This is a genomic window from Pseudomonas sp. J452, from assembly GCF_024666525.1.
Taxonomy (GTDB): Bacteria; Pseudomonadota; Gammaproteobacteria; order Pseudomonadales; family Pseudomonadaceae; genus Aquipseudomonas.
Window position 1 is genome coordinate 115,344 of record NZ_CP088294.1, and the last position, 112,379, is coordinate 227,722.

Here is a 112,379-nt window from a genome sequence, read left to right on the forward strand (position 1 = left end):
CCAAGCCCGCCGAACCGGCCCTGAGCGCCACCCTGCAGCACGAGCAAATCGAGCTCGGCGGCCGGCAGCGCGACTACGCCTTCTATATCCCGGCCAAATTGCCGGCCAATGCGCCGCTGCTGTTCGTCCTGCATGGCTCGCTGCAGACCATCGCCGACATGCGCACCTTCACCGGCTACGAGTTCGAGCGCCTGGCCGACCAGCACGGCTTCATCGTCGTCTATCCGCAGGGCTTCGAGAACAACTGGAACGACTGCCGACGCAGCGCCGACTACCCGGCGCGCACGCAGAACATTGACGACCAGGGCCTGATCGCCGCACTGATCCAGCGCTTCGCCAGCCAGCATGGCGCCGACCCGCAACGTGCCTTCCTCGCCGGTTATTCCAACGGCGGCCATCTGGGCCTGCGCATCGCCCTGGAACAACCACAATTGCTGGCTGGCGTGGCTGCCATCGCCGCCAACCTGCCGACCGACGACAACCTCGACTGCACGCCGTCCGGCCAGGCCGTTCCGGTGCTGTTGATGAATGGCACCCGCGACCCGATCAACCCGTATAACGGCGGCATCGTCACTCTGTTCGGCCTCGGCAACCGGGGTACGGTGCAGTCGGCGCAGGAGTCGGCGCGCTACTTCGCCAAACTGGCCGGCTACCCGCAGGACGCTGTGCGCAGCAGCAGCGCCTGGGCGCACCAGGGCGACCGCGCCCAGCGCGTCACCCTCGACCAGTGGCAAGCCGATGGGCGTGCCGAAGTGGCCCTGTATTCACTGATCGGCGGCGGCCACCTGATTCCCCAGGCCGCCTTCCGCGCCCCACGCCTGCTCGGCCCTACCCTGTCCGGCTTCGACGGCCCGCAGGCGATCTGGGACTTCTTCGCCCGCCAGCGCCCCGCGCCGGCCCAGCCCTGATTCTTCGGAGGTATTGCCATGCAACCTTTCAGTTTTGCCACCACTGCGCAGATCCTCTGTGAATCCGGCTCGGCCGCACGCCTGGCCGAGCTGTGCCGCGAGCGCGGCGCCCAGCGCGTATTGATCGTCACCGATCCCGGCATCACCCGCTTCGGCCTGCTCGACGCGGTGCTGCCCGGCTTCGCCAGCGCCGGCATGACCGTGGAAGTGTTCGACCAGGTGATCGCCGATCCGCCCGAGGCCATCGTGCTCAACGCCGTGGAGCGTGCGCGTAGCCTGGAGGCACAACTGGTGATCGGCTTCGGCGGCGGCAGCTCGATGGACGTGGCCAAGCTGGTCGCCCTGCTCGCCCACCCGAGCTGCGCGCAGACGCTGAAGGACATCTACGGCGTGGGCAATGCCCGTGGCCAGCGCCTGCCGCTGATCCAGGTACCGACCACCGCCGGCACTGGTTCCGAGGTGACCCAGATCGCCATTATCACCACCGGTGAAACCACCAAGATGGGCGTGGTCTCGCCGCTGCTGCTGCCGGACCTGGCCGTGCTCGACGCCGACCTGACCCTCGGCCTGCCGCCAGCGGTGACTGCCGCCACCGGTATCGACGCCATGGTGCATGCCATCGAGGCCTACACCAGCAAGATCAAGAAGAACCCGCTGTCCGACCTGCTGGCCCGCGAGGCCCTGCGCCTGCTCGCCGCCAATCTGCATGAGGCGGTGCATAACGGGCAAAACCGTGAGGCACGCCAGGCCATGCTGCTCGGCGCCCTGTTGGCCGGCCAGGCCTTCGCCAACGCACCGGTGGCAGCGGTACACGCGCTGGCCTATCCACTGGGTGGGCACTTCCATATTCCCCACGGCCTGAGTAATGCCCTGGTGCTGCCGCATGTGCTGCGTTTCAACGCACCGCAGGCCATGGCGCTGTATGCCGAACTGGCCCCGCTGATCCTCGGTGAGCGCTTCAAGGGCGGCAGTGCCGAACAGCGCTGCGCCGAGTTCATCAACGAGCTGGCCGCGCTCAACCAACGCTGCGGCCTGCCCAACCGCCTACGCGATGCCGGCGTGCCACAGGACATGCTGCCACGCATGGCCAGCGACGCCATGCTGCAGCAGCGCCTGCTGGTGAATAACCCGCGCGAAGTCAGCGAAACCGACGCCCTGGCCATCTACCAGGCGGCGTATTGAGCACCCGGACTGGTAGGGTGGATGTCGCTTCATACATCCACCCTACGAATGCCGAGACACCATCGATAGGGGCCAATACAGCCCACGAATCAAACTAGCCCGCGCACCACCCAGGCCTTAGGGTGACACGCAAGCAAGACGAGAACAGCCCATGAGCCAACCCGAACACCTGCGCAGCGACTACGCGCACTTCCAGCCGATCACCACCCGCTGGCACGACAACGACGTCTATGGTCACGTCAACAACGTGGTCTATTACGGCTTCTTCGACAGCGCGGTGAACACCTACCTGATCGAGGTGGGCGGCCTGGATATCCACGACGGCAACGTGGTCGGCTTCGTGGTCAGCTCGTCGTGCGACTACTTCGCCTCCATCGCCTTCCCCGAGCGCATCGAGGTCGGCCTGCGCGTCGGCAAGCTGGGCAACAGCTCGGTGCAGTACGAACTGGCCATCTTCAAGGCTGGCGAAGACGAGGCCTGCGCCGCCGGCCGTTTCGTCCATGTGTTCGTCGACCGGGAGAGCAATCGCCCGGTGCCGATTCCCGACACCCTGCGCGCGGCGCTCGCCCGCCTGCTGCGCGACTGATCAACACAACCCCAAAAGAGGATTCCGCCATGCAAGACGCCGTCATCGTCTCTACCGCCCGCACGCCGATCGCCAAGGCCTTCCGCGGCGCCTTCAACGACCTCAAGTCGCCGAGCATGGCCGCCGTCGCCATCCGCGCCGCGGTCGAGCGCTCCGGCATCGAGCCGGGCGAGATCGAAGACCTGGTGATGGGCACCGCCATGCAGGGCGGCACCGCCTCGACCAACCTCGGCCGCCTGGCGCTGCTGGCCGCCGGCCTGCCGCTGTCGGTCAGCGGGCAGACCATCGACCGCCAGTGCGCGTCGGGCCTGATGGCCATCTCCATCGCTGCCAAGCAGATCATGGTCGACGGCATGGCCGTTACCGTCGGTGCCGGCCAGGAGCAGATCAGCCTGGTGCAGAACACCCACATGAAGTGGACCGCCGCCGACTACGATCCGGCCGTGGTGAAGATGGCCGAAAATGCCTACATGCCGATGCTGCAGACCGCCGAACTGGTGGCCAAGCGCTACGGCATCAGCCGCGAAGCCCAGGACGCCTACTCCCTGCAGTCGCAGCAGCGCACCGCTGCCGCCCAAGCCGCCGGCCTGTTCGCCAACGAGATCGTCCCGGTCAGCGCACGCAAGAAGCTGGTCGACAAGGAAACCGGCGCGGTCACTTTCGAAGACGTCACCCTCAGCATCGACGAAGGCAACCGCCCGCAAACCGTGCTGGGCGACCTGACCAAGCTCAAGCCGGTCATCGAAGGCGGCTGCATCACTGCCGGCAACGCCAGCCAACTGTCCGACGGCGCCAGCGCCAGCGTGCTGATGAGCGGCGCCCTGGCCGCCCAGCGCGGCATCCAGCCGCTGGGCCTGTACCGCGGCATCGCCGTGGCTGGCCTGGCTCCGGAAGAGATGGGTATTGGCCCGGTGTTCGCCGTACCCAAGCTGCTCAAGCAGCACGGCCTGAGCGTCGACGACATCGGCCTGTGGGAGCTCAACGAAGCCTTCGCCTGCCAGGTGCTGTACAGCGCGCAAAAGCTCGGCATCGATCCGGCCAAGCTCAACGTCAACGGCGGTGCCATCTCCATCGGCCACCCGTATGGCATGAGCGGCGCGCGTATGGTCGGCCACGCCCTGCTGGAAGGTAAGCGCCGTGGCGTGAAGTACGTGGTGATCACCATGTGCGTCGGCGGCGGCATGGGTGCAGCAGGACTGTTCGAAGTGCTGTAAGAACCTGTCAGTATCTCTTGATCGTCGGCCATGCTGCGTTGAAATCGGGCTCGGACTGCTCATTTACACCTCGTAAACTCCGCGTCCTCGCCCAATTTCGCCTTGCCTGGCTCTAGCTCAAAAGATCCTGGACAGGTTCTGAATCGCACGGTTGAACAAGCAAAAATGGCGGCCTAGGCCGCCATTTTTCATTCTCTTCTCAGGGCTGCAGCCAGAAGCGGCTGTCCGCCGCCGGCAAGCCGGGTGGCAGGTTGTTCTGCAGGATGATCAGGCGCCGCTGCGACAACTGACTGCGCCGCAGCTGTTCGCCGAAATGGCGCAGGAACAGCTCGCGGAAGCTGCCATCGGCCTGGATCAGCACCAGCCCCTCCTCGAAGCGCTGACGCAGTTCCGGCTCCGCGCGGTTGAAGGCGAAATACACCGGCAATGGATAGACCAGCGCCAGGTCGGGCTCGATCATCAGCTCGGGATGGCGTTCGGGGTGGTCGCCCACTTCCTCCCAGGCCTCGCTCAAGGCACGGTGGTAATAATCAAAGCGCCGCTCGGCGAGCATCGCCAGCAGGTTCTCCGGGTGTGATGAGCCCACCACCGGCAGACGGTTGAGGGCGAACAGCGGGAAGTCGCTCCACTGGCTGCCGAAACCGCCACGCAGGTGACGCAGGTCATCCAGGGTCTGCACCTGGGCGAAGCGCGGCGCATCCTCGCGATGGATCAGCAGCAGGCGGTAACCGAGCATGCCGGCGTGCAGGTCGAAAGGAATCATGCGCAGGTCGCGCAGACGCTCGGCATTGGGCGGCACATAAGCCAGGTCGACCATGCCGGAGCGCAGTTGCGCCAGACAGCGCTCCTGCGGCGGATCTACTCCCTGGGCCGCAGCCACGTGCAGTTCACCGTGAGTCGCGGCCGTGCGATCAAGGATCAGTTGAATCAGTTCGAGGCGATAGGCATAGCGACTGGCATCGTGCTGGCAGACCCGCAGCTCGGCCGCCTGCAGCCCGCTGCAGAGCAGCAGGCCGGTCAGAATCCAGCGGATCAGGGTCATGTCACAGCGCCAACGGCGCCCGCTCGCAGAGCGTCTTCAACGCACTCACCCACTGCGGATGCTCGTTCAGGCACGACACCAGCACCAGCTCCTCGCCACCGGCTGCCTGGAACTGCTCGCGGCCGCGGTCGCCGATCTCTTCCAGGGTTTCGATGCAGTCGGCGACGAAGGCCGGGCACATCACCAGCAACTTCTTCACCCCGGCCTTGCCCAATTCGTCGAGGCGCGTTTCGGTGTAGGGTTCGATCCACTTGGCGCGGCCCAGGCGCGACTGGAACGACACCGACCACTGCCCCGGCTTGAGTCCGGCGCGCTCGGCAAACAGTTCGGCACTGCGCAGGCACTGGGCGCGGTAGCAATTGGCAAGCACTTGCGGCGAAGCCGTCTTGCAGCAGTCGGCACCCTTGAGGCAATGGCCGCTGGGGTCGAGCTTGTGCAGGTGGCGCTCGGGCAGGCCGTGAAAGCTCAGCAGCAGGTGGTCGAAGCCCTGCTCCAGGTGCGGCTGGGCGCTGGCAACCAGGGCATCGAGGTACTCCGGCTGGTCATAGAACGGCGCCAGGGTGGCGAATTGCAGCGCCAGTTTGTGCTCGCGCACCACGCGCTTGGCCTCCTCGATCACCGTGGTCGTGGTGCTGTCGGCGAACTGCGGATACAGCGGCGCCAGGGTCACGCGCTTGACGCCCTGCTCGGCCAGGCGCAGCAGGGCCTTCTCGATCGACAGCGGGCCGTAGCGCATGGCCAGTTCCACCGGTCCCTGCTGCCACAGCGGAGTGATCGCCTGTTGCAGGCGCTGGCTGAGCACCACCAGTGGCGAGCCTTCCGGCCACCAGATCGAGGCATAGGCGTGCGCCGACTGCGCCGGGCGCTTGAGCAGAATCAGCGACACGATCAGGCGGCGCAATGGCCAGGGCAGGTCGATGACATAAGGGTCCATGAGGAACTGGTTGAGGTAGCGCCGCACATCGGCCACCGAAGTGGAGGCCGGCGAACCCAGGTTGACCAACAGCAGGGCATGATCTGTCATGCAGCGTCCTTAAACAGAGCGGCCAGGGCCGAATCGATAGCGGTAAAACGGAACTCATAGCCGGCGGCCAGCGCCCGCTGCGGCAGGGCCTTCTGCCCGCCGAGCAGCAGGCCGGACAGTTCGCCCAGGCCGACTTTCAATAACAACCCCGGCAGCGGCAACAGCGCCGGGCGCTGCAGGGCCCGGCCGAGAGCCTGGGCGAAGGCTTTGTTGCGCACCGGCTGCGGCGCGCAGGCATTATAGGGACCGTGGGCGTCGGGGTGCTGCAAGAGAAAGTCGATCAGGCCGATTTGGTCCTCCAGGTGAATCCACGGCATCCACTGCCGACCATTACCGATCGGCCCGCCCAGGCCCAGTTTGAACGGCAGCAGCAGGCGTTGCAGGAAGCCACCATCGCCCGCCAGCACCAGACCGGTACGCAGCAGTACCACGCGAATACTCAGCTCCTCGGCGCGCAGGGCAGTTTCTTCCCAGGCGCTGCACAACTGCGCGGCGAAATCCTCCACCACCGGCGGGCTGTCCTCGTGCAGTTCGCGCTCGCCGCCATCGCCGTACCAGCCCACGGCGGAGCCAGAAATCAGCACTTTCGGCCGCTGCGTGCGACCTTCCAGCCAGGCCAGCAGTTGCTCGGTCAAGGCCACCCGACTGGCCCACAGCAGCGCCTTGCGCTTGTGCGTCCAGGGTCGATCGGCGATCGGCGCGCCGGCCAGGTTGATCACTGCATCCAGCGGGCCGTCACCGTAGTCCTCGAGGCGGCCGATGGCGCGCACTGGCGCCCCGCACAAGCCGGCCACCCGGTCAGGCGTACGACTCCATACGGTCAGCTGATGACCCTGCTGCAACCACAGGCGACAGAGTGCGCGACCGATCAAACCTGTACCGCCGGTCAGCAAGATGTGCATGGCATCGTCCTCGCATGGCGTTAACCACCAGTCTCACCCTAGTCTGAATTATGACGCTAACGCGTGCCTTGTCCGCCGCGTTGCAACGTCGCAGTTTCAACAGGTCCGCGATTGGAACCGATAAAAGCTGTACAGGCAATTATATTTGTACAGCATTAGTCTAGAGCGTAGCCTGTCACAAAGGACACGAGGTAGACCATGAACGCACCCATCGCCATCATCGGTACCGGCCTGGCGGGACTCTCCGCAGCTCAGGCGCTGCATGCCGCCGGACTGGAAGTCCAGCTGTTCGACAAGAGCCGCGGCAGCGGCGGACGCATGGCCAGCAAGCGCAGCGATGCCGGCTCGCTCGATCTCGGCGCGCAATACTTCACCGCCCGCGACCGCCGCTTCGTCGAAGTGGTACAGCAATGGCAGGCCCGCGGCTGGGTCGCCGAGTGGGACCCCGAGCTGTACCACTACAACGAGAACGGCCTGCTGCCCTCCCCCGACGAACAGGTGCGCTGGGTCGGCACGCCACGCATGAGCGCTATCACCCGCGCCATGCTCGGCGCCCTGCCGGTGCACTTCGCCTGCCGCATCACCGAGGTATTCCACGGCGAACAGTACTGGGAACTGCAGGACACCGACGGCCAGAGCCATGGCCCGTTCAGCAGCGTGATCGTCGCCACCCCGGCGCCGCAGGCCACCGGTTTGCTTAGCGCCGCGCCGAAGCTGGCGAGCGCCGCCGCCAGCGTGATCATGGAGCCGACCTGGGCGGTCGCCCTGGCCTTTGCCACGCCGCTGGAAACCCGCGTCGAAGGCTGCTTCGCCCAGGGCAGCGCGCTCGATTGGGTGGCGCGCAACCGCAGCAAACCCGGCCGCGACGGCCAGCTCGACAGCTGGGTGCTGCACGCCAGCAGCAGCTGGAGCAAGCAGCACCTGGACCTGGACAAGGAAGCGGTGATCGAGCAGTTGCACGGCGCCTTCGCCGAGATGATCGGCTGCCCGCTGCCCGCCCCGAGCTTCAGCCTGGCCCATCGCTGGCTCTACGCACGGCCAGCCAGCGCCCATGAGTGGGGCGCCCTGGCCGATGCCGACCTGGGCCTGTACGCCTGCGGCGACTGGTGCCTGTCCGGGCGGGTTGAGGGTGCCTGGCTGAGCGGCCAGGAGGTCGCCCGGCGCCTGCTGGAACACCGCCAGTGAGCGGCAAGCGGCGCCTCAATCCACGCAAGCTACTGCTGTCGAAATGGACGGCGCGCCAGCCGCAGAACCGCGAGAAGCACTTCCTGGTCAGCGAACTGATCTGCGACAAGGAAGGCACGGTATTGCAGGTCGAGCTGCAGGCCGTGCTCACCCAGCGCAGCGAGCGCCTCGACTGGCAGGCGCTGCAGGATGGCGAGCGCTGGCAGATGGGCTGGAAGTAGCCCCCTGACCCAGGACACGCAGCTTCTTGTAGGAGCCAGCTTGCTGGCGATCCTACCGAACCCTGACCCATTGATCGCCAGCAAGCTGGCTCCTACACAAGCCGGCCAGGCGACGGGGATGGGGCTCCGGCGGCGCGATCTTGTGGGACAATGCCGCTCCAGTTCGCCGAAACGCCCAGCATGCCGCCAATATCCGATATACCCGCCGCCCCCATCTCGCCCAGCAGCCCGGCGCTGCTGCACCCGCGCAACCGTCACCAGGGCCGCTACGACTTCCCCCGGCTGATCGAGGCCAGCCCGGAGCTGGCCGAGTTCGTCATCCTCAACCCCTACGGCAAGCAGAGCATCGACTTCGCCAACCCGGAGGCAGTGCGGGCCTTCAACCGCGCGCTGCTGCGCCAGCTGTACGGCCTGCAGCACTGGGACATTCCGCCGGGCTACCTGTGCCCGCCGATCCCCGGCCGCGCCGACTACGTGCACGGCCTGGCCGACCTGCTGGCCAGCGACAACAGTGGCGAGATTCCGCGCGGCGCGGCAATCCGCGCGCTGGACATCGGCACCGGCGCCAGCTGCATCTACCCACTGCTCGGCCATAGCGACTACGGCTGGCACTTCCTCGGTTCGGACATCGACGACACGGCCCTGGCCTCGGCCCGCGCCATCATTCAGGCCAACGGCCTGGACGGCGCCATTGCCCTGCGCCAGCAACTGCAACGCGGGCAGATCTTCAAGAGCCTGCTGCAGGACGGTGAGCGCTTCGCCCTGACCCTATGCAACCCGCCCTTCCACGCCAACGCCGAGGAAGCCGCCAGCGGCAGCCGGCGCAAGTGGAAGAACCTCGGCAAACTCGACCCCAAGCGCAAGCTGCCGGAACTCAACTTCGGCGGGCAGAGCGCCGAGCTGTGGTGCACCGGCGGCGAGGCCAGCTTCCTCAAGCGCATGATCGCCGAAAGCGCCGCGTTCGCCGGCCAGGTGCTGTGGTTCAGCAGCCTGGTGTCCAAAGCCAGCAACGTGCCTTACGCCGAGAACCTGCTGAAGAAGGCCGGTGCAGTAGAAGTGCGCTGTGTCGACATGGCCCAGGGCAACAAGCAGAGCCGCTTCGTCGCCTGGACCTTCCACAGCCCCGAGCAACGCGCGGCCTGGCTGCGCACGGCGGGCTAAGGCATGCCGTTCAGCCTGCAGGGCGTCTGCGAGTACCGCGAGGAAATCCGCAAGAGCCGCTTCCTCGCCCTGGCCGCGCCAATCGCCAGTACCGATGAGGCCCTGGCCTTTATCCAGCAGCACAGCGACCTCAGTGCCTCGCACAATTGCTGGGCCTTCAAGTGCGGCCAGCAGTACCGTTTCAGCGACGATGGCGAGCCGGGCGGCACGGCGGGCCGACCGATCCTCGCGGCCATCGACCACCAGGATTGCGACCAGGTAGTGGTGCTGGTGATCCGCTGGTACGGCGGCATCCAGCTCGGCACCGGCGGCCTGGCCCGCGCCTATGGCGGCAGCGCGGCGAAGTGCCTGCAGGGTGGCCAGCGCATTGCGCTGATCCAGCGGCTACAGGCACGCTGCCATATCCCCTTTGCCGAGCTGGAACGGGTCAAGGCCCGCCTGGGCCAATGGCAAGCTCGCATCGAACGGGAAAGCTTCGATGCCGAGGGCGCCGATTGCCAACTGAGCCTGCCGGTGGCCAATCTGCAGCAGGTCAGCGAACAACTGATCGAACTGGGCCGCGGGCGCATCCGTCTGGAAATACTTGACCCAGGGCATAGGCCGCGTCGTACATAGAACGCCAACCCTCGCACTGTTGCAGCTATTCTGCACAGGAAGCGCGGCAACCAGCCAGTAAGGGGCACCGATGAACTGCAAGCGACTGTTAGCCGTGCTGGTTCTGCTGTGCAGCCCGCTGACCCAGGCGCAATCCCCAGAGGAACTGCGCATCAGCGTCGGCGACTGGCCGCCCTACCTGTCTGCCGAGCTCAAGCATGGCGGGGTCATCGCCCACCTGATCAGCGACCTGTTCGCCGACGAAGGCTACCGGGTCAATTTCCAGTTCCTGCCCTGGCCCAGGGCCTATGCCGCCGCTGCGGCCGGTCGCTTCGATGCCAGCGCCGTGTGGATGCACAAGAGCGAGCGTGAGGCCGACTTCCTATTCAGCGCCCCGCTGCTCAACGAACAGTTCGTATTCTTCCACCTGAAAAGCCAGCCCTTCGACTGGCACAGTTTCAGCGACCTGGACGGCATGCGCCTCGGCGGCGGCCTGGAGTACAGCTACGGCGAAGCGTTCGACAGCTTCCTGAGCAAGGGCACGGTGAAGATGGAGCGGGTCTCCAGCGACCGGCAGAATTTCGAGAAGCTGCTCAAGGAGCGCGTGTCCCTCTACCCGCAGGAACTCAACGTCGGTTACGCCTCGCTGCGCAAACACTTCAGCGCGGCCGATGCCGCCCGCGTGACCCATCACCCCCAGCCGCTGCTGAACAACCTCAGCTACCTGATGCTGCCCAAGCAACTGGCAGGCAGCCAGGCCCTGCTGGAACGCTTCAACCGCCGCCTGCAGAGCTACCGCGACAGCGGCCGCTACGACAGCTACTTCCGCGACCTGCAGGCGGGCAAGTATGAAATCCCGCAAGCCGCGCCAGACGCCAAGCTGCCGCTGTTCGAATAGTCCGTAGAGTGTCCGACCGGCCGCCCTACATCGCCCACTCCTGCACCACCATGTGCGTTTTCACCCGCTGCATGCCCGGGTAGTTTTCTATCTCGCCGCGTATCTCGGAGAGCCGCGCCATGCTCGCCGCCTCGACCTGCACCAGCATGTCGGTCTCGCCGCTGATGCCGCAGCACTGGCGGATCTCCGGATGGACGCGCATGCGCTCGACGTAGTCCAGGCAACGACCGTTGCTATAGAAGAGTTCGAGGAAGGCCTTCACCGCACCGCCTTCAGGCTCCACCACCCGCGCGTGGTAGCCGCGGATCACCCCGCTCTGTTCCAGCTGGCGAATGCGCTCGCCCACCGCCGAACGCGATAGGTTGACCTCGCGGGCGATCTGGCTAACGGAGGTGCGGGCGTCTTCGCGCAGCAGGGCGAGGATTTGGTGGTCGAACTTGTCCAAGGCGACTCTCAGAAGTTGCTTTCAAATTGGCTGCACTCGGTGATGCAGCGTTAAAAATGGCTTCGGCAAGCCGCTTGCGGCTAACGCGCTTTAGCGCGACCCGAAGGGCGAGTGAAACGAGTCATGCTCATTTACAACTCGTAAACTCCGCTTCCTCAGCCATTTTTGCCTTGCCTGACCTTCGCTCGCCTAATTTGAAATCATCTTCTCAAGCAGGCAGTTTGACGGTGCATTCCGCCACTTTGCCGGTGATCGGCGGCAACCTGCACGGCGCCGTCTGCTTACCATGGCGGGATCGGAAAACAGCCGCGAGCATACAACATGAGTCGCTTGAACAAGGAACTGGGCCTGCTGCAGGGCATCGGGCTGCTCAGCACTTCGCTGCTCGGCACCGGCATCTTCGTGGTGCCGGCGTTGGCTGCCACCGCCGCCGGCCAGGCGTCGCTGTGGGCCTGGCTGATCCTCATCGTCCTGGTGCTGCCGGTGGCCTTCACCTTCGCCCAGCTGGGCAAACGCTTTCCCCATGCCGGCGGTGCGCCGCACCTGATCGGCCGGGCCTTCGGCGCGCGCATGGAGCGGCTGATCTCCTTTCTGTTTCTCGCCGTGCTGCCGGTGGGCCTGCCGGCGGCGCTGAATATCGCCACCGGTTTCTGGCAGGCACTGCTGCCGATCGGCCGCGGTGAAGCGCTGCTGATCCAGCTCGCCACCCTCGGCGCCATGCTCCTGCTCGGCCAGCGTCCGGCCAGGGCCTCCGGCTTTATTCAGGGGCTGATCGCGCTGGCCATCATCGGCACGGTGGCGCTGGTCTGGTGGGTCGGCGAACTGCCGCTGGCCAGCCAGCCGCTGCTGCCGGATATCGACGATTCCTGGCAGCTGATCCCGGCTGCGCTGGGGGTGATGTTCTGGTGCTTCGTCGGCATCGAGGCTTTCACCCACCTGGGCGAGGAGTTCAAGCACCCGCAGCGCGACTTCCCCCTCGCCTTGCTGCTCGGCGTGCTGCTGGCCGGCCTGGTGTATTGGGCGTTCTCGGTGGCGGTGCTGAGCTTCGGCGTGTATGGCGACGTGCACAGCGACGCTGCCTCGCTGCCACGCCTGATGGATCAGCTGCTGGGCGACCAGGCCCGCGTGCTGGTGGCGCTGGTCGGCTACCTGGCCTGCTTCGCTTCGATGAACGTCTATGTGCAGGGCTTCGCCCGGCTGATCTGGAGCCTGGCCGACGAAGGCAAGCTGCCGCAGCCGCTGGCTCGCCTCAACCGCCACGGAGTGCCTGGCCCGGCCTTGCTGCTGGTGGTGCTGATCTGCGCCCTGTGCGCGGCTCTGGCCGGCGTGCTGCAACTGTCGGTGGACGACCTGATCCGCTACGCCAACGGCAACTTCATCCTGGTCTACCTGCTCAGCATGGCCGCCGGCTGGGTGCTGCTGCACGGCGTGTGGCGCTGGCTGGCGGGCTTCAGCAGCCTGCTCTGTGCCCTGGTGCTGCTGGCACTGGGAGTTGAGGCGCTGTACGCACTCGGCCTGCTGGCCGGGCTGGCGCTATTCGGTTACTGGCGCGAAAAGCGCGCAGCCTTGCCGCTGCGCAGTTGAAGATCTGAACAGCGGCCGAGAACCACACGCCAAGGGGTGAGCGCGGCGCGCATCCCGGCTATCCTCAGCCGAGGTAATGACAAGGACAGACCATGCGCCGCATTCTCCGCGACCTGAAAATCATGCTGTTGGCCAACCTGTGGATCGTGCCGGTGCTGGCCGGCCTGGTCGGCGCCTTGTTCTACTTCGTCGCCCCGCCACCGCCCATGCATGCACGGCTGGCCACTGGTGCAGTGGGCGGTGGTTACCACGCCTTCGCCGAGCGCCTGCAGGCCGAGCTGGAGCAGCAGGGCTTCACCCTGGAACTGGTGGAAAGTGCTGGCTCCGAGGACAACCTGACCAAGCTCGGCCAGGGTGAAGTCGAGCTGGCCCTGGTGCAGAGCGGCCAGGAACTGAACCTGCCCGACGAGGCGCGCGGCAAGTTGAGCGGCCTCGGCGTGATGTACCGCGAGCCGCTGTGGCTGTTCACCGGGCGCAAGGTGCAGTTCCAGCGCCTGGCCGATCTGACCAAGCTGCGCCTGGCCATCGGTTCCGCCGACAGCGGCACCCAGGCGGTAACCGCTGCTCTGTTCAAAGCCAATCGCATCGAACCGGCGCAATACCCCAAGCGCTGGCAACAACTGGGCGGCAGCCGCGCCGCCGATGCGCTGATCGAAGGCGAGCTGGACGCCGCCTTCTTCGTCGGCCCGGCGGAGAACCCGCTGATCCAGCGCCTGGCCGCCGAACCCAAACTACGCCTAGTCAGCCTGCGGCGTACCGAGGCCTACCTGGCGCGCCTGCCCTACCTGAGCCAGCTGGAAGTCGGCGAAGGCATGCTCGACATGGCGCAGAACACTCCGGACCGCGACATCGTCACCCTCGGTCCGGTGGCCACCCTGGTGGCCGGCGAGGAGTTCCACCCCTCGCTGACCCCGCTGATTCTCGAAGCGGCCAAGACCGTGCTGAAAAACGGCAGCCTGCTCGACCCGGCCGGCAGCTACCCGGCCAAGCCACCACTGTCGCTGAACACCCTGGCCGAGGCCGATTACTACTACGACAAGGGCCTGCCGATCTTGCAGCGCTACCTGCCGTTCCGCATCGCATCTTTGGCCGACCGCTACATCATCCTCGCCATCCCGTTGCTGGTGCTGCTGTTCCCGCTGTTCAAGGCCATCGGGCCGATCTACCAGTGGCGCATCCGCGCGCGCATCTACCGCTGGTACAAGCACCTGCGCGAGATCGACCAGCTGCTGTACAAGGGCGACCTGCCCAGCGATATCGCCGAGGAAATCGCGCGACTGGAGAAACTGGAAGACGAGCTGGCGCGGGTCGAGGTGCCGCTGTCCTATTCCAGCGAGCTGTACGAGCTGCACATGCACCTGCGCTACATGATTGAGCGCCTGCAGTCCGTGCAGCGCCGCAGTCTCCCCGCCGAATAAAAGCAACCCCCGCCCGGGCGGGGGTTGCTTAAACGGGGCGGATCACTTGATCCAGTGCTTGCCCCAGTGAGTAATGTCATACGCCTGAACGCTACGTTTCAGACCCTGGCCCGCCGCGGCGGCGGCGATCTCGTCGTCGACCACCTTGGTGGAGAGCGCCAGCCAACTGGTGACAAAGGCCATGGCATCGCCATTGACCTCCAGGGCACGCAGGTCGATGTTGTTCGTATCATCGCAGGCGGCGTGGTAGCAAGGGTCCAGGGCGACTCCGGCGGTGCCGCCATAACGCGCGGCCTGCTCCTCGGTCTTCAGCTCCTCGGCACCGGTGAACAGCCCGCCGAAGGCAATGCCATCGGTGAAGAACTGCGCATAGTCGGAACGGAAGGTGATTTCGTCACCCTCGAACGGCAGACCACGCAGCCGGTAGTACTTCTCGAACAGGCGCTCCACTGCTGCCGAGCCGGGCGGGCCTTGCAGGCCGAAGGACGAACCGTCGCCGTCATAGATGAAGTAACCGAAGTTGGGCGAAGCGATCATGTCGAAGTTCAGGTAGGCCTTGATCTTCGTCTTCTGCTCAGCCGGCAACTGCTCGACGTAGTAGGTCGAACCCACCAACCCCGACTCCTCGGCACCCCACCAGGCGAAACGCAGCTTGTTCTGCGGCCGCGCCTTGCGCATCTGCACGGCCAGTTCCAGCAAAGCGGCACTGCCCGAACCGTTGTCGTTGATACCCGCGCCCTCGAACACCGAATCCAGGTGCGCACCGGCCATCACCACGTTGTCCGGATTGCCACGGCGACTTTCGGCGAGCAGGTTGTAGGTCTGGGTGCGCTCGCGTACCACATCGGTGAGCATGTGCACTTGCACGTCAGCGGTCTGCGCCAGGCTCACCCCCAGGTCATAGGTGGCGAACAGCACGGGAATGCCACCGGCATAGGCGTCGCCCAGGGTCGCGTTGATCAGGCCCTTGCGCTCCTCGGTGTCACCCTGATTGAAGATGATCACCCCAGTGGCACCGGCAGCCGCAGCGTTCTCCGCCTTGAGCTGGAAATTGCAGCTACCGCGCTGCAGCAGAGCGATGGCGCCCGCCGGGAAGCCGGCGAAATCCTCGGCCTCGCAGCCGCTGCTGGAGAGATTGCCGGCGCCCAGGGCGATGTCCACCGCCGCCGCTGCCGCCGTCACATCACCGGCATCGGTCTGCGACAGATAGGTGAAGTCCACCTCCCACTCGAACTGCCCCGGCGTAGGCGCTACGGTCTCCAGCAGACCTGGCCCCTGGGGGTAGAACGCGCTGAACGGGAACATCTGTCGAGTGACCGTGTAGCCGGCACTTTCCAGCGTCGACTGGATGTAATCCAGCGAGCGCTGATAGCCCGGCAGCCCAGCCGCGCGATTGCCACCGTTGGCCAGGGCAATATCGTTGAGCATTTGTAGATGGATGCTGGTTCGGTCTGCCTGCATGCAACGAGGCAGCAGCAGCGGCGACGTTTGCAACGCAGCGCCACGGCACTCCTGGGGGCCCATGCGCGTCGGGCTCCATAACTCCTCGAACAACTGCGGGGCCTGTTTGTCTTGAGCGGCAAGGGCAGGCATGGCCAAGGTGGCCAACAGCGAGCCGAACATCAGACGGCGATTCATGATCGTGTTCTGCATGTGTATTTCTCCAATCCATATTTGGAGCTTTATGGGTGCAGCAGTGCTTGTGGCACCGCCACGTAACGTCCCTTTACTGCGTCGTGTGGACGCTACAGACGCTAGACCCTGATCGCCGAGCATGCGCGGCTTGTAGCTGATTTTTTCTTGAAGATTGTGATTAATCACCGAAGATGACTGATAGATGCCAGCAAATAGCCACCATTCAGCAGACCTTATGCACGCGCTTGCGCCACCGAAGATGGAGCAGACGGCGTTGTCAGGTAGACTTTGTCCACCTCGCAGCGCACCCATGCGCTGCACCGCACCACCGCCCCCAGCGAACCACCTGAAGACTGAAGCCATGCCGATCCGCCACTGCATCGTCCACCTGATCGACAAGAAGCCCGATGGCACCCCCGCCGTGCTGCACGCCCGCGACAGCGAGCTGAGCAGCTCGCAGGCCATGGAGAACCTCCTGGCCGATCTCAACGAGAGCTACAACGCCAAGCAGGGCAAGGCCTGGGGCCTGTTCCACGAAGAATCCGGGGCCTACCCGTTCAGCGGCTGGCTGAAGCAGTACCTGGACGGCGAGAAGGACTTCACCGCCTTCAGCCGCCAGGCCGTGGAGCAGCTGCAGAAGCTGATGGAAGAATCCAACCTGGCCACCGGCGGCCATGTGCTGCTGGCCCACTACCAGCAGGGCATGACCGACTACCTGGCCATCGCCCTGCTGCATCACAGCGAAGGCGTGACCGTGACCGAAGCGCTGGACGTGGCCCCGGCCAAGCACCTCGATCTCGGCCAGCTGCATCTGGCGGCGCGCATCAACATCAGCGAGTGGCAGAACAACAAGCAGTCCAAGCAGTACATCTCGTTTATCCGTGGCAAGAACGGCAAGAAGGTCTCGGACTACTTCCGTGACTTCATCGGCTGCCAGGAAGGCGTCGACGCACCGAGCGAAACGCGCACCCTGCTCAAGGCCTTCAGTGACTTCGTCGAGAGTGAGGACCTGCCGGAAGAACAGGCCCGCGCCAAGACCGACACCCTGGTCGACTACGCCAGCAGCCAGGCCAAGATCGGCGAGCCGATGACCCTGGAAGACCTCTCCGGGCTGATCGACGAAGACCGCCCGCGCGCCTTCTACGAGCACATCCGCAACAAGGACTACGGCCTGGCCCCGGAATTTCCGGCGGACAAGCGCACCCTCAACCAGTTCCGCCGCTTCACCGGGCGCGCCGAGGGCCTGTCGATCAGCTTCGAATCGCACCTGCTGGGCTCGGCCATCGAATACGACGAGGCGCGCGACATGCTGATCATCCGCCAGCTGCCGACCCAGCTGAAGGACCAGCTCAAGCGCCGCAAGGACTGAACCCGTCATGCGCCTGGCGGATGCCATCCTCGACGCCTGCCTGTGTGATCCACAGGCACCGCTGGCGCAGGACCCGGCGCGCGACTTCGGCCTGAGCAAAGACGCCGCCCAGCAGGCCATGGCCGACCTCAAGCCCTGGCTCAACGAGCAGCAACGCATGCTCTGGGCCAACCGCCAAGAGGCCCTGCTACTGGTGCTGCAAGGCCCCGACTGCTCGGGCAAGGACGGGGTGATCCGCAAGGTGGTCAGCGCCTTCGACCCGCAGGGCATCAGCCTGAATGGCTTTCACCAGCCGGATGAGCAGGAGCGGCGCCAGCACTTTCTGCAGCGCTACCGTCAACGCCTGCCGCAAGCGGGACTGCTCGGCGTGTTCAACCGCAGCCACTACGAAGCATTGATCTGTGATGCGCTGGATGGCCTGTGTGGCGAAGACGAGTTACCGCAGCGCCTGCAGGAGTTGCTGGCGTTCGAACGCGAATGGCCGGTCCAGCAACTGCACCCACTGAAGTGCTACCTGCAGATATCCCGCGAGGAACAGAAACGTCGCCTGCTCAGCCGCCTGGAGCGCCCGGAGAAGCGCTGGAAGCTGCACGACAGTGATCTGCAGGCCTACCGCGAATACGCCCTGCGCCAGCAGCGCTGGAGTGACCTGCTGGCGGCCAGCCACACGTCGGATGCGCCCTGGTATGTGCTGCCCGCCGACCAGCGCTGGCTGCGCGACTGGCTGGTAGCCAGCCTGCTGGCCCGCGAGCTGGAACGCCTGCAACTGACCTGGCCGGACAACCCGCCGCCGTTCAGCGCCAACGACCTGGACGCCGCCGACTAGGCACGGCGATAAGGCCCCCGCAGGGTGGATGACGCCTTTTCATCCCCCCTGCGCACCAGCTTTTGTAGGAGCCAGCTTGCTGGCGATCAGCGGGACGCTGTCTGCGCATCGCCAGCAAGCTGGCTCCTACAGAATCAGACCGTAGGGCGGGTGAAACCCGCGGGTTCACCCGCCCTACGAACTGGACGCTCCCGAGTAGGCACGCTGATACGGGCCCCGTAGGGTGGATAGCGCTTTTTCATCCCCCCCTTTGCGCACAAGCTTTTGTAGGAGCCAGCTTGCTGGCGATCAGCGGGACGCGATCTGCGCATCGCCAGCAAGCTGGCTCCTACAGAATCTGCGCCCATCAAAGAACGGGGCACATCCGCCCTCGCCCTATCAGACTGCTTCGATACGAAAGCCCAGACGCGGGAAGTGCACATGCACCATGCCGGCACGCTCGTCTTCTCGGCGCAGGATCAGCTCCTCAACACCGGCGAACAGCAACTCGCCCTCGACCGGGTCGACCCCGTAATCGGTGGCTGCGATCTTCACCCGCTGCCCGGCCTGCAGGCCATTGGACTCGATAAAGGGTTCATCCGGCAGAGCTGCCGGTGTCGCCGCACGAGCGATCTCGATGGCTTCCTCGGCGCTCAGCGCACTGGACGCGCCGTGGCCAAAACCCAGCACGCGGCCGAGCCAGGCGCTGACATTCGGGTAGGTGTCGATCAGCGGCGCGGTTACCGGAGTGGCCTTGAGGAACCACAGGCAGTGGGCCAGGGAGAAGTCGGCAATCGACGGCTCGCCGAACAGGAAGTCACCCTCCTCGCGCCCCAGTTGCTGCTCGACGCGGGCCATGATGCCCGGCCAGTTGTGCTTGGCGACTTCGGCCGGCAGACGACTGGCGCTGCCGCCACTGAACAGCCCGGCGCGGTCGGCGAGAAAGGCTTTTACCGCTTCCGGCGGCAACTTGGCGAAGCGCAAGGCCACCGACTCCGGCTGGAACACCAGGCTCACCGCATGCTGAAACACCACCGAATCGACCCACTGGGCAAAGCTGGCGGCGACGAACTCCTGGCCTTCCGGAAATAGCGCCGGGGTGGCCTTCTCGGCTTCCAGGCGACGGGCGATCAGCGCGGTGTCGCAGTAGATGTCAGCGCCGACCTGCAGCACCGGGGTCTTGCGATAACCGCCGGTCAGGGCCAGCAGGTCGGGCTTGGGCATCACTGCGGGAATCATTACCGAGCGCCAGGACAGCTGCTTGAAGCCCAGCAACAGGCGGCTCTTTTCGGCGAATGGCGAGGTCGGATAATGGTGCAGGATCAACTCGTGCATGACGGGCTCCGCGTCGGTGGCAGTGAAGGGCCAGCTTAACCGCGGGACGGCCGGCGGCCTACCCGCTGGGACTGATAGTTAGCTATCAGTTTTTTCCATAGTAGCTGTCAGCACCAAGCGCTCCTTGGCGACCTTGGCCAGGCTCTTGATCGCCCGCTCGCGGCGCAGGGCCGTGCCCTTGTCCGCACAGGCTTCCACATAGACCAGCGCCTGCGCCGGACTGGAATGGAAGAAGCGCGCGCCCTTGCCACTGCAGTGCTGGGTGAAGCGCCGCTGCGGGTCGTCGCTGATGCCGCAGTACAGCGCGCCATTTTCCGCGCGCACCAGATACACCGACCAGGTCTTGCCTGGCTCGGCCGGGATATCACTCATAGCTGCCCTCTCGTTAGCGCGGGCAGCTTACGTCACTTAGAACCTGTTCACGATCTTTTGAACTAGAGCCAGACAAGGCACTACGCCAGTAACAGCCTCCGGCTGGTCAAAACGGCGAGGAACGGACTGGGCCCGCATTCGGGTTTACGAGCTGTAAATGAGCATGACTCGTTGCACTCGCCCTTCGGGTCGCGCTGAAGCGCGTTAGCCGCAAGCGGCTTGCCGAGCCTGTTTTTAACGCGGTATGGCCGAAGGACAGGAGATCGTGAGCAGGTTCTCAGCGGGACGCCTGCCAGGCGCGCAGCCCGGCCATGGCCTGCTTGCGGATCGCGCCCTGCACCAGCGGCGTCCAGCCCAGCAGCAGGCCCTTGGTACCGAGCGCCTGACGGGCCCAGCGCCACAGGTCGAAGTGGTCGCGGTGCTCGACGATCTTGCCGTCTGCGAAGCGGAAGTTGGCCTGGATATGGTTGACCACGGTATTGCCGGTCTTGCTGAACAGGTAGGTCGCCACCCAGCGCGCACTGCCCTGCTGGTCATCGGCCTGCACGCTGTCGAAGGTCAGGGAGAAGTGCTGCGCCCGCGCCGTCAGCATGCGCCACATGTCGCCGGCATCGCGGCCGCGCAGGTCGTTGAATGCCGGGTCGCTGAACTGCACGTCCTCGGCATAGCAGGCGGCCATGGTCTCGGCGTCCAGCTGCTGGAAGGCCTGGTAGAAACGGCTGATCAGTTCGGCGTTGGGGTGGGCCATGGGTGCTGCTCCGTGATGTGGACTGCACAGAGTATTGCCGCTGATCCGCCAAACGGCGATTGGCGACAACGCCAACTTTGTGTCAATAATCGCCATACTCTCCAACTGATACCGATCAATGATCCGCATTGCCTTGTACGTCTGCCCGCAAACAGTGCTGTCCAGCTTGAGCATGGCCGACGACGCCTTTCGCCTGGCCAACCAGCTGGCCGGGGAGCGCCTGTTCGAGGTGAGCCGGCTCAGCGCGGACGGCCTGCCGGTCGAGATCGGCTTCGCCCAACTGCGGGTGGAAGGCGACCTGCGCCTGGCCGACGCTGCCGATCTGCTGCTGATCCCCGCCACCGGCAGCGCCATTGAGCGCACCCTGCAGGGCAACCCCGAGCTGCTCGCCTGGCTGGCCACGCGCCCACATAGCCAGCAGCTGGCCAGCTTGTGCAGCAGCGCCTGCCTGCTGGCTGCAGCCGGAGTGCTCGACGGCCGCCGCGCCACCACCCACTGGTCACTGGCCGGCGGCTTTCGCCAGCGCTTCCCGCGGGTCAACCTGCAGGTCGACGAACTGTTCACCGAGGATGGCAACCGCTTCTGCTCCGGCGGCGCTCAGGCCGGCCTGGACCTGTGCCTGCACCTGATCGCCTGGCATGGCGGCGACTGGCTGGCCGAACGGGTGGCCGGCGCACTGGTGTTCGAACGCGGCCGCGGGCGGCAGTCGCGTTTCGCCCCGCTGCTGCCGGAGCCGCCCCTGGAGGACGGCTTGATCGCCCCGCTGCTACGCTGGCTGCAGCAGCACCATGCGCAGGCCATCGACCTGCAGCGCCTGGCGCAGCAGGCCAACTGCTCAACCCGCACCCTGCTGCGCCGCTTCAAGGCCGCCACCGGGCTGACGCCCAACGACTACCTGCAGCGCCTGCGCATCAGCGCCGCGCAGAGCGCCCTGCGCAAACCGGGACGCTCGCTGGAACAGGTCGCCGCCCAGGTCGGCTATGCCGATCGCGCCACCTTCGCCAAGCTGTTCAAGCAGCTCTGTGGCGAGACGCCTGGCGCCTTTCGCAAGCGCCTGACGCATCGCCCAGCCAGCACGCACTAACCCCTGTAGGAGCCAGCTTGCTGGCGATCAGCCCATCCCCATCAACACCGGGATCGCCAGCAAGCTGGCTCCTACGGCGACGGAAAGCGGCTGTGTTTTAGGCAAAGAAAAGGGAGCCCGCAGGCTCCCTGTTCGTCTTGCCGTGAACCTCAGTGCAGGATCTGGCTGAGGAACAGCTTGGTCCGCTCGTTCTGCGGGTTGGTGAAGAAGCTGTTCGGCTCGCCCTGTTCGACGATCTCGCCCTTGTCCATGAAGATCACCCGGTTCGCCACGGTGCGGGCAAAGCCCATCTCGTGGGTCACGCAGAGCATGGTCATGCCGTCTTCGGCCAGGCTGACCATGGTATCCAGCACTTCCTTGACCATTTCCGGATCGAGGGCCGAGGTCGGCTCGTCGAACAGCATGATCTTCGGCTTCATGCACAGCGCGCGGGCAATCGCCACGCGCTGCTGCTGACCGCCGGAGAGCTGGCCGGGGAACTTATTGGCCTGCTCGGGGATACGCACGCGCTCGAGAAAGTGCATGGCGATTTCCTCGGCCTGACGACGTGGCATCTTGCGCACCCACATCGGCGCCAGGGTGCAGTTCTGCAGCACAGTCAGGTGCGGGAACAGGTTGAAGTGCTGGAACACCATGCCCACTTCACGACGCACCGCCTCGATCTGCTTGAGGTCGTGGGTCAGCTCGGTGCCATCGACCACGATGCGCCCTTGCTGGTGCTCCTCCAGACGGTTGATGCAGCGGATGGTGGTCGACTTGCCGGAACCGGACGGGCCGCAGAGGACGATACGCTCGCCCGGCTGCACGCTGAGGTTGATGTCCTTGAGCACGTGGAACTGGCCGTACCACTTGTTGACACCCTGCAGCAGGATCATCGGCTCGGCGCTGGGCTGTTTGTTGGCTTCACTCATGATTCACTCCTAACGCTTGTGGCCGGTGTCCAGCTTGCGCTCCAGATGCATGGAGTAGCGGGACATGCCGAAACAGAAAATCCAGAACACCAGTGCGGCGAAGACATAGCCTTCGGTGGCCATACCCAGCCAGGCCGGGTCGGTGGTGGCTTGTTTGATGCTGTTGAGCAGGTCGAACAGGCCGATGATGATCACCAGGCTGGTGTCCTTGAACAGCGCAATGAAGGTGTTGACGATGCCGGGGATCACCAGCTTCATGGCTTGCGGCAGGATCACCAGACCCATCATCCGCCAGTAGCCCAGGCCCATGGCCGCCGCTGCTTCGTACTGGCCCTTGGGAATGGCCTGCAGGCCGCCACGCACCACCTCGGCGATATAGGCCGACTGGAACAGGATTACGCCGATCAGCGCGCGCATCAGCTTGTCGAAATGCATGCCTTCGGGGAGGAACAGCGGCAGCATCACCGAGGACATGAACAGCACGGTGATCAACGGCACACCGCGCCAGAACTCGATGAAGGTCACGCAAATCACGCGGATCGCCGGCATGTCCGAACGCCGCCCGAGGGCCAGCAGGATGCCCAGTGGTAGCGCGCCGGTAATGCCGACGGCGGCGATCACCAGGGTCAGCATCAGGCCGCCCCACTGGCTGGTTTCCACTTCGCTGAGGCCGAAGAAGCCGCCGTGCAGCAGCCAGAAGGCCAGCAACGGGTAGACCACCAGGAAGGCCAGTCCATAGACAGCCTTGCGCGGCATCATCGGCACGAACAGCGGCGCCGCGCCGATCACTGCCAGCCACAGGGTCAAGTCAACCCGCCAGCGCAGTTCTTCCGGATAGAAGCCGTACATGAACTGGCTGAAGCGCTCCTTGATGAACACCCAGCAGGCGCCCTCGCTGGTGCAGTCGGTGCGGCTGCTGCCAGTCCAGTCGGCCGCGAAGAACGCCCACTGCAGCAGCGGCGGAACGATCAGCCAGACCAGGTAGATGGCCAGCAGGGTCAGCAGGCTGTTGAACCAGTTGGAGAACAGGTTGCTGCGCAACCAGCCGAGCACGCCCACGCTCATCGGGGGCGGCGGTAGATCAGGTTTGAACGTATGGGTCTGCATGGCTGCTCCTTACCGCTCGACCAGCGCAATGCGCTTGTTGTACCAGTTCATCAGCATGGAAATGCTGATGCTGATGGCCAGATAGACACTCATGGTGATGGCGACCACCTCGATGGCCTGCCCCGTCTGGTTGAGCACCGTACCGGCGAACAGCGAGACCATGTCCGGATAACCGATACCGGCGGCCAGCGAAGAGTTCTTCGCCAGGTTGAGGTACTGGCTGGTCAGCGGCGGAATGATCACCCGCAGCGCCTGGGGAACGATCACCTTGCGCAAGGTCACGGTCGGCTGCAGGCCCAGCGAGCGCGCGGCCTCGGTCTGCCCGTGACTGACCGCCTGAATCCCGGAACGCACGTTCTCGGCGATGAAGGCGGCGGTGTAGATGGTCAGCGCCAGGGTCAGCGCCATCAGCTCGGGAATCACCACCCAGCCACCACGGAAGTTGAAGCCGGTGAGTTGCGGCACCGTCCAGTGGAAGGGGTCACCAAACACCAAAACGCTCAGCCCCGGCACCAGCAGCAGAATGGCCAGTGACACATACACCGTGTGGAACGGCTGGCCGGTGGCCTCGAAGCGCGCACGCGCCCAGCGCGTCAACAGCACCACGGCGACAACCGCCAGCAGCAGGGCGATGACGAACGGCCAGTAGCCTTCCGCCATCGACGGCGACGGCATGTTCAGGCCGCGGTTGCTGAGGAAGAAGGTGTCGCCGATGCTCAGGCTCTGCTTCGGTCCCGGCAGCGGCAGCAGCACGGCGAAGTACCAGAAGAAGATCTGCAGCAGCGGCGGGATGTTGCGGAAGGTCTCGATGTAGATGGTCGCCAGCTTGCTGATCAACCAGTTGGGCGACAGCCGCGCCACGCCGAGGATGAAGCCGAGGATGGTGGCAAAGAAGATGCCGATCACCGAGACCAGCAGGGTGTTGAGCAGACCGATGACGAACACCCGCCCGTAACTGTCGCTCTCGCTGTAGTCGATCAGATGCTGGGAGATGCCGAAACCGGCGCTTTGCTCAAGAAAGCCGAAGCCGGAGATGATTCCGCGCTGGGCCAGGTTGCTCTGGGTGTTGTGAAACAGGTACCAGCCGAGCGCCACGACGGCGATCACGGCAATAATCTGGAAAGCCCAAGCGCGCACCTGGGGATCGGTCCAGACCGAACCGCGCGGGCGCGAATTGTTGGCGATATTTTGCATAACGGCCCTCATTGAAACTCCGCACCCATAGACCGCGGCGCGGAGTTCATGAAATCAGGAACACCATCGCCCCGTAGCGGGGCGATGGCCAAGGGGGTCAGCGCACCGGCGGTGCGTACTGCATGCCACCTTTGTTCCACAGGGCATTGAGACCACGCTCAATCTTCAGCTCGCTGCCGGCACCGACGTTGCGATCGAAGATTTCACCGTAGTTGCCGACCTGCTTGACGATCTGCACGGCCCAGTCCTTCGGCAGTTTCAGATCCTTGCCGAAATCACCCTCGGCACCCAGCAAACGGGCGATGTCGGGGTTCTTGGTGGACTTGGCCATTTCTTCGACGTTGGCCGAAGTCACGCCCAGTTCCTCGGCGTTCAGCTGTGCGTAGAGGCTCCAGCGCACGATGTCGAACCACTCCTCGTCACCCTGACGCACGGATGGGCCGAGCGGCTCCTTGGAGATCACTTCCGGCAGCACCACGTAGTCGTCCGGCGCGGCCAGTTTGATGCGCTGGGCATACAGCTGGGACTGGTCGGAGGTCAGTACGTCGCAACGGCCAGACTCCAGCGACTTGGCGCTTTCGTCGGAGGTGTCGTAAGTGATCGGGGTGTACTTCAGGCCATTGGCGCGGAAGTAGTCGGCGAGGTTCAGCTCGGTGGTGGTACCGGCCTGGATGCACACGGTGGCGCCGTCCAGTTCCTTGGCGCTGGAAACGCCGACCTTCTTGTTCACCAGGAAGCCCTGGCCGTCGTAGTAGGTCACGCCGGTAAAGTTCAGGCCCATGGCCGCATCACGCGAGCTGGTCCAGGTGGTGTTGCGCGACAGCATGTCGACTTCACCGGATTGCAGCGCAGTGAAGCGCTCCTTGGCGGTCAGCGGGCTGAATTTCACTTTGGAGGCATCGCCGAATACAGCAGCCGCTACGGCACGGCAGATGTCCACGTCGATACCCAGGTAGTTACCCTTGGCATCGGCATAGGAGAAACCTGGCAAACCATCGCTGATACCGCATTGCACGAAGCCTTTCTTCTGCACCGCATCCAGGGTGGCACCGGCTTGCGCGAAACCGCTCACGCCAAGTACTGCAGCCGTGGTCAATACCGCCAGGGTGGATTTCACCATCTTCATTCAAACCTCCAAATGTTCTTATTGGATCGGAGTCTCGGTCCTGCCGCCGTACCCTTGTGAGGCACGTTCGATCCCGCCACCATGACAGGATCAACCGGGGTGCGAACCTGGAGTGAGTCTAGATGCCGATAGCGATACCGGCGAATTCCTCACCCAGTGCCGTAGGTAATACGGACTTGAGACACTGCAAATACCCGACTCGACGACAGCCTGCCGTCTTGCCAGATCGTCTACACAGAGCAAGGTGCATACCAACGTGGCAAATGAGACGCGATAAAAACGGGTCAAGAGCAAAACTTTTCTCCGTGCGACATCTTCTTAATTAATCCATCAATACGCGCAAAATCGCCACGCACCACAATGGGGCGATTGCACAGCACTGGAGCCGCCATGAGCGAACCACTGATCCTGGAACCCACACACAAGGCCGACGCGTGCGTCATCTGGTTACACGGCCTGGGCGCCGACCGTTACGACTTCCTGCCGGTGGCCGAGATGCTCCAGCAAAGTTTGCACAGCACGCGCTTCGTCATGCCGCAGGCGCCGACACGCGCGGTAACCATCAATGGCGGTTACCTCATGCCCAGCTGGTACGACATCCTGGCCATGAGCCCGGCCCGCGCAATCAATAAAGAGCAGCTGGAAGCCTCGGCGCAGAGCCTGATCGATCTGATCGAGCAGCAGCGCGACAGCGGCATCGACCCGCAGCGGGTCTTCCTCGCCGGCTTCTCCCAGGGCGGCGCCGTGGTCTTTCACACCGCCTACCTGCGCTGGCAGGGGCCGCTGGGCGGCGTACTGGCGCTCTCCACCTACGCCCCCACCTTTAACGAAGACCTGCAGCTGGCAGATACAAAACTGCAACTGCCGGCGCTGTGTTTGCATGGCAGCGTTGACGACGTGGTGATCCCGTCCATGGGCCGCGCCGCCTTCGAACAGCTGAGTACGCTGGGCGTGCCGGTGGAGTGGAAGGCCTACCCGATGGGTCACGAAGTCATCCATGAGGAAATCCGCGATATCGGCGCCTGGCTGATCGCGCACCTGAACCGCTGAAGAGGCACAACAATGACCGCAGCCCCCATAATCCGCTCGCTGGCCGATATCGAACTGATCGAGCAGACCCCGCTGGCCGCCCGCGACCTGCCGGCCAGCACCTACGAGCTGATCCAGCGCAGCGCTGCGCGCCATCCGCAGGCCCCGGCCCTGAGCTTCATCCTCCAGGGCACGGCGGACGAACAGGCCTACCGGCTGAGCTACAGCGAGCTGCTGGGCAAGATCACCCAGACCGCCAACGCCTTCCACCGCCTCGGTCTGCGTCCGGGCAAGGCGGTGTCGTTCCTGCTGCCCAACCTGCCGCAGACCCACTTCACCATCTGGGGCGGCGAGGCGGCCGGCATCGTCAACGCGATCAACCCGCTGCTCGACGCCGAACATATCGCCGAACTGATCCACGCCTCCGACTCCGAGCTGCTGGTGACCCTGGCGCCCTTCCCCGGCACCGACCTGTGGGCCAAGGTCGAGGCCCTGCGCGGCCAGTTGCCCAACCTCAAGGCGGTGATCTGCGTGGACATGGCCAACCTGCTGCCCGAGCCGCAGCGCAGTGCCGTCAAAGCGCAACGCGGCGACCTACCGCAAGGCGTACTGGACTTCGATGAGCTGATCGCCGCCTGCCCGGCCGACCACCTGGAAAGCGGCCGGCAGCTCCAGGCCGACGACATCGCCAGCTACTTCCATACTGGCGGCACCACCGGCACGCCCAAGCTGGCCCCGCACAGCCACCGCAACGAAGTGGCGATGGCCTGCAGCATGTCCTTCGTCACCCGTTTCGGCCCCGGTGATGTGGCCCTCTGCGGCCTGCCGCTGTTCCACGTCAACGGCGTGATCGTCACCGGCCTGACCGCCTTTTATAGCGGCGCCGAAGTGCTGCTAGCCACCCCGCAGGGTTATCGCAACACGGCACTGATGGCCGATTTCTGGGGCATTATCGAGCGCTACAAGGTCAGTTTCTTCAGCGGCGTGCCGACCATCTATGCCGGCCTACTGCAAGTGCCCAGCGAGGGCCGCGACCTGTCCAGCCTGCGTTATGCACTGTGCGGTGCGGCACCAATGCCGATGGAGCTGATCCGCCAGTTCGAAGCCAAGACCGGCCTGACCCTGCTCGAAGGCTACGGCCTCACCGAAGGCACTTGCGGCAGCTGCGCCAACCCCATCGGCGGCGAGCGCCGGCCTGGCTCCATCGGCCTGCGCATGCCCTACTGTGAGGTGGCAATTAAGGTCCTCGACGAGCAGGGCAACTATCTGCGCGACGCCGCGCAGAACGAGATCGGCAACCTGTGCATCCGCGGCGCCACCGTGTTCAAGGGCTACCTGCAGGCCAGCAAGAATGCCGGCATATGGGTCGACGGCGACTGGTTCAACACCGGCGACCTCGGCCGCCTGGACGCCGACGGCTATGTCTGGCTGACCGGGCGCAGCAAGGACCTGATCATCCGCGGCGGCCACAACATCGACCCGCAGATGATCGAGGAAGCCCTGCACAAGCACCCGGCGGTGGCCCTGGCAGCGGCGGTCGGCAAGCCGGACGAGAAAGCCGGCGAGCTGCCGGTGGTGTATGTGCAGCTCAAGCCCGGGCAGAGCGTCAGCGAAGCGGAGCTGCTCAGCCACGCCGCCGCGCACATCCCGGAACGTGCGGCGGTACCCAAGGACGTGTGGATCATCGAGGCCATCCCGGTCACCCCGGTCGGCAAGACCTTCAAACCGGCCCTGCGCTTCGATGCCATTCGTCGGGTCTATGAGAGCGTACTGGCCGACCTGGGCGGCAACATTCGCGTCGAAGTGCTGAGCGACGACCAGCTCGGCCAGGTCGCCCACATCCATAGCCCGCAGCTCAATGAAGCGTTGCAGCAGACCATTGCAGAGCGATTGGCGGGTTTCGCCGTGCGTCATCGCCTGCACCACGACGCCTGATCCAGACGGCCGCTGCACAAGTGTGGGCGGCCGTTCTATCGTTCATTTCGCCACGCAACCGCTGGTCGCCAATGCTGACCAACGGGATTGTTTCTCGACCGACTCAGTCATAAGGTCGAGGCTGGTGTTCGTGTTAACGATAGGAAGCGTTTGCGATGCCCAGCCGCCTGACAACAGCGTTGGGACACTGACAGCAGGCCATGAAAAACGCCCGCTGGCAGCCCGACCCGCTGCAACTGCAACATGTGCGACTGTTCCAAAATGTCGCCTCTAGCAGCCTCGACCAGCTGCTGAGGGAGTTTCGCGCCTGCGAATTGGAAGCGGGCGAAGTGCTGCTCTCGCCGTTCAATCGCAACCAGTACCTCTATCTGTTGCTCGAAGGCGAACTCAAGGTCTTCCTCGGCTCGCTCGACAATCAACCGGTCAGCACCCTGCAGCCCGGGGAGTGCGCCGGCGAAATCAGCTTCATCGACAACGACCACCCCTCCGCCTATGTCGTCGCCACCACCGCGTCCCTGGTGCTGCGCCTGCATCACGAATCCCTGGTCAACCTGTTCAAGCAGTCGCCGCAACTGATGCAGAACCTGCTGGAACTGCTCTGCGATCGAGTACGCCAGGGCAACCGGATCATTCTCGACAGCGAACAGAACGCCAACCTCGACACCCTCACCGGCTGCTTCAACCGGCGCTGGCTGGAGCATGTGTACACCCGCGAAAGCACCCGTTGCGCCTTCAATAGCCAGGCGCTGTGCATGCTCATGCTGGATGTCGACCACTTCAAGGCCTACAACGACCAGCACGGCCACCTCGCCGGCGATTACGCCCTGTGCCTGGTGGCGCACACCCTGCGCAACCAGCTGCGACCGAAAGACAGCATGGCGCGCTACGGCGGCGAAGAGTTCGTCATCCTGCTGCCGGAAATCGATGTCGAGGAAGCCCGCAGCATCGGCGAGCGCCTGCGCCAGAGCCTTGAGCAGGTTTCCTCGTTCTATTCACCGGTCGGCATCTTGCCGGGCGTTACCGTATCCATCGGCATGGCGCCAATGAAGCCGCAGGACAGCCTGGAGAGCCTGATCGCCCGGGCCGACAGCGCGCTGTATCAGGCCAAGCAGCAAGGCCGCAACTGCCTCTGCGGCTAAAAATGTGCCTATAGCGGCTGCACCGCTGCGATGCTGCGTCACGCGGTGCTCGAAATCCTCATGAACTCCAGTTCATTGCGGTTTCTGCGCTCCGGGCTCCTTGCCTCACAGCGGTTCGCTCGCTATCCATCACATTTTTCTTCGTACTGGTCAGAACAAGCCTTGTAGATACTGTTATTCAGCACAAGCTTTTGTAGGAGCCAGCTTGCTGGCGATCTTGGCAGCGCAAAAGCATCGCCAGCAAGCTGGCTCCTACAAGCTACAGGATCAGGCCGGGGTGGATAACGCTCTGCTTATCCACCAGGACCGCCCCCAAATGATCACAGGCATAGGCTCGAAACCATTCACGCCCGCAATGCGGCAACAGCCCCGACAAGCTCTGTTAGAGTTCGGCGCATAACAATAACGCCCGGATGGCTCTCTACTATGCGCAAGCTCCCCCTCGCCCTACTCGCTGTCGCCGTGATTGGTGCTGGCGTGTTCTTCGGCCTCCCCAGCCTGCTCGACCGCAAGATGAACAGCGTCGCCACACCGGCGCCCTACCCGGCCAGCGAGTCGGCCAACAAACTGCACCAGACCCTGTTCGTCGCCGACCTGCACGATGACGCCCTGCTCTGGCAGCGCGATCTGCTCGAACGCCACACTTATGGTCACTCCGACTTGCCGCGCCTGCTCGAAGGACGTGTTGGCCTGCAGGTGTTCTCCACCGTGACCAAGACCCCGCGCGGCCTCAACTACCAGAGCAACGGTAGCGACAGCGACAACATCACCGTGCTGGCCATGGCCCAGCGCTGGCCGCGGGCGACCTGGAACAGCCTGCTGGAACGGGCGCTGTACCAGGGACAGAAACTGCAACAGGCAGCTACCGACAGTCAGGGGCGCCTGGTATTGATCCGCAGCCGTGGCGATCTGCAGGCCTTCCTCAAGACCTGGCAGCAGGACCCGCAACACCTGGCCGCGATCCTCGCCACCGAGGGTCTGCAGCCCATCGAAGGCAAGCTGGAAAATATCGACCGTCTGTATGACGTCGGCTTTCGCATCGCCGGGCTGACCCACTTCTTCGACAACGAAGTCGGCGGCTCGGCCCACGGCCTGGAGAAAGGCGGCCTGACCCCGCTTGGCCGGCAGGTCATCGCCCGCCTGGAAGAAAAACGCATGCTGGTCGATCTGGCCCACGCGTCCAAGGCACTGATAGACGACGTACTGAAGATCGCCACCCGTCCCGTGCTGGTGTCCCACACCGGCGTTGCCGGCACCTGCCCCGGCCCGCGCAACCTGAGCGACGAACACCTGCAACGCATCGCCGCCACTGGCGGGCTGATAGGTATCGGCTACTGGGATGCCGCTGTCTGTGAAACCTCGGTCGGCGCCATCGTCCGCGCCATCCGCTACAGCGCGGACAAGATCGGCGTCGAGCATGTGGCCCTGGGCTCCGACTTCAACGGCACGGTGCACACGCCGTTCGATACCACCGGCCTGGCGCAGATCACCGAAGGCCTGCAACGCGCCGGTTTCAGCCAGGCCGACATCGCCAAGATCATGGGCGGCAATGTGCAGCGCCTGCTGCTCAGCACGCTGCCGGAATAACCCGGCGCACCAAGCTCCCCGCGGCACTTCGCCACGGGGACTTCTTGCATTACACTGGCGGCCGTTCATTCCTTAACCAATACGAGATGGCCGTGCTCAAAGCACTCAAGAAAATTTTCAGCAAGGGCGAAGCCGAGCAGCCCGTGCGCAGCACCTCTCCCAGCTCATCCGCCCCATCCGTCGCCGCCCCTGGCGAAAGTCGCCAGCAGCAGCCCAAACAACAGGCAGACGCCGGCAGTGAATCTGCAGCCAGCGCACCAGCGCCGAAGAAAACGCGTAACGACAAGCCGCGCCGCGAGCGCCCGGCCAAGCCGGTGGACACCTGGAAGCTGGAAGACTTCGCGGTCGAGCCGCAGGAAGGCAAAACCCGCTTCCACGACTTCCGCCTCGCCCCCGAGCTGATGCACGCGATCCACGACCTCGGTTTCCCCTATTGCACACCGATCCAGGCCCAGGTCCTCGGCCATACCCTCAAGGGTAAAGACGCCATCGGCCGCGCCCAGACCGGTACCGGCAAGACCGCCGCGTTCCTCGTCTCGACCATCACCCAGCTGCTGCAGACGCCACCGCCGAAAGACCGCTACATGGGTGAGCCGCGCGCGCTGATCATTGCGCCGACCCGCGAGCTGGTGGTGCAGATCGCCAAGGACGCCGCCGACCTGACCAAGTACACCGGTCTCAACGTCATGCAGTTCGTTGGTGGCATGGACTTCGACAAGCAGCTCAAGCAGCTGGAATCGCGCTTCTGCGACATCCTCGTGGCCACCCCAGGTCGCCTGCTGGACTTCAACCAGCGCGGCGAAGTGCACCTGGACATGGTCGAGGTAATGGTCCTCGACGAAGCCGACCGCATGCTCGACATGGGCTTCATTCCGCAGGTACGCCAGATCATCCGCCAGACCCCGATGAAGGGCGAACGCCAGACCCTGCTGTTCTCCGCCACCTTCACCGAAGACGTGATGAACCTGGCCCGCCAGTGGACGGTCGACCCGGCCATCGTCGAGATCGAGCCGGAGCAGGTCGCCAGCGACACCGTCGAGCAGCACGTCTACGCGGTGGCCGGCAGCGACAAGTACAAGCTGCTGTACAACCTGATCGCGCAGAACGACTGGACCCGCGTGATGGTCTTCGCCAACCGCAAGGACGAAGTCCGTCGCATCGAGGAAAAACTCACTCGCGACGGCATCAGTGCCGCGCAGATGTCCGGCGACGTGCCGCAGGTCAAGCGGATCAAGGTGCTCGAAGGCTTCCGCGAGGGCAAGATCCGCGTCCTGGTCGCCACCGATGTGGCCGGCCGCGGCATCCACGTCGAAGGCATCAGCCACGTGATCAACTTCACCCTGCCGGAAACCCCCGACGACTACGTGCACCGCATCGGCCGCACGGGCCGCGCCGGCACCAGTGGCAAATCGATCAGCTTCGCCGGCGAGGACGACGCCTACGCCCTGCCGCCGATCGAGGCGCTGATCGGACGCAAGATCAACTGCGAGATGCCGCCGGACGAGCTGCTCAAGCCGGTGCCACGCAAGCACTGATCCTGCAATCACAACAAGGCCGGCTAAATGCCGGCCTTGCTCCATCAGGGCTTGCTGATTTCCTGTAGGAGCCAGCTTGCTGGCGATCGGGCATTCAGCGCTGTCTGGTTGATCGCCAGCAAGCTGGCTCCTACCTATCAGGCCTTGGCTACCAGGCTAAGCACTTCCGCCGAGCGCTGTGGCGCCTGGCTCAAGAACCTCGTGCAGCTGACGCGCAGGAACGAGGCGAAATTGACCACTTCGCCGCGGTAGTCCATGACCTCGTCATACAGCTTGCTGATCAACTGATTGGTGGTCATGCCGTCGACCTCGGCGATCTCGCGCAGGATGTCCCAGAACTGATTCTCCAGACGCAGGGTGGTCACCACCCCGCGAATGCGCAGGGAGCGCGAGCGCGACTCATAAAGGATCGGATCAGCTTTTACATAGAGTTCGCACATCGCGCCTTCCCTCTTATCAGCCAAGAACCTTCAGAAACGCCGCCAACCAGGCCGGATGGGCCGGCCAGGCGGGCGCGGTGACCAGGTTGCCGTCGACATGTACGCCGTCCATCGGCACTTCCACATACTCGCCGCCAGCCAGACGCACTTCCGGTGCGCACGCCGGGTAAGCGCTGCAGCCACGGCCCTTGAGCACACCAGCGGCGGCCAGCAGCTGGGCGCCGTGACAAACGGCGGCAATCGGCTTGTTGGCGGCATTGAAGGCCTGCACCAGGGCGATCACCTGCGGATTCAGGCGCAGGTACTCGGGCGCACGGCCACCGGGAATCACCAGAGCATGGTAAGCCTCGGCACGTACCTGGTCGAAGCTGAAGTTGAGGGCAAAGTTGTGCCCTGGCTTCTCGCTGTAGGTCTGGTCGCCTTCGAAGTCATGGATGGCGGTGCGCACGCTGTCGCCGGCCTGCTTGCCAGGGCACACCGCATGCACGCTATGGCCAACCATCTGCAGGGCCTGGAACGGCACCATGGTTTCGTAGTCTTCGACGTAATCGCCGACCAGCATAAGGATGTTCTTGGCAGTCATGGCAGGGCCTCCGCTCCGGTTGAGTTGACCCTTGCAGTCTGGTCCAGAGCCACCGCTAGCGGGTAACAACGGGCTACTACAGACAGAAAAAACCCCGCACGCGGCGGGGTTCTCTTTGCAGCGCTGACCTTACAGCGGCTTGCCGCGATTGCCGTGAGCAGCAACGAACTGCTGCACGGTCTTCAGGTCGTTGGCCAGCACGGTGCAACGCTCGTCGCGCTGGAACAGGTCAGCCAGATGCGGCGGCAGGGCTGGAGCCTGGCCGACGCCGGCCTTCTCCACCGCTTCCGGGAACTTGACCGGGTGCGCGGTGCCCAGGGTGACCATGGGAATGGCCAGGCTGCGGCGGCATTCGCGCGCGGCACGTACGCCGATGGCGGTGTGCGGGTCGAGCAGCTCGCCACACTCGGCATACACCTGAGCGATGGTCTCGCAGGTCTCTTCGTCATTCACCGCCAGCGAGTCGAACAGCTTGCGCGCTTCGGTCCAGCGGTCTTCTTCGACGCTGAAACCGCCACCCTGTTTGAAGGTATCCATCAGCCCGGCGATAGCCGCGCCGTTGCGACCGTGCAGGTCGAACAGCAGGCGCTCGAAGTTCGACGAAACCATGATGTCCATGGATGGCGACAGGGTCGGGTGCAGGTCGCCCTTCACATACTGATTGCCGCTCATGAAGCGGTGCAGGATGTCGTTGCGGTTGGTCGCGACGATCAGCTGGCTGATCGGCAGGCCCATGTTGCGCGCCAGGTAGCCGGCGAAGATATCGCCGAAGTTGCCGGTCGGCACCGAGAAGGCAATGGAACGCGCCGGGCCGCCGAGCTGCAGGGCCGCGTGGAAGTAGTAGACGATCTGGGCCATGATCCGCGCCCAGTTGATCGAGTTGACCGCGACCAGACGGGTGCCCTTGAGGAAACCCTGGTCGGCGAAGCTGGCCTTGACCATCTCCTGGCAGTCGTCGAAGTTGCCTTCGATGGCGATGTTGTGGATGTTGTCGCCGAAGATGGTGGTCATCTGCCGGCGCTGCACCTCGGACACGCGGTTGTGCGGGTGCATGATGAAGATGTCGACGTTGTCGCAGGCCTTGCAGCCTTCGATGGCCGCCGAGCCGGTGTCACCGGAAGTGGCGCCCATGATCACCACGCGCTCGTTGCGCTTGGCCAGCACGTAGTCGAGCAGACGACCGAGCAACTGCAGGGCGAAGTCCTTGAACGCCAGGGTCGGGCCGTGGAACAGCTCCAGCACCCACTCGTTGCCGTTCAGCTGGCGCAGCGGCGCCACGGCGTTGTGGGCGAACACACCGTAGGTTTCTTCGAGGATCTTCTTGAAGTCGGCATCCGGGATGCTGCCGGTGACGAACGGGCGCATCACGCGGAAGGCCAGCTCGTGGTACGGCAGACCGGCCCAGGAGGCGATTTCTTCCTGGGTGAAGCGCGGCAGGTTTTCCGGGACGTAGAGGCCACCGTCACTGGCCAGGCCAGCCAGCAACACGTCTTCAAAGTTGAGAACCGGGGCCTGGCCGCGGGTACTGATATAACGCATGTTCTTTCCCTCAGCCCAGTTGTTCGACGCGGATACGCACCACGCTGCCGACCACGTCGCTCAGCGCTTCCAGCGCGGCGATGGCGTCGTTGACGCGCGACTCGAGCACCCGGTGGGTGACCAGAATCATCGGTACCAGGCCGTCGTGCTCTTCGGCTTCTTTCTGCATGATCGATTCGATGTTGATGCCACGCTCGGACAGGATGCTCGCCACCTGAGCCAGCACGCCCGGATGATCCTTGGCCTGGATGCGCAGGTAGTAGGCGCTCTCGCACTCCTCGATCGGCAGGATCGGATGGTCGGACAGCGAGTCCGGCTGGAACGCCAGGTGCGGCACACGGTTTTCCGGGTCGGTGGTCAGGGCGCGTACCACGTCGACCAGGTCGGCGACCACGGAAGAGGCGGTCGGCTCCATGCCGGCGCCGGCGCCATAGAACAGGGTCGAACCGGCGGCATCGCCATTGACCATCACCGCGTTCATCACACCGTTGACGTTGGCGATCAGGCGGTCGGCGGGGATCAGCGTGGGGTGCACGCGCAGCTCGAAGCCGGCCTCGGTGCGGCGGGCCACGCCGAGGTGCTTGATGCGGTAGCCGAGGGCTTCGGCGTAGTTCACGTCGGCGCTGGTCAGCTGGCTGATGCCTTCGGTGTAGGCCTTGTCGAACTGCAGCGGGATGCCGAAGGCGATGGAGGCGAGGATGGTCAGCTTGTGCGCGGCGTCGATGCCTTCGACGTCGAAGGTCGGGTCGGCTTCGGCATAGCCGAGGGCCTGGGCTTCCTTCAGTACGTCGGAGAAGGCGCGGCCTTTCTCGCGCATCTCGGTAAGGATGAAGTTGCCGGTGCCGTTGATGATGCCGGCCAGCCAGTTGATGCGGTTGCCGGCCAGGCCCTCGCGGATCGCCTTGATCACCGGGATGCCGCCGGCCACGGCCGCTTCGAAGGCGACAATGACGCCCTTCTCACGGGCCTTGGCGAAGATTTCATTGCCGTGCACGGCGATCAGCGCCTTGTTCGCGGTAACCACATGCTTGCCGTTCTCGATGGCCTTGAGCACCAGCTCATGGGCCAGGGTGTAGCCACCGATCAGCTCGATGACCACGTCGATTTCCGGGTTGTTCGCCACGTCGAAAATATCGGCAGTGATGGGGGTGCTGCCGGTCTCGCATTTCGGGTTGGGGCGACGTGCAGCAATCTGCGCGACTTCGATTCCGCGCCCGGCACGGCGGGCAATCTCCTCGGCGTTGCGTTTAAGCACATTGAAGGTGCCGCCACCGACGGTACCCAGCCCACAGATGCCTACTTTGACCGGTTTCACTCTGATTTCCCCATCTGCACTGCGTAAAACGGCCGGAGCAAGCCCCGGCCGCATAAAAGAGCCGCACATTACGAAGCGGCTCCCTATTAGTCAATCTGCCAGCGACCCCGGATTACTTGGCCTCCAGGGCAATTTTCGCCAGCTGCGGTGCCGGCTGATAGCCCGGGATCAGCTGGCCGTTGGCCAAAACAATGGCCGGCGTGCCATTCACACCGATGGACTGACCCAGCGCGTACTGCTTCATGACCGGATTCTCGCACTTGCCTGGCGGCAACTCCTGGCGGGCCTTGGCCTTGTTCATCGCATCCTGGCGATCCTCGGCGCACCAGACACTGGCCAGGCCGTTGTAGCCATGGGAACCCTCACCCTGGCGCGGGAAGGCGAGATAACGCACCTCGACACCCAGGCGATTCAGCTCCGGCACTTCGCTATGCAGCTTCTGGCAGTAGCCGCAGTCGGTATCGGTAAACACGGTGATATGGGTCTTCGGCTGCTTCGGGGCGAACACCACCATTTCGCTCAACGGCACTTCGTTGATCAGCTTGGCGATGCCTTTGCTTTCTGCTTTCTCGGTCAGGTTGACCGCATTGCCATCCTTGAACTGATAGAGATTGCCCTGCAGGAGGAACTGGCCATCACCACTGGCATACAGCAGGCGACCGCCCTTTAGCTGTACCTGGAACAGGCCGGTCATCGGGCTCTCGGCAATCGCCTCAATCGGCAGATCCGGTTGCAGTTTGCTGAGCGTGGCACGGATGGCCTGATCAGGATCAGCGGCTTGGGCAATGGCAGCAACAAGGCCGAGCGCGGTGCCGGCAATAAGGCGGAAAACGGGCATGGGTTACTCCTGTCAACAGTGCGGCCAGCCTACCACAGAAGCCCTGCAGCGCCGATCACAGACGCTGGGCGGACGCAGCGAGGCGATGAAGAGTCAGCCGCGCGGATGATGCCGCGCGTGCAGCTCCTGCAGCCGCGCCTTGGCGATATGGGTGTAGATCTGCGTGGTCGACAGGTCGCTATGGCCTAGCAGCATCTGCACCACGCGCAGATCGGCACCATGGTTGAGCAGGTGAGTGGCGAAGGCATGGCGCAAGGTATGCGGTGACAGCGACTTGGCGATTCCGGCCACCCGCGCCTGGTGCTTGATCCGGTGCCAGAAAGTCTGCCGGGTCATCTGCTCGCCACGCAGGCTGGGAAACAGCACATCGCTGGGCTTGCCATCCAGCAGAAAGGGCCGCGCCTCGCGCACATAGCGCTCGATCCAGGCGATAGCCTCTTCGCCCATGGGCACCAGACGCTCCTTGCTGCCCTTGCCGAAGACGCGCAGCACACCCTGGCGCAGATTGACCTGTTCCAAGGTCAGCGAGATCAGTTCAGTCACCCGCAGGCCGCAGGCATACAGGACTTCGAGCATGGCGCGATCCCGCAGACCGATCGGATCATCCAGCTCCGGCGCCGCCAGTAGCGCCTCGACATCCGCCTCGGACAACGACTTGGGCAGCGGCCGGCCGAGCTGTGGCAGATCGATCTGCAAGGTCGGGTCCTCGCTGATCAGGCCCTCGCGCAGCAGGTAGCGGTAGAAGCCGCGCACGCCGGAAAGAAAACGCGCAGTGGAGCGAGCCTTGTAGCCCTCGGCCAGGCGCCAGGCCAGATGATCGAGGATGATCTCGCGTCCGGCCCCGGGCAACGCCAGGCCACGCTCCTGCAGCCAGGCATGGAACAGGCCGAGATCACTGCGGTAGGCATCACGGGTATGCACCGACAGGCCTTTCTCCAGCCACAAGGCATCGAGAAAGCGGTCGAGCAGGGGGTGGTCGAGAATCGGCATGGGGTGTTTCGCGGGCGATGGCAGGCTAGTCTTCCACAGCCCGGCATCGAATCACCAGAGACAAGGAGTCGCCATGAGCGAAACGCAGATCCTGCTTGGACTAGGCGGCATAGGTGCCGCAGCCCTGGCCAGTCAATGGCTGGCCTGGCGCCTGCGCTTGCCGGCGATTCTGTTTCTGCTGATCAGCGGCATCCTCGCCGGCCCGATCCTCGGCTGGCTCGCCCCCGAGCAGCTGTTCGGCCCTCTACTGTTCCCACTGGTATCGCTGTCCGTGGCGCTGATTCTGTTCGAAGGCAGCCTGACCCTGCGACTCGACGAGTGGCGGGAGATCGGTGGCGTGGTCAAGCGCCTGGTCACCCTCGGTGCGCTGGCCACCTGGGCGGTGATTGCCATCGCCACCCACTACCTGCTGGATTTTCCCTGGGACCTGGCCATCCTGTTCGGCACCCTGACCCTAGTCACCGGCCCCACCGTGATCATGCCGATGCTACGCGTGGTCAGGCCGCGTGCGTCGGTGGCCAATATCCTGCGCTGGGAAGGCATCGTCATCGACCCGATCGGCGCCCTGCTGGCCGTGGTGGTCTACAGCTTCATCGCCAGCCATAGCGGCGGCGCGCCCTGGAGCGAGAGCCTGGGCACCTTTGCCGTGGTGATCGCCTGCGGCTCACTGTTCGGCGCCGCAGGCGGCTGGCTGTTCGGCCTGGCCCTGCGTCATCACTGGCTGCCGGAGTACCTAGAAAACCTCGGCGCGCTGGCCGCCGTACTGGGCATCTTCATCGCCGCCAACCTGCTGGTGCACGAGTCCGGCCTGCTGGCGGTAACCCTGATGGGCATGTGGCTGGCCAATATGCGCGGCGTGGATGTGCAGCACATCCTGCACTTCAAGGAGAACCTCAGCGTACTGCTGATCTCCGGCCTGTTCATCCTCCTCGCCGCCCGCCTCGACCTGCATGCGCTGCTGGCTCTAGGCCCGGCCACCCTGGCGCTGCTGGCAGTGATCCAGTTCATCGCCCGCCCGCTGAACGTCGCCCTGAGCACCTTCGGCTCCAATCTGGACTGGCGCGAGCGCGCCCTGCTGGCGTGGATAGCCCCGCGCGGCATAGTCGCAGCGGCGGTCTCGGCAATCTTCGCCCAACGCATGCAACAGCATGGCTTCGCCCAGGCGCAACTGCTGGTACCGCTGACTTTCCTGGTAATCATCGGCACCGTGGTTCTGCAGAGCGCCACTGCCAGACCACTGGCACGCCTGCTCAAGGTCGCCGAGCCGGCGGCACGCGGTTTTCTGATCATCGGCGCCAACCCGGTCGCACGCGCCATCGGCAGAGCACTACAGCAACGTGGCAGCCGTATCCTGCTGACCGATTCGAACTGGGAAAACATCAGCGCCGCGCGCATGGACAACCTGCCGAACTACTTCGGTAATCCGGCATCACAGCATGCCGACAGCCACCTCGACCTGATCGGCATCGGCCAGTTGCTGGCGCTCTCGCCATCCAGCGAGCAGAACAACCTGGCCTGCACGCGCTTTCGCCCTGACTTTGGCAAGCACAGCCTGTACAGCCTGCCCAACCCTCGCGAGCAGCGCCTCAGCGAGAAGCACCAGGCCAGCCACGAGCACCGCGGCCAAGCATTCGGCAATCCTGCGCAGAGCTACGGACAGCTGGCAGGCTTGCTGGCACGCGGTGCAGAGGTACGCAGCACGACACTGACGGTTGCTTTTGGCTGGGACGACTACCGGGCACTGCATGGCAATCGCGCCACCCTTCTGCTGGCCTTCGACCCGCGCGGCTGGGTGCATGTCGCCAGCGAGCCACTGGCCTTCATACCCGCAGCCGACTGGACAGTGCTGGCCCTGATCGAACCCCAGGAATGAGCAAGGCGCCCAGCAGGCGCCTCAGCCCAGGGCTGAACGCTCTACTCGACGTGGCCTAGGCGAAACCCGGCAACACCGGGATCGGCTTGTTGCCCTCGCCCACGGCGACAAAGCTGAACACACCACTGACCGCCTTCTCGCGACCATCGTGATACATGCTCTCGACATAGATGTTCACCTCGACCTTGAGGCTGGTAGTGCCGACCTTGATCACCCGGCCGACCAGCTCGACGATGGAGCCGGCCGGTATCGCATGCTTGAAGTCGATGCGATCACTCGACACCGTCACCAGGGGCAGGCGGCAGAAGCGCGTCGCGGCGATGAAGGAGACCTCGTCCATCCAGGCCAGGGCAATACCACCGAACAAGGTGTTGTGGTGGTTGGTGGTCGGCGGAAACACCGCCTTGGTCACGCGGCTTTCCGACAAATCGGTCCGCCGCAGGATCTCTTGCTCTCTCGGGGTCATGCCACTACTGCTCTCTGAAAGATGTGGCTGCCTCTGTGCTGCGCGGTGTTGTACTTCTTGTCACGCTGCCCGCTGGACAGATATCGACGGCAGGCCCCAGAAACGAAAAAAGCAGCCCTAGGGCTGCTTTTTTCCTGCAAGGAAACCGTCCGATCAGGACAGTTTTTCCTTGATGCGTGCTGCCTTGCCGGACAGGTCGCGGAGGTAGTACAGCTTGGCTTTGCGCACGTCACCGCGACGCTTGACGGCCAGGCTGTCGACCAGCGGGCTGTAGGTCTGGAAGGTACGCTCAACGCCTACGCCGTTGGAGATCTTGCGCACAGTGAAAGCACTGTTCAGACCACGGTTGCGCTTGGCGATAACCACGCCTTCGAAAGCCTGCAGACGGGAACGGTCGCCTTCCTTCACTTTTACCTGAACGACAACGGTGTCGCCCGGGGCAAAGGTCGGGATCTCTTTGGTCATCTGCTCAGCTTCGATCTGCTGAATGATTTTGTTGGTCATGCTGTGCTCCTAAGACAAACCACGGTTTGTCATCGATACGTTAACTATCGTTCCGCTGGCGGATGTATTCCTCCAGCAGCTTTTTTCTTCTCCAGAAAGCGAGCGGCTATCCAGAAGATCAGCGCGGCGTTCCCAGGTCCGACCAAGGGACTGCTGTAAACGCCAGCGCCGGATGTGTTCGTGGTTGCCACTAAGCAACACGTCGGGAACACATTTACCCGCATACACCTCCGGGCGGGTGTAGTGCGGACAGTCGAGCAGGCCGTCGCTAAACGAATCCTCCTCAGCCGAATCTGCATGGCCCAATGCACCGGGCAACAAGCGTGTTACTGCATCGATCAGAACCATCGCCGGCAGTTCACCGCCGGAGAGAACGTAGTCACCGATCGACCACTCTTCATCGACATGCTCTTCGATGAAACGCTCGTCGATACCTTCGTAGCGACCAGCGATGAGGATCAATGCCTCCTCGCCAGCCAGCTCACGCACTGCCGGCTGATTAAGCTGGCGGCCTTGCGGCGACAGGTAGATCACCTTCGCCTGCTCTCCGGCAGATGCCTTGGCCGCAGCCAGGGCGCCTTCCAGAGGCTTGATCTTCATCACCATGCCGGGGCCGCCACCGAAGGGGCGATCATCCACGGTCTGGTGCCGGTCATCGGTGAAATCGCGCAGGTAGTGGCAGTTCAACTGCAACAGCCCCTGCTTCACCGCACGACTGGTAATGCCGTACTGACTGATGGCGGCAAACATCTCCGGGAAGATGCTGATGACTTCAACGCGCATGGCACTCGCTCGCACAAGAGCCTGTCAGCTCAGAAATCAGCATCCCAGTCGACCTGCATCTCGCCAGCGGCCAGATCGACCTTGAGCACACACTGCGCGGTATACGGCAGCAGGCGTTCGCGGTCATCCAGGCTGTCAGCGCAGGGCTTGACCACCATCACATCGTTGGCACCGGTCTCCAGCAGATGATCGATCTTGCCGAGCAGTTGCCCGAGCTGATCGATAACCTTGAGACCTTCGAGCTGGTACCAGTAGAACTCGTCTTCAGCCAGATCCGGCAGCAACGCACGGGGCACACAAATGTCGAAACCCGCGAAGGTACGTGCCACTTCGCGGTCATCGAGGCCCTTGAGCTTTGCCACCAGGACCTTGCCTTGCAAGCGTCCACTGAGCATCTCGACCTGCTTGACCTCTGCATCGCGCTTGAGCGTCCAATGCGGGTAATCGAGCAGGTTGTCGATCGGATCGGTGAAGGAATAAATCTTCACCTCGCCACGCACGCCGTGCACCGAAGTGATCTTGCCGAGGACGATCAGGTCCTCAGCGGTCGGCGTCGTGGTCATAGTACTCAGGCAGCGGCCTTGGCAGCGTCCTTGAGCAGCTGAGCAACACGCTCAGACGGCTGGGCGCCTTGGCTCAGCCAGTAAGTGACGCGCTCCTGGTTAACAGAAAGCTTCACTTCACCACCATTGGCGATCGGGTTGAAGAAACCCACGCGCTCAACGAAACGACCATCGCGCGCATTGCGGCTGTTGGTCACGGTCAGGTGGTAGAAGGGGCGCTTCTTGGAGCCGCCACGGGCAAGACGGATGGTTACCATGTGAACATCGTTCCTGTAGTCGGTGCTTGCAAAACAAAAGGCACACTTTGAGGGCCTAGGCCCGAAAGGCCGCATATTCTAAGGATTATGCGACCGTTTGCAAATCTCTTTTTGGTTCCGCCGGTCGGCGTCGCCCTGCAAGCCAAGCAGGGCGGCACTGTACGGCATTCGCGGGCACGCCGCTCAGAGCTTGGGCATGCCGCCGCCGGGCATCATACCGCCCAGGCCGCGCATCATCTTGGCCATGCCACCCTTGGCGGTGAACTTCTTCATCATCTTCTGCATCTGCTTGTGCTGCTTGATCAGCCGGCCGACATCCTGCACCTGAGTACCGGAGCCGAGGGCGATGCGGCGCTTGCGCGAGCCACTGATGATGTCCGGGTCACGGCGCTCGGCCGGAGTCATGGAGCAGATGATCGCGTCCATCTGCTTGAACTGCTTCTCGGCCGCGCCCTGGGCGCCGCTCATCTGCGACAGATTGACCCCGCCGATGGACGGCAGCTTGTCCATCAGGCCACCCAAGCCGCCCATATTCTTCATCTGCTGCAGCTGGTCACGGAAGTCTTCGAGGTCGAAGCCCTTGCCCTTCTTCAGCTTCTTGGTGAGCTTCTCGGCCTTCTCGCGATCGATGGTCTGCTCGGCCTGCTCGATCAGACTGAGCACGTCGCCCATGCCGAGGATACGCGAGGCGATGCGGTCCGGATGGAAGGGCTCGAGCGCGTCGCTTTTCTCACCCATACCGATGAATTTGATCGGCTTGCCGGTGATATGGCGCACGGAGAGCGCGGCACCGCCACGGGCGTCACCGTCGACCTTGGTCAGCACCACGCCGGTCAGCGGCAGAGCATCGCCGAAGGCCTTGGCCGTATTGGCGGCATCCTGACCGGTCATCGCGTCGACCACGAACAGGGTCTCGGCCGGCTTGGTCGCCGCATGCACGGCCTGGATCTCGGCCATCATCTCGGCATCGATGGCCAGACGGCCGGCGGTGTCGACGATGACCACGTCGATGAACTTGAGCTTGGCCTCGGCAATCGCCGCCTGGGCAATGGCCACCGGCTGCTGGCTGCTGTCGGACGGGAAGAAGGTCACACCGATGTCGCTGGCCAGGGTTTCCAGCTGCTTGATCGCCGCCGGGCGATAGACGTCGGCCGAGACCAGCATCACCGTCTTCTTCTTGCGCTCCTTGAGGAAGCGCGCCAGCTTGCCGGCGGTGGTGGTCTTACCGGCGCCCTGCAGGCCGGCCATCAGCACCACGGCGGGCGGGGTGACGGCGAGACTGAGATCCTCGTTGGCCGCGCCCATCAGCTCTTCCAGCTCGGCACGCACGATCTTCACGAATGCCTGGCCCGGCGTCAGGCTCTTCGACACCTCGGTGCCGACCGCGCGATCCTTGACCTTGTTGACGAAGTCCTTGACCACCGGCAGCGCAACATCGGCCTCGAGCAGGGCCATGCGCACTTCACGCAGGGTGTCCTTGATGTTGTCTTCGCTCAGCTTGGCCTTGCCAGTGACATGGCGCAGCGTCTGTGACAGGCGGTCGGTAAGGTTTTCGAACATGCGCTTTCCTTTCAGCGGGTCTTGCGGCAGGTCGCGGATTATAACCAAGTGACTTAGGGTCTGTTGGCGTTTTGTCGCGAACCGCGTTGCTGCGACAAATGGCGCCAAGCTAGGCGCGGAACGCAGGCAATGGTGCCTGCCAAGTTCCGCAACGACGCATGGCGCCATTTGCCACGCAACCCGCAGGGACGGGCCGGCTTTTTCGCGGAACGTTGTTGCTCGCCGCTCATTTGGAATGACCAAACCTCGCAACTCGCGCCTAGCTCCGCAAAAAAGCCGGCTCCGTCGCGGCCGCAACAAAACGCCAACAGACCCTATTCACCGACACCGCCAGCGGTCTTTCGTGAAATGCTTCTTATATGCCAAACTCACGACCTTTCGGGCCCTGCGTTACAAGGACTTATGCACCCTCTGCTGCCCAGCCTCGCCGCTGCCGCGCTGTATGCCGGCGCCACTGTTTATCAAGGCCTGTGCCTGGCCAAGCGCGAAACGCCGAACCGGCCCCTGCTCGCACTGCTGGTGCTGGTCGCCCTGCTCTGCCATGGCAGCAGCCTGTTCCTGCAGTTAAATGCCAGCGCCGGGCTGACCCTGGACTTCTTCAGCGCCGCCAGCCTGATCGCCTACGCGGTGATCCTCCTGACCCTGCTGGCCTGCCTGCGCATTCCGGTGGAAAACCTGCTGCTGGTACTTCTGCCCGTGGGCTGTCTGACCGTGCTGCTGGCGCAGTTCCTGCCCGCCGGCACGCTGACCCCGATCAATGAAGGCCCCGGCATTCTCGCCCACATCCTGCTGTCGATCCTGGCCTACGGCCTGCTGACCATGGCGGTGTTCCAGGCCCTGCTGCTGCTGCTGCAGGACCACCAGCTCAAGCACAAGCATCCGTCCGGTCTGATCAAGAACTTCCCGCCGCTGCAGACCATGGAGAGCCTGCTGTTCGGCTTCCTCTGGGCTGGCTGGGGCCTGCTCTCGCTGTCACTGCTGTCCGGCTGGCTGTTCGTCGACAACCTGTTCGCCCAGCACCTGGCGCACAAGACCATCCTCTCCTGCTTCGCCTGGGTGGTTTTCGCCGTGCTGCTGTGGGGCCGCCACCAGCTTGGCTGGCGCGGCCACAAGGCCATTCGCTGGACCCTGGCCGGCTTCTGCCTGCTGATGCTGGCCTATTTCGGCAGCAAGCTGGTCCGCGAATTCATCCTGCATATCTGACCGTCCATGACCCTAGCCCCCTGGATGTGGTCGTTTGGTGCATTAGCCCTGCTGGGCGCCGCCACCCTGTTGCTGCGTGGCAGTAACCTGGCGCACTACCTCGGCCTGACCAGTCGCGCCGCCCGTGCCCGCGGTGCGCCATCCCGCGAGCGGCGCCGCAACCCGCGCAGCCTCAGCGCCCAGGAAGCCCGCCAGCAGCGCCAGTACGCCCTGCTCGAACTGCTGGAGCTGGAGAAGGTCACGGTCGACGACATCATGATTCCGCGTAGCGAAGTCATCGGCATCGACCTGGACGACCCACTCGAACAGATCGTCGAGCAATTGCGCGGCATCAGCCATACGCGCCTGCCGGTGTTCCGTGGCGATATCAACCAGGTCGAAGGCATCGTCCACATGCGCCGCCTGGCCAGCCTGCTGACGCAGAACCGGCTGAGCCAGCAGACCCTGCTGGAGTGCTGCCAGCCGCCCTACTTCATCCCCGAAGGCACGCCACTGGCGACCCAGCTGGTGAACTTCCAGAAGGAAAAGCGTCGCCTGGGCCTGGTGGTGGACGAGTACGGCGACGTGCAGGGCATCGTCACCCTGGAAGACCTGCTCGACGAGATAGTCGGCGACTTCAGCCATGAAGATGGCGAAAGCAATCCGGATATCCAGGCGCAGGCCGACGGCACGCAGATCATCGATGGCACGGCGAATATCCGCGAAATCAACAAGACCCTCGGCTGGCGCCTGCCCAGCGAGGGCCCGAAGACCCTCAACGGACTGATCACCGAAGCCCTGGAAAGCATCCCGGATAGCCCGGTGTGCCTGCGCATCGGCCCTTACCGCCTGGAAATCCTCGAATCCAGCGAGAACCGGGTCAAGCGCGTGCGCCTGTGGCAGACCCAGCCGGGCCGGGCGCGACACTGAGCCCGAGCGCCAGGCCTTCGCCCCAGACCCGGTAACCCAGCGCCGAAGGGTGATAACCATCACGCGCCAGGTAGTCGGCAGCGAACTCCAGCGCCAGGCGCTGATACTCCACCCCCTCTTCCAGACAGACCCGGCGCAGATGGCGGTCCATCAAGGCCGCGCGCCAGCCCAGCAGCTTGCGCAGCAGCCAGGGCAAGGCACTGAAATGCTCGATCGGCGGCACGCCGGTAAACACCACCCGACATCCAGTCGCCGCCAGGGCGCGACTCAGCCGACGCAGGGAGTCATCCCAGGCCTGCAACGAACTCAGATGGGTGGTGTCATTCACCCCGAACACCAGCACGGCCAGATCTGCCGGCTCGGCCAAGGCCTGGGGCAACAGACGCTGACAAGCCTGGGCGGCGGTGATGCCATTCTCGCCACAGGCGCGCCAGGTCACCGGACGCTGCAGGCGCACACTCAATGCCTGTGCCAGCTGTCCGGCCAGGGCCGCCTCCTGCAGCTCGACGCCGACACCAGCCACCGTGGACTCACCCAGCAGCAGCAAGCGCAGCGGCGCCGCGCCAGCAGCGCCAACCAGGCCGCTCTGCGCGCCTGCGGCGGGCGGCAGGCGCAATGCCGTGCGCCGCGTCCACAGCGCTTGCGGCAGCACCACCGGCAACAAGGCCAGGGTCAACCCCCACCAGCCCAGCGCACGCAGGCGCATCACAGTTCGACGCGCACCGCCTGGGCTGCGCGAGTCGCCTTGGCGCGGGCCGCCTCGAGGCTTTCATCGCGGGCCAGGGCCACGCCCATGCGCCGCTGGCCGCTGACTTCCGGCTTGCCGAACAGGCGCAGGGCGGTATCCGCCTCGGCCAGGGCCGCACCGAGATTGGCGAAGCTGACCTGCTGCGACTCGCCTTCGACCAGGATCACCGCCGACGCGGACGGCCCCAGTTGGCGAATCGCCGGGATCGGCAGACCGAGAATGGCCCGCGCATGCAGGGCGAATTCAGACAGATCCTGGGAGATCAGGGTGACCAGTCCGGTGTCGTGCGGACGCGGGGAAATCTCGCAGAACCACACCTGATCGCCTTTGACGAACAGTTCCACGCCAAACAGGCCGCGCCCGCCCAGCGACTCGGTGACGGCCAGGGCAATCCGCTCGGCCTCGGCCCGCGCCTTGGCGCTCATCGGCTGCGGCTGCCAGGATTCCTGGTAATCACCCTTGACCTGGCGATGGCCCACCGGCGCGCAGAAGGTGGTGCCGCCACTGTGGCGCACGGTGAGCAAGGCGATTTCGTAGTCGAAGTCGATAAAGCCCTCCACGATGACTCTACCCTTGCCGGCGCGCCCGCCAGCCTGGGCGTAATCCCAGGCGACCTGCAGGTCGGCCGCGCTCTTCAGCACCGACTGGCCTTTGCCGGAGGAACTCATGATCGGCTTGATCAGGCAGGGGAAGCCCAGCTTCTCAGTCGCGACCCGGCACTCTTCCAGCGAGTCGGCAAAGAAATACGGCGAAGTTGGCAGCCCCAGCTCTTCGGCGGCCAAGCGGCGGATGCCTTCGCGGTTCATGGTCAGCTTGGCCGCGCGCGCACTGGGAATCACGGTAAAGCCTTCGGCTTCCAGCTCGACCAGGGTGTCGGTGGCGATGGCCTCGATCTCCGGCACGATGTAATGCGGCTGTTCCAGTTCGATCACCGCGCGCAGGGCCGCACCGTCAAGCATGCTGATGACGTGGCTGCGATGAGCCACCTGCATGGCCGGGGCATTGGCATAGCGATCGACGGCAATCACTTCGCAGCCCAGGCGCTGCAGCTCGATCACCACTTCCTTGCCCAGCTCGCCGGAGCCACACAGCAGAACACGGGTCGCGGTGGGCGACAGGGGGGTACCGATACGGGGCATGCGGGAGTCCTCGTCAGACAGGCAAAGGGGAATTCAGTGGGTGGCGGGCTGCTGGATAAACTGCCCGGCGGCGCGGGTGCGCTCGACGCAACGGGCCAGCACCAGGCGGCGCTCGGCATTGTCCATGCGCCCCCAGCGGGTGATCTCGTCTGCCGTGCGCTGGCAGCCGGTACAGATGTCCTGCTCGTCCAGCGCGCAGATGCTCACGCAGGGCGATTTGACCGGACGCTCGAGCTCCATCAGTCCTGATCCTCGACCAGGTCGCGGGCATAGCGCTGGGCGTTGTGCACGTAATGGGCGGCGCTGCCTTCGAGCATCTTCTTCTGCTGTTCGCTCAGTTCGCGCACCACCTTGCCCGGGCTGCCCATGACCAGGCTGCCGTCGGGAATTTCCTTGCCCTCGGCGATCAGGCTGTTGGCGCCGATGATGCAGTGCTTGCCGATCTTGGCGCCGTTGAGGATCACCGAGTTGATGCCGATCAGGCTGTAATCGCCGACCGTGCAGCCGTGCATCATCACGTTGTGGCCGACGGTGACGCCCTTGCCCAGGGTCAGCGGAAAGCCCATGTCGGTGTGCATCACCGTGCCGTCCTGCACGTTGCTGTTCTCGCCGATATGGATCAACTCGTTGTCGCCGCGCAGCACCGCGCCGAACCAGACACTGGCGCCCTGCTCCAGGCGCACCTTGCCGATCACCGCGGCGGTGGGGGCGATCCAGCTTTCGGGGTGAGCATCGACACGGGCATCGCCCAGGCGGTACTTCATGCTTAGTTCCTCAGAGCCTGATTTGTGATCTCGCGAGCTAGAGCCAGGCAAGGCAAAAACAGGCGAGGAAGCGGAGTTTACTAGTGGTAAATGAGCATTCCGAGCCTGTTTTTAACGCCGCATGGCCGACGCGCAGCAGATCACTAACAGGCTCTCACAGGCGAATGATCTTGACCGAGGACTTGGGTGGCTGGTTCAGGTCGATGCCGGCATCGAACACCAGGTTGACCAGTTCGACGATCATCACCGCCGTCAGGCCCCAGATCTTGTAGTTGTCGTAGTGGTAGCAGGGCACGTACCAACTGCGCCCTTCGTAATCGATGCGATGGGTGACCTCGCGCGGGTCATCACAGAAGAAACGCAGCGGCACGGCGAAGACGGCGGCGATCTCGTCATCATTGGCGCGGTACTCGACGAAGTCCGGCACCACTCCGACATAGGGCGTGACCTTGATGCCGAAGCGCGAGACCAGCGGACTGAGCGGGCCGATCATCTCCACCAGACCCGGTGGCAGGCCGACTTCTTCCTCGGCTTCGCGCAGGGCGGTATGGATCAGGTCGCGGTCTTCCGGGTCGCGTCGACCGCCGGGGAAGGCCACTTCGCCACCGTGGGTGGACAGGCCGCTGGCACGCAGGGTCAGCACCAGTTCCGGCTCGTCGCTACGGGTCAGCGGCAACAGCACGGCAGCTTCGGGCAGGCGCTTGTCGGTCTGCAGAATGCGTGGCGTATGGCTGCGCACGCGGTGGAGCAGCTCGTCGAGCATGGCTCATTCTCAGTCTTTTTTCTAACCGGCATGATGGCATGAAAGCCGGTAGCCGCCCAAGCCCTGCCCCGACGGGAGCGCTTGCCGGTAGCACGCCGGTAGCGCGAAGATGAGTCACTGAAGAAAGGAGCCGGCATGAATTTTTGCAGTCACTGTGGCAACCCGGTGGAACAGCGCATTCCGCAGGGCGACAACCGCCTGCGCTTCGTCTGCCCGCAGTGCCAGACCATCCACTACCAGAACCCGCGCATCGTCGCCGGCTGCCTGCCGGTATGGGGCGAGCAGGTACTGCTATGTCGCCGGGCCATCGAACCGCGCCGCGGCTTCTGGACCCTGCCGGCCGGTTTCATGGAGAACGGCGAGACCATGGCCGAGGCGGCCATGCGCGAGACCGACGAGGAGGCCTGCGCGCGGGTACGCGAACTGAATCTCTATACCCTGTTCGACCTGCCACACATCAGCCAGCTGTACGTGTTCTTCCGTGCCGAGCTGGTCGACCTGGACTTCGCCGCCGGCGAGGAAAGCCTGGAAGTGCAGCTGTTCCACGAGCATGAGATCCCCTGGCAGGAGCTGGCCTTCCCGACGGTCGGTCGCACCCTGAAATGCTACTTCGCCGATCGTCGCGAACAGGTCTATCCGATCCGCAATGAGGGCATCGCCGCGCTGCGCCCGCGCGAGTGAAATCTGCGCCATGGCGGGTGCGACAGCTATAGTCCTCTCTGCTTACCCAGCAACGACACAACGCCTGACAGGAGGAACCATGGACACCAGCGATCACAGCCTGAGTACCCTGTTCAAGCAACTCGGCCTGCCAGCCGGCAAGGCCGGTATCGAAGCCTTTATCCGCGACCATCATCTGCCCGAAGGCCTGGGCCTGGCCCAGGCGCCGTTCTGGAACGAGTCCCAGGCGGCATTTATCGGCGAAGCCCTGGACGACGATTCGGACTGGGCAGAAATGGTCGACGAGCTGGCCCTGCTGCTGTCCAAGTAAGCCGACTCAGCTTGGCAAATCCAGCTCCAGCGCCAGCAGGCTGGCAGCAATCTGCGGATCATCGGCATCGGTGACCAGGCTCAGCAGCAGCTTCTCGCCACGCTGCTGCACGGCCAGCCCCTCCACTTTCCACTGCCCATCCAGGCTGGCCAGCCGGCGCACCCGGCCATCGGCTTCGACCAGGCCGATCACGGCCCCCAGGCAGGCGCCATCCTGATAGCTATCCGCGGTATTTTCCGCCACCGCACTGAACAGCCAGCGGCCGTCGGCCAGCGCCGCCCCATCGGTAAAGCCCAGGGCCACGCCCTGCAGTTCACCCAGATCCAGGAGCTGCATGCTGTCCGGCGCTGGCGCCTCAGCCTGCTCACCCAGAAGCCTGGCCTGCAGCGCCGGCCAGGCAAAGCGCACGGCAGCATTCGCCGCCTGCCCCTGATTGCCGCGTTGCAAGAGGACGAAGTGCTGGCCGAGGAGAAAAGCGCCCTCGATATTCAGGTCGGCGAACTGGGCGTGCAGTGGCCGGTACAGCGGCGCCAGGTCGATCAGGCGTGGCGCGCCTTGCACCACTCCCTGGGCATCCAGCATCAGCAGCACGGCCTGCTGGCGATTGGGCTTGGAGCCCGAACCCAGGGCCAGCAGCGCGCCATGCGGATAGCCGGGCATGGCTGGCAGCAGCGCCAGGCTTTCCAGATCCGGCTTCTGCGCCTTGCGCTCGGCCTTGTCCTGGGCCAGCTCGCCGGCGAACAGGCGCAGCAGCTGCCCCGGCACCGCATCGCCCTCGGCGAAGACGCCCAGATGCAGCTCATCGTCAGCCACCACATACAGATGGCCAGCACAGCGCACCAGCGCACTGGCTGCGCTCAAGTGCAGGCGGCCCGTCGGGTGCTGGCCTGGCGCCAGGCTCAGGTGCCGGAGAAACTGAAGCTCACACATCAACCCATCCCTATGTAGTCATGAGCCGCGATCAGAACAGGCGCGCAACGTGCCTGTCGACCCCTTTCACCCGGCAACACACGGGCCTGTTGCATACTGGCTCAATAGCACTACCGACAATCCCCGGATGATTGAACATCGGCGCCGGCATAGGCAGACTCTCGCCCCATAACAACCTGTTCGCTCAGGCCTCGGAAACACTCTGGAATATCGCAATGCGCTGGTTGCTCGCCACCCTCTGCTTCACCCTGATCGGTTTCGCCAACGCCTCCACGGCCCCGACCCTGCAAGGCAAGCCGATCGACAAGGTGCTGGTGGTCAAATCCGAGCGCAAACTGCACCTGATCGGCCGCGGAGAAGTGCTCAAGTCCTATCGCGTATCACTGGGCAAGCAGCCCAAGGGTGCCAAGCTGCGCGAAGGTGACAGCCGCACGCCGGAGGGCTTCTACTGGATCGACTGGCGCAAGACCAGCGAGAAGTACAACCTGTCCATGCACATTTCCTACCCCAACGCTCGCGACAGCGCCAACGCCCGCAAGAAAGGCGTGCCGGCAGGCGGCATGATCATGATTCATGGCACGCCGCTGGATGACGAATACCCCGAGTGGTATTTCCACACCCTCGACTGGACCGAAGGCTGTATCGCCATGCGTAATGTCGACATGCGCGAGGTGTGGCGCCTGGTGCAGGACGGTACGCTGATCGAAATTCGCCCCTGAGCGGCCAGCACAGCAAAGGCGCCCCGGGCGCCTTTTTCATGCCTGCGAATCAGTCATGATCAAAATTTGCACAGCATTAATTTGCGCGATAACTTATTGCGCAAGCAACCCTTACTCGCGGATCAACCGATGACAACGCCCCAGTCCTGCCCTGCCCTGCAACTGGATAACCAGTTGTGCTTCGCCCTGTACTCGACCTCGCTGCTGATGACCAAGGCCTACAAGCCGATGCTGCAAAGCATTGGGCTGACCTACCCGCAGTACCTGGCCATGCTCGTGCTCTGGGAACGCGACGGCATCACCGTTGGCGAGATCAGCGCCCGCCTGCTGACCGACCCCGGCTCGCTGACCCCGCTGCTCAAGCGCCTGGAGGCCGAAGGCCTACTCAAGCGCATCCGCAGCAGTGTCGACGAGCGCGTGGTCGAGCTGTACCTGACCGAACAAGGCCATGCACTGCAGCAGCAGGCCGAGCATTTCCCCACCTGCATCGTCGAGGCAAGCGGCCACAGCACCCGCGAGCTGATGGCGCTCAAGGAAGAAGTCATCGCCCTGCGTAGCAAGCTGCAACAGGCCCTGCAATCCACATAACCGCCCACGGGCGCCATAAGGCGCCCATGTACACCCTCCCCGCTCGACCCCCTCAACGACCAGACTTATTCCGTAAAGCGCACAGCCACATAGCGAATCGTTCCAAATAAATATCTTGCGCGCAAAATTTAATCGCACTACATTTCATCTCACGCACTTACTTAGCGCGCAAAACTTTAGACAGCAAAACTAATCTGGAGATTCCGCCATGCAAGCCATCAAAGCCCTTTACACCGCCACTGCCACTGCCACTGGGGGCCGCGACGGCCGCGCCGTTTCTTCCGACGGTTTTCTCGATGTGAAGCTGACCACTCCGCGTGAACTGGGCGGCCAGGGCGGTGAAGCGACCAACCCCGAGCAACTGTTCGCCGCCGGTTACTCGGCCTGCTTCATCGGCGCCCTGAAGTTTGTCGCCAGCCAGAGCAAACGCCAGTTGCCGGCTGACACCTCGATCACCGGCAAGGTCGGTATCGGCCAGATCCCCGGCGGCTTCGGCCTGGAAGTGGAACTAAACGTCAGCCTGCCGGGCCTCGAACAAGCCGTGGCCGAGGAACTGGTCGCCGCCGCTCACCAGGTCTGCCCGTACTCCAACGCTACTCGCGGCAATATCGAGGTACGCCTGAACGTCGCCGTATAAGCCTCAGCAACCTGCATCTCCAGCAGGCCAAAAGCACAAAGCCCCGACTTGCCAATGCAAGCCGGGGCTTTGTTTATAGCGCTGCGCCTTAGAACCTGTTTCGGATCTTTTGAGCTAGAGCCAGGCAAGGCGCAATTGGGCGAGGACGCGGAGTTTACGAGGTGTAAATGAGCAGTACTCGCTCCACTCGCCCTGCGGGTCGCGCTAAAGCGCGTTAGCGGCAAACCGCTTTCCGAGCGCGATTGCAACGCAGCATGGCCGACGATCAAGAGATCCGAAACGAGTTCTTAGAACTGCAGGTCGGAAAGCCGCCACACCTCGAACGCCGGGGTCTCGTAGGGGTGGGCTTTCTTCATCGCCTTGACCACGTCATGCAGCAATTCGTCGGCCACCACCAGTTCGACCTTCCACTCGTCCACATGATGCACCTGCCCGTGTAGCCCCAGGAAGGGCTCGCTGCCTTCCAGCGGACGGTACTGGCCCTGCCCCAGGGTCTGCCAGCAGCAGCTGTCGTACTTGCCGATGCGACCGCCGCCCGCGGCGAAAACCGCCTGCTTGACTTGGTCCAGATGGCTTTCCGGCACATAGAAACACAGTTTGTACATCGGCTTCTCCAAGGCACATCGACGAATACGGGAGTCTCAGCGCACTGAAACTCACCCTGCCGCAGCGATAATGGCATTTTGCCTTATCTCGCCCGCGTGGCACAGTTCGCAACTCTGCATTGGAGCTCTGGGAAAGGGGATAGTCCATTTCCTGATTAGAGCAATTAGCCATAAACAGGTATGGCTTAATCACCCCGCGCTGAAACGTCGCCAACGCTCCCGCAGACCGCTGACTGGCGGGTTATGCCTGCCGTCGCAATACGGCAGGCGCTGCGATTGGCCACAGCGGCACAGCAGCAGGCGCTGCTCGCGCACGGGTTCAAGGCGCAGGGCCTCAGGACAAAGAGAAGAACAGTCGGGAAGCGCGGACGAACGCCCGCAGCGGCACAGCAGATGGGTCTCGCCGGGTTTGACCTGGCGGACTTCGGGGAGGAGATTTTCTTCGGAGTCTGGCACAGCTGCCCTCTCCCGCCCTTCGGGCACCCTCTCCCGCAAGCGGGAGAGGGTCATCAGAGGGGCCGCAAGCGGCCCGCTGTTAGTCCACCCAGACGCGGGCGTTGCGGAACATGCGCAGCCAGCCAGCATCTTCCTGCCAGTCATCCGGTTTCCAGGAGTTCTGCACGGCGCGGAAAACCCGCTCCGGGTGCGGCATCATGATGGTCACGCGGCCGTCACGGCTGCACAGCCCGGTGATCCCGCGCGGCGAGCCGTTGGGGTTGGCCGGATAGGCTTCGCTGACTTTGCCGTAGTTGTCGACGAAGCGCAGCGCCACGGTGCCAGACAGATCCGCTTCGAGCAGAGCTTCCTCGCTCTCGAACTCGGCATGCCCTTCACCGTGGGCGATGGCGATTGGCATACGCGAACCGGCCATGCCACGCAGGAAGATCGAGGCCGACTCCTGCACCTGAACCATGGCCACGCGCGCCTCGAACTGCTCCGAGCGGTTACGCACGAAGTGCGGCCAGAACTCGGTGCCCGGAATCAGCTCGTGCAGGTTACTCATCATCTGGCAGCCGTTGCACACGCCGAGGGCAAAACTGTCCTTGCGCTCGAAGAAGCCCTGGAAGGCATCGCGGGCGCGGCTGTTGAACAGTACCGACTTGGCCCAGCCTTCGCCGGCGCCCAATACGTCGCCGTAGGAGAAGCCACCACAGGCCACCAGGCCCTTGAACTCTTCCAGGCTGACGCGGCCGCTGAGGATGTCGCTCATGTGCACGTCGACCGCAGCGAAGCCGGCACGATCGAAGGCCGCCGCCATTTCCACCTGGCCGTTGACGCCCTGCTCGCGCAGCACGGCGATTTGCGGACGCACGCCCTTCTTGATGTAAGGCGCAGCGATATCCTGATTGACGTCGAAGCTGAGCTTGGTCGACAGGCCCGGATTGTCCTCGTCGAGGATATTGTCGAATTCCTGCTCGGCGCAGCTGGCGTTATCGCGCATGCGCTGGATCTGGTAGCTGGTCTCGGCCCACTGGCGTTGCAGCAGGCGGCGCTGGCCGCCGAACACCGGCTCGCCATTGAAGCTGATGGCCACGTCGCTGCCGTTGATCGGCTGGCCGATCACCGCCACGCAATCACCCAGACCGGCGGCACTGAACTGCGCCAGCACTTCCGGGGTGGCGTCCTGATGCACCTGGATCACCGCCCCGAGTTCTTCGTTGAACAGCACGGCAGCCAGCTCGGAGCTGTCGTCGGCCAGGGCATCGAGGAACAGGCTCAGACCGCAATGGCCGGCGAAGGCCATTTCCAGCGCGGTGGTCAGCAAACCGCCGTCGGAACGGTCGTGGTAGGCCAGCAGGTGACCGTCGGCATTCAGGCCCTGGATCACCGCGAAGAAGGCCTTGAGGTCTTCGGCGTCATCGACGTCCGGCACGCGCTGGCCGAGCTTGCCGTAGGTCTGGGCGAGAATCGAACCACCCATGCGGTTCTGCCCACGACCGAGGTCGATCAGGATCAGGTCGGTCTCGCCCTTGTCCAGGCGCAGCTGCGGGGTCAGGGTCTGGCGAATGTCGGCGACCGGGGCGAAGCCGGTGACCACCAGCGACAGCGGAGAGGTCACGGACTTCTCCTGGCCCTCGTCCTGCCAACGGGTCTTCATCGACATCGAGTCCTTGCCCACCGGGATGGTGATGCCGAGCGCCGGACACAGCTCCATGCCGACCGCTTTCACGGTGTCGTACAGGCGTGCGTCTTCGCCCGGGTGGCCGGCGGCAGCCATCCAGTTGGCGGACAGTTTGATATCGGACAGCTTCTCGATGCGCGAAGCAGCCAGGTTGGTGATGGTCTCGCCAACCGCCATGCGGCCCGACGCTGGAGCATCCAGCAGGGCCAGCGGGGTGCGCTCGCCCATGGCCATGGCTTCGCCGGTATAGACGTCGAAGCTGGTGGCGGTCACGGCCACGTCGGCCACCGGCACCTGCCACGGGCCGACCATCTGGTCGCGGGCAACCAGGCCGGTGATGGTGCGGTCGCCGATGGTGATCAGGAAGCTCTTGCTGGCCACAGCCGGGTGGTGCAGCACGCGGGTTACCGCTTCGTCGATGGCGACGCTGGACGCGGCGAAATCATCGCCCTGCTCCGCTTCGCGGGTAACGCTGCGGTGCATGCGCGGCGGCTTGCCGAGCAGCACTTCGAGCGGCATGTCCACCGGCTTGTTGCCGAAGTGGCTGTCGTTCACCGTCAGGTGCGGCTCGGCGATGGCCTCGCCAACCACGGCGAACGGGCAGCGCTCGCGCTCGCAGATGGCCTTGAAACGCTCGAAGTCGGCGGCGTCCACGCTCATCACGTAGCGTTCCTGCGACTCGTTGCACCAGATTTCGTGCGGGGCCATGCCCGGCTCGTCGTTCGGTACTGCGCGCAGCTCGAAGCGACCGCCACGGCCGCCGTCGTTGATCAGCTCCGGCAGGGCATTGGAAATGCCGCCGGCGCCGACGTCGTGGATGAACTTGATTGGGTTGTGCTCGCCCAGCTGCCAGCAACGGTCGATGACTTCCTGGCAACGACGCTCCATTTCCGGGTTGTCGCGCTGCACCGAGGCGAAGTCCAGGTCGGCCGAGCTGGCACCGGTGGCCATCGACGAGGCCGCGCCGCCGCCCAGGCCGATCAGCATGGCCGGGCCGCCGAGCACGATCAGCTTGGCGCCGACTGAGATCTCGCCCTTCTGCACATGGTCTTCACGGATGTTGCCCATACCGCCGGCGAGCATGATCGGCTTGTGGTAGCCGCGCACTTCCTCGCCACGCGGGCTGCTGACCGCCTGTTCGAAAGTACGGAAGTAGCCGGTCAGCGCCGGACGGCCGAATTCGTTGTTGAACGCGGCGCCGCCCAGCGGGCCTTCGATCATGATGTCCAGCGCGGTAACGATGCGCTCGGGCTTGCCGTACGGCACTTCCCAGGGCTGCTGGAAACCGGGGATCTGCAGGTTGGACACAGTGAAACCGGTCAGGCCGGCCTTCGGCTTGGCGCCACGGCCGGTCGCGCCCTCGTCGCGGATCTCGCCGCCGGAGCCGGTGGAGGCGCCGGGGAACGGGGCAATCGCCGTCGGGTGGTTGTGGGTTTCCACCTTCATCAGGATATGCACTGGCTCCTGGGTCGCGGCGTACTCGCGGGTCTCAGGATTGGGGAAGAAGCGCCCGGCGACGTTGCCAACGATGACCGAGGCGTTGTCCTTATAAGCCGACAACACGCCTTCGCGGTGCAGCTCATAGGTGTTCTTGATCATGCCGAACAGCGATTTTTCCTGGCTCTGGCCGTCGATATCCCAGCTGGCGTTGAAGATCTTGTGCCGGCAGTGCTCGGAGTTGGCCTGGGCGAACATCATCAGCTCGATGTCGTGCGGGTTGCGCCCCAACTCGGTGAAGCTCTTCACCAGGTAGTCGATTTCGTCGTCGGCCAGGGCTAGACCGAGCTGGACGTTGGCCTGTTCCAGGGCCGCGCGACCGCCGCCGAGCACGTCCACCGCGGTCAGCGGCCTGGGCTGGGCATGGCTGAACAGGCCGGCGGCCTCTTCCATGGCGCCCAGCACCAGCTGGGTCATACGGTCATGCAGCACGCTGGCGGCAGCCTGGACATCGGCAGCAGACAGTTCACCGGCCACGTAATAGGCGATACCGCGCTCCAGACGCTGGATCTTCGCCAGACCGCAGTTGCGGGCGATGTCGCTGGCCTTGCTCGACCAGGGCGAAATGGTGCCGAAACGCGGGATGGTGAGGAACAGGCGGCCGCTCGGCTCCTGCACCGGCACGCTCGGCCCGTATTGCAGCAGGCGGGCCAGAACTTGCTCTTCGTCGGCAGTGAGTACACCGGCAACATCGGCAAAATGCGCGAACTCGGCGTACAGACCGGTCACAGCGGGGACCTTGGCGGTCAGTTGCTCGAGCAATTTGCCGTGACGGAAAGCGGAAAGAGCGGGCGCGCCGCGCAGGATCAACATCGTGAACAGCCTCTGGGAAGGGGTGTGCTTTGAGGCCGTGCATTCTAGCCTAAAGCGCCGCCGGGCGGCACCCGTGCGCATGCAGCCAGGCTGCAGCCTGCCGCCGGACGGCAAAATCACCGGAAAACCGGCGCAGACCGCGCAGCGCCTAGCAGAGCCGCCCCCGACTGTCGATATATGGCGCCCCCCAGGCTTTGCGTATACTGCGCCGATGCTTGTCCAAATTGCGTTGCGCATCCGTACGGCCGCCTGGCTGCTGGCGATTGCAATCCCCCTGCTACTCGCAGGCTGTGATGGCGATGGCGAAGTCGCCAAACAGCCCAGCACCCTCGAGCGTGTACAGGAGGAGGGAGCACTACGGGTGGTCACCCGCAACAGCCCGGCCACCTATTTCCAGGACCGCAACGGCGAGACCGGTTTCGAATATGAACTGGTCAAGCGCTTCGCCGAGAACCTCGGCGTCCAGCTGCAGATCGAAACCGCCGACAATCTCGATGACCTGTTCAGCCGCCTCAACCAGGCGAATGGCCCGGTCTTGGCCGCCGCCGGCCTGGTCGACAGCGAGGGGCGCAAGAGCCAGGCGCAGTTTTCCCAGGCTTACCTGCAAGTCACCCCGCAAGTCATCTACCGCAACGGCCAGCCACGCCCCTCGCGCCCCGAGGATCTGGTCGGCAAGCGCATTCTGGTGCTGCAAGGCAGCAGCCATGCCGAACAGCTGGCGCAGCTGCAAGCCACGCTGCCCGAACTGAAATACGAAGAATCTTCTGCCGTCGAAGTGGTCGACCTGCTGCGCATGGTCGACGAGGGACAAATTGACCTGACCCTGGTCGACTCCAACGAGCTGGCGATGAACCAGGTGTATTTCCCCAATGTGCGCGTGGCCTTCGACCTGGGTGACGCGCGCAACGTGGGTTGGGCGGTGGCCAGCGGCACGGACGACAGCCTGCTGCTGGAGGTCAACCACTTCCTCGCCCTGGTCGAGGAAAACGGCAGCCTGCAGCGCCTCAAGCAGCGCTACTACGGGCATGTCGACGTCCTCGGCTACGTCGGCGCCTACACCTTCGCCAAACACCTGCAGCAGCGCCTGCCGCGTTACGAGCAGCACTTCAAGCAGGCCGCAGAGAAGCACAAGGTCGACTGGCGCCTGCTGGCTGCCGTCGGCTACCAGGAATCGCTGTGGCAGCCGGAAGCCACCTCGAAGACCGGCGTGCGCGGTCTGATGATGCTGACCCAGGGCACTGCCCAGGCCATGGGTGTGGCCAATCGCCTGGACCCCCGGCAAAGCATCATGGGCGGCGGCAAGTACCTGGCCCTGATCCACAGCGGCCTGGCCGAAGACCTGGGAGAGCCAGATCGCACCTGGTTCGCCCTGGCCGCCTACAACATCGGCATCGCCCACCTGGGCGACGCACGCAAGCTGGCCAAGGCAGAAGGCCTGGATCCGAACAAGTGGCTGGATGTGCAGAAGATGCTGCCGCGCCTGGCGCAGAAGCAGTGGTACAGCAAGACCCGCTACGGCTATGCGCGCGGCGGCGAAACCGTGCACTTCGTGCGCAACATCCGCCGCTACTACGACATCCTCAACTGGGTGACCCAGCCACAGCTGGAAGGCACCCAGGTCGCCGAAAGCGGCTTCCACGTGCCGGGCGTGAACAAGACCATTCCGCCGGAAGACTCCACACAGCTCTGATGCCGCGCGTAGCCCGGATGCAATCCGGGAAATCACCTCACAGGGCAACCCGGATTGCATCCGAGCTACGTGCGTCGCGCCTTGAAGAAGGCACTGAGTACCGCCCCGCACTCCTGCGCGAGCAAGCCGCCCTCGACCAGCACCCGGTGATTGAGGAACTCCTGACTGAAGAACTGCCCGCGGCTGACCACCACCCCGGCCTTCGGCTCGGTGGCGCCGTAGACCACCCGGGCAATCCGCGAATGCACGATCAGCCCGGCGCACATGCTGCACGGCTCCAGGGTCACATACAGGGTGCTACCCGGCAGGCGGTAGTTGCGCAGATCAAGGGCGGCGGCGCGGATCGCCACCATCTCGGCGTGGCCGCTGGGGTCATGGGTGGAGATCGGGCAGTTGAAGCCGCGCCCGATGATCTCGCCATCCTGCACCAGCACCGCGCCCACCGGCACTTCGCCGAGCGCCGCGCCTTCGCTGGCCAGGGCCAGGGCCTCGCGCATGAAGCGCTCGTCCTGGCTGCGGTCGATGATCTTGATCTGGCGCATCAGTTTTCCTTAAACCACAGCAATCGCGGCCATCAGACCGGTTTCCATGTGGTCGATAACATGGCAATGGAACATCCACACCCCCGGATTATCGGCGACGAAGGCGATGCGCGCCGTCTCGTTCTTGCCCAGCAGGTAGGTGTCGGTTAAATACGGAACGATATCGCGGCGATCGGAGTCGAGCACCTTGAAACTCATGCCATGCAGGTGGATCGGGTGCTGGTACTGGGCCATATTGCGCAGCACGAAGATGTAGTGGCCATCCTTCTTCAGGGTCGCGATGGGCCGGTCGGCGCAGGCCTTGTCATCGATATCCCAGGCCTGGCCGTTGATCTGCCAGTAGCGCGCCGGGCCGGCCTGATTCGGACTGGCCAACAGGGCCGCCCACTCGAAGTTGAAACGCAGGGTCTCGGCCTGGCTCAAGTCCGGCTCAGCGACCGGATTGGCCGGCAGCGCCGGCGGCCAGTCGTCGGCTGCCTGGGCACTGGCCACACTTTTCAGGGTCGCCAGACGCAGCGGGCCGTTGCGCAGCGATAGCTCGGTGCCAGCGCCCGGCACCTTGAGCGCCAGATCCAGGCGCATACCCGGACCCAGCCAGTAGTCCTTGCCCAGCGGCCGCGGCGCCACCGGGTTGCCGTCCAGGGCATAGATGCGCGACTCGGCACCCGGCAGGTTGAGGCGATAGGTCACGGTGTTGTCGACATTGATCAGGCGCAGGCGCACCACCTGCCCGGCCGGCAATTCCAGGGTCGGCAGCGATACGCCGTTGATGCTCGACAGACGCCCGCGAGTGCCTTCGCGGGCCGCCTCGCGGGGCACGCTGAAATCGGTAAAGGCACCCTGCTCGTCGACATGCCAACTCTTCAGGCACAAGGTGCGCTCATGGGCGAACCCGCTCGGCTCGCGCTCCTCGACGATCAGCGGGCCGACCAGGCCGCGGCCGAGCTGTTCGCTGCTGGCCGTGTGCGGGTGGTACCAGTAGCTGCCGGCATCCGGGGTGATGAAGTCGTAGTCGAAATACTCGCCCGGCAGCACCGGCAGCTGCGAGACATAGGGCACGCCGTCCATCTCCAGCGGCAGGCGGATGCCGTGCCAGTGGATGGTGGTGGGGACTTCCAGTTTGTTGATGAAGCGCACGCGCAGGCGCTCGCCCTGGCGGCAACGCAGCTCCAGGCCCGGCGCCTGGCCGCCATAGCCCCAGGCCGGCGTGACATGCCCCGGCACCAGCTCCAGATCGAGCGGCGCGGCGATCAGCTCATAGTCATGGCTCGCCACATTCTGCGGGCGGCCCAGCCAGTAGCGCACGCCACCGGCGCCGAGGCCGGCGATGCCAAGGCCAGCGATGCCGGCGAGGATTTGTCTGCGCGTGAAAGACATAGTGATTCCCGTAGCCCGGATGCAATCCGGGAAGAGCGCAGCCCTGATCGCATGAGGGCTGCCAATTGCAATATCTTCTCATTTCAGCACACAGCAGGACGAACCTTCGTGCGAGGCGGATTGCCGCAGAACAGATGCAACAAGGGCAGCTCGCGCTGCCCTTGTCGGTCACATCATTCCCACTCAATCATCAACAAGCCACCTAACCCATTGTGGTTAAAGGGATTGACTGTGATCGACTTGGGGCCTTACCGCCGCTTTTGCCGTCAACCGTAGAGAGCTTTTGCTAGCGCGGGAGATGGAGCTATTTGCGGGAAAACGACACTAGGGACACCATCATCAATCGAGTACAAGGATACCGGCAACCAACCGTCTTGTCCGCCCTGGCCGCAAACAGCCCTTCCAGAGAAAGCAATGATTGAAAACTATGGCCTTCTAGGATTGCTAATCAACGATAGCGCCCGCTGAAGGTCCTCCGCTACTAGTCGTGAAAGCTCATCCAGTCTGGCAAGGCCGGGTTGACGCTTCGCACCTGACTCATCAGACCAAGCCATGTCCCACAAGCAGTCCTCCGTTTGCAAAATGTCAGTGACACGATACGAACGCGATGCAGACCCACTAGGCGTTAGCTCGCTACTGACTCCATTGCGCACAACATCTGATCGATAGAACGATAGGAACTCATCAAGATCCTCTCGCAACAATGGCTTGGTCTTAAGCGAATAGCGTTTGGTCGTCCGCAGCTCGTATATCCACAGATGTTCTGAAGGCAGAAGTTTGTCTTGTGCGCGTCGACGGTCGAAGAAGAGGACGTTCGCTTTGACCCCTTGGGCATAAAACAGACCGGCGGGTAGACGGAGAAGAGTATGAAAGCGGCACTCTTCGAGCAAACGACGACGGATGACAGCACCAGCTCCTCCCTCGTAGAGAACGTTGTCTGGCACCACCACTGCAGCACGCCCACCAGGCTTTAGCTGGGCAACGATATGCTGAAGAAAGTTGAGCTGCTTGTTTGCGGTCTGCACCCAGAAATCAGCGCGCACGATAGTGAGGCTATCCTCGCTACGGTTACTTTTCTGGTCTTGTGTGTACGTCACGCTGCCCTTCACGCCGAACGGAGGATTGGTCAACACGACATCAGCTTGAAACTTTGGTGGCTGTTTCAGACTATCACTGCAAGTGATAGGCAATTCTGATTCCGCGTTTCCACCCACGCCGTGCAGCAAAAGGTTCATGGTGGCAAGGCGTGCGACTTCTTCAACGAGCTCCACGCCTCGAATCGACTTCGTGGCCAGCCGCTTCTGCTGCGCTCGCGTCATGAGCGGATTCATTCGCTTCAAATAGTCATGGGCGGCAAGCAAGAATCCGGCTGTGCCGCACGCCGGGTCGCACACGACCTCGCCTAGTACAGGATTGACGCATTCGACAATGACATCGATCAACGCTCTCGGCGTGAAGTACTGCCCCGCACCACTCTTTGTATCTCGAGCGTTCTTCTCCAACAGACCTTCGTATGCATCGCCTTTCAGGTCACTGGAGAGACCGGTCCACTCGGTTTGGCCGATCAAATCTACGATAAGTAGTCTCAGCTTGGCGGGGTCCTTGATCTTGTTCTTTGCATTCCGGAAGATCAAGCCGAGCATGCCATCACGCTCGCCCAACGCCGCAAGCACTCGAATGTAGTGCGCCTGCATGTCCTCAGCGTCCCGATCGAGCAACGATCCCCAGGCATACTCGGCCGGAACGGGTCCACCCTCCTGCTCATCGGACATCTTGAGAAATAACAGGTAGGTAAGCTGCTCGACATAGTCGGGGTAGGAAAGTCCATCATCCCGCAAGACATTGCAGTACTGCCAAAGCTTGCGGACAAGGGCGCTCGCCTCACCCGCTGCAGCTGCGCTCTTAACTTTCATGCCGCCACCTTCAACACAATGAGGCGCACCCACCAAAGATATTTGAACGACTCAACATATACCTTGGCTGCGGCCGAATATTCTTCTTCTGCTTTCATCACATTCTTCAAATCACGTATCGCATCGGAGAAGGCATCGCTCAATACCGTATTTCCGTCAAAATTTTGAGGGGCTTCCCGCTCGCCTCGGCCGACAATCCGCTCAATCTTGTTGTAAAGCACGACGCGAGCCTCACGGAAGGCTGGCCAGTCCAAATGCAGGATCAGTCGGCTAGCAGCGAGCTTGGCTTCGGGGCCAGGCTGTCCTTTGAAATCAGGGGAAAGGTCCACCTCACCACTCTGCCGAAAAGTGAGCAAGGCGACGTCGAATACGTTTGTGGGATCCAGCAGAGCCGGAACCTCTTGCCCTCGCCCTTGAGCCGGCGTAGACGCTCTGGCTCCAGGATCAATGAGGGGGAAATGGCCACCTTTGCCCCCTGTTCCTGCACCTTCTGGATTGATCCGGGGACGATTCGCACGGTGGCAACTCAGGCGGAGGTTCGTCCAGTCGAACGCCAACCAGTAGTAGCCGGGATGCATGGGGTCTTCTTTGACGCCGAGCTTTGGTCTGAAGTGATCTATGTCATCGTCGGTCCCAGGGTTTTTGCATTCAACGTACCAACATTTGCCGTGCGAGAACGCCGAAAACTCTGCGCGCAGAGCGACCCATTGGGCGCGATTGGCATTGATGAACGCAGCACGTTGCAGCGGGTCTGCCTCTGCAAGAACGGCATCACGCGTCGCTTCTAGCGCCGGAATGAGATGGCGTATTCTTGGCTTTAGCTCTTCCAGGTCAATGAATCGCATCAGCGGCCCTCGGCCGTTTGGAGCTGTTTGACGATCTTCGCAGCCAAGCGAGCCCGCTCGTCCATTTGTTCAGGCGTCAACTGAACAGACTCAGCCCACGCTGGATCTTGCTGTTCTGTCCATGCCTTCACAAATTGACCATAGAGAGGATCACGAATTGTTTGGTCGAAGCCTAAGGCTCTGAGGCGCGCCTTTATATCTCGAAACTCAGATTCTTCCTCGGGCGTCAGGATATCTTTCATCGCAAGGATTCGCTGGCGGTCAAGCTCCTCCTGTGTCTTCGGATCGAGTGTCGAGCGCAGCCGGAAAAGGTCACTAGTAAGGATTGCAGCGACACCCATTCCTCGTGGATCGTTGTCCGGCAACTCCGCAACCGCTCGCCCCTCTGCATCACGGCGAAATATCCTCACCTGATCACGTTTGAGTCCTGCAAATACCAGTGGATCGTGCGACGACATTACAATGTGGCAACTGTCACGACCTCGAATAAAGCGATCGAGGAACTCAAGATATTGTGTGCTCCAACTTGGGTTCAGATGAGTATCTGGCTCGTCGAGCAAGAACAATGCCTCATCTCGCGCCGTGAACTTCAGTAGACCGAGGACAAGCAGCAGCTGTTGCTCTCCTTCACTCAAGTCTCGATAGGTGACCTCTCCCCCGCCGGCAGCAGGTGTCATTCGAACCCGCGTTCTCACTTCACCAAGGAGCTTCGAGAGATGAGTACTCTCGAGCGCGGTGAAGAATGCGTACTGATCAGCGTAGGACGCATAGACTTGTTCAAGTGCATCCGGTTTTGGCAAAAAAAGATACAAGCTTTCAACGGCGGGATTCTTGGTCAAATCAACGGCAATACGTCTATCCATGCGCGCTGGGAGCATAGCCTTGTCATACAAGCGACTCAGAAATTCTTGCACTTCGCCCACCGCACCCCAGAATCGTGAGTCGCCGTCGCGACGCTTCCAAGGTGGGCGCTTCAGAGCAAAGAGGACGCTGTCTAATCCATCAATCTGAAGATGCTCACGGAGAAATTCCCTATCATCATCGGAGTGGTTGTCTGCCGCATTCATGAAGAAGGCAATGAGAGCAAATTGCCCGTGCAGCGTCTGCGCGTAAAAAAGCCTACGCAGATTGTTGGGATCGGCGACTCGTACCTTCCCGCGCTGCTCTGTGGACTTGATGATCCAGTTGTAGTAACGCTCTCTGTGCTTCTCAAATATCGAAGCCAACCGATCACTCGGGCCAGAGTAGTAACCAAACACGAAGCCTGGCCGATAGAGGGGGCGCCCGCTGTCGTCCTCGGCCATGAAGCGCTTTCTGGTTAGCTCTTTGTACTCACTCCCAGACTTACCTCTGACCCAAAACCTCGGAAACTGATCGCCTTCCGCCTTTATCTCAATGCCTTGATCACGACATTGATACTTGAGGTGGTAAGGGAATGGTGCCTCGAGATCAAGGTCAAGATTGCGAAATATGAGCGAAAGAGCTTCGATCAGATTCGACTTGCCCGATCCGTTCTCCCCTACTAAGACCGTATATGGGGACTGCTCATCAAAATCTACATGCAAATTTCGTAGGTTTTTGAATTCACCAATGGTGACTTCGTCAAGGCGCATCGGTGATGACCTCCAACACTGCATTCTCTGCGGCAGTTCCTGTTTGACGGATCGTTCGATCCAGCTCGGATCGAAGTGCCAAGTAGAACGACTCCACTTGCTCCGGCTGATCACGGTCAAAGCCGGCTAAGGCGAACAGCTCTGGCAATGGCAATGGACGATCGGCCTTTCGCAAAACTGCGCTCAGCTGCACTGTGGACTTGCTCGCTTTTGAGGGTGGTGTGCTTTTGGGCTTCACGGTGTCTCCTTTTGACTTGCTGCCCTTCTCCACTTTCGGCAGTGCTACGGCGATTTCCAATGGTTCGCCCAAACGATCCAATAGCTGAGCCGCTGGTTCATCATCTGGTTGCTGGGGCACCAATTCGCCTGCGACGGCGGCAGCAAGCAACTCGAGCTCCATTTCCGGGAGCCTGTCGATCGACGCGAGCACAGCATTCCCTTGCGCGTCGGCCACGGCCAGGCGTTGCCGAGCTTCATTAACGATCGCCGCCTGCTCGACCAGCGGAGGAAGCGGAAATGGCATAGATCGAAAGCGATCCAACCCCAGATGAGCGATGTTGGTAGATCCGCGAGCGATCTTGCGAAACTGGCCCGAGTGCAAGTAATGCCTGAAGACCAGCAGCGCGAACTCGGGGTCCACAGCTGGTCCAGCTCGAAAACGAATCAATGTGTTCTGGAAACACGCCCCAGGCAGTTCATCCCGGAACATCGCCGGCCGACCAACAAGCTCTGGGCTCTGCCCTTCGTTCAGGAGGATGTCGCCCTGTTCAAGGACATACACGGGATACTCTTCCGGCGTGAAGTTCATTTCAAGAACATCACTTGTGTCGATGCGATCCTCAAACACATTCGCAACTCGTAGGTAAGGCCGAATGTGCTCGCCGTGATGATGTTCTGGAGAGCGTTGTCGCCCCAGCCTGACTTCACCTACCTGATCAATTCTGGCCCATATCCACCCGAGCGGCAAAGGCTCTAGAGCGCCCTCCGGCGGCTCAAGTACTCCTGCCGTGTGTTCAAACAGAGCGCCCTGCGGGACACCTGACTTCTGATGAATCAGTGCCAACGTCGCCGAGGAATCAGTGGCGCCCTCACTGCCCCCTTCCGGCATAGCCACGAGCTCACCTGACACAGCCGCTGCCAAGACTTCTTTGCGCTGCGCGCCGAGTCGATCCCAGGCTGATCGCAGATGAGTTCCCGCCTGCCGGATCTCGGCAAGACGCTGGCTGACTGCGTCAGCAATACGTTTTTGCTCATTGATGGGCGGCAGCGGAAACTGCAACTCGGCAAATCGACTGGCACCGAGATGCTGTATGCCTACACCGCGCGCAACACGCCCGAATATTCCGGAGGCGGCGTAGTGACGGAACACCGTCAACGCGTAGTTGGGCAGAGCCGCATGCGGGCGGAACCGGATAATCGTGTTCTGGTAACAGCAATCCGAGAGTTCGTCGTTCCATAGCGCTGCACGCCCCACTTGACTCGAACTTCCAGACGCCTCGGTCAACAAAATATCCCCTGCGCGTAGCGAAAGCACCCTGCGCTCCGCTGGCGTGAAATCCATCTCAAGGACATCAGTAAGGTCCAGCCCCGTCGGTTTAATATTCGCCGCGCGCAAGTACTTGGTAGCGTACTCGCCAGTGTGCTTATCAGGGGACCTCTGACGGCCCAGTCTGACAGCGCCAACCCGATCCACGCGGACCAATGTCCATCCGATCGGCAGCTCGTTGTTCTTAGTGCTCATCAGCCCTGGCCCACCAATTTAGCGTTCGTACTCAGCGCAGCCTGCCTTATACGAAGATCGCCGCTGCTCTGGTTGTTAATAGGCACAGCCCCATCTGGCGTGCCTGAGACGGATTGCAGCCGCTCATAGGCCTCAATGGATAGCACCACCACCACAGCACGACCATGCTTCTCGATAGCTATGGGCTCTGCCCTAGCGATATCGATCAACTTGCCGAACGAGTTCTTTGCATCCCGAGCTGACATGGATTGCATCGCCGCGCCCTCCGCCAAAAGGAGCCATTTTAGCCACTTTAAAGCTCCCTGCAACTTGCCATAACTGCGGAGCATCCCGACGCTATGGATGAACGCACCGAGACTGATCTAAAGACTGCACGGTGACTACAGCATTTGCGGGTGCGATAACGCAGATAAGCGCAGCGGACTTCGTCCAGTCATCACTTTGCTGCTGGCTTCAGAGCAAGGGCCGAGTGAACTCCCTTCTTGAACCCTCGATCCCCAGCCATGAAAACTTCCAGCATGCACGGCATCAACATCACGACATCTACAGGCTCACCATAGGTCTCCGCATGCAGCTCGGCGTAACGGTCTAGGTCAGTCTTCAGACTGGCCGGGCACGCAAAGGTCAGCTTGATGCTCTCGGTCTTAGGCAGCGGTCCCAGCCGCAACTTCTTGGTCATACTCATCGTGAAATCCTCCGACCGAAAAACAGCGGCTGGTAGGGCCGAAGTACCAGATCCCGATTGACGATGATGCGCACCGGCAGGCCCGGGCGCTCGGTCAATGTTGGCTGGATGTTCATGTTGCGCCGGGTCATCTCCTGCCCGACCTGATTCACGCTATCCTGCAGGCCGTCACGGCCTGCGATGATGATCCGGTCGCCGCCCTGGCGGTTCTCCGGCGCGGCCAGTTCGGCACCGATACCCAGCAGCGTAGTTAGCGCCGCGCCGGCGAAGACGCGATCCCAATGCCAATCGACGCCGTCCTCCAGGCCGGAGTAGCCGGCGGGGTCGGTACCCACAAGGTTGTCCAGCGTCAGGGAAGATGTGTCCGGCAATATGATGCGATTCCACACCACCTGCACCCGGCTCTGCCCATAGCTGACCTGGCTGTTGTAGCGACCGAGGATGCGCGAGCCCTGCGGAATCAGCAGGTACTTGCCCGTCGCAGTGTCGTAGACCGGCTCCGTCACGGTGCCGATCACGTCACCCGGAAGATCCGACTTGATGCCCGTCACCAGCGCGCCGGCGATCACCGTGCCAGCCATGACCTGATACGGCGACGTCGGCAGCTGCAGGTTTCCGGAATTGCGGGTTTCCGAGGAGCCGGCTTGCAGGAACGCTTCTTTCTGCTCCTGCCGATTTTGCACAGCGGTTGGATCGGCAGGCTGTGCGGCCGTCGACGCAGAATCGACAGTCAGCGGATCGAAGCCGGTCAGTGTTACTGTATCCGCGGCAGGCTGTGGAGGCGCAGCCACGGCTGGGCGCTGGCTGCCCGTGCGAAAAAACACCGATGAGGCGGCCGCTTCTTCGGCCTCCTTTAGCCGAGCCAGCCGTTCAGCATCGGCGGGATCGTTGCCAGATGGCGTATAGCTGGCCGCTGCCGGCCGCTGCGACTGCACGATGGCCGGGCCAAGATCGCCCGGCAGCGGTGGCCCCAGTTCGGGTGGTGGCGGCAGCTTGGAATAGTCAGAGGGAAGCCGGTCGAGTCCTTCGGAGCGCGAAACGCGGTCGACATTATATAGCTCCGCCGGATCACTCCCTCCCCTAGGCTTCGGTGGCTGCAAGGACCAGATGGTGGCCCCCAGTACTGCAGCCGAGAGTCCGCCCGCAAACACGGCCAGGGTGCGTCGGTTCAACCGCGTGACCCGGCGCGGCTGGGCACGCAGGGCAACCGACTCGGGAGGGACTTTGCCAACCGGTGGCGCGACAGGATCGGGAATGTCGTCCTGGCTCATGTTCAGTTCCTCCGTACCACACCGTCCGTGCGCTCGATGCGCACAACGTCACCCTTATCGCCACCCAGGCGCAGCTCGGCCGCGCCGAACAGCCGATCCACGATGAAGTACGGTGAGCGGAAACGGTAGTTGACCAGTTGCCCATCGCCCTGCGAGCCGATCACGAACAGCGGAGGCAGCTCGCCCTGGGCGATGCCGGCTGGAAACTGGATGTAGACCTTCTCGCCATCGTCGAAGGCGCGCAGCGGCTGCCACGGTGGATTGCTGCCGCTGATCGCGTATCGGAAGCGGATCTTCTCCAGCGAGAGGCCGGTATCGACTGGCGCGGTCGCCTGTGCGGCCTGAGCCTGACGTTGCAGGGCTAGCATCCGATCCTTCGGGTAGTCCCAGGACACCGAGGCCATCCAGGCTTTCTCCGTCGAGATCAGCTCAATGAGATAAGTGCGCCGACTGGTGGTGATGACCAGGTTGGTCTTCAGATCCGAGCGGATTGGCTTGACCAACACATTCACACGCAGCGTGTCGCCGTGACCACTGGAGGTGTCGCCGACGATCCAGCGCACCGTGTCACCAGCGGCCACCGTCACCAGTTCCTCACCGGCCTGTAGCGCGATTACGGTCACGCGCCCCGGCGCGGCATAGACCTGATAAAGCGCGCCGTCGCTGTAGGGCCAGACTTGGATCGCGTTGATGTAGCCCTCGCGCATGGGTGCCACCCTCGCCTCCTGGTTCGCGCGCGACACCCTGACCTTCTCGTCGGCCGGCTCCGGGGTAGAGATGGCTTCGCCCGGCAATGGCTTCATCTGCCCAGGCATTGGTAGCACCTTCGGCACCACCACTACTTCCACCGGCTTCGGCGGTTCGGGCAGCGGCTGCGCCTGCACCGGCTCGCCGAGCGAGATGCGCGGCGGGGGCTTGCCCTGGCTGGAGCAGCCGGCCAAGACCAGCAGGACCAGGGGGAGCGTGGATTTGCGTAAGGACAGGTTCATGGCTTGGCTCCTTCGGACGCATCGAGCTCGCGGCTCCACGACAGCCCGTTGACGTAGATGCCCAAGGGGTTCTTGCGCAGACGCTGTTCGGTACGCGGGATCTGCAGGATCGTGGAGATCACCGCGTTCCAGCGCTCGGTGCCGGCGGGCGCGCCGTTGACGAAGCGCTGCTCCGTCCAGCGCACATTGAAAGAGGCGTCGCTGGCCCGCACGACACTGCTAACCTGCACCGTCACCGACTCCTTGCCGACACGAGCGAACGGATCGTTGGTGCGCGCGTAGTCGTTGAGCACGGCCGCGCCACGGTCGGTGGTGTAGTCGTAGGCGTCTAGCCAGTTCTGCCGCACCACGATCGGATCGATGGACAGCGAGCGCACCAGCGTGACGAAGCGCGCCAGGTGGTAGGCGACCTGCGCATCGGCCGGCAGGTACGGTGTGGCTGCCTCACCAACTGCGCGCACCTGGCCCGATCTGTCCACCTCCACCACGTAGGGTGTGACGATGGACTGCGCCGAACGCCAGGCCAGGCTACCCGCCATCAGCAGTGCGAGCGCCAGACAGCCAAAGGCCATGAAGCGCCAGTTTCTCGCCTGCACGCGAGCCGAGCCGATGCGCTCGTCCCACGCCTGCGCAGCGGCCTGGTACGGGGTGGCGGGTTGCGGCGTCTCGGCATAGCGCACCCGCGGTCGTTTGAAACGCATGGTTCGTCCTCCTTTATGAATCCGAATCCCGCAAGTTCGGGCCACTGCCCGAACCGCCGCCGTCGCCACCGCGCAGCGTGTGCGCGACGGTGGTGGCGGCATGGCTGATCTGCTGGCGGCGCTGCAAGCGCTTGGCCCATGCGGGTTGCGCCTTGGCATCGGTGGCGACCTGGTGCGCATTGCCCAGGGCGGCCGCGCTGCCACCCGAGAAAGCTCCACCTCCAGCAGCAAACCGGTCCTTGAGCGAGCGCATCCCTGCAGCCAGCTTGGCGGTCGGTGCCATGCGCGCTCCGGCCGCGACCGCAGCACCTACACCGGTTGCGGCGGCACCGACTGCAACAGCCATGCCCGCCGTGCCAAGCGCGGCACCCGCCATCGCCCCCGCACCCAGCTGCGGGCCACCTGAAATCAGTCCGGTGGCGATGCCCGGGCCGAAGATGCCCAGGGCGAGCAGCGCCAGCGAGGCCAGCATGACCACCAGCGCGTGGTCGATGGACGGCTCGTCGGGATGTACCTGGAACTCGGCGAATAACCCCGTGCCAATGCCGACGATCACCGCCAGCACCAGTACCTTGACGCCTGAGGACACCACGTTGCCCAGCACCTTTTCGGCCAGGAAGGCGGTCTTGTTCCACAGCGCGAATGACACCAGCACGAACCCCGCGAGCGCGGTCAGCTTGAACTCGATCAGGGTGATGAACAGCTGTATCGCCAGCACGAAGAAGCAGACGATGACCACCAGGTAGGCCAGGAACAGGATGACGATGGGATCGAGGTTGACGAACACCTCGGGGAAGCCGGTCATCTCGCCGATCTGTTCCAGAATCGGTGCACCGGCGTCGATGCCGGTTTTCGCCAGCCGCCCAGGCTGCAGGAAGGTCTCCATGCTGAGTGCACCGGTCGCTGTCAGACCCAGCCCGGCAAAGGAGCGGAAGACGATACTGGCCAGCCAGTTGAAATTACCGATGATGTAGGCGAAAGCACCGACGTAGAGCACCTTACGAATGAGCTTCGCCATCACGTCTTCACCCTGGCCGGTGGCATGACCAAGCGCCCAGTACAGCCCGGCGAACGTCATATCGATCGCGATCAGCGTGGCGGTGAGGAAAGCGACCTCGCCTTGCAACAGCCCAAAGCCCGAGTCGATGTAGCGCGAAAACGTATCGAGGAACCGGTCGATGATCGTCACGTCATTCATGGTGTGGCCTCCGAGGCAAAAGCAGCCGGCGCATCGTCGACGGGACTGTCGAAAGTCGCTGGAATAGGCGGCAGATCCTCTAGAGCGACGTACTCTTCCGGGCCGCCGTGGCCGTCGAAGAAGCGGTGCCGGTACGCATCGGCGGCAGTCCGGCAAGCGCCCTCGCCCACGGCCTGCCGCTCGGCTGCGCACTGGGCGCGCAGCACCTTGAGTCGCACAGGGTCTGCGGCCAGGCCTTCGCTGGACTGCTGATCGCAGCCCCCCAGCAGCGCAGCCGACAACGCAAGGACGTATCGCATGGCGACCTCCGTCAGTTCCCGTAGAACTGAACAGACTGCGGCGTATACGGCGTGCCCTCGCCCAGGAAGCGCCGCCGTACTTCGCGGGCGCGCTCGCTGGCCGCCGCCTGCCGTGCCAGCTCCAGCGACGCAGCGCGGTCTTGGGTGAGCTGAAGCTGTTGCGCTTGGATGGACTGCTTGGCCTGCAGGGCCAGCAGCTGGTTGGTCGCCTGCATGGCCTGCAGGGCGCCGGTGGCCGATTGGCTCTGGCCCACCAAAACAGTCAACGCACTTTCATCGTCGCTCAGGTTTCGCGACACCTGCGCCTGCATGCGCATCGCGGTGTGCAGGCCATCGAGTGTGTGCGCCCAACGCTTGCGGGCATCCTGGTACATCTGGTCGCCGCTGACGGTGGCGGCGTACTCAGTAGGGTAAAGCCGGGCGAACTCGCTATCGAGGTTCTGCACATCGTAGGCAAGCCCCTGCGCCTCGGCGATCAGTTGCTCGCTCCTGACCAGCGACGCGTGAAGCTGGTTGACGACACTGAAGTCGAGGCTGGCCAAGTTGCGCGCCTGATTGCTGAGCATCTGCGCCTCGTTCTGCAGCTGCTGCACCTGGTTGTTGATCTGCTCCAACGTGCGAACAGCCGTCAGCGTGTTCTGCACCAGGTTGGTGGGGTCGAGCACAATGTCGCCGACACCAAACAGGGCGTGCACCGGCTGCGCGCAGGCCAAGGTAAGGACACTGGCCACGGCGAGCGCGGTCAGCTTGGGTTTGAGCGAGGACTGGAGCTTCATGGCAGGCTCTCCTGTGGGCGGGAAGCATGGAAGGACGCGGCGGATGGCGCGGACGGCAGCAGCTCGGCGGCCCAGTCGAGGCCGCGATGGCGCAGCCAGGCAGCGGCGAAGCCGGGCACACCGGCATCGCCCAGCACGCAGTCAATGGCGCGCTGTTCCTGGGGCGTCGAAGCGCCCGCGAACGCGAGCGCAACCGGCCCCAGATCGAGGTCGAACAGGCGATTGCCCTCGCGGGACTGGTAGTAGTAATCGCGCTTGGGTTGCGCGGTGGCGACGATCTCGATCTGCCGCCCGCTGAGGCCGAAGCTCTCGTAGATCGCGCGGATTTGCGGCTCGCTGGCCTGCGGATTGGGCAGGAAGATGCGACTCGCACAGCTTTCGATGATCGCCGGGGCGATGGTCGAATCCTTGATGTCGGCGAGCGACTGCGTGGCGAAGATCACGCTGACATTCTTCTTGCGCAGCGTCTTGAGCCACTGGCGAATGCGCGCGGCAAACACCAGGTCATCGAGGAACAGCCAGGATTCGTCGAGGATCAGCAGCGTCGGCGCGCCGTCGAATCGCTCCTCTAAGCGCGCGAACAGATAGCCCAGCACGGCCAGCACCGCCGCCTTGCTGTGCATCAGCGCCTCCATCTCGAAGCACTGCACGTCAGCCATGCCTAGATAGTCGAGGTCGGAGTCGAGCAGCTTGCCGTGCGCCCCGCCGAGCACGTAGGGTGCCAGCGCCTGGCGCAGTGCATTCGATTGCAGCAGCACCGATAGGCCGGTGAGCGTGCGCTGCTCGACCGGCGCGCCAGCGAGGCTGCCTAGCGCGGACCAGATCGCCGCCCTCTCGTCAGGACCAACGGCCAGCCCCTCGTGCAACAGGCGCCCTTCGACCCACTCGGCCGCCCAGCTGCGACAGCCTTCCTCGTCGATGAGCGCGAGCGGCTGGAAGGCAATCGCGCCATCGACGCCCAGGTCGTAGTGCTCGCCGCCCAGGCCGAGTACCGTCGCCCGCATGGAGCGGCCCATGTCGAAGGCGAAGATGCGCGAGCCGGGGTAGCGGCGGAACTGCAGCGCCAGTGTGGCGAGCAGGACGGACTTGCCCATGCCGGTCGGGCCGACGACCAGGGTATGCCCAACGTCGCCGAGGTGCGTCACCAGCCGGAACGGCGTCGCACCCTCGGTGCGGGTGACGATCAACGGCGGCCCGTCGAGGTGTGCGTTACCCTGCGGTCCGGCCCATACCGCCGACACCGGCATCAGGTGCGCGAGGTTCAGCGTCGAGACGATGGGCTGACGCACGTTGGCGTAGGTGTTGCCCGGCACCGAGGACAACCACGCCTCCACCGAGTTGAGGGTTTCAGGGATGGTCACGAAACCCCGCCCCTGGATAACGCGCTCCACCCTGCGCAACTTCTCGTCAGCCCTGTCAGCGTCGACATCGAGCACCGTTACGGTCGCAGTAACGAAGCCGAAGGCGACCTGGTCACCGCCCAACGCCTGCAGAGCGGCATCCGCATCGGCGGCCTTGTTGCTGGCGTCGGTATCCAGCAGCGGACTTTCCTGCTGGAACAGGGTTTCACGTAGCAGCGCCAGGACGCTCTTGCGCTTGGCGAACCACTGGCGGCGCAGGCGACCGAGCTCCTTTTCAGCCTCAGCCTTGTCCAGGCACAGAAAACGCGTGCTCCAGCGGTAGGCGAAGCCCAACCGGTTGAGGTCGTCCAGAATTCCCGGCCAGGTCGAGGTTGGGAAACCGCGCACCGTCACCACGCGCAGGTGCGCATCGCCCAACATCGGCGCCAAGCCACCGAGCAGCGGCATGTCAGCCAGCAGCGTGTCGAGGTGGAACGGCACGTCCGGAACCTCGACGCCATAGTGCCTAGTCGAGACGGTCGCATGCAGGTAGCTCAGCGTTTCACCGTCGCCGAGCCAGTCGATCTCCGGCATCACACCATCAAGCAGGTCGAAGATGCGCCCAGTTTCCGCGACGAAGGCCGCCAGGCGTTCGCGCCAGTCCACGCCCGCCGCCGGGGAATTCTCGTAGAGCAGCTTCGCCGCGCGAGCGTGCGACTCTTCTGGCGGCAGGTATTGCAGCGTGAGGTGGTAGCCACTCTCGAAGTGGTTGCCAGACTCCTCGAACGTCGCGCGCCGCTCCTCGTCCACCAGCCACGACAGTGGCTCGGGAAAGTCCGAGTGTGGGTAACCCGCCGCCGCCCGGCGCTCAGCCTCGACGAACAACGCCCAACCAGCGCCGAGGCGACGCAGCGCGTTGTTCAGCCGTGCAGTGATGGCCACCAACTCACCTTGCATCGCACTGTCGAGGTCAGGCCCCCGGAAACGCGCGGTGCGCTGGAACGAACCGTCTTTGTTCAGCACCACACCCGGCGCGACCAAGCCGGCCCATGGCAGCCAGTCGGCAAGCAAGGCCGGTCGCAGGCGGTATTCGGCTAGGTTCAGCATCGCGGCGATCTCCCCGTCAAATGTCCAACAGCGGCTTGTGCTTGAGGTGTCTAGCAAACACCTGCATGAACTGCGGATCGACGCGCGCGCCCCATACCGCAAGCGCATGCCCGACCAACCACAGCACCAGGCCCGGAAGCCAGAGTTGCAGGCCCAGCCCAACAGCGGCGGCCAGCGTGCCGTTGGCAATGGCCACCGTGCGCGGCGCGCCGCCCAGCAGAATCGGTTCGGTCAGCGAGCGGTGCAGCGGCACCTCGAAGCCCGGCAGGTCGTTGACCGTGCTCATATAACGGCCCCGCCGGAGAAGCTGAAGAACGACAGGAAGAACGAGGACGCCGCGAAGGCGATGCTCAAGCCGAACACGATCTGGATCAGCTTGCGAAAGCCACCCGAGGTGTCGCCGAATGCCAACGCCAGTCCTGTGGAGATGATGATAATGACGGCCACGATGCGCGCGACCGGCCCCTGGATCGATTCGAGGATGGATTCGAGCGGACCCTCCCAAGGCATCGAGGAGCCAGCGGCCCTCGCCGTGCCGGCCGTGATCAGCATGAAGACGGCCAGCTGCAGACCATGCTGTGCAGCCGTGACCAGGCGGCGCAGGTATGCGAAGCACGTGGCCGGATTTACGGAAAAACGGGAAACAGGGACATGTGTCTGCGTCATGGCAGTTCTCCAGGCGTGGTCGGGGACAGGAAAAATGGCGTGAGTTGATCGCCAAGCGACTCTCCCAGCACATCCACCAGGTGGTAGCCGGCATCGTCAAAGCCGGTCACGCGAGCGATGCTCTCGATACGGCGCAGGCGGCCTCGGCCGGCGATGAAGATCACCACGTTGATCGCCTCAGCGATCAGCGCACGCGGCGGATTCACGGCCACTTCGAGTACCAGTTGCTCCAGGCGCAGCAGTGCACCAAGGGCGGAGCCGGCATGGAGGGTGGCGATGCCGCCCGGGTGGCCGGTGCCCCAGACCTTGATGAGGTCCAACGCCTCGCCGCCGCGCACCTCACCAACGACCACGCGGTCGGGGCGCAGCCGCATCGTGGCGCGCACCAGCTCACGCATGGACACCACGCCCGCACGCGTGCGCAGCGGCACGTGGTCGCGCGCGGCACATTGCAGCTCGATGGTGTCTTCGAGCACCAGCACGCGGTCGCCGGTGACGGCGATCTCCGCGAGCAAGGCATTGGCGAGCGTGGTCTTGCCGGTGCTGGTACCACCGGCGATCAGGATGTTCTGCCGCTCGCGCACCGCGCCACGCAGGAACTCAGCCTGCGCGGTGGTCATCATCCCGTCGGCCACGTAGCGCTCCAATGGAATGACACCCACGGCGCGCTTGCGCAGGGCAAAGGCCGGGCCGGGCGCCGCCGGCGGCAAAATACCCTCGAAGCGCTCGCCCGTTTCAGGCAGCTCGGCGCTCAGCAGCGGCTGGCCACGATGCACCTCCGCGCCGACATGCGCAGCCACCAGGCGGATGATCCGCTCACCGTCCGCCTCAGATAACTCTGCGCCCAGCGGCGCACGCCCCGACGACAGGCGATCCACCCACAGCGTCCGGTCGGGGTTGAGCATGATCTCCACCACATCCGGATCTTCAAGCGCAGCGGCAATAATCGGCCCCATCGCTGTGCGCAACATGCGGATGCGCCTATCCAACGAGGTCGCGCTGAAGGATTGCGGCGCGGCGCTCATGAAACACGCTCCCGCGCTTCGTCCAAGGAGGCTTCATCCATGCGCGGGCTGTCCGGATGCAGCTCCTCCACTACGTCGCGCACCAGGCTGCGGCCTCTCAGCAGGTGGCGTCCGAGCTGTTCGACGAACTGCTCGAAGCGTACCTTGCCCTGGGCCTTGGCCGCTTCTTGATGTGCCTCGGGCACGGGGGTGCTGACGGTCAGGAAGTAGCGGACGAACAGCGCCAGCGTCTCGATCTCGATGGTCTGGTCGCGCTCCAGACGCTCGAACTGACGCGACAGGCGATCCAGTCGCTTGGCGATGGCTGCCTCGCGCTGGTCGCCAGCGTCCGGCGACAACCAAGACGCCAAGGCCGCCGCGACGATAGAGGACTTGGACACGCCCTTCTTGGCGGCCAGATCGTCCAAGCGGCGGGCATGTTCGGGCTGGATGAACAGATTGAGGCGGTACTGGCTCATAACTGGATTCCGTCGTCGGGATCGAGAGCAGCCTGGTGGGCGACACGCTGCATGGCAGGGTCAAACTGGCGAGGGAGAACGGGCGGCAAGTCATCGTCATCGAGCAGCGCCAAGTCGCTGTATGCCCACTCTTGCTCGGGGCTGTAGACGACGGTCTCGGAGAGTTCGGGCTGACGGCGTGGGCCGCCTTCGTCGGCAGAGGTCGCAACTGAGTCATCGCCGAGTCCCACGTTCGTAGGTGCCGCCGGTACGGCTGGCATGCCCAGGCCGCTCCAGTCATCCGCGCGCGACGGCGGTGCATCGGCATAGCACCCAGCCACGAGAACGGGGGGCGGCAGCGCGCGGCGCTTGAAGTTCGCATCGGCGTAGTAGCGCAACTTCCTGGCCTTGATCGGCACGACGCCGGACACCATCACCACGGCCTCTTCGGGCGGTAGTTGCATCACCTCGCCGGGCGTCAGCAGCGGCCGCGCCGTTTCCTGGCGCGACACCATCAGGTGCCCCAGCCACGGCGCGAGACGATGCCCCGCGTAATTGCGTTGCGCACGCAGTTCCGTCGCGGTGCCCAACGTCTCGGAAATACGCTTGGCCGTGCGTTCGTCGTTGGTGGCGAAGGTCACGCGCACATGGCAGTTGTCGAGGATGGAATGGTTCTGCCCATAGGCCTTGTCGATCTGGTTGAGCGACTGCGAAATCAGGAATGCGCGCAGGCCGTAGCCCGCCATAAATGCCAGGGCCGACTCGAAGAAGTCCAATCGCCCTAGCGCGGGGAACTCGTCGAGCATCAGCAGCAGCTTATGACGTCGCTCCACGCCATCGCTGCCGTCGAGCGATTCGGTCAGACGCCGGCCGATCTGATTGAGGATCAGCCGGATCAGCGGTTTGGTGCGGTTAATGTCCGAAGGTGGAACCACCAGGTACAGCGATACCGGATGTTCGGCGGCAATCAGGTCTGCGATGCGCCAGTCGCAGCGCGACGTGACTTCGGCCACCGTAGGGTCGCGGTACAGCCCCAGAAATGACATGGCGGTGCTCAACACCCCCGAGCGCTCGTTGTCGCTCTTGTTGAGCACTTCGCGGGCGGCGGACGCCACCACCGGATGCGTCCCGGCTCCCAGGTGCCGCGTCGTCATCATCCGGTTCAGCGTCACCTCGAACGGGCACGCCGGATCGCTCAGGAAGTTGGCGACGCCGCGCAGCGTCTTGTCCTCACCCGCGTAAAGCACATGCAGGATGGCGCCAACCAGCAGCGCATGTGAGGTCTTCTCCCAATGATTGCGGCGTTCCAGCGCGCCTTCCGGGTCCACCAGGATGTCGGCGATGTTCTGCACATCGCGCACCTCGTGCGCCCCCCGACGCACCTCCAGCAGCGGGTTGTAGGCAGCCGAATGCGGATCGGTGGGGTTGAAAAGCAGGCAGTGGGAGAAACGCGAGCGCCAGCCGGCGGTTAGGTTCCAGTTCTCGCCCTTGATGTCGTGGATAACCGCCGAGGCTGGCCAGCTCAGCAGCGTGGGGACCACCAGACCGACGCCCTTGCCGGAGCGTGTCGGTGCGAAGGCCAGGACATGCTCAGGCCCTTCGTGGCGCAGGTACTGGTCATCATGCAGCCCGAGGAAGACCCCCGCAGGCCGGTCCAGCCCCGCCTTGTGGATATCGGCGGCCTCTGCCCAGCGCGCCGAGCCATAGGTCGTAACCATACGCGATTGGCGTGCGCGCCAGATCGACATGGTGATGGCGACGCCCACGGCAACCATGCCGCTTGTGCCGGCAATGGCACCACCGATGTCGAAAACCTTCGGTGCATAGGCGCCGAAAAAGAACCACCAGTCGAACAGCCGCCAGGGGTGATAGACCGGCGTACCGAAGCAGTCGAACCAGGGCGAACCCAGGCGTACCTGATAGCCCAGGGCGGCGGCTGTCCATTGTGTGGCGCTCCACACGCCGGCGATCACGATGCCGAATACGGCGGCGATCTGCCCGAACAGCACGTTCGTCCCTTGCATTGCCCGGCTCCCGATTTCTCCCGTGAAAGCAGCAAAAATGCTGGCTGCTTGGTCGAGATTCGGTGCTGGGTCAGTGCCGGTCAAAGACCTTTATCGGGACAAAACTGGACTGGAACGCATCAATTCATGCAAGAGCGGGTAAAGGAAAACCGTCGCAAGTCCGAGCGTGTTGCGACCTGTCGGGAGAGACGACTGGAATTTTCAGCCTTCGCGCTTTCAACGTGCGGCCTGAGCCCTCGACCATAATCGCTTGACCTCGCTGGATGATGGGCTAGGGTTTGGGGACGGTCTTCCCTGAGACCTCCTCTGCAGCAAGGATGCCGCTGCCCCTTCGGGGGCTTCTATTTAGAAGCCTCGCCACTCGGCGGGGCTTTTTCACATCAGTCAGAACCTGAACGGTTATTTCGACGGTGTATAGGGCACCTTCCCGTCGCCATAGAACCGCTTGCGTGTGGCTTCAGCAACGCGATTGCACAATTCGTCACCTAGCTTCGCACGATCCAGCTTGCACTGTTGGCGCAAACCCTTCAGCCGACCAGGATCGGCTGCAAGCTCATCAACCGTCGGCAGCGTCGACGGTGTCTGCGCATCGGGCTCACCGCAGGCCGTGAGGGCAAGGACATAAAGAATCGGTATAACTTTTTGCATGGCTCAAGCTCCTCCGGTTTTTCTGTGGCAGTTCTAGGAGGCTAGGTAATCTCAACGGATTCGAAGGCCTGTACCCGCTCGATGATGCGGTTCAACGTCACCGACGGTTTGCGTGTCGGGTGCAGCAGGTAGGTGGTCAGTAACGGCCCCCAGCCAGGGGGCGACCTATAACCCCAGACTCCCGGCAATCCGCAAGGTTCGACTCACCCGTCAAACCCAGCGCAAACCCCGCAGCCACCAGCGCCATCATCAGGTCGCAAGAGGCCACTTGCTCCACGACCAGTGGCTCCGATCCGGTTTGGCGCAGGAAACGCTCAACTTGCCGCGCATGCCCCCACAAGCCTGTGGATCGCACAGCACCAGCGGGTAGCGCAGCGTCATACAGATCATCGAGCAACCCCTAAATCTACTGAGACAGTGGTACCTCGAAGAATCGAATTTCGACTTCGGGCTCCTCCTGGCAGCATAGCGCCAGGAGGGCAGGCAAACGCCTGGACGCTAGCCGCGCCGACCATCCGTTGGATGAGGGGATTCATGCCTTGGTAGGTCCATCAGGGCATGGCCAATGTGCAACAGCATCTCGCCAATCACCTAGTCGAACAGCTTCCACAGGGGTGCAGGGGCGTCTTTCCGTGCCCGGATAGCAGGTCAAGGGGGGGCCATCCCCCTACTGCCGGCTCAGCCGGCGACCGCCTTGCGTTGCTGCTGAGCAATGCGGTTGACCAGGTACTCGGCATCGCGGGCGATGCCGGAGAAGCGCCCCGAACCCCAGGTGTACAGCCACGGCAGGCCGAGGAAGTAGAGGCCGGGCACCGAGGTGACGCCACGGCTGTGCACCGGCTGGCCACGGCCGTTGAACACGCCGGCATCGACCCAGGCGAAGTCCGGGCTGAAACCGATGCACCAGATGATGCTGGTGATGCTGGCTTCGGACAGGCTCAGAGCAGTGCGCGCCTCGCCGGGGTGCCAGGACGGTTGGTAGGGCTCGCCAGCCCACGCCTCGATGCCCTTCTCGGTGATATGGGCGTCGATGCTGGCGTTGATCCGGTTGTACACGGCGTCGGCGGCGTCCAGCTTGGCTTCCAGGTCGGCGTTGAAGGTCAGCACGTCCCCCTGCAGGTCCTTGAGCAGGCCGAACAATTCCATGCCTTCGCTGGCGAACTTGCGCAGGTCGATGTCGCGCCCACCGTCGCGGCCGGTCACGTAGTGGTTGGTGTTGTCGCGGACACCTTCGCGCAGCGGGTGCTGGTCGACGCCGATGTCGTAGTAGCCCATGTCGGCTAGCCAGTCGACCACATCGCGGCCCCGGTAGAAGCGCGCGCAACGCGGGGCGTCGCCCACGGCTAGGTAGACCTTGCGCCCGGCCAGGTGCAGGTCTTCGGCGATCTGCGCACCGGACTGCCCGGAGCCAACCACCAGGACATTGCCCGCGGGCAACTCCTGCGGGTTGCGGTACTGCTCGGAATGCAACTGGGCCAGCGTCGTCGGCAGGCGCTCGGCCAGCCGCGGGATGATCGGCGTGTGATAGCCGCCGGAGGCGACTATCACCTGGTCGGCGCTGAACTCGCCGGCGCTGGTCTGTACCGCATAGCCGCCCTGCGGACGCGGGCTGACCCGCTGTACTGTGACCCCCTCGCGCACCGGCGCATTGACGCTGCGGATGAAGCCGTCGAGGTAGTCGATGGTCTCCTTGCGCGTCATGAAACCGTGCGGATCGTCGCCTGCGTAGGGGTACCCCGGCAGTGCGCACTGCCAGTTTGGCGTGACGAGGCAAAAGGCATCCCAGCGCTGGGTACGCCAGCTATGGGTGAGGCTGTGCTTCTCCAGCACCAGATGATCGATGCCCTGCTGCTGCAGGTAATAGCTGGCGGACAGACCGGCCTGCCCTCCTCCGACGACGATGACCTGGTGATGGGGAACCTGCACGGATTTGAGATGGTTGGGCATGTTGCGCTCCTTGATGGTTTGTTCGAATGGATGAGAGGTGGCTAGAACGAGCTCCAGCCGCTGTTGACCTGACCGGCATGGGCCGTTTGCATGTCGAGGATGCGAACGCTGCCGCCGTCGTAGCGGCGGGCGTGGTAATGGAGCGCACTCAAGGTGTCCATGGCCGAACTGCAGTAGAAGCCCTTGACCTCCCGCACCCGCTCGGAGGCCGCATTCAGGGCGCACTCGGCGCGCGCAATAAAGTCTTCGAGCGCATAGCTGGAGCCGGCACTGAGGTGTTCGTAGATCACGGTGGACGGCGAATAGCCGGACATCTCCTGGCCATCCGGCCAGCGCAGCTTGAAATTGACGGCGGGCATATCAGTACTCCTCGCGCGAGGTGGGTGATTGGGTGAAACCGGTGAAGGGAAGTTCAGCGAGATTCCAGAACTCGGCGCACTTCCCACCCTGCTGCACCTGCAGGCGAGCACTGGCGTCGATACGGCCGATGCGCGCACAGCTCAGTCCTTCCAAAGCGAAGGCGTTGTGCACATCCGCCCAGGCCCGTTCGGGCAAGGTGAGCAGAAAGCCGTAGCTGGGGAAGGCCAGCAGCCAGCGCAGCAGGTCGCCATCGGCGGGGCGCGGCAGCGCGTCCAGATCAAGCACTGCGCCACAGCCGGTCGGCTCCAACAACATCAGCAGGGTGCCCAGCAGGCCGGCGTTGCTAATGTCCTTGGCGGCCGCCAGCAGGCCGCCTTCGGCTAGCCTCGGCAGCACGTCGAGTTGGTTACGCAGGCGTTCACCAGACGTTTGCTCGAAGGCCTTCCAGTACGGCACACCGGGGTGCCAGCGACCTTCCAGGTCGACCGCCATGGCCAGCACCTGACCGGGCTGCACGTGCAGGCTTGACAGCAACCGACGCGCGATGCCGGTGATCGCCACCGCCAGCGTGGCGCGGGTGTCGAGAGCGTGATGGGTGTGCCCGCCGGCGAGAACCAGACCGTAGGCCCGGCAGGCATCGCGGATGCCCTCGAGCATCTCGGCGGCCTTGTGCGGATCGTGGTGCCAGTAGGCATTGACCACCGCAGTGGGGCGCCCGCCCATGGCCGCAATGTCGCTGACGTTGGCCATCACCGCCGACCAGCCGGCGAACCAGGGCGCGGATTCGACAAAGGCCGGCAACATGCCTTCGATGGCCAACAGTTGATAGTGGTCGCCGCAGCGGATCGCTGCCGTGTCGTCGCCCGGCAGGGCATAGCGCGCATCGCCCTCCTCCAGCGGCGTCGGGAAGCTGCGCGCGGGGCGCTGGATGGCCTGCTTGGCACGCATCGCCGGGGTGTCACGCAGCGCAGCGAGCAGCTCGGCCAGGCCGTCGGCAGCGCCTATGCGCAGGGCCTCAGCCATGACGGCGAACCTTCAGCGGCAGCAGCGAAACCTGGCGTGGCATGAACGGGTAACGTTCAAGCTGTGCCTGCATCAGCACATGGGGATGGCCGAGCAACTCCAGCGCCTCCAGGCTGTGCCAGTGCAGGCTGTGGAAGTACGCCTCGTTGCTTTGCTGCACGGTGGCCAGAAAGGTGTGGCAGCCGAGCTCGATGGCCCGCGACACCGCTTCATTGACCAGCGCCTTGCCGATCATCCCGTGGCGCCGGTAATCGCGTTCGACGCACAGCCGGCCGCCATACCACAACCCAGGCGCCTTCTCGTAGATGCGCACCGCGCCGACCACCCGGTCGGCCATGCCGCAGTTGTAAGCGATGGCGACGATGGGCAGGGCATGGAAGTCGTGCTCGTCGCGATCCTGGCTCAGCAGGCGCTGCTCCTCGGCGAATACCGCGCGGCGCAGCCGGTAGTAGGCATCACGCTCCCAGCGCTCGGCGGCAGGCTTGACCAGCAGGTCGTCGGCGAGGAAATCGCGGAAGGTGTCGTCGTTCAGGGCGAAGGCATGTTCGGCCATGGTCGTTCTCCGTCACTCGTGGCGTTTCAGGGCCGAGCAGGCACCGCACTTGGCGCAGCCGGCCTTGATCTGTTCGGAATGCAGGTGGTGCCGGCGCAGGCTGGCGCCGATGCGCGGGTAGAGACGCTGCATGAATTCGGCGTCGGGCTTCGGGTGCCGCGCCAACGGCGTGCCGTCGATTGGCACGAAAGGCACCACGAAGGGGTACACGCCCATTGCGGCGAGCCGCTCGGCCATGGCGGCGATAGCCTCCTCGCTATCACCCAGGCCGGCCAGGATGTAGGTGCTGACCTGACCACGGCCGAACACGCCGACCGCCGCCTCGAAGGCCGAGAAGTAGCGCTGCAGTGGCACCTGAGCCTTGCCCGGCATGATCCGCTGACGCACCTCGTCGGTGACCGCCTCCAGGTGCATGCCCAGGGATACCACGCCGCTGTCGCGCAGACGCACGAACCAGGCATCGTCGTCCGGCGGTTCGCACTGCGCCTGGATCGGTAGATCCACCGCAGCGGTCACGGCGGCCGCCGACTCGCAGAGGATGGCCGCGCCGCGATCCGGGGTCTGCGGCGTACCGGTGGTCATCACCATGTGCTTGACGCCATCGAGCTCCACCGCGGCCTTGGCCACTTCGGCGAGCTGTGCCGGACGTTTGCGGGCGATGGTCTTGCCACTGGCCAACGACTGGTCGATAGCGCAGAACTGGCAGGCGGTGGCCGCATCGTTCATGCGAATGCAGTGCTGCAGCAGGGTAGTGGCCAGCACATCGTGGCTGTGCAGCGTGGCGATCTTCCAGTAGGGAATGCCGTCGGCGGTGTTGTGTGCGTAGAAGTTCGGTACGCCCGGCACCTGTACCTGACCGACCTGCTGGCCGTCGCGGTAGATCAGCGCTAGCTCGCCCGCGCCCTGCGGGCGAACCACGTAGGGTGAGTCCAGCGAGGCCTGGTTGAGCATCGGCACCATCGCGGTATGGCCCTCAAGCGTCAGCGCCTTGTGGTCGGAGGGGCCGGCACCGCCCTTGCGCGACAGGCCGGGGCCTTCATCCTGCCAGCGCACACCATGACACTGCAGTTCGCTGAGCAGGTCGAGTGCGGTGATCCGTTCAGAAGCCGACATGTTCCACCTCCTCGACTTCTTCGCTGCGGGCCGGCATCGCGGCGGCGCGTTCGTGCAGATGGGCGGTGGGCGTGCGGTCGATCAGCAGGCTGAGCAGCTCCGGACGGCTGTAGTGACCGACCGAATCCATCATGCGCTTGCGCTTGTCGATCAGCGCCAGGTCGAGGTCGGCGATCACCTCGCCCTCCCCGCTGCGCAGCGGCTCGCCCAGCAACTTGCCTTCCGGGCTGACGATGGCAGAGAAGCAACCACCGGAAATCGGCCCCAGGGCGCAGCCGGTGTCGGTCATGATTCGTTGCTGCTGCTCCGGGTGCAGCCAGGCGGTGGCATTGACCACGAAGCAACCGGACTCCAGGGCGTGGTGGCGGATGGTGACTTCCATCTGCTCAGCGAAGATTTCTCCCACCAGCGAGCCTGGAAACATGGCGGCGTGGATCTGCTCGCCATCGGCCATCAGCGCATAGCGGGCCAGCGGGTTGTAGTGTTCCCAGCAGGCCAGCGAGCCGATGCGCCCAACCCGGCTGTCCACTGCGCGCAGGCCGGAGCCGTCGCCCTGCCCCCAGACCATGCGTTCGTGATAGGTGGGGGTGATCTTGCGGCGGTGCTGGATCAGGCTGCCGTCGGCGTCGAACAGCAACTGGGCGTTGTAGATAGTGCCGCCGGCGCGCTCGTTGATGCCGATCGAGACGACCATGCCGGCTTCCCGGCAGGCATCACCGATAGCGTGGGTGACGGCGGATGGCACGATCACCGACTGCTCGAGCAGCTTCAGGTGTTCCTTTCCCATCTGGAAGGGCGGCAGCACATAGGAGAAGTATGGGTAGTAAGGCACCACGGTTTCCGGGAAGACGGCGAACTGCACGCCTTCGCGGCCGAGCCTGAGGATGGTCTGGACGATTTTCTCGACGGTTCCCTCACGGCTGTAGAGCACAGGAGAGAGCTGCACGGCGGCGGCACGTACGATGGGCATGGCGGATTCCTTGAGCGGGAGGTGGCCCCTCCGCATGCAGAGGGGCCGGGAGGATCAGGCGGTCCAGGTATCGATGATCAGAGCGCCGTCGCGGCGCATCAGCAAACGCAGATCCATCACGTCCAGCGGGTTGATCGGGCGGATACCTTCGATCAGCGCCTTCTCGGTCTGCCCGTAGAGCGCCTGCAGGGCGAAGCGACAGGCGTAGACCTCACCGCCCTCCTCAATAAATGCCTTGATCTGATTGTTGACCGCCAGGTGGCCGGGGAAAGCTTCATTGCCCAGGGTCGGGAAGCCGCGCTGAACACCGAGCTGAACGCCCGGTCCGTAGAGCAGCACCTTGGTTTCGAAGCCTTTGCGCAGCAGGCGCTTGGCCTGCAACATGTTGACCAGACCGATGGAGCCTTCAAAGGCGATGGTGTGGAAGGTGATGAGGGCCTTTTCGCCCGGTTCGGCTTTGACGTCCTCGAAGACTTTCTCTTCGTAGTTGACCAGGAAATCGCCGTCCTTGTAGTGGGCTATATCGACGCTCGGCATGGATGCTCTCCTCTTTCTGGGCATGATCGCGGTGGAAGTCACCGCGCTTGCCAGGACTAGAGCGAAGCCCGTGCCAGCTTTTTTATCAGGCTGATTTTTTACTTTAAAATCATTGGCTTGACGATCTGATACGGTTTTTAACGCGACTTCTGAGCCTATTTTCGGGCTACGAATTCTCGTATAAATACGAAAGTTCGTAGGCGCGATCACGAGGTTTCGTAGCATGAGTACAGCAGAACCGGACTATCTCTCGGGCTGGGCCGACATGGCCTACGCCTCCCGGCACATGGTGTTCGAGCATTGCAGCGAAGCCATCGTGCAGTTCGACCCGGTGGCCAACCGTTTCATCGACATGAATATCGCTGCCAGCAAGCTGTTCGGTTACGCCCGCCACGAACTGCTGAACACGACCGTCACCCACCTGTTCGGCCATCAGCTACCGGAGCTGATCGTCTTCACCCAGGCACTGCTGGAGGCGGGCAAGGGCTGGAGCGACGAGTTCAGCTGTGCGCGCAAGGACGGCGAGCGGATCGCGCTGGAAATCTCCGCCACCACCCTGCGCCTGAAGGGCGTGACCTACCTCATACTGGTACTGCGCGAGCGCAGCGAACTGCGCTACCGCCTCGACCAGGCGCAGACCGAACGCACTATGCGCGGCGGCCTGGTGGAATGGCGCAACATCCTCAATCTGTTCCAGGAAAGTGAGCGCGACAACCAGTTGCTGCTCAGCGCCGTCGGCGACGGCATCTACAGCATCGACAGCGAGGGCCTGGCCACCTACGTCAACCCTGCCGCGGCGCGCATGCTTGGCTGGACGCCGGAAGAAATGATCGGCAAGAACATCCACCTCATCCACCATCACAGCCACGCCGACGGCAGCCACTACCCAGTGGAGGACTGCCCGATCTACAAGGCGGTGCACGATGGCCTGGTCCATGAAGGCCGCCAGGAAGTGTTCTGGCGCCGCGATGGCAGCATGTTCCCGGTGGAATTCACCAGCACCCCGGTGATCTCCGACGGGCGCATCGTCGGCTCTGTGGTGGTGTTCCGCGACATTACCGAACGCCTCGGCACCCAGCAGCGCCTGCACGCTGCACTGGAGGAGCTGAAGGAACTCAAGCAGCGCCTCGAACAGCAAAATGCCTATCTGCAGGAAGAAATCCACACCGAGCACAACTACCGGGAAATCGTCGGTCAGAGTGAGCCGATCCTGAAGATCACCCGCCAGATCGACGTGGTCGGCCCCACCGACGCCAGCGTGCTGATCCACGGCGAATCGGGCACCGGCAAGGAACTCATCGCCCGCGCCATCCACCAGACCAGCCGCCGCTCGCAGCATCCGCTGATCCGGGTGAACTGCGCGGCGATCCCCGCCGACCTGTTCGAGAGCGAGTTCTTCGGCCACGTGCGCGGTTCCTTCACCGGTGCCCTGCGCGACCGCATCGGCCGCTTCGAACTGGCTGACCGCGGCACCCTGTTCCTCGACGAGGTGGGCGAGATTCCGCTGGAGTTGCAGAGCAAACTGCTCCGCGTCCTGCAGGAGGGACAGTTCGAGCGCGTCGGCGACGAGCGCACCCGACGGGTCGACGTACGGATCATCGCCGCCACCAACCGCGACCTGCGCACCGAGGTCGAGGCCAAGCGCTTCCGCGAAGACCTCTACTTCCGCCTCAACGTCTTCCCCTTGCAGTCGCCAGCACTGCGTGAGCGCGTCGAGGACATCCCGCTGCTGGCCGCCCATTTCATCGAACAGATCGGCCAGCGCCTCAACCTGCCCGGGCGGCGCCTGAGCAAGGCCGACATCGCACGCCTGCAGAGCTACCCCTGGCCGGGCAACATCCGTGAACTGCAGAACGTCATCGAGCGCGCGCTGATCACCTCGAACGGGCCGGAGCTACACCTGGACCTGCCCAACCGGACTATGTCGCAAGCGCTGCACAAAGTGCAGGACGCACCGCCGCAAGCGAACGGCATCCTCACCGAACAGCAATTACGCGAGCTAGAAATAAACAACCTGCACGCCGCCCTCGCCGCCGCTAACGGCCGCCTGTTCGGGCCAGGCGGAGCGGCCGAGCTGCTGGGGGTCAAGCCAACCACCCTGGCCTCACGCCTGAAGAAACTCGATCTACCTCGCTAACAGGCTCGATAGTCGAAGCCTGAACCAACCGCCTCGAAGGGCCCGGCTGGACCCTTCACTCGCATTTCCCGCCCGGACGCAGCACTGCTCACATCTACTTGACTGACGCTCGCTCCGGGCAGGGCGATAGGCACCGACAACTACAGCAGCCCGGCCTCGAAAAGCCCCAACATGCGGTTTGCCGCCATATCTGCCTGACAAGCCACCTCGTCTGCGCCGGGAGTCCTGAGCCCATGCAGGGTTTCATCGAGCACTCCGGCCGTCAGCAGGGCCGCGAAGACGGCGGCAGCGCCCTGTTTGTCCGCTACCTTCCAGCCCGTGACGGGTACCCATTTGTCCAGATAACTGACGAACACGGCATCCCGCTTGCCGGTCACCTCTTCACGGTAGCGGCGCCCCAGTTCCGGAAAGCGGTGGGCGTCCCGAGTCACGACCCGGTAGAGCGCCAACTGCTCCTCCGAGAGCAGATGCAACAGGTACTCCTTGCCCACGATCGGCATTGCGGCGGCCGGCGGCAGGTCGAACCAGGCGGGCACCTCCTCTCCTTCCGGCTCTTGTGCCAGTGCGGATCCAGGCTCGCCGCCGACCGTGGCGCAAGCGGCATGCATCACCGCGCTGAACAGGTCGTCCTTGCTCTCGAAGTGCCGATACAGAGTCTTGATTGAGACTCCCGCTTCCGCCGCGATGCGGTTGACCGAGCTCTCTGCATAGCCATTTTCCAAGAACGCCTGCAACGCGGCCGCAACGATCATCTCTCGCTTGCGGGTCATCAGCGCGGCCTTCGGGTTATCGGCCGACCAGGTTTTGACCATTCAAAACACCCCAATTAATGGCTTGACAGTGGATACGACAGCGACCACTATCGCACATACGACAGTGAGCGCTGTCGTTTCTTTTAGCCAGGCCAATACCGCTTGCCACAAGGATTGGCCCTGGCTTTTTTTCAACTCTATTCTCGACAGGCCCACATGATGACACACCCTCTTTCGAAACCGCTGGAGCTCCCTTGCGGGGTGGTTCTTTCCAACCGGCTCGCCAAGGCGGCGATGAGCGAAGGTCTCGCTGACGATAACAACCTCTCGACGCCTCGTCTCGAGCGGCTTTACCGGCGTTGGGCCGGCTCGGGAGCAGGGCTGTTGCTGTCTGGAAATATGCAGGTTGATTGCCTGCATCTTGAACGTCCCAGCAATGTCGTTATCGATGGGCGTGGCAAGACCGAATTGGCCAGATTGGCCAAAGCGGGAAAATCCCCAGGAGTCCAGTTTTGGGCGCAGATCAGTCACACAGGCAGGCAGGTGGACAGCCACATCAACGGTGCGCCGCTCTCGCCCTCGGCGGTGGAGATTGATGTCATTCGTGGGGCAGGCTTCAGCTTCGCCACACCGAAGCCGATGACGGAAGTGGAAATCTGGCATGCCATTGGCCAGTTCGCCTTCGGCGCCAAGCAGGTTCAAGAAGCGGGTTTCGATGGCGTCTCGCTCCACGCGGCACATGGCTATCTGATCTCCCAGTTCCTGAGCCCGCTTTCCAACCAGCGCAGCGACCAATGGGGCGGCAGCCTGGAGAACCGCTCGCGCTTCCTGCTGGAAGTGATCGCCGCGGTTCGGAAGGAGGTAGGGCCGAAGTTCCCGATCGGTATCAAGCTCAACGCCTCTGACTTCCAGAAAGGCGGCTTCACCAACGCGGAATGTGTGGAGCTCGTAAAGATCCTCAACGAGGTCGACCTGGACCTTCTGGAACTCTCGGGTGGCTCGCTCGAACAACCCAAGGTAGTCGGTGTGGCAGTGAAGGATGAAGGCGAGGATGCCCCCCGAGCGAGCACTGTTGCCCGGGAAGCATACTTCATCGCTTTCGCCGGAGCCGTACGCAAGGTCGCCCGGATGCCCGTAATGGTCACCGGAGGTTTCCGTACCGTGGCGGGGATGGTCGAGGCGTTCGAAGGTGGCGAGCTCGATGTTGTCGGTCTGGGACGTCCGCTGATTGCCGACCCCGAATGTCCGCGCCGACTTTTGGCTGGTGAAATCGCTCGCCTTCCCTCCCCGGAAGACTCACTGCATCTCTTCCACATACTGGGCTGGTACAACATCCAACTCGTGCGCCTGGGAGATGGCCTGGACCCTGATCTTTCTTTGCCGGGTGAAGTCGCCGTCGCAAAGTTCGCCCAGATCGAAAGCAGGAACATGGCTGAGCTTCTGCAGAGTCATGTCTACCAGGAGCTACGTCGGAAATACGACAACGAGGTGGACAACCAGCCACTGGCGACCGCCTAAGCAGCGGAAGCTGCCGTCGACTCTTAGCCGCAGCAGCCCCCAGAATCGCCGGCCGGCAAGCCGGCGATTCCCCGGGACCAACCGAGAACGGCGCCTTAGCCAGAACTGCTGAAACCGTTAATTTCGGGTGGTAACCAGCCGGGCAGACTCTCCTACGCTGTCCCGATTGCCTTCCCAGACAGGGCGGAAAGAACAAGCCCTGGCGCAGTTTGAGAAGGTGTAGGCCGACATCATGATGCCGGCACGTCAGCAGAAGATCCGGCCCCCATCGGCCGCTCAGAAGGTTCGCACGACTACCCTGTATCGATCATCCGACCAGACATTCTGGCGCTGGGGAAGTCGGAGATTGACCTGATCAACAAGCCCAAGCCACCAGGGCCTCACTGGTGATACACCGGCCCCATTAGCGTGGCATTTCGCGAACCAAGTACGCGTCGGCTGAAGGAAGGAACTCAGTCAACCTTGAAACGGGATATCAACTCACTCAACCCCTCGGCCAAGCGGGCAAGTTCGCGACTGGTAACTGCAGTCTGTTCGGCGCCAGCACTGCTTTGCATCGCGACCTCACTGATGCTGACGACCTTCTGATTGATCTCTTCCACCACGATACTTTGCTCTTCAGCGGCAGAGGCGATCTCGATGCTACGGTCGTTAATGGCACTTATTCCTTCAATCGCGCGGGACAGGACAGCCCCAGTTTCGTTGACGATGGTCAGCCCCTCCCTGGCCTGAGCCAGGCTCTGGTGCATGGCCACTTCCGCTGCCCCCGTGCTTTGTTGCAGCGCCTCGATCATGCGCTGGATCTCGCCGGTGGACTGGGAGGTGCGCTGGGCGAGAGAGCGAACCTCATCGGCCACCACGGCAAAGCCTCTCCCCTGCTCACCGGCACGCGCGGCTTCGATGGCGGCGTTGAGCGCCAACAGGTTGGTCTGCTCTGCGATACCCTTGATGACATCGAGCACCGACGTAATCGAGTCGCTGCTCTGCTTGACCCGATTGATGGTTGCCGCCGTGCTGTCTACCTGCACGGAGAGAACGCCAATCAGGTCGATCGTATGCTGTAGCTTGTTCTGGCCAGTGTCGGCATTGTCCCGCGCCTGCACGGAGAGGCAGGCAGCCTCCGCCGTGCTGCGCGCCACACCGCGCACGGTGGCATTCATCTCGTGGATTGCGGTGGCGATGAGCTCGATATCCTGGCGCTGACGATGCACGCCTTCGCTGGTTTGCAACGTAATAGCCGAGGCCTCCTCGGCGGAGGTGGCTACCTGGGTGGTGGCGCCACGAATTTCCACAATGATTTCGGCCAAGCGCAAGGCCACCCCATCGGCCATTCGCGCGATGTGCCCCAACTCGTCCCTATTGGTCATGCGGGTACGCTGGGTCAGGTCCCCTTGCTCTAGGGCCTGCATCTGCCGGCGAATGGCGTCGACCGAGCCGACCAAGCCACGCACGATGATCACCACCAGCCACAGGACAAGTCCGAACACTGCCAACAGCGCCAGCAAGGTCATCCAGAAAGCTTCCTGACTGCTCTCTTCCAGGGTATCGGAGGAGGCAAGCACCTCATCGGTCAGCCTGCCCTCGAAGTCGCTTATGAGCCCCAACGCCGCGCTTGCCACGCTGAACCAGCCCTCCGCATCCATGTCGGCAAGGGGCTGTTCCTCCGCACTTTTAAGAATCGATTCACGGGCGCGAGCGACTTCGGCGAAGGCGGGCGACTGCAGGAGCTGCCGGTATTCGCCACGCCACTTGTCACTCATGAGGTCCTGCAGCCGCTCCTGTAGGTTCTGATAGGCCCCTTGGTTGAGGTTGAAGCGTTCCAAGGCGAACTTGTCCATGTAGGCCATTTCGAAGGCCCTGGCCAGGATGGCGCGCTCTCGGCCGGCCCGCTCCTTGGCTTCCATGAAACTGTTGAGTACCGCCAGTTGCCGGGCGATATCCGGATGTTCTACTTGCTTCCGGAGTGACTCCGTATAAGCCAGAAGGGCAGCTATGGTGGTGGTGTAGTAGTCACCCAGTTGAGCTGGATCGATACGGAGCTGATCCACCTGCTGACGCACCTCACGAAGCTGAGCCAGTTTCTGCCGGAAGTCCTGGAGGGCAGCCTGGTCGAGACTGCCAGTACGCGCCAGTTCCTGGTCCGTTTTCTGCTGCGACAGGGTTACTTGATCGGCAAAGCTCGTACCGCTACTGCTGCGGAATACGTAGGAGTAATCCCGCTCGGCCTGCAGTGCGTCGACCAAAGAGGCAATGTTGCCGATGACCTCCACCACGACCTCGACCTGGTTCGCCAATTGCCATTGCTGCCAACTCTGCGTGAGTCGCTCGACGGTTAGCCAGGCCAACATGGTCAGAGGTAGCGCCAGCAGCAATCCCAGCTTGCGCGCCAGCGTCAGGTTGGAAACGAAGCTCTTCATGAAAGGATTCCCGATGGATTGATATTGCGCACTTGATCAATTCGTCGACGGCAGGGCCCTGTCATTTTCCAGAGACTGGATCAGCAGTTAGCGTTGGTCGGAACCGGATGTGCGCCACGCCTCCCGTCGGAATAGGACTGCACCAACTGCAAGCGCTCTATCGCTAGGGAGGGAAATTACGATGGGAAGCTTGTGCCCTGAATACCCCAGTACATCTCGCCAGGACGGTTGCGGGGACCAGCCTATTCGTTGCGCGGTCGGCCATCCGCCGAGTCAAGGCGGATGGCGACGCAACCAGTAGTTTTGATCAGGCCGCGCCCATCAATTGCTCAATTAGGGCGAGGCGGTCGTAGATGATCTTCTGATAGACCACCTTGCCTTCGGAGACGCGATAGAGCGACACGAACTGGCCGGTAATGCGGCGATTGGTCGGAGGAAGCACATTGCCATCGGGCTGCACGAGATCTCCAGTGTGGACACCCCCAAGCACGCAGAACTCCACGACCTCATCGCCTTTGGCTAGAACCCACTCTACATCGACAGAGTTTTCGCTGAACGCACCCAACCATACCTGCTCGTCACGAATGCGCGCCTCTTTTCCCACCGAATCAACGCCTGGAGCGACAAAGTGGATGTCATCCGCCCAGAAGGTCGCGATGGTGTCCAAGTCCCGGGCCCGGAAGGCGGCGTGCATGGCCTCCACGATTTCAGCAGGGCTCAAATTTGCGGTCATTGGTTGTTCCTCTTATTGGTTTGAAGGATCAGGCAGGGCGCCTACTATGGATATGGCAGCCGGCATGCCTTTCGGCGCTCCGGCATCAATCAGGTACGGTATGAGGGGTCCAGGCGGTCGAGCTTGCGGAGCAGCGCCGGCCAGATCAGGCGCTCCCCTGCCATCCTCATGGTTGCCGGCCGCGATTGCTCCCGGACTTTGTCCCTCACACCTAGTGGCGGCTCGTGCAGCCGATCGGCGCCGGCCGACAGCATCGCCACTTGCGCCTCGCACGCTCTCTCGAGGAAATACATGCGGGAAAAGGCAACCGCCATACTCTCGCCAACCGCCAACGTGCCGTGGTTGCGCAGCAGCATCAGATTCTTGTCGCCGAGATCGCGCACTAGGCGCTCACGTTCATCGAGGTCTGTCGCAATCCCTTCGTACTCATGGAATGCCAGGTCGTGATGCGCAATCATCGCTGTCTGGGTGAGCGGCAGAAGACCATCTTCCATGCCCGAAACCGCTTGGCCACACCGGGTATGCAGGTGAATGACCGCCTTGGCATCCTCACGGGCCATGTGCACTGCGGAATGGATGGTGAATCCCGCAGCGTTCACCAGGTAGGGCGTTTCTTCGACGGGCTCGCCCTCAACATTGATTTTCACCAGAGAAGAGGCCGTAACTTCCTCGAAGAGCAGGTCATAGGGGTTGATCAGGAAATGGTGCTCCGGCCCGGGGATCCTCACGGAGAGGTGAGTGAAAACTAGGTCGTCCCAGCCGAACAATGCAACCAGCCGGAAGGCCGCCGCGAGATCGACGCGCGCCTGCCACTCCTCATCGGATACCCTTAGGCGTAGACTTTCCTGTGAATCGGCAGCCGGGGTCCTGCCTTGCTTGCTTCCCGCCTCGACAGACAACGCCAGGCGAGAGAGCTCATCCCCGCTATTGTGAGCGGCCATCAGAGACGAAGCCCTGCGTCGACCAGAATCTCGGCGCCATTGACGTAGCTGGCGGCGCCGGAAGCGAGGAAGGCGACAACCTCGGCCACTTCCTTTGAGTCGCTAGCCCGCTTCAGCGGGGCCATGGCCTCGCCCGGCCCGCTCGCCGCTCCTGTGATGATTGCAACCTTTCCGCTTAATCGACCCATGACTGTTCCTCTTCTTGTTGGTTTTTGACTCGCGCCCTGCATGTGAACGAAGGCGCTACGCCAGACCCGCTTCACGCGCGAGCCGAACGAAGTCCGGCTGGCCGGCTCCGGCCGTAACACCGCCGTCGACAGGAATGGCAACGCCTGTCACGAAGCTCGCGTCATCAGAAGCGAGAAACGCCGCTACTGCGGCAATCTCTTCGGGACGAGCAAATCGCCCAGCCGGGATCGCCTGAAGCCACGCCGCGTAGAGCGAGGGGACCGACATTCCCAGAGCGTTCATTTCCGTGGCCACCGGCCCCGGACAGAGCGCGTTGACCCTGATCCCAGCCCCGGCGTAGTCCATTGCGATCGAACGCGTGAAATTGATGACCCCTGCCTTAGCGGCGTTGTAAGCGCTGTTCATATGATCCCCGCCCAATCCGGAGATCGAGCCCAGATTGATGATCGCACCACCACCCTGGCGAAGCATGTGTGGAACGGCCGCCCGGCAGCCGAAGAAGACCGAGAACAGGTTGACCCGCAGCACCTTCTCCCACATCTCGACAGAGACATCGAGGAATTGGGTGGCGCCACCCACGCCCGCGTTATTGACGAGGATGTCCAGGCTTCCCTTCGCCTCGACCGTCGCGCCGATCGAAGCCGAAACAGCTTCATTGTCAGCGGCATCCACTCGCATAAAGCTCGCCGAAGCACCGATCGCGGAAGCCGTCTCCCTCCCGCTCTGCTCCTCGAGGTCGGTGATGACCACGGTTGCGCCCTCGTCCGCCATCCGCCTAGCGATGGCGGCGCCGATGCCGCGTCCACCACCCGTCACCATGGCGACCTTGCCGCTTAAACGACCCATTAGCGTTCCTCTTCTTGATTGCTTTTTGCTAACGCCCCGCCAATGAAAAAAAGCGTGATGCATGACTGCAGAGGGCATGATCGATTAAATACCATATGGTTTTCAGATATCAAGTGGTATCTTAAAACCAAAAGGGAACGCAATGAGCTCCAGCCAGGCAGCGCATTGATGTTCATTGGCAGGTGAAATCAAGCGGAGCGGTTTGCAGGCAGCTCCCGGAGACCGAAATGGCAATCAAGAAACTGGCGCACTACTCCATACGAACCAACGACCTCGATGCATCCTTCCGCTTCTATACCGAAGTCCTGTCATTTCGCAGCGGCTACAGGCCCCCGTTCCCCTTCCCTGGCATGTGGCTCTACGTGGGCGAAGATGAAAGCGAGTTCGGCGCCATCCACCTGATCGGAGTGGACACAGCCGACTCCGAAGGGCTGATGCAATATCTCGGCGACCGCGTGGCCTATGACCAGGGAGGTACCGGCTCCGTCGACCACATTGCCTTCCTCGCCACGAACTGGCCCGAAATACGTGCACGCTGCAGGACCCGCGGGCTCCCGTTCTCCGAACGCGTCGTGCCTGACCTAGGGTTGCTGCAGGTGTTCCTGGTCGACCCCTCCGGCCTGACTGTCGAACTCAACTTTCCGGCCAGCGAGGCCAATGACTGAAGCACCACCACCGTGTCCCAGGGCAACAAGCCAGGCACAGCAGACATCTCCATCAACCTGTCCGGCACCGGCCGGATCGAGGACTCCTTATGAGCGCAATCACTTCCATCGCACCGCCGAGTGGCGACTGCGTACAGGCCCAACTGGACGTGGCGCTTGAACGACTCTCAGAGCAACGACAGAGCTGGGCCAATCTGCCGGTCGGGGCTCGGATCGATCTACTCAAGAGCATCCGCAACAACCTGGCCCGGCGGGCGGCTGACTGGGTCGCCATCTCGGCACGGGACAAAGGACTGGACAATGCATCGCCCCTGCTCGGCGAAGAGTGGTCATCCGGCCCCTGGGCCCTGCTTACCGGCATAGACACCCTGCAGCACACGTTGTCCGGGCTGGAGGGCCGCCGCCATCTCGATGGATTGCGCATACGCACGACGGTTTCCGGACAGGTGGCAGTGCGTGTGTTCCCCATGAGCGTTACCGATCGCCTTCTGCTCAGCGGAGTGGAAGCGGAAGTCTGGATGGAACCGGATATATCGGCCACGCAGTTCAAGGCACATGCGGCAGGAGCCTATTCCGAATCGGCGGAACCGCGTCGTGGAAGTCTCGCCCTTGTACTGGGAGCGGGCAACATCACCAGCATTGCGCCACTCGACGCGCTGCACAAACTGTACAGCGAGCACAGCGTAGTGTTGCTGAAGCTGAATCCAGTCACCGCATCTCTGCTGCCCGTCTTTGCCGACATCTTTGCGCCCCTGATCGAGAAGGGATTTCTTGAGATCGTCAACGGGGACGCGGAAGTTGGCGCCTACCTCACCACACACCCGACGGTGGAGAGCATCCATATCACCGGCAGCGCCGCTTCCCACGATGCCATCGTCTTCGGCCCTGGCGAGGAAGGTGCCACGCGCAAGGCCCGGGGCACCCCGCTCAACAACCGCCCCATCACCAGCGAACTCGGCGCGGTGTGCCCCACCATCGTGGTACCGGGCGAGTGGACGGCTGCCGATCTACGCTTTCAGGCTCAGCACGTCGCCACCCAGAAACTGCACAACTCCGGTTTCAACTGTGTCGCCAGCCAGGTCCTCGTCCTGCCCAAGCAATGGGTTTTGCGCGAGCGATTCCTTGAGGAACTTCACCAGGCATTGGTAACCGCGCCACCACGCCCGCTCTACTACCCCGGTTCGCACGACAGACTGGCCTCCTTCAAACGAGGGGCCCCCACAACTCTGACCCTCAAGAGCCCGCCCGATGCTCCTCGCCTGCTAGCGTTCCGCGACCCGGACAGCGACGCCCAGGTCTTCCGAAACGAGGTTTTTGGCCCAGCCCTATGCGTGGTAGAAATCGACGGAGAGACACCTGGGTCGTACCTGCAACATGCCATCGACTTCGCTAATCACCGGCTGCACGGCACGCTCGGCGCCAACATCATTATCGACCCCGAGACAGAGAAAGCCTTGAAGTTGGACTTCGAGCTCATGCTGTCCACGCTGAAATACGGCACCGTCGGTGTGAACGCATGGACCGGGCTCGCCTTCCTGCTGGCCCAAGTGCCCTGGGGAGCCTTCCCCGGCCACACGCTGGATGACATCCAGAGCGGGCGTGGCTTCGTGCACAACTGCCTGCTGCTTGATCGCCCACAACGCAGTATAGTTCGAGCCCCCTTCCGCCCCTTCCCCCGCGGACTGCTCCATGGCGACCTGGCCTTCCTGCCGCGACCACCATGGTTCGTCAACAATCGCAGCGGAACCGAAACGGCTCGCCGACTGGTCGAGTTCCAGCTAAATCCGTCGCTACTCCGGTTGCTCCGAATCTTCACCAGCGCACTAAGTGGCTAGCAAACGTCAAGCGGCGGGACATTCCCGCCGCTACGACGACGGGCGACGTCATTGACAAGATAGTAGTGAAGCCAGCCGCTACGACTTCCCAGACAGTCACCTGGAACTGCGCAATACCTCGATAACCTGCTCTGCATTGGCCGAACATGCCCTGTCGACCGGTTTGTTTACCGTCTGGTCGATCACGGCAAGCAATCTCGCCTTATTGAGCTCCAGCCTATGCTGGAGGGCTTCGATCTCGGCCACCTTGTTGCGAAGGGTCGACAACAGCTCCTCCCGGTTCCAGTTGGCGAAGTCGGGGGTCGGCAACAGGTGCTGGATCTCGCTCAGGGAAAAGCCGGACTGCTGGGCACTGGTGATGATCTCCAGGAGATGCACAGTGTGGGGCAGATAGTCCCGATAACCATTTCCCTGGCGCTTGACCTGCGTGATCAGTCCTTGGGCTTCGTAGAAACGAATCTTCGAAGGCGTCAATCCACTGCGCCGTGCCAGTTCACCAATTCTCATGGACACTCCTCTTCCTGCGGCCTCGGATAGGGATGTTATGCCGTAAGCCCAAGGCCGACATCCATCGCAGTTTCCTGAAAGTGAAAAAGCCACCCCGAATCAGGCAATGATCCTGGGTGGCTGACCATACATACCGGCCTGACCAGGGCCTGAAAGGCTCTGGTAACTCGTCAGGGCTGTGGTGACGCTTCGCCAACCGCGATGCTCGCTGCCTTGAGAAGTCTGGGCAGCGTAGAGGTCACACGCCGGTCATGCGAAGGAACGATCACCAGCCTCGGGTTCGCCGCCTGCAGTTGGTGCAACGTGCCCAGGTTCGTCCGCACGGTTCCCGGATCTTCGTCGACCATGCGGCGGGACATCCAGGGGCGCTCCGCCGGAGTATCGACGCCCTCATGCTGCCAGGCCTGGTCACCGACCAATGCATAGTCGTGCTGTGGCGTTCGGATAAAGGCAACCACCGATCCCGGAGTGTGGCCGGCGATCGGAACAATCACGACGGAGCCATCGCCAAAGACATCGTGGCTCGCCGGGAAGCCTGCGTACGCCGGACCGTCGAAGTTGAACACTTGGTAATTTAGCGCCCCGAAGCTACGTATCAACGCCGTGGCTTCCCCACCGATATTGATGAAGGCCCGCTCGGCCTTGTTTACAAAGACGGGAACGCCCTTGAGATCCTCGAGAGCCCCGACATGGTCCCAATGGCTGTGCGTGATGAAGATGCCCTTGAGCTCGCTGGCCGAGATTCCCGCTGCCTGGAGTTGATCGACGAGAGGCGTTTGCACATGGATATTCGAGACCGTGCGCATGAGCCACGGTACGGTTTTCATGTGCTCGGGCAAATTCCGCCCGAATCCACCCTCGAACACCAGAATTCCCTTGGGATGACGGACAATGAAACAATCCATGCCAAATGGCAGCTCTTGAAATCCACCGCCGCGATAGGCAAACAACGCATTCGAATCCATGGTTCCGGTTTCCGCCACCTCAATGCTTACTGTCGTGGCCGACAGTGGCGGTAGTACCGGCCCTGCCTGAGCGGGTGTGGGTAATTTTTGCGGCATGAAGGTCCATGCCAATGCGAGCAAGGGTGCGACGACCGCCCCTATCAAAATCTTCTTGATCATCTTGTGCCTTCTCTTCGTTGTTATGGGTTTTCCGATCTAGTCCTGGGCCATCCACTTGCGGTACCGGCGCGTGCGTTTGGCCACGTCTAGGCGCTCCATGATCAGTGCCAGGAGCGGCGACACATTGGGATTCGGAGAGCGGCCAAGGCTGATGGCGCGCATCTGGTACTTGATGCTGGCCATGTAGGCGCGGGCTGCCAGTAACTTGTGCCGCCAGCGTATAGGAGGTAATTTCGCATCCGCGTCCTGGGCGCGCTGCCAGCGTTTGGGTAGATGTGGATCGATGGCCATCGCGGACGCCATGCCTGCCATGGCGATACCGCCAGCTACCACCCGTTCCGCCACTTCGCGCCGGTAGATGCCCCCGGTGACCATCAGTGGCATGCGCGCCGAGGACACCATGTCCTTGGCGAACTCCAGAAAGTACGCCTCCCTCGCAAGGGTACGGCCATCCCGCGAATCGCCCTGCATAGCGGGTGCCTCGTAACTGCCACCGGACAGCTCCACCAGGTCCACCGGGAGCTCGTTGAGCATCTCCAGTACGCACCTCGCGTCCGCGGTATCGAAGCCGCCGCGCTGGAAATCGGCGGAGTTCAACTTCACCGAAACACAGAAGGTCGGCGACACTTCGGCACGCACCGACTTGATGACCTCGAGCAGCAATCGGGCACGGTTTTCCAGTGAGCCTCCCCAGCGGTCGGTACGGCGGTTGCTGAGCGGGGAAAGAAACTGGCTAATCAGATAACCGTGTGCGGCATGGATTTGCACACCGGTAAAGCCGGCCTCCTCCGCCAACACCGCGGTTCGTGTGAAGCGGCGCACGATGTCATGGATATCCGCTTCAGTCATTTCCCGCGGGACCTGAAACATCCGCGACAACGCACCAAGCTCCAGCGGAACAGCGGAGGGCGCATAGGTTGGCTGCCCCATACTGGCCAGCATCTGCCGGCCTGGATGATTAATCTGCAGCCAGAATTGGGCACCTTGGCTACGCCCCACCTTTGCCCATTCGCAAAAACGATCAAGTTGTCGGTCGCTCTCAAGCACCACTCCACCAGGTCCTGTCAACGCACGCCGATCGATCATGACGTTGCCGCTTAGGATCAGGCCGGCACCGCCGTCCGCCCAGGCTTGATAGAGGCGTAACAATTCATCAGACGGCAGATGCTCGGAATCCCCCATGTTCTCCTCCATCGCTGCCTTACAGAGACGGTTGGGGATTTCAGTTCCATTGGGTAGTGCGAGGGAATCGAAAAGGCTCATGTGAACGACTCAGTAAAGTGGTTCACATGAGCGTAAGTTTAAAGATAGGTTTAAGGTCAACCATTCATTGAAGGCCCGAAACAAACATTGGGCTAAAGGCTGGAGTCTCTTGGCTCCCACTGACGTCGCATCATGGATGCACGTCGCGTATACGCTCGCGCAGCCAGGTGTGCCCCGGGTCGTTTTCGGCACTACGCGGCCAGTACAGCATGATCTCCAACGGGGGAACCGCCAGTGGAACGGGTGCCTGATGGAGAGGTAGGCTTCCGGAAAAGCGCGCGGCGAAAAACTTGGGCAACACCAGCAGCAGATCGCTGGTCGCGGCGAGTTCGCACGCGGCATGGTAATGCTGGCAGCGCACCGCGACATCGCGCCGAAAGCCCTCCCGCTGCAGTGCCAAGTCTTCGACGACCGCACCGGTGCGACGAGTCGATACGACGATATGCCTGCCCGACAGCCACGGTTTCAAACGGAGTGGCCCGCCGGCCAATGGGTGATCACTGCGCATTACCACGCACAGCTCGTCCTCCAGCAGTCGCTCCTGGGCAATCTCCTCGCCAATTGGGAAAGGTACGTCGATGGCAAGGTCAACTGCCCCCGATAGCAGTTCACGCTCCAGCCTGCTTCGCTCGATACCGGTGCTTTGCACCTGGAGGTGAGGCGCGCCCTGCAGCACACGCCTCATCAACGACGGCATCAGGACCGACTCCAACACATCGCGCATACCCAGCACGAACCGTCTTGTCGAAGTGTCCGCCGGAAAACTCTGAGGACTCTTCAGAGTCTGCTGCAACGCTCGCAAGGCATCTGCCACCTCCGCCGCCATAGCTTTGGCACGTGGCGTGGGGACGACACGGCGCCCATCCCGGACGAACAGGGGATCGTCGAACTGCTCACGCAAACGGCGCAATGCATTGCTGATGGCAGGCTGAGTCAAGTGGAGTTGGGCAGCTGCCTGGGTGACGCTGCCTGTGCGATGAATGGCGTCAAAAACCCGAAACAGGTTCAGGTCAATACGTTCCCCACTGAGCATCTATATATTCACTCAAGAAATGAATAAACATCAAAAAATATAATTTAAACGAATGATCAATAGAAGTTAGATTGCTACTCCAACGTCTTCAGAATACCCCATATGGCACACGCCGCTGATACCCGCACACCGAGCCCGTACCAAAGCCTGCCAATCGACTATCCACACCCCGTGGTCTTCGCAAACGCACACACCAGGAGCGAAATATGAGTCAGGACGTGTTCCAGGAGCGAAGCATCCAAACTGTGCTTGGGAAGCTGCGCGTCCGGATCGGCGGAGAAGGCCCGGCGATTCTGTTCTGGCCGAGTCTGCTGATGGACGGAACGATGTGGAATGGGGTCGCTCACAGGCTACTGCCACGTTATCGGGTGGTCCTGATTGACCCGCCAGGCCACGGTGGAAGCTCAGCGCTGGCACGCCGTTTCGACTTCCCGACCTGCGCCGAATGCATCGTCAATATCCTGGACGCACTGGACATCCATCGAGCCCATTACGTCGGCAACTCGTGGGGGGGCGATGATCGGCGGAACCTTTGCCGCGCGCCATCCTGATCGCATCGGCGTAGCCATCCTCATGAACGGCACGGCCTCGCCTTGCGGCCCACGACAGCGCCTGCAATTCCAACTGATGGTCCAGATCGGACGCCTGTTGCGTGGTATCCGGGGACCTCTCCGGGCAAGCGCAACTGCCGCATTCCTGGGCCCCACCAGCCTGAGGGAAAGGCCAGAGATCGTGGCGAGTGTTCGTGCTGCGCTGGAGAGAATCGATTTCCGATCAGCGCGCTGGGCTGTGGAGAGCGTCGTCCTTCGCCGTCCGGACCAGCACGGGCTGCTCCAGACCATCCGTACCCCAGTCATGGTCGTCGCCGGCGTCGAAGATGCGACCTTCCCGGTTGCCGAGACTCGCGCCATGGCAGACGCCATACCGGATTCATCATTCGTCGTGATGCAAAGGGCGGCGCATCTCGCCGGCCTGGAATGCCCCGCCGAAACCAGCAACATGATCGAAGCTTTCATCCGTCGCTAGGAATGAACTCGACAGCCACGTTCGACGAGGTGCTCGACATCGCCGCCATCGACGCGTGACCAGGCCGGCGCTAGGCCAGCCTGCACAACTTCGCTGGCTTGATCCCCGGCACTACCACGAAACGCGCCAGTGCCGGCATCATGAGGATCGCGCCGAACATGTTCCAGATGAACATGAACATCAACAGCAATCCCATGTCCGCCTGGAACTTGATGTCGGAAAAAATCCAAGTGGCAACCCCCAGGGCGAGGGTGATCCCCGTGATCACCACGGCAGCACCGGTTGTCTTCAGCGTTTCAAAGTATGCCACTTCGAAAGGCAGGCCTTCGGCCATGAAGTTCTCGATACGGTTGTAGATGTAGATACCGTAATCGACACCGATGCCGACACCCAGGGCAATTACCGGCAGGGTCGCGACCTTCACCCCCAGCCCCAACTGCGCCATGATCGCCTCGCACAACACAGAGGTAGCATAGAGCGGGATCATGATGCATAGCGCCACCCGCCACGATGAGAACTCCCACCAGACCAGCACAGCGATGATGCCGTAGACCAGCGCCAGCATCAGCGGCTCCGCGCTCTTGATCACGATATTGGTCGCAGCCTCAATCCCCGCGTTGCCCGCGGCCGCCATGAAGACGACGTCTTCGTTGTTGTTATCGGCCGCGAAATGCTCAACGATTTCGACTACTTGGGTCAGGGTTTCCGCCTTGTGATCAGCTAGGTAGGCGATCACCGGCACCATCGAGCAGTCGCTGTTGTAGAGCTCGCTGGGAATCGCCTTAAACGCGGAGTTGGCCACATAGCGGTTGCGCGACAACGCATACCAGCGCAAGTCACCGCCGTTGGAGCCGGCAACGAACTTCATCATTTCGTTGGATAGTGCATGGGTTGACTCGACGCCTGGGCTGCTTTCCAGCGCCCACTTGAGACGCTCGACGGCACTCGTGACCGGATAGGAGCCACACTCGCCGGGCTTCGTCCTGACCATGACGACGAACACGTCGGAACTGGTCGAATAGCGGCTGGCGATGAAGTCGTTGTCCTTGTTGTAGCGGCTGTCCACCCTCAGCTCCGGAGCTCCACGATCAAGGTCGCCTATCTTCAGATCCAGCCGCAGGTACCAGGAGAATCCGAACACAAGCGCCAGCGCCAGCAGGGTCACGAGGGCCGGACCAGGCTCCACCGTCCGCGCGAAGAATCGCGCTACCCGGTGGGGGCTGGCCGCCTTCTTCCGCTGATGCCGTAGATTCGCCTCCGACACGCCGAACAGGGACATCACCACCGGCAACAGGAACATCTTGGTGAAGATGATGACCAGCACACCGATGCTGGCACTGATGGCGAGCTCCCGAATCATACCGATGTCGATCACCATCATCGTCGAGAAGCCGACGGCGTCGCACAGCAGAGCGATTGATCCCGGAATGAACAGCAAACGGAAAGTTCGCTTTGCCGCCTCCTGCCGACTGTACCCAGCCGCGCAGTCGGCGCTCATGGTGTTGATGTTCTGCACCGCATGGCTTACGCCGATCGCGAATGTCAGGAACGGTACCAGGATCGAGTACGGGTTGAGTCCATATCCCAGCAGACCGACAATTCCCAGTTGCCAGACGACCGCCAGCGAGCAGCACAGAATGGTCGCTGCGGTACTGCGCCAGCAGCGTGAATAGGCCAGCAGCAGGAGCGTGGTCAGCACGAAGGTGATCGCGAAGAAGATGACGATGCTACGCGCACCCTCAATCAGGTCGCCGGCGATCTTAGCGAACCCAGTGATATGTATGCCGATCCGCTCGCTCGTGTACTTGTCGCGGATCAGCCTTTCCAGGTGCTCGGAGAACTGCCCGTAGTCAAGCTTTTCGCCCGTCTGCGGATCATTTTCGAGCAAGGGCACCAGCACGATCGAAGATTTCTTGTCGCCAGCGACCAAGCTGCCGATCAACCCCGAGCGCTGCACGTTGATCGCCACCTGGCGCAGCTTTTCCGGCGAACCGTCGAAACCATCGGGGATGATCCGCCCGACGGCGAAGCCATCCTCGGTCACCTCCTGCCACATCACATTCGGCGTCCACAGCGACTTCATGTTCCCCCGGTCCACACCGGGGATGAAGAACACCTCGTCGGTGACCTTCTTCAGGGTCTCCTGGAAATCCTTGCTGTAGATGTCGCCCTGTTTTGCCTCGACGGCAATACGCACCACGTTACCCAAGGGACGCAACTCGTTCTCGTAGCGCAGGTAGTTGGCGATGTAGGGATGGTGGCTCGGCACCATCTTCTGGAAACTGACGTCTAGGTGCAGACTCATCGCGGCGATGAACAAGCCTGCCGAGATCAGCGCGAACAGGATCAGTACAGCCACGCGGTGACCGAACAGCAAGGGCTCGAACCAGCGCTCCAGATAGCCAAGCTTCCGGTGCATCGACATCTCGATGTCGTCGCTCATGTCTCTGCGTTGAAATGCGTTCATTCTGTGATGTCTCTAGATTCTGTCTCGCCGGCGTCCAGATCGACCCGGTGCACTCCGCCTATGCCCGTCATGAGCAGTGCGTGCCCTTCCGCCAGCCTTACCATCGCCGCCACGCGCATTCCCGACTCGGAACGCCTCGCTGTGAATGTCAGGCCCGCATCGTCGCTTTCGAGCAGCGTGCCGTCCTGTGCCAACAGCAATACCTTGCCGCTATCCATGCGCTGAGCGGACACCAGTGTTGCCACCTTGTCTTTCGTTTCGATTCGGGTCCATGTCTCGCCTCCATCCATGGATCGAAGAATGTTCCCTCCGAAGCCATAAGCGAGCAGGATCTCGGAACCGGCGCCCTCCTTAAGCGGCAAGACGCCATAGAGTGCGCCGCTATAGCCGGTGTCGATGGTTTGCCAGGTGCCATCCGCTTGGCTGCGGTACACCTTGCCGCCCTCTCCTGCGAGGAACTTGTCCTCTCCTTCACCCGCGACGATACCGTTGTAGTGAAGGGCTTCGGGGTTATTCAGCCTCCTCGCCGCCGACATCCAGGTTCCGCCTCCGTCCCGGGTGTGGAAGATTTGTCCGTTCGCCCCGACCACATAGCCGTCGTTGGCGTTGTCAAACCAGACACCCAGCAACGGCCGGGATGGCCCGAACTGCGCACCCGCCGTCACGTCATCGAGGATGAACTCCGCCTGCTCGAGCACTTGCCGGGACTCCTCCGTCTCGCCGCCAGCCGCCTCGATACTCGAGCGGGCCTGCCGCACCTGTTCCTCCGCATCGGCCCGCACGATCTCGTTGAGATGATAGCCATCGACCTGCTTGCTCCAGCTCCTCCCGCCATCACCGGAATGCAGCACAACGCCGTCGTGCCCAACGGCCCAGCCACTATGCTCATTCAGGAAATGCAGCGCCGTCAGGGTGACGGAAACCGGGACATCGGCCTGTGACCAACTACGGCCATCATCATCGGAGTACAGGATGATGCCGCGCTCGCCAGCGACAACGATCCGTTTGCCGGCATGGTTCGCCGCCAACATGATCGCCCTGGTGGCCTTCGCAGACTTCATTGCAGGCAGATTCAACGGGTCCACCTCGGCTGCTACAGGCCGAACCAGCAACATCAGTGACCACCCGGAAAGCAGTACGGCAACCCGCAGCCACCAAACCAGATCATGTGTTTTTCTTGACATCCATCCACCACTTGAAAGTGAGGGCAAACACCAGCTTGCTATTGATCTCTCCAGCAAGCTGGATGCCGAGGAAAGCTTGAGTGGTTCGTTCACGCGATTCTATGTCGCTATGACGAAACTCAGGCCAACAAACTAGTTGCTAGTTCGCCGCAGGCTCTCCTGTGAATAGAAAGAACGAGGCTTCACTTCATATCTGACGGGCTTTTCCTCATTTGCCAAGAACATGGCAAATGCGCGCCGGGCTTGGAGGTCGTAGTCGATTTGTGCCGCTAGCGATATAAGCTTGACGTCATACAAATTGATTGAATGGTTTTCTTGTACACGCCAGAGACTACCTCGCTGGTCGTACAGATCTCCATGTACGATCGACCAAGTATCCTCATCGAAAAACAGAACCCGCTTAGCATAGACATGTCGCATTCCTGGCTTAAGAGCAGCCTCAACCACCCACACCCTGTGTTTTTCGTACCGCGGAAGATCCTGACTTAGATGGTTTTTATTGACAATATCAGTGTATTTAAGACTTTTATTGGTCAGGTCATAATTATTATAGGAAATAATCATTTCCTTCTTACCAACCAGCTTGAAATCGAAACGATCAGGAGCACCATTAAACATCTCAAAGCTGTCGATGGTGGCTAGGCCATCACTATTGAACTGAGGAGTGTCGTACCCCACGTCCGGCGCGCGAAGAACTCGACGCTGGCCTGGATTGTATGTCCAGGTCTTGCGCTTCTCAGTACTTTCATCGAACACCTCATGTAGGAGAACTGCCTCACCGGCCACATTTGAAGGGCTCAAAGTGCGTTGAAGATAATACACGGCAACACTCGGCGGACCATCTGTAAACACTTTCCCAAAGGTCCTTGATTCGAACCATTTGATTGGAGTGAAACTGCCGTTACTCTGAACCGGAAATATCACAAATTCACGCTGCAAACTTAAGCCAGTATTCCGATACTTATGATTGAACACCACCTCCAACCCGTCCTTGGGCACGGGGAACGGTACCGTCGACTTCCTCAAGTTCCGCAGTCCCTGCCCATTGGGGACCGCCTGGATACCGGGCGCCTCGGCCTTGATGTTGTCGTACTCCTCCTGCGGCAATGCCAGGGTCCGGTGACTGGGGTAAATCTTCATCTTGTAGCTCGGATAGCGTTTCAGCATCTCGATCTGGCCCGGTGCCAGGAGCTGTTCGTACTGCGCCACGTTTTCCGCGGTAATAGTGTAGAGCGGCTGCTCCGATGCAAACGGATTCGTATAGCCCTTGTTGGGGTCGAAACCGGCCGGCGCCTTCGTGATTCCACCATCCCAGGCGGGAATCGAGCCATCGGTGTTACCCGCCATTTCAGCGCCGGTGGGCGTCAGGTCCTTGCCCAGTCGATCCCGGTCCTGCGCCGAGGTTTCGGCATGAGCAGTGGAAGAGCAGAGCCAGACGACTATGGCTAATCTGGCCAGCAGGCAATTGCGTTGTTTGGTTGGCATGACACACCTCCAGTTCTTGTTTTTAGAAATTGACGCCCATGACCAGCGAGTAGTAATCGCGGTCGTGCATCTCGTCGTACTTGGCGCTGCGGTTGTAGAAGGCGTAGCTCAGGTCGACGAAGTACTTGTTGCCGTAGTCGAAGCGCACCGCCGGCGAGAGAACCTGGCGGCCCTCCACGAAGATCCCATCGGCTGAATAGCCCTTGACGTCCTGCGACCAGAACAGCCGCGGCTTGACATTGATGTTGGCGAATACGTTCGGATAGCTCGCCTCGACCTGAACCCGGTAGCCCCAGGCATTCGTGGTGGCGAACCCGTCGTTCTCGCAGTAACTCGGGTTGGGGTTCAGTGCGCTGCAAGGAACACCGGCTATCGGTCCGGAACCGAAGACCCCGGCACGGCCGTAGCGCGTGGAAGTGGCTGGATCACCAATACCGGACCAGTGCTGGTAGGCGACCTCACCGAGCAGCGAGACGGATTCCGCGCCGAAATGGCGAGGGAATATCTGGATCACCGAGAGTTGCGCCTGGGTTTTCGCCTTGCGGTCGTATCCATGGCTGATGACGTTCGCCGGCAGCGCGCCAAGCGCGGCCTGCGGTCCAATACCATTGGAAACGCCGTTGACCAGATCCGTGCTGTTGATCTGCACGGGGATATCCCAGGTACGACTGATTTCCCCGAACACCGAAGCGCCGGCGATGACGGTCGAGGCACTCAGGCCAACGACCTTGATGTTTTCCGCACTGAAATCCTCCACAGCCTGGACGGCCTTGACGCCGAATGGAGGATCCGCTGACCAGACGGAGCCGGGAATCGTCGTGGGCGAGGTGAGGACGCTGACATTGGGGAAACGGGCATGGTAGTTGGCGAAGTACAGGCCAAGGTCGGTGTCTATGCTGTCCGGCCTGAACCGCACTGCCAGACCAAACTGGCCGCTGTCCTTCGGCTCCAGCTCCGAACCCTTCGACATCTGGAAGTTCGCCCCACCCAGCGCGGCAACTCCGTTGAACAGATCACGGTCGGAAAACTCCGCCGGGCCGACGACCGCCACTTGGTCGGAACAGTTGACCAATGATGAGGGGGACCAATAGGTGCCGCACCCATCAAGGACATTCCGCTTCCAGGCGAACTGATAGAAGGCTTCGAGGCTCAGGTTGTCCGCAAGCGTGAAGCTCGTGAACAGTTGGGGCAGCGGCAGCATGATCTCCTTGACCTGCGCACCGGGCCGGTGTGCAGCAGTGAGGTCGAATGCACCAAACTGGTTGATGCCGGGGATGAAAAGGCTCTCCCCCCAGTTGACCACCTGGTTGCCCAACCGGAAACCGAGCGGATGGTTCTCGATCAGCTCGGTGGTGCCGTAAACGTAGGCATCGAGCAGGGAAAACCCGGAAAACTTCGACAGGCTCTCGAAATCCGAATCGTCGAGCTTCGTCCCAGGCGCATAGCTGTTGGC

Annotated in this window: 106 protein-coding genes and 5 pseudogenes (2 of these 111 cut by a window edge); 34 read left to right on the forward strand and 77 right to left on the reverse strand. The window is 63.0% G+C overall.

All coding sequences use genetic code 11. The annotated features are described in order from the left end of the window. From LRS11_RS00490 to LRS11_RS00505, 4 genes are all read left to right on the forward strand, one after another. Positions 1-908, forward strand: partial view of an alpha/beta hydrolase family esterase gene (locus LRS11_RS00490; protein ID WP_260495056.1) — the 3' portion only. 85 nt of this gene lie to the left of the window's left edge; the window shows 908 of its 993 coding nt (coding positions 86-993); its start codon lies off the left edge, out of view; its stop codon occupies positions 906-908. A gap of 18 nt (positions 909-926) precedes the next feature. Next, positions 927-2,090, forward strand: coding sequence for an iron-containing alcohol dehydrogenase (locus LRS11_RS00495; protein ID WP_260495057.1), 1,164 nt, complete (start codon positions 927-929; stop codon positions 2,088-2,090). A 151-nt stretch (positions 2,091-2,241) separates the two neighbouring features. Then, positions 2,242-2,676 (forward strand): acyl-CoA thioesterase, encoded by a 435-nt coding sequence (locus LRS11_RS00500; protein WP_260495058.1) that lies wholly within the window; start codon positions 2,242-2,244, stop codon positions 2,674-2,676. Between the two features lie 29 nt (positions 2,677-2,705). Then, positions 2,706-3,890 carry an acetyl-CoA C-acyltransferase gene (locus LRS11_RS00505; RefSeq protein WP_260495059.1) on the forward strand — a complete coding sequence of 395 codons (1,185 nt, stop codon included), beginning with the start codon at positions 2,706-2,708 and terminating at the stop codon, positions 3,888-3,890. 199 nt (positions 3,891-4,089) lie between these two features. On the opposite strand, the gene LRS11_RS00510 is transcribed toward LRS11_RS00505, so the two are convergent. The 3 genes from LRS11_RS00510 to LRS11_RS00520 are packed head-to-tail and all read right to left on the reverse strand — an operon-like array spanning position 4,090 to position 6,858. Beyond that, positions 4,090-4,932 carry a substrate-binding periplasmic protein gene (locus LRS11_RS00510; protein ID WP_260495060.1) on the reverse strand — a complete coding sequence of 281 codons (843 nt, stop codon included), beginning with the start codon at positions 4,930-4,932 and terminating at the stop codon, positions 4,090-4,092. Position 4,933: 1 nt separating this feature from the next. Then, positions 4,934-5,956 (reverse strand): ferrochelatase, encoded by a 1,023-nt coding sequence (locus LRS11_RS00515; protein ID WP_260495061.1) that lies wholly within the window; start codon positions 5,954-5,956, stop codon positions 4,934-4,936. Continuing rightward, positions 5,953-6,858, reverse strand: a complete 906-nt coding sequence (locus LRS11_RS00520; protein ID WP_260495062.1) for a TIGR01777 family oxidoreductase — start codon at positions 6,856-6,858, stop codon at positions 5,953-5,955. The genes LRS11_RS00515 and LRS11_RS00520 overlap by 4 nt, the downstream gene beginning before the upstream one ends. A 198-nt stretch (positions 6,859-7,056) precedes the next feature. Here LRS11_RS00520 and LRS11_RS00525 point away from each other — a divergent pair, with 198 nt between their 5' ends. The 5 genes from LRS11_RS00525 (at position 7,057) to LRS11_RS00545 (ending at position 10,917) form a co-directional block, all read left to right on the forward strand. Further along, positions 7,057-8,043, forward strand: coding sequence for an NAD(P)/FAD-dependent oxidoreductase (locus tag LRS11_RS00525; RefSeq protein ID WP_260495063.1), 987 nt, complete (start codon positions 7,057-7,059; stop codon positions 8,041-8,043). Further along, a complete protein-coding gene (locus LRS11_RS00530) occupies positions 8,040-8,264 on the forward strand; it encodes a TIGR02450 family Trp-rich protein (RefSeq protein WP_260495064.1) in 225 nt (74 codons plus the stop codon). Before LRS11_RS00525 ends, LRS11_RS00530 begins: the two co-directional genes overlap by 4 nt. 180 nt (positions 8,265-8,444) lie before the next feature. Then, complete coding sequence (gene rlmF, locus LRS11_RS00535) at positions 8,445-9,425, forward strand: 23S rRNA (adenine(1618)-N(6))-methyltransferase RlmF (protein ID WP_260495065.1); 981 nt, start codon at positions 8,445-8,447, stop codon at positions 9,423-9,425. A gap of 3 nt (positions 9,426-9,428) precedes the next feature. After that, the gene (locus LRS11_RS00540) at positions 9,429-10,040 is read left to right on the forward strand and encodes a YigZ family protein (RefSeq protein ID WP_260495066.1); all 612 of its coding nucleotides are present in this window, start codon (positions 9,429-9,431) and stop codon (positions 10,038-10,040) included. Positions 10,041-10,110: 70 nt separating this feature from the next. Further along, positions 10,111-10,917 carry an ABC transporter substrate-binding protein gene (locus LRS11_RS00545; protein WP_260495067.1) on the forward strand — a complete coding sequence of 269 codons (807 nt, stop codon included), beginning with the start codon at positions 10,111-10,113 and terminating at the stop codon, positions 10,915-10,917. Between the two features lie 25 nt (positions 10,918-10,942). Here the strand turns inward: LRS11_RS00545 and LRS11_RS00550 are convergent, their stop codons facing one another. Then, a complete protein-coding gene (locus tag LRS11_RS00550; protein ID WP_260495068.1) occupies positions 10,943-11,362 on the reverse strand; it encodes an Lrp/AsnC family transcriptional regulator in 420 nt (139 codons plus the stop codon). 321 nt (positions 11,363-11,683) lie between these two features. On the opposite strand from LRS11_RS00550, the gene yjeH reads away from it, so the two are divergent. Together yjeH and LRS11_RS00560 are read left to right on the forward strand one after the other, a co-directional pair. Beyond that, the gene (gene yjeH / locus LRS11_RS00555; RefSeq protein WP_260495069.1) at positions 11,684-12,946 is read left to right on the forward strand and encodes an L-methionine/branched-chain amino acid transporter; all 1,263 of its coding nucleotides are present in this window, start codon (positions 11,684-11,686) and stop codon (positions 12,944-12,946) included. Positions 12,947-13,038: 92 nt separating this feature from the next. Next, positions 13,039-14,364 (forward strand): TAXI family TRAP transporter solute-binding subunit, encoded by a 1,326-nt coding sequence (locus tag LRS11_RS00560; protein WP_260495070.1) that lies wholly within the window; start codon positions 13,039-13,041, stop codon positions 14,362-14,364. Positions 14,365-14,406: 42 nt separating this feature from the next. On the opposite strand, the gene LRS11_RS00565 is transcribed toward LRS11_RS00560, so the two are convergent. Further along, positions 14,407-16,002: a M28 family metallopeptidase gene (locus LRS11_RS00565; RefSeq protein WP_260495071.1), complete on the reverse strand. Its 1,596-nt coding sequence runs from the start codon at positions 16,000-16,002 to the stop codon at positions 14,407-14,409. A gap of 358 nt (positions 16,003-16,360) precedes the next feature. Between LRS11_RS00565 and yejK the strand changes: the two genes are divergently transcribed. Together yejK and LRS11_RS00575 are read left to right on the forward strand one after the other, a co-directional pair. Beyond that, entirely contained in the window at positions 16,361-17,368 is a 1,008-nt protein-coding gene (gene yejK, locus LRS11_RS00570) for a nucleoid-associated protein YejK (RefSeq protein ID WP_160488637.1), read from the forward strand. A 7-nt stretch (positions 17,369-17,375) separates the two neighbouring features. After that, a complete protein-coding gene (locus tag LRS11_RS00575; protein ID WP_260495072.1) occupies positions 17,376-18,194 on the forward strand; it encodes a polyphosphate kinase 2 family protein in 819 nt (272 codons plus the stop codon). A gap of 378 nt (positions 18,195-18,572) precedes the next feature. Here LRS11_RS00575 and LRS11_RS00580 read toward each other — a convergent pair whose 3' ends face one another. The 3 genes from LRS11_RS00580 to LRS11_RS00590 form a co-directional block, all read right to left on the reverse strand. Beyond that, positions 18,573-19,508 (reverse strand): glutathione S-transferase family protein, encoded by a 936-nt coding sequence (locus LRS11_RS00580; RefSeq protein WP_260495073.1) that lies wholly within the window; start codon positions 19,506-19,508, stop codon positions 18,573-18,575. 78 nt (positions 19,509-19,586) lie between these two features. Next, complete coding sequence (locus tag LRS11_RS00585) at positions 19,587-19,880, reverse strand: GIY-YIG nuclease family protein (protein WP_260495074.1); 294 nt, start codon at positions 19,878-19,880, stop codon at positions 19,587-19,589. 277 nt (positions 19,881-20,157) lie between these two features. Beyond that, a complete protein-coding gene (locus tag LRS11_RS00590) occupies positions 20,158-20,628 on the reverse strand; it encodes a nuclear transport factor 2 family protein (protein WP_260495075.1) in 471 nt (156 codons plus the stop codon). Positions 20,629-20,746: 118 nt separating this feature from the next. Between LRS11_RS00590 and LRS11_RS00595 the strand changes: the two genes are divergently transcribed. Then, a complete protein-coding gene (locus tag LRS11_RS00595) occupies positions 20,747-21,712 on the forward strand; it encodes a GlxA family transcriptional regulator (RefSeq protein ID WP_260495076.1) in 966 nt (321 codons plus the stop codon). A gap of 149 nt (positions 21,713-21,861) precedes the next feature. On the opposite strand, the gene LRS11_RS00600 is transcribed toward LRS11_RS00595, so the two are convergent. The 4 genes from LRS11_RS00600 to LRS11_RS00615 form a co-directional block, all read right to left on the reverse strand. Next, positions 21,862-22,623 carry an amino acid ABC transporter ATP-binding protein gene (locus LRS11_RS00600; RefSeq protein WP_260495077.1) on the reverse strand — a complete coding sequence of 254 codons (762 nt, stop codon included), beginning with the start codon at positions 22,621-22,623 and terminating at the stop codon, positions 21,862-21,864. Between the two features lie 9 nt (positions 22,624-22,632). Next, positions 22,633-23,730 (reverse strand): amino acid ABC transporter permease, encoded by a 1,098-nt coding sequence (locus LRS11_RS00605; protein WP_260495078.1) that lies wholly within the window; start codon positions 23,728-23,730, stop codon positions 22,633-22,635. Positions 23,731-23,739: 9 nt separating this feature from the next. Continuing rightward, a complete protein-coding gene (locus LRS11_RS00610) occupies positions 23,740-24,924 on the reverse strand; it encodes an amino acid ABC transporter permease (protein WP_260495079.1) in 1,185 nt (394 codons plus the stop codon). Positions 24,925-25,021: 97 nt separating this feature from the next. Beyond that, a complete protein-coding gene (locus tag LRS11_RS00615) occupies positions 25,022-26,050 on the reverse strand; it encodes an amino acid ABC transporter substrate-binding protein (protein ID WP_260495080.1) in 1,029 nt (342 codons plus the stop codon). Positions 26,051-26,440: 390 nt separating this feature from the next. On the opposite strand from LRS11_RS00615, the gene LRS11_RS00620 reads away from it, so the two are divergent. The 5 genes from LRS11_RS00620 (at position 26,441) to rhlB (ending at position 33,275) form a co-directional block, all read left to right on the forward strand. Continuing rightward, positions 26,441-27,100, forward strand: coding sequence for an alpha/beta hydrolase (locus LRS11_RS00620; protein WP_260495081.1), 660 nt, complete (start codon positions 26,441-26,443; stop codon positions 27,098-27,100). 12 nt (positions 27,101-27,112) lie between these two features. After that, entirely contained in the window at positions 27,113-29,014 is a 1,902-nt protein-coding gene (locus LRS11_RS00625) for an acyl-CoA synthetase (protein WP_260495082.1), read from the forward strand. Positions 29,015-29,214: 200 nt separating this feature from the next. Beyond that, a complete protein-coding gene (locus tag LRS11_RS00630; protein ID WP_260495083.1) occupies positions 29,215-30,153 on the forward strand; it encodes a GGDEF domain-containing protein in 939 nt (312 codons plus the stop codon). Between the two features lie 426 nt (positions 30,154-30,579). After that, positions 30,580-31,740, forward strand: a complete 1,161-nt coding sequence (locus LRS11_RS00635) for a dipeptidase (RefSeq protein ID WP_260495084.1) — start codon at positions 30,580-30,582, stop codon at positions 31,738-31,740. A gap of 92 nt (positions 31,741-31,832) precedes the next feature. Beyond that, positions 31,833-33,275 carry an ATP-dependent RNA helicase RhlB gene (gene rhlB, locus LRS11_RS00640; RefSeq protein ID WP_260495085.1) on the forward strand — a complete coding sequence of 481 codons (1,443 nt, stop codon included), beginning with the start codon at positions 31,833-31,835 and terminating at the stop codon, positions 33,273-33,275. A 137-nt stretch (positions 33,276-33,412) separates the two neighbouring features. Here the strand turns inward: rhlB and LRS11_RS00645 are convergent, their stop codons facing one another. The 6 genes from LRS11_RS00645 to xerD all read right to left on the reverse strand — a co-directional run bounded on the left by LRS11_RS00645 (position 33,413) and on the right by xerD (position 38,980). Then, positions 33,413-33,715: a ribbon-helix-helix domain-containing protein gene (locus tag LRS11_RS00645; protein WP_260495086.1), complete on the reverse strand. Its 303-nt coding sequence runs from the start codon at positions 33,713-33,715 to the stop codon at positions 33,413-33,415. A gap of 16 nt (positions 33,716-33,731) precedes the next feature. Then, complete coding sequence (locus LRS11_RS00650; protein WP_260495087.1) at positions 33,732-34,298, reverse strand: DJ-1/PfpI family protein; 567 nt, start codon at positions 34,296-34,298, stop codon at positions 33,732-33,734. Positions 34,299-34,427: 129 nt separating this feature from the next. Continuing rightward, positions 34,428-35,837 carry a threonine synthase gene (gene thrC, locus LRS11_RS00655; protein ID WP_260495088.1) on the reverse strand — a complete coding sequence of 470 codons (1,410 nt, stop codon included), beginning with the start codon at positions 35,835-35,837 and terminating at the stop codon, positions 34,428-34,430. A gap of 10 nt (positions 35,838-35,847) precedes the next feature. Beyond that, the gene (locus tag LRS11_RS00660; RefSeq protein WP_260495089.1) at positions 35,848-37,152 is read right to left on the reverse strand and encodes a homoserine dehydrogenase; all 1,305 of its coding nucleotides are present in this window, start codon (positions 37,150-37,152) and stop codon (positions 35,848-35,850) included. Between the two features lie 112 nt (positions 37,153-37,264). After that, on the reverse strand, positions 37,265-37,990 hold the full coding sequence (locus tag LRS11_RS00665) for a DsbC family protein (RefSeq protein WP_260495090.1): 726 nt from the start codon (positions 37,988-37,990) through the stop codon (positions 37,265-37,267). Between the two features lie 93 nt (positions 37,991-38,083). Next, on the reverse strand, positions 38,084-38,980 hold the full coding sequence (xerD, locus tag LRS11_RS00670; protein WP_260495091.1) for a site-specific tyrosine recombinase XerD: 897 nt from the start codon (positions 38,978-38,980) through the stop codon (positions 38,084-38,086). Positions 38,981-39,053: 73 nt separating this feature from the next. Here xerD and LRS11_RS00675 point away from each other — a divergent pair, with 73 nt between their 5' ends. Then, entirely contained in the window at positions 39,054-40,853 is a 1,800-nt protein-coding gene (locus tag LRS11_RS00675; protein WP_260495092.1) for a sodium:proton antiporter, read from the forward strand. 55 nt (positions 40,854-40,908) lie between these two features. Here LRS11_RS00675 and LRS11_RS00680 read toward each other — a convergent pair whose 3' ends face one another. The 6 genes and pseudogenes from LRS11_RS00680 to ffh form a co-directional block, all read right to left on the reverse strand. Beyond that, entirely contained in the window at positions 40,909-41,319 is a 411-nt protein-coding gene (locus tag LRS11_RS00680; protein ID WP_260495093.1) for an acyl-CoA thioesterase, read from the reverse strand. 153 nt (positions 41,320-41,472) lie between these two features. Then, the gene (gene rplS / locus LRS11_RS00685) at positions 41,473-41,823 is read right to left on the reverse strand and encodes a 50S ribosomal protein L19 (RefSeq protein WP_173209100.1); all 351 of its coding nucleotides are present in this window, start codon (positions 41,821-41,823) and stop codon (positions 41,473-41,475) included. 40 nt (positions 41,824-41,863) lie between these two features. After that, positions 41,864-42,606 (reverse strand): annotated as a pseudogene (gene trmD, locus LRS11_RS00690) (tRNA (guanosine(37)-N1)-methyltransferase TrmD). A 29-nt stretch (positions 42,607-42,635) separates the two neighbouring features. Further along, positions 42,636-43,169, reverse strand: coding sequence for a ribosome maturation factor RimM (gene rimM, locus LRS11_RS00695; protein WP_182831846.1), 534 nt, complete (start codon positions 43,167-43,169; stop codon positions 42,636-42,638). Positions 43,170-43,174: 5 nt separating this feature from the next. Then, positions 43,175-43,426 (reverse strand): 30S ribosomal protein S16, encoded by a 252-nt coding sequence (gene rpsP / locus LRS11_RS00700; RefSeq protein ID WP_173209107.1) that lies wholly within the window; start codon positions 43,424-43,426, stop codon positions 43,175-43,177. A gap of 183 nt (positions 43,427-43,609) precedes the next feature. Further along, the gene (gene ffh, locus LRS11_RS00705; RefSeq protein WP_182831847.1) at positions 43,610-44,986 is read right to left on the reverse strand and encodes a signal recognition particle protein; all 1,377 of its coding nucleotides are present in this window, start codon (positions 44,984-44,986) and stop codon (positions 43,610-43,612) included. A 402-nt stretch (positions 44,987-45,388) separates the two neighbouring features. Here ffh and LRS11_RS00710 point away from each other — a divergent pair, with 402 nt between their 5' ends. Together LRS11_RS00710 and LRS11_RS00715 are read left to right on the forward strand one after the other, a co-directional pair. Then, positions 45,389-46,189, forward strand: coding sequence for an inner membrane protein YpjD (locus tag LRS11_RS00710; protein WP_260495094.1), 801 nt, complete (start codon positions 45,389-45,391; stop codon positions 46,187-46,189). Positions 46,190-46,387: 198 nt separating this feature from the next. Beyond that, positions 46,388-47,098 (forward strand): annotated as a pseudogene (locus LRS11_RS00715) (transporter associated domain-containing protein); the annotation flags it as partial. Here the strand turns inward: LRS11_RS00715 and LRS11_RS00720 are convergent. The 5 genes from LRS11_RS00720 to LRS11_RS00740 all read right to left on the reverse strand — a co-directional run bounded on the left by LRS11_RS00720 (position 47,049) and on the right by LRS11_RS00740 (position 50,512). Then, the gene (locus LRS11_RS00720; protein WP_260495095.1) at positions 47,049-47,804 is read right to left on the reverse strand and encodes an SGNH/GDSL hydrolase family protein; all 756 of its coding nucleotides are present in this window, start codon (positions 47,802-47,804) and stop codon (positions 47,049-47,051) included. The pseudogene LRS11_RS00715 and the gene LRS11_RS00720 sit on opposite strands and share 50 nt — an antisense overlap. Continuing rightward, positions 47,804-48,985 carry a formate-dependent phosphoribosylglycinamide formyltransferase gene (gene purT / locus LRS11_RS00725; RefSeq protein ID WP_260495096.1) on the reverse strand — a complete coding sequence of 394 codons (1,182 nt, stop codon included), beginning with the start codon at positions 48,983-48,985 and terminating at the stop codon, positions 47,804-47,806. The genes LRS11_RS00720 and purT overlap by 1 nt, the downstream gene beginning before the upstream one ends. 33 nt (positions 48,986-49,018) lie before the next feature. Beyond that, positions 49,019-49,225: a DUF1289 domain-containing protein gene (locus LRS11_RS00730; protein ID WP_173209119.1), complete on the reverse strand. Its 207-nt coding sequence runs from the start codon at positions 49,223-49,225 to the stop codon at positions 49,019-49,021. After that, on the reverse strand, positions 49,225-49,749 hold the full coding sequence (locus LRS11_RS00735) for a gamma carbonic anhydrase family protein (protein ID WP_260495097.1): 525 nt from the start codon (positions 49,747-49,749) through the stop codon (positions 49,225-49,227). Before LRS11_RS00735 ends, LRS11_RS00730 begins: the two co-directional genes overlap by 1 nt. Positions 49,750-49,903: 154 nt before the next feature. Next, a complete protein-coding gene (locus LRS11_RS00740) occupies positions 49,904-50,512 on the reverse strand; it encodes a CoA pyrophosphatase (protein WP_260495098.1) in 609 nt (202 codons plus the stop codon). A gap of 135 nt (positions 50,513-50,647) precedes the next feature. Between LRS11_RS00740 and LRS11_RS00745 the strand changes: the two genes are divergently transcribed. Beyond that, complete coding sequence (locus LRS11_RS00745) at positions 50,648-51,193, forward strand: NUDIX hydrolase (protein ID WP_260495099.1); 546 nt, start codon at positions 50,648-50,650, stop codon at positions 51,191-51,193. 79 nt (positions 51,194-51,272) lie between these two features. Next, a complete protein-coding gene (locus LRS11_RS00750) occupies positions 51,273-51,503 on the forward strand; it encodes a DUF2789 domain-containing protein (protein ID WP_260495100.1) in 231 nt (76 codons plus the stop codon). A 6-nt stretch (positions 51,504-51,509) separates the two neighbouring features. On the opposite strand, the gene LRS11_RS00755 is transcribed toward LRS11_RS00750, so the two are convergent. Next, positions 51,510-52,433 (reverse strand): DUF6929 family protein, encoded by a 924-nt coding sequence (locus LRS11_RS00755; RefSeq protein WP_260495101.1) that lies wholly within the window; start codon positions 52,431-52,433, stop codon positions 51,510-51,512. Positions 52,434-52,648: 215 nt separating this feature from the next. On the opposite strand from LRS11_RS00755, the gene LRS11_RS00760 reads away from it, so the two are divergent. From LRS11_RS00760 to LRS11_RS00770, 3 genes are all read left to right on the forward strand, one after another. Then, a complete protein-coding gene (locus LRS11_RS00760; RefSeq protein ID WP_260495102.1) occupies positions 52,649-53,152 on the forward strand; it encodes a murein L,D-transpeptidase family protein in 504 nt (167 codons plus the stop codon). A gap of 129 nt (positions 53,153-53,281) precedes the next feature. After that, on the forward strand, positions 53,282-53,740 hold the full coding sequence (locus tag LRS11_RS00765) for a MarR family winged helix-turn-helix transcriptional regulator (RefSeq protein WP_260495103.1): 459 nt from the start codon (positions 53,282-53,284) through the stop codon (positions 53,738-53,740). A 208-nt stretch (positions 53,741-53,948) separates the two neighbouring features. Next, positions 53,949-54,377, forward strand: coding sequence for an organic hydroperoxide resistance protein (locus LRS11_RS00770; protein ID WP_260495104.1), 429 nt, complete (start codon positions 53,949-53,951; stop codon positions 54,375-54,377). Positions 54,378-54,664: 287 nt separating this feature from the next. Here LRS11_RS00770 and LRS11_RS00775 read toward each other — a convergent pair whose 3' ends face one another. The 3 genes from LRS11_RS00775 to purL form a co-directional block, all read right to left on the reverse strand. After that, complete coding sequence (locus LRS11_RS00775) at positions 54,665-54,982, reverse strand: YqfO family protein (protein WP_260495105.1); 318 nt, start codon at positions 54,980-54,982, stop codon at positions 54,665-54,667. Between the two features lie 189 nt (positions 54,983-55,171). Then, entirely contained in the window at positions 55,172-55,582 is a 411-nt protein-coding gene (locus LRS11_RS00780) for a CDGSH iron-sulfur domain-containing protein (RefSeq protein WP_312026991.1), read from the reverse strand. Next, complete coding sequence (purL, locus tag LRS11_RS00785) at positions 55,518-59,414, reverse strand: phosphoribosylformylglycinamidine synthase (RefSeq protein WP_260495107.1); 3,897 nt, start codon at positions 59,412-59,414, stop codon at positions 55,518-55,520. The genes LRS11_RS00780 and purL overlap by 65 nt, the downstream gene beginning before the upstream one ends. 211 nt (positions 59,415-59,625) lie before the next feature. On the opposite strand from purL, the gene mltF reads away from it, so the two are divergent. Continuing rightward, on the forward strand, positions 59,626-61,104 hold the full coding sequence (gene mltF, locus LRS11_RS00790) for a membrane-bound lytic murein transglycosylase MltF (protein WP_260495108.1): 1,479 nt from the start codon (positions 59,626-59,628) through the stop codon (positions 61,102-61,104). Positions 61,105-61,169: 65 nt separating this feature from the next. On the opposite strand, the gene tadA is transcribed toward mltF, so the two are convergent. From tadA to LRS11_RS00935, 29 genes and pseudogenes are all read right to left on the reverse strand, one after another. Continuing rightward, a complete protein-coding gene (gene tadA, locus LRS11_RS00795) occupies positions 61,170-61,646 on the reverse strand; it encodes a tRNA adenosine(34) deaminase TadA (protein ID WP_260495109.1) in 477 nt (158 codons plus the stop codon). A gap of 9 nt (positions 61,647-61,655) precedes the next feature. Continuing rightward, entirely contained in the window at positions 61,656-63,023 is a 1,368-nt protein-coding gene (locus tag LRS11_RS00800) for a multicopper oxidase family protein (protein WP_260495110.1), read from the reverse strand. Between the two features lie 425 nt (positions 63,024-63,448). Then, positions 63,449-64,936 (reverse strand): class I SAM-dependent DNA methyltransferase, encoded by a 1,488-nt coding sequence (locus tag LRS11_RS00805; RefSeq protein ID WP_260495111.1) that lies wholly within the window; start codon positions 64,934-64,936, stop codon positions 63,449-63,451. Continuing rightward, positions 64,933-65,781 (reverse strand): hypothetical protein, encoded by an 849-nt coding sequence (locus tag LRS11_RS00810; protein ID WP_260495112.1) that lies wholly within the window; start codon positions 65,779-65,781, stop codon positions 64,933-64,935. The genes LRS11_RS00805 and LRS11_RS00810 overlap by 4 nt, the downstream gene beginning before the upstream one ends. Next, on the reverse strand, positions 65,781-67,394 hold the full coding sequence (locus LRS11_RS00815) for an AAA family ATPase (protein ID WP_260495113.1): 1,614 nt from the start codon (positions 67,392-67,394) through the stop codon (positions 65,781-65,783). The genes LRS11_RS00810 and LRS11_RS00815 overlap by 1 nt, the downstream gene beginning before the upstream one ends. Next, positions 67,384-69,135 (reverse strand): restriction endonuclease subunit S, encoded by a 1,752-nt coding sequence (locus LRS11_RS00820; protein ID WP_260495114.1) that lies wholly within the window; start codon positions 69,133-69,135, stop codon positions 67,384-67,386. The genes LRS11_RS00815 and LRS11_RS00820 overlap by 11 nt, the downstream gene beginning before the upstream one ends. Then, positions 69,135-69,464, reverse strand: coding sequence for a type II toxin-antitoxin system Phd/YefM family antitoxin (locus LRS11_RS00825; protein ID WP_260495115.1), 330 nt, complete (start codon positions 69,462-69,464; stop codon positions 69,135-69,137). The genes LRS11_RS00820 and LRS11_RS00825 overlap by 1 nt, the downstream gene beginning before the upstream one ends. 107 nt (positions 69,465-69,571) lie before the next feature. Then, complete coding sequence (locus tag LRS11_RS00830; RefSeq protein ID WP_260495116.1) at positions 69,572-69,820, reverse strand: DUF2274 domain-containing protein; 249 nt, start codon at positions 69,818-69,820, stop codon at positions 69,572-69,574. After that, positions 69,817-71,091 carry a TrbI/VirB10 family protein gene (locus LRS11_RS00835; protein ID WP_260495117.1) on the reverse strand — a complete coding sequence of 425 codons (1,275 nt, stop codon included), beginning with the start codon at positions 71,089-71,091 and terminating at the stop codon, positions 69,817-69,819. Before LRS11_RS00835 ends, LRS11_RS00830 begins: the two co-directional genes overlap by 4 nt. Before the next feature lie 2 nt (positions 71,092-71,093). Further along, positions 71,094-72,080, reverse strand: a complete 987-nt coding sequence (gene trbG, locus LRS11_RS00840; RefSeq protein ID WP_260495118.1) for a P-type conjugative transfer protein TrbG — start codon at positions 72,078-72,080, stop codon at positions 71,094-71,096. Next, positions 72,077-72,781 carry a conjugal transfer protein TrbF gene (trbF, locus tag LRS11_RS00845; protein ID WP_260495119.1) on the reverse strand — a complete coding sequence of 235 codons (705 nt, stop codon included), beginning with the start codon at positions 72,779-72,781 and terminating at the stop codon, positions 72,077-72,079. Before trbF ends, trbG begins: the two co-directional genes overlap by 4 nt. Positions 72,782-72,794: 13 nt before the next feature. Continuing rightward, a complete protein-coding gene (gene trbL / locus LRS11_RS00850; RefSeq protein WP_260495120.1) occupies positions 72,795-73,979 on the reverse strand; it encodes a P-type conjugative transfer protein TrbL in 1,185 nt (394 codons plus the stop codon). Then, positions 73,976-74,278 carry a hypothetical protein gene (locus LRS11_RS00855; RefSeq protein WP_260495121.1) on the reverse strand — a complete coding sequence of 101 codons (303 nt, stop codon included), beginning with the start codon at positions 74,276-74,278 and terminating at the stop codon, positions 73,976-73,978. The genes trbL and LRS11_RS00855 overlap by 4 nt, the downstream gene beginning before the upstream one ends. A gap of 11 nt (positions 74,279-74,289) precedes the next feature. Next, positions 74,290-75,054, reverse strand: coding sequence for a P-type conjugative transfer protein TrbJ (trbJ, locus tag LRS11_RS00860; protein WP_260495122.1), 765 nt, complete (start codon positions 75,052-75,054; stop codon positions 74,290-74,292). Beyond that, on the reverse strand, positions 75,051-77,501 hold the full coding sequence (gene trbE / locus LRS11_RS00865; RefSeq protein ID WP_260495123.1) for a conjugal transfer protein TrbE: 2,451 nt from the start codon (positions 77,499-77,501) through the stop codon (positions 75,051-75,053). The genes trbJ and trbE overlap by 4 nt, the downstream gene beginning before the upstream one ends. Positions 77,502-77,517: 16 nt before the next feature. Further along, entirely contained in the window at positions 77,518-77,787 is a 270-nt protein-coding gene (locus LRS11_RS00870) for a VirB3 family type IV secretion system protein (protein WP_260495124.1), read from the reverse strand. Beyond that, positions 77,784-78,167 (reverse strand): TrbC/VirB2 family protein, encoded by a 384-nt coding sequence (locus LRS11_RS00875; protein ID WP_260495125.1) that lies wholly within the window; start codon positions 78,165-78,167, stop codon positions 77,784-77,786. Before LRS11_RS00875 ends, LRS11_RS00870 begins: the two co-directional genes overlap by 4 nt. Continuing rightward, the gene (gene trbB, locus LRS11_RS00880; protein WP_260495126.1) at positions 78,164-79,192 is read right to left on the reverse strand and encodes a P-type conjugative transfer ATPase TrbB; all 1,029 of its coding nucleotides are present in this window, start codon (positions 79,190-79,192) and stop codon (positions 78,164-78,166) included. Before trbB ends, LRS11_RS00875 begins: the two co-directional genes overlap by 4 nt. Beyond that, positions 79,189-79,650: a CopG family transcriptional regulator gene (locus LRS11_RS00885; protein WP_260495127.1), complete on the reverse strand. Its 462-nt coding sequence runs from the start codon at positions 79,648-79,650 to the stop codon at positions 79,189-79,191. The genes trbB and LRS11_RS00885 overlap by 4 nt, the downstream gene beginning before the upstream one ends. Beyond that, positions 79,647-81,653: a conjugal transfer protein TraG gene (locus tag LRS11_RS00890; RefSeq protein ID WP_260495128.1), complete on the reverse strand. Its 2,007-nt coding sequence runs from the start codon at positions 81,651-81,653 to the stop codon at positions 79,647-79,649. The genes LRS11_RS00885 and LRS11_RS00890 overlap by 4 nt, the downstream gene beginning before the upstream one ends. A 399-nt stretch (positions 81,654-82,052) precedes the next feature. Then, on the reverse strand, positions 82,053-82,301 hold the full coding sequence (locus LRS11_RS00895) for an EexN family lipoprotein (protein ID WP_260495129.1): 249 nt from the start codon (positions 82,299-82,301) through the stop codon (positions 82,053-82,055). A 41-nt stretch (positions 82,302-82,342) separates the two neighbouring features. Continuing rightward, positions 82,343-82,791, reverse strand: a pseudogene (locus LRS11_RS00900) (LysR substrate-binding domain-containing protein); the annotation flags it as partial. 188 nt (positions 82,792-82,979) lie between these two features. After that, complete coding sequence (locus LRS11_RS00905) at positions 82,980-84,248, reverse strand: MSMEG_0569 family flavin-dependent oxidoreductase (protein WP_260495130.1); 1,269 nt, start codon at positions 84,246-84,248, stop codon at positions 82,980-82,982. Positions 84,249-84,289: 41 nt separating this feature from the next. Then, complete coding sequence (locus LRS11_RS00910; protein ID WP_260495131.1) at positions 84,290-84,607, reverse strand: MSMEG_0570 family nitrogen starvation response protein; 318 nt, start codon at positions 84,605-84,607, stop codon at positions 84,290-84,292. A 1-nt stretch (position 84,608) separates the two neighbouring features. After that, a complete protein-coding gene (locus LRS11_RS00915) occupies positions 84,609-85,631 on the reverse strand; it encodes a sll0787 family AIR synthase-like protein (RefSeq protein ID WP_260495132.1) in 1,023 nt (340 codons plus the stop codon). Next, a complete protein-coding gene (locus LRS11_RS00920; protein ID WP_260495133.1) occupies positions 85,624-86,184 on the reverse strand; it encodes an MSMEG_0567/Sll0786 family nitrogen starvation N-acetyltransferase in 561 nt (186 codons plus the stop codon). Before LRS11_RS00920 ends, LRS11_RS00915 begins: the two co-directional genes overlap by 8 nt. Before the next feature lie 12 nt (positions 86,185-86,196). Beyond that, positions 86,197-87,297 carry an MSMEG_0568 family radical SAM protein gene (locus LRS11_RS00925; RefSeq protein ID WP_260495134.1) on the reverse strand — a complete coding sequence of 367 codons (1,101 nt, stop codon included), beginning with the start codon at positions 87,295-87,297 and terminating at the stop codon, positions 86,197-86,199. After that, positions 87,284-88,267, reverse strand: coding sequence for a Nit6803 family nitrilase (locus tag LRS11_RS00930; RefSeq protein WP_260495135.1), 984 nt, complete (start codon positions 88,265-88,267; stop codon positions 87,284-87,286). Before LRS11_RS00930 ends, LRS11_RS00925 begins: the two co-directional genes overlap by 14 nt. Positions 88,268-88,321: 54 nt before the next feature. Beyond that, a complete protein-coding gene (locus tag LRS11_RS00935) occupies positions 88,322-88,804 on the reverse strand; it encodes an MSMEG_0572/Sll0783 family nitrogen starvation response protein (RefSeq protein ID WP_260495136.1) in 483 nt (160 codons plus the stop codon). A 223-nt stretch (positions 88,805-89,027) separates the two neighbouring features. On the opposite strand from LRS11_RS00935, the gene LRS11_RS00940 reads away from it, so the two are divergent. Next, entirely contained in the window at positions 89,028-90,941 is a 1,914-nt protein-coding gene (locus LRS11_RS00940) for a sigma 54-interacting transcriptional regulator (protein WP_260495137.1), read from the forward strand. A 140-nt stretch (positions 90,942-91,081) separates the two neighbouring features. Here LRS11_RS00940 and LRS11_RS00945 read toward each other — a convergent pair whose 3' ends face one another. Continuing rightward, positions 91,082-91,753 carry a TetR/AcrR family transcriptional regulator gene (locus tag LRS11_RS00945; RefSeq protein ID WP_260495138.1) on the reverse strand — a complete coding sequence of 224 codons (672 nt, stop codon included), beginning with the start codon at positions 91,751-91,753 and terminating at the stop codon, positions 91,082-91,084. 156 nt (positions 91,754-91,909) lie between these two features. On the opposite strand from LRS11_RS00945, the gene LRS11_RS00950 reads away from it, so the two are divergent. Further along, the gene (locus LRS11_RS00950; RefSeq protein WP_260495139.1) at positions 91,910-93,211 is read left to right on the forward strand and encodes an NADH:flavin oxidoreductase/NADH oxidase family protein; all 1,302 of its coding nucleotides are present in this window, start codon (positions 91,910-91,912) and stop codon (positions 93,209-93,211) included. Positions 93,212-93,663: 452 nt separating this feature from the next. Here the strand turns inward: LRS11_RS00950 and LRS11_RS22390 are convergent. From LRS11_RS22390 to LRS11_RS00975, 6 genes and pseudogenes are all read right to left on the reverse strand, one after another. Continuing rightward, a pseudogene (locus LRS11_RS22390) lies at positions 93,664-94,179 on the reverse strand (methyl-accepting chemotaxis protein); the annotation flags it as partial. 603 nt (positions 94,180-94,782) lie between these two features. Then, positions 94,783-95,628 (reverse strand): annotated as a pseudogene (locus tag LRS11_RS22395) (nitrate- and nitrite sensing domain-containing protein); the annotation flags it as partial. A 307-nt stretch (positions 95,629-95,935) separates the two neighbouring features. After that, positions 95,936-96,361, reverse strand: coding sequence for an ester cyclase (locus tag LRS11_RS00960; RefSeq protein ID WP_260495141.1), 426 nt, complete (start codon positions 96,359-96,361; stop codon positions 95,936-95,938). 89 nt (positions 96,362-96,450) lie between these two features. Further along, positions 96,451-97,302, reverse strand: a complete 852-nt coding sequence (locus LRS11_RS00965) for a class II aldolase/adducin family protein (RefSeq protein ID WP_260495142.1) — start codon at positions 97,300-97,302, stop codon at positions 96,451-96,453. Continuing rightward, entirely contained in the window at positions 97,302-97,490 is a 189-nt protein-coding gene (locus LRS11_RS00970; protein ID WP_260495143.1) for an SDR family oxidoreductase, read from the reverse strand. Before LRS11_RS00970 ends, LRS11_RS00965 begins: the two co-directional genes overlap by 1 nt. 55 nt (positions 97,491-97,545) lie before the next feature. Beyond that, on the reverse strand, positions 97,546-98,337 hold the full coding sequence (locus LRS11_RS00975; RefSeq protein WP_260495144.1) for an SDR family NAD(P)-dependent oxidoreductase: 792 nt from the start codon (positions 98,335-98,337) through the stop codon (positions 97,546-97,548). Between the two features lie 227 nt (positions 98,338-98,564). Here LRS11_RS00975 and LRS11_RS00980 point away from each other — a divergent pair, with 227 nt between their 5' ends. Both LRS11_RS00980 and LRS11_RS00985 read left to right on the forward strand, forming a co-directional pair. Next, positions 98,565-99,002, forward strand: a complete 438-nt coding sequence (locus tag LRS11_RS00980; protein ID WP_260495145.1) for a VOC family protein — start codon at positions 98,565-98,567, stop codon at positions 99,000-99,002. Positions 99,003-99,091: 89 nt separating this feature from the next. Further along, on the forward strand, positions 99,092-100,837 hold the full coding sequence (locus tag LRS11_RS00985) for an aldehyde dehydrogenase family protein (RefSeq protein WP_260495146.1): 1,746 nt from the start codon (positions 99,092-99,094) through the stop codon (positions 100,835-100,837). Positions 100,838-100,933: 96 nt separating this feature from the next. On the opposite strand, the gene LRS11_RS00990 is transcribed toward LRS11_RS00985, so the two are convergent. The 4 genes from LRS11_RS00990 to LRS11_RS01005 all read right to left on the reverse strand — a co-directional run bounded on the left by LRS11_RS00990 (position 100,934) and on the right by LRS11_RS01005 (position 104,764). Then, positions 100,934-101,344, reverse strand: coding sequence for a MerR family transcriptional regulator (locus tag LRS11_RS00990; protein ID WP_260495147.1), 411 nt, complete (start codon positions 101,342-101,344; stop codon positions 100,934-100,936). Between the two features lie 170 nt (positions 101,345-101,514). Beyond that, positions 101,515-102,468, reverse strand: a complete 954-nt coding sequence (locus LRS11_RS00995; protein WP_260495148.1) for an MBL fold metallo-hydrolase — start codon at positions 102,466-102,468, stop codon at positions 101,515-101,517. Positions 102,469-102,504: 36 nt separating this feature from the next. Further along, complete coding sequence (locus LRS11_RS01000) at positions 102,505-103,731, reverse strand: NADH:flavin oxidoreductase/NADH oxidase family protein (protein ID WP_260495149.1); 1,227 nt, start codon at positions 103,729-103,731, stop codon at positions 102,505-102,507. A gap of 130 nt (positions 103,732-103,861) precedes the next feature. Then, positions 103,862-104,764, reverse strand: coding sequence for a LysR family transcriptional regulator (locus LRS11_RS01005; protein ID WP_260495150.1), 903 nt, complete (start codon positions 104,762-104,764; stop codon positions 103,862-103,864). A gap of 206 nt (positions 104,765-104,970) precedes the next feature. Here LRS11_RS01005 and LRS11_RS01010 point away from each other — a divergent pair, with 206 nt between their 5' ends. Both LRS11_RS01010 and LRS11_RS01015 read left to right on the forward strand, forming a co-directional pair. After that, complete coding sequence (locus tag LRS11_RS01010; RefSeq protein WP_260495151.1) at positions 104,971-105,315, forward strand: alpha/beta fold hydrolase; 345 nt, start codon at positions 104,971-104,973, stop codon at positions 105,313-105,315. Continuing rightward, positions 105,281-105,790 (forward strand): alpha/beta hydrolase, encoded by a 510-nt coding sequence (locus LRS11_RS01015; RefSeq protein ID WP_260495152.1) that lies wholly within the window; start codon positions 105,281-105,283, stop codon positions 105,788-105,790. Before LRS11_RS01010 ends, LRS11_RS01015 begins: the two co-directional genes overlap by 35 nt. Positions 105,791-105,860: 70 nt before the next feature. Here the strand turns inward: LRS11_RS01015 and LRS11_RS01020 are convergent, their stop codons facing one another. The 4 genes from LRS11_RS01020 to LRS11_RS01035 all read right to left on the reverse strand — a co-directional run. Then, entirely contained in the window at positions 105,861-108,257 is a 2,397-nt protein-coding gene (locus tag LRS11_RS01020; RefSeq protein ID WP_409519770.1) for an efflux RND transporter permease subunit, read from the reverse strand. Then, entirely contained in the window at positions 108,254-109,441 is a 1,188-nt protein-coding gene (locus LRS11_RS01025; protein ID WP_260495154.1) for a WD40/YVTN/BNR-like repeat-containing protein, read from the reverse strand. The genes LRS11_RS01020 and LRS11_RS01025 overlap by 4 nt, the downstream gene beginning before the upstream one ends. 132 nt (positions 109,442-109,573) lie before the next feature. Further along, positions 109,574-110,926: a DUF1329 domain-containing protein gene (locus tag LRS11_RS01030; RefSeq protein WP_260495155.1), complete on the reverse strand. Its 1,353-nt coding sequence runs from the start codon at positions 110,924-110,926 to the stop codon at positions 109,574-109,576. A gap of 22 nt (positions 110,927-110,948) precedes the next feature. Further along, a protein-coding gene (locus LRS11_RS01035; RefSeq protein WP_260495156.1) for a DUF1302 domain-containing protein crosses the window boundary here: on the reverse strand, positions 110,949-112,379 show its 3' portion. It continues 447 nt past the right edge of the window; the window shows 1,431 of its 1,878 coding nt (coding positions 448-1,878); its start codon lies off the right edge, out of view; it ends in the stop codon at positions 110,949-110,951.

Bases quoted from the DNA above. Each gene is read 5' to 3' on its own strand.
- LRS11_RS00495 (WP_260495057.1), top strand. From the start codon at position 927: ATGCAACCTTTCAGTTTTGCCACCACTGCGCAGATCCTCTGTGAATCC.
- LRS11_RS00500 (WP_260495058.1), top strand. From the start codon at position 2,242: ATGAGCCAACCCGAACACCTGCGCAGCGACTACGCGCACTTCCAGCCG.
- LRS11_RS00505 (WP_260495059.1), top strand. From the start codon at position 2,706: ATGCAAGACGCCGTCATCGTCTCTACCGCCCGCACGCCGATCGCCAAG.
- LRS11_RS00510 (WP_260495060.1), bottom strand. From the start codon at position 4,932: ATGACCCTGATCCGCTGGATTCTGACCGGCCTGCTGCTCTGCAGCGGG.
- LRS11_RS00515 (WP_260495061.1), bottom strand. From the start codon at position 5,956: ATGACAGATCATGCCCTGCTGTTGGTCAACCTGGGTTCGCCGGCCTCC.
- LRS11_RS00520 (WP_260495062.1), bottom strand. From the start codon at position 6,858: ATGCACATCTTGCTGACCGGCGGTACAGGTTTGATCGGTCGCGCACTC.
- LRS11_RS00525 (WP_260495063.1), top strand. From the start codon at position 7,057: ATGAACGCACCCATCGCCATCATCGGTACCGGCCTGGCGGGACTCTCC.
- rlmF (WP_260495065.1), top strand. From the start codon at position 8,445: ATGCCGCCAATATCCGATATACCCGCCGCCCCCATCTCGCCCAGCAGC.
- LRS11_RS00540 (WP_260495066.1), top strand. From the start codon at position 9,429: ATGCCGTTCAGCCTGCAGGGCGTCTGCGAGTACCGCGAGGAAATCCGC.
- LRS11_RS00545 (WP_260495067.1), top strand. From the start codon at position 10,111: ATGAACTGCAAGCGACTGTTAGCCGTGCTGGTTCTGCTGTGCAGCCCG.
- yjeH (WP_260495069.1), top strand. From the start codon at position 11,684: ATGAGTCGCTTGAACAAGGAACTGGGCCTGCTGCAGGGCATCGGGCTG.
- LRS11_RS00560 (WP_260495070.1), top strand. From the start codon at position 13,039: ATGCGCCGCATTCTCCGCGACCTGAAAATCATGCTGTTGGCCAACCTG.
- LRS11_RS00565 (WP_260495071.1), bottom strand. From the start codon at position 16,002: ATGAATCGCCGTCTGATGTTCGGCTCGCTGTTGGCCACCTTGGCCATG.
- yejK (WP_160488637.1), top strand. From the start codon at position 16,361: ATGCCGATCCGCCACTGCATCGTCCACCTGATCGACAAGAAGCCCGAT.
- LRS11_RS00575 (WP_260495072.1), top strand. From the start codon at position 17,376: ATGCGCCTGGCGGATGCCATCCTCGACGCCTGCCTGTGTGATCCACAG.
- LRS11_RS00580 (WP_260495073.1), bottom strand. From the start codon at position 19,508: ATGCACGAGTTGATCCTGCACCATTATCCGACCTCGCCATTCGCCGAA.
- LRS11_RS00585 (WP_260495074.1), bottom strand. From the start codon at position 19,880: ATGAGTGATATCCCGGCCGAGCCAGGCAAGACCTGGTCGGTGTATCTG.
- LRS11_RS00590 (WP_260495075.1), bottom strand. From the start codon at position 20,628: ATGGCCCACCCCAACGCCGAACTGATCAGCCGTTTCTACCAGGCCTTC.
- LRS11_RS00595 (WP_260495076.1), top strand. From the start codon at position 20,747: ATGATCCGCATTGCCTTGTACGTCTGCCCGCAAACAGTGCTGTCCAGC.
- LRS11_RS00600 (WP_260495077.1), bottom strand. From the start codon at position 22,623: ATGAGTGAAGCCAACAAACAGCCCAGCGCCGAGCCGATGATCCTGCTG.
- LRS11_RS00605 (WP_260495078.1), bottom strand. From the start codon at position 23,730: ATGCAGACCCATACGTTCAAACCTGATCTACCGCCGCCCCCGATGAGC.
- LRS11_RS00610 (WP_260495079.1), bottom strand. From the start codon at position 24,924: ATGCAAAATATCGCCAACAATTCGCGCCCGCGCGGTTCGGTCTGGACC.
- LRS11_RS00615 (WP_260495080.1), bottom strand. From the start codon at position 26,050: ATGAAGATGGTGAAATCCACCCTGGCGGTATTGACCACGGCTGCAGTA.
- LRS11_RS00620 (WP_260495081.1), top strand. From the start codon at position 26,441: ATGAGCGAACCACTGATCCTGGAACCCACACACAAGGCCGACGCGTGC.
- LRS11_RS00625 (WP_260495082.1), top strand. From the start codon at position 27,113: ATGACCGCAGCCCCCATAATCCGCTCGCTGGCCGATATCGAACTGATC.
- LRS11_RS00630 (WP_260495083.1), top strand. From the start codon at position 29,215: ATGAAAAACGCCCGCTGGCAGCCCGACCCGCTGCAACTGCAACATGTG.
- LRS11_RS00635 (WP_260495084.1), top strand. From the start codon at position 30,580: ATGCGCAAGCTCCCCCTCGCCCTACTCGCTGTCGCCGTGATTGGTGCT.
- LRS11_RS00645 (WP_260495086.1), bottom strand. From the start codon at position 33,715: ATGTGCGAACTCTATGTAAAAGCTGATCCGATCCTTTATGAGTCGCGC.
- LRS11_RS00650 (WP_260495087.1), bottom strand. From the start codon at position 34,298: ATGACTGCCAAGAACATCCTTATGCTGGTCGGCGATTACGTCGAAGAC.
- thrC (WP_260495088.1), bottom strand. From the start codon at position 35,837: ATGCGTTATATCAGTACCCGCGGCCAGGCCCCGGTTCTCAACTTTGAA.
- LRS11_RS00665 (WP_260495090.1), bottom strand. From the start codon at position 37,990: ATGCCCGTTTTCCGCCTTATTGCCGGCACCGCGCTCGGCCTTGTTGCT.
- xerD (WP_260495091.1), bottom strand. From the start codon at position 38,980: ATGCCGATTCTCGACCACCCCCTGCTCGACCGCTTTCTCGATGCCTTG.
- LRS11_RS00675 (WP_260495092.1), top strand. From the start codon at position 39,054: ATGAGCGAAACGCAGATCCTGCTTGGACTAGGCGGCATAGGTGCCGCA.
- LRS11_RS00680 (WP_260495093.1), bottom strand. From the start codon at position 41,319: ATGACCCCGAGAGAGCAAGAGATCCTGCGGCGGACCGATTTGTCGGAA.
- rplS (WP_173209100.1), bottom strand. From the start codon at position 41,823: ATGACCAACAAAATCATTCAGCAGATCGAAGCTGAGCAGATGACCAAA.
- rimM (WP_182831846.1), bottom strand. From the start codon at position 43,169: ATGACCACGACGCCGACCGCTGAGGACCTGATCGTCCTCGGCAAGATC.
- rpsP (WP_173209107.1), bottom strand. From the start codon at position 43,426: ATGGTAACCATCCGTCTTGCCCGTGGCGGCTCCAAGAAGCGCCCCTTC.
- ffh (WP_182831847.1), bottom strand. From the start codon at position 44,986: ATGTTCGAAAACCTTACCGACCGCCTGTCACAGACGCTGCGCCATGTC.
- LRS11_RS00710 (WP_260495094.1), top strand. From the start codon at position 45,389: ATGCACCCTCTGCTGCCCAGCCTCGCCGCTGCCGCGCTGTATGCCGGC.
- LRS11_RS00720 (WP_260495095.1), bottom strand. From the start codon at position 47,804: ATGCGCCTGCGTGCGCTGGGCTGGTGGGGGTTGACCCTGGCCTTGTTG.
- purT (WP_260495096.1), bottom strand. From the start codon at position 48,985: ATGCCCCGTATCGGTACCCCCCTGTCGCCCACCGCGACCCGTGTTCTG.
- LRS11_RS00730 (WP_173209119.1), bottom strand. From the start codon at position 49,225: ATGGAGCTCGAGCGTCCGGTCAAATCGCCCTGCGTGAGCATCTGCGCG.
- LRS11_RS00735 (WP_260495097.1), bottom strand. From the start codon at position 49,749: ATGAAGTACCGCCTGGGCGATGCCCGTGTCGATGCTCACCCCGAAAGC.
- LRS11_RS00740 (WP_260495098.1), bottom strand. From the start codon at position 50,512: ATGCTCGACGAGCTGCTCCACCGCGTGCGCAGCCATACGCCACGCATT.
- LRS11_RS00745 (WP_260495099.1), top strand. From the start codon at position 50,648: ATGAATTTTTGCAGTCACTGTGGCAACCCGGTGGAACAGCGCATTCCG.
- LRS11_RS00750 (WP_260495100.1), top strand. From the start codon at position 51,273: ATGGACACCAGCGATCACAGCCTGAGTACCCTGTTCAAGCAACTCGGC.
- LRS11_RS00755 (WP_260495101.1), bottom strand. From the start codon at position 52,433: ATGTGTGAGCTTCAGTTTCTCCGGCACCTGAGCCTGGCGCCAGGCCAG.
- LRS11_RS00760 (WP_260495102.1), top strand. From the start codon at position 52,649: ATGCGCTGGTTGCTCGCCACCCTCTGCTTCACCCTGATCGGTTTCGCC.
- LRS11_RS00765 (WP_260495103.1), top strand. From the start codon at position 53,282: ATGACAACGCCCCAGTCCTGCCCTGCCCTGCAACTGGATAACCAGTTG.
- LRS11_RS00770 (WP_260495104.1), top strand. From the start codon at position 53,949: ATGCAAGCCATCAAAGCCCTTTACACCGCCACTGCCACTGCCACTGGG.
- LRS11_RS00775 (WP_260495105.1), bottom strand. From the start codon at position 54,982: ATGTACAAACTGTGTTTCTATGTGCCGGAAAGCCATCTGGACCAAGTC.
- LRS11_RS00780 (WP_312026991.1), bottom strand. From the start codon at position 55,582: ATGACTGGCAGGAAGATGCTGGCTGGCTGCGCATGTTCCGCAACGCCC.
- purL (WP_260495107.1), bottom strand. From the start codon at position 59,414: ATGTTGATCCTGCGCGGCGCGCCCGCTCTTTCCGCTTTCCGTCACGGC.
- mltF (WP_260495108.1), top strand. From the start codon at position 59,626: ATGCTTGTCCAAATTGCGTTGCGCATCCGTACGGCCGCCTGGCTGCTG.
- tadA (WP_260495109.1), bottom strand. From the start codon at position 61,646: ATGCGCCAGATCAAGATCATCGACCGCAGCCAGGACGAGCGCTTCATG.
- LRS11_RS00800 (WP_260495110.1), bottom strand. From the start codon at position 63,023: ATGTCTTTCACGCGCAGACAAATCCTCGCCGGCATCGCTGGCCTTGGC.
- LRS11_RS00805 (WP_260495111.1), bottom strand. From the start codon at position 64,936: ATGAAAGTTAAGAGCGCAGCTGCAGCGGGTGAGGCGAGCGCCCTTGTC.
- LRS11_RS00810 (WP_260495112.1), bottom strand. From the start codon at position 65,781: ATGCGATTCATTGACCTGGAAGAGCTAAAGCCAAGAATACGCCATCTC.
- LRS11_RS00815 (WP_260495113.1), bottom strand. From the start codon at position 67,394: ATGCGCCTTGACGAAGTCACCATTGGTGAATTCAAAAACCTACGAAAT.
- LRS11_RS00820 (WP_260495114.1), bottom strand. From the start codon at position 69,135: ATGAGCACTAAGAACAACGAGCTGCCGATCGGATGGACATTGGTCCGC.
- LRS11_RS00825 (WP_260495115.1), bottom strand. From the start codon at position 69,464: ATGCTCCGCAGTTATGGCAAGTTGCAGGGAGCTTTAAAGTGGCTAAAA.
- LRS11_RS00830 (WP_260495116.1), bottom strand. From the start codon at position 69,820: ATGAGTATGACCAAGAAGTTGCGGCTGGGACCGCTGCCTAAGACCGAG.
- LRS11_RS00835 (WP_260495117.1), bottom strand. From the start codon at position 71,091: ATGAGCCAGGACGACATTCCCGATCCTGTCGCGCCACCGGTTGGCAAA.
- trbG (WP_260495118.1), bottom strand. From the start codon at position 72,080: ATGAACCTGTCCTTACGCAAATCCACGCTCCCCCTGGTCCTGCTGGTC.
- trbF (WP_260495119.1), bottom strand. From the start codon at position 72,781: ATGCGTTTCAAACGACCGCGGGTGCGCTATGCCGAGACGCCGCAACCC.
- trbL (WP_260495120.1), bottom strand. From the start codon at position 73,979: ATGAATGACGTGACGATCATCGACCGGTTCCTCGATACGTTTTCGCGC.
- LRS11_RS00855 (WP_260495121.1), bottom strand. From the start codon at position 74,278: ATGCGATACGTCCTTGCGTTGTCGGCTGCGCTGCTGGGGGGCTGCGAT.
- trbJ (WP_260495122.1), bottom strand. From the start codon at position 75,054: ATGAAGCTCCAGTCCTCGCTCAAACCCAAGCTGACCGCGCTCGCCGTG.
- trbE (WP_260495123.1), bottom strand. From the start codon at position 77,501: ATGCTGAACCTAGCCGAATACCGCCTGCGACCGGCCTTGCTTGCCGAC.
- LRS11_RS00870 (WP_260495124.1), bottom strand. From the start codon at position 77,787: ATGAGCACGGTCAACGACCTGCCGGGCTTCGAGGTGCCGCTGCACCGC.
- LRS11_RS00875 (WP_260495125.1), bottom strand. From the start codon at position 78,167: ATGACGCAGACACATGTCCCTGTTTCCCGTTTTTCCGTAAATCCGGCC.
- trbB (WP_260495126.1), bottom strand. From the start codon at position 79,192: ATGAGCGCCGCGCCGCAATCCTTCAGCGCGACCTCGTTGGATAGGCGC.
- LRS11_RS00885 (WP_260495127.1), bottom strand. From the start codon at position 79,650: ATGAGCCAGTACCGCCTCAATCTGTTCATCCAGCCCGAACATGCCCGC.
- LRS11_RS00890 (WP_260495128.1), bottom strand. From the start codon at position 81,653: ATGCAAGGGACGAACGTGCTGTTCGGGCAGATCGCCGCCGTATTCGGC.
- LRS11_RS00895 (WP_260495129.1), bottom strand. From the start codon at position 82,301: ATGCAAAAAGTTATACCGATTCTTTATGTCCTTGCCCTCACGGCCTGC.
- LRS11_RS00905 (WP_260495130.1), bottom strand. From the start codon at position 84,248: ATGCCCAACCATCTCAAATCCGTGCAGGTTCCCCATCACCAGGTCATC.
- LRS11_RS00910 (WP_260495131.1), bottom strand. From the start codon at position 84,607: ATGCCCGCCGTCAATTTCAAGCTGCGCTGGCCGGATGGCCAGGAGATG.
- LRS11_RS00915 (WP_260495132.1), bottom strand. From the start codon at position 85,631: ATGGCTGAGGCCCTGCGCATAGGCGCTGCCGACGGCCTGGCCGAGCTG.
- LRS11_RS00920 (WP_260495133.1), bottom strand. From the start codon at position 86,184: ATGGCCGAACATGCCTTCGCCCTGAACGACGACACCTTCCGCGATTTC.
- LRS11_RS00925 (WP_260495134.1), bottom strand. From the start codon at position 87,297: ATGTCGGCTTCTGAACGGATCACCGCACTCGACCTGCTCAGCGAACTG.
- LRS11_RS00930 (WP_260495135.1), bottom strand. From the start codon at position 88,267: ATGCCCATCGTACGTGCCGCCGCCGTGCAGCTCTCTCCTGTGCTCTAC.
- LRS11_RS00935 (WP_260495136.1), bottom strand. From the start codon at position 88,804: ATGCCGAGCGTCGATATAGCCCACTACAAGGACGGCGATTTCCTGGTC.
- LRS11_RS00940 (WP_260495137.1), top strand. From the start codon at position 89,028: ATGAGTACAGCAGAACCGGACTATCTCTCGGGCTGGGCCGACATGGCC.
- LRS11_RS00945 (WP_260495138.1), bottom strand. From the start codon at position 91,753: ATGGTCAAAACCTGGTCGGCCGATAACCCGAAGGCCGCGCTGATGACC.
- LRS11_RS00950 (WP_260495139.1), top strand. From the start codon at position 91,910: ATGATGACACACCCTCTTTCGAAACCGCTGGAGCTCCCTTGCGGGGTG.
- LRS11_RS00960 (WP_260495141.1), bottom strand. From the start codon at position 96,361: ATGACCGCAAATTTGAGCCCTGCTGAAATCGTGGAGGCCATGCACGCC.
- LRS11_RS00965 (WP_260495142.1), bottom strand. From the start codon at position 97,302: ATGGCCGCTCACAATAGCGGGGATGAGCTCTCTCGCCTGGCGTTGTCT.
- LRS11_RS00970 (WP_260495143.1), bottom strand. From the start codon at position 97,490: ATGGGTCGATTAAGCGGAAAGGTTGCAATCATCACAGGAGCGGCGAGC.
- LRS11_RS00975 (WP_260495144.1), bottom strand. From the start codon at position 98,337: ATGGGTCGTTTAAGCGGCAAGGTCGCCATGGTGACGGGTGGTGGACGC.
- LRS11_RS00980 (WP_260495145.1), top strand. From the start codon at position 98,565: ATGGCAATCAAGAAACTGGCGCACTACTCCATACGAACCAACGACCTC.
- LRS11_RS00985 (WP_260495146.1), top strand. From the start codon at position 99,092: ATGAGCGCAATCACTTCCATCGCACCGCCGAGTGGCGACTGCGTACAG.
- LRS11_RS00990 (WP_260495147.1), bottom strand. From the start codon at position 101,344: ATGAGAATTGGTGAACTGGCACGGCGCAGTGGATTGACGCCTTCGAAG.
- LRS11_RS00995 (WP_260495148.1), bottom strand. From the start codon at position 102,468: ATGATCAAGAAGATTTTGATAGGGGCGGTCGTCGCACCCTTGCTCGCA.
- LRS11_RS01000 (WP_260495149.1), bottom strand. From the start codon at position 103,731: ATGAGCCTTTTCGATTCCCTCGCACTACCCAATGGAACTGAAATCCCC.
- LRS11_RS01005 (WP_260495150.1), bottom strand. From the start codon at position 104,764: ATGCTCAGTGGGGAACGTATTGACCTGAACCTGTTTCGGGTTTTTGAC.
- LRS11_RS01010 (WP_260495151.1), top strand. From the start codon at position 104,971: ATGAGTCAGGACGTGTTCCAGGAGCGAAGCATCCAAACTGTGCTTGGG.
- LRS11_RS01015 (WP_260495152.1), top strand. From the start codon at position 105,281: ATGATCGGCGGAACCTTTGCCGCGCGCCATCCTGATCGCATCGGCGTA.
- LRS11_RS01020 (WP_409519770.1), bottom strand. From the start codon at position 108,257: ATGAACGCATTTCAACGCAGAGACATGAGCGACGACATCGAGATGTCG.
- LRS11_RS01025 (WP_260495154.1), bottom strand. From the start codon at position 109,441: ATGTCAAGAAAAACACATGATCTGGTTTGGTGGCTGCGGGTTGCCGTA.
- LRS11_RS01030 (WP_260495155.1), bottom strand. From the start codon at position 110,926: ATGCCAACCAAACAACGCAATTGCCTGCTGGCCAGATTAGCCATAGTC.